General features: G+C 56.3%; 82 protein-coding genes and 2 pseudogenes (1 of these 84 running past the window's edge). 45 read left to right on the top strand and 39 right to left on the bottom strand.

Going from position 1 to position 86,287, the window contains the following annotated elements; all coding sequences use genetic code 11:
- Both AC2FIT_RS15355 and AC2FIT_RS15350 read right to left on the bottom strand, forming a co-directional pair.
- A pseudogene (locus AC2FIT_RS15355) lies at nt 1-210 on the bottom strand (hypothetical protein); the annotation flags it as partial.
- A gap of 54 nt (nt 211-264) precedes the next feature.
- Nucleotides 265-978, bottom strand: a complete 714-nt coding sequence (locus AC2FIT_RS15350; RefSeq protein ID WP_496830884.1) for a uroporphyrinogen-III synthase — start codon at nt 976-978, stop codon at nt 265-267.
- A 98-nt stretch (nt 979-1,076) separates the two neighbouring features.
- Between AC2FIT_RS15350 and tsaD the strand changes: the two genes are divergently transcribed.
- From tsaD to AC2FIT_RS15330, 4 genes are read left to right on the top strand one after another with little or no spacing between them, the layout of a single operon-like run.
- Complete coding sequence (tsaD, locus tag AC2FIT_RS15345; RefSeq protein ID WP_496830882.1) at nt 1,077-2,174, top strand: tRNA (adenosine(37)-N6)-threonylcarbamoyltransferase complex transferase subunit TsaD; 1,098 nt, start codon at nt 1,077-1,079, stop codon at nt 2,172-2,174.
- Complete coding sequence (locus tag AC2FIT_RS15340; RefSeq protein WP_496830880.1) at nt 2,171-3,133, top strand: NAD(P)H-dependent glycerol-3-phosphate dehydrogenase; 963 nt, start codon at nt 2,171-2,173, stop codon at nt 3,131-3,133. Before tsaD ends, AC2FIT_RS15340 begins: the two co-directional genes overlap by 4 nt.
- Nucleotides 3,134-3,403: a YciI family protein gene (locus tag AC2FIT_RS15335; RefSeq protein ID WP_496830878.1), complete on the top strand. Its 270-nt coding sequence runs from the start codon at nt 3,134-3,136 to the stop codon at nt 3,401-3,403.
- Nucleotides 3,403-3,825 carry an EVE domain-containing protein gene (locus tag AC2FIT_RS15330; protein WP_496830876.1) on the top strand — a complete coding sequence of 141 codons (423 nt, stop codon included), beginning with the start codon at nt 3,403-3,405 and terminating at the stop codon, nt 3,823-3,825. The genes AC2FIT_RS15335 and AC2FIT_RS15330 overlap by 1 nt, the downstream gene beginning before the upstream one ends.
- A 357-nt stretch (nt 3,826-4,182) precedes the next feature.
- On the opposite strand, the gene AC2FIT_RS15325 is transcribed toward AC2FIT_RS15330, so the two are convergent.
- From AC2FIT_RS15325 to AC2FIT_RS15310, 4 genes are all read right to left on the bottom strand, one after another.
- On the bottom strand, nt 4,183-4,524 hold the full coding sequence (locus tag AC2FIT_RS15325) for a DUF2853 family protein (protein WP_496830874.1): 342 nt from the start codon (nt 4,522-4,524) through the stop codon (nt 4,183-4,185).
- Nucleotides 4,503-4,769: a hypothetical protein gene (locus tag AC2FIT_RS15320; RefSeq protein ID WP_496830872.1), complete on the bottom strand. Its 267-nt coding sequence runs from the start codon at nt 4,767-4,769 to the stop codon at nt 4,503-4,505. The genes AC2FIT_RS15325 and AC2FIT_RS15320 overlap by 22 nt, the downstream gene beginning before the upstream one ends.
- A 42-nt stretch (nt 4,770-4,811) precedes the next feature.
- Nucleotides 4,812-6,200, bottom strand: coding sequence for an adenosylhomocysteinase (ahcY, locus tag AC2FIT_RS15315; RefSeq protein ID WP_496830870.1), 1,389 nt, complete (start codon nt 6,198-6,200; stop codon nt 4,812-4,814).
- Nucleotides 6,201-6,300: 100 nt separating this feature from the next.
- Nucleotides 6,301-6,615, bottom strand: a complete 315-nt coding sequence (locus AC2FIT_RS15310; protein WP_496830868.1) for a hypothetical protein — start codon at nt 6,613-6,615, stop codon at nt 6,301-6,303.
- Nucleotides 6,616-6,820: 205 nt separating this feature from the next.
- Here AC2FIT_RS15310 and AC2FIT_RS15305 point away from each other — a divergent pair, with 205 nt between their 5' ends.
- Both AC2FIT_RS15305 and AC2FIT_RS15300 read left to right on the top strand, forming a co-directional pair.
- On the top strand, nt 6,821-7,414 hold the full coding sequence (locus AC2FIT_RS15305) for an HD domain-containing protein (RefSeq protein ID WP_496830866.1): 594 nt from the start codon (nt 6,821-6,823) through the stop codon (nt 7,412-7,414).
- Nucleotides 7,415-7,702: 288 nt separating this feature from the next.
- A complete protein-coding gene (locus tag AC2FIT_RS15300) occupies nt 7,703-9,343 on the top strand; it encodes an ABC transporter substrate-binding protein (RefSeq protein WP_496830864.1) in 1,641 nt (546 codons plus the stop codon).
- A 191-nt stretch (nt 9,344-9,534) separates the two neighbouring features.
- On the opposite strand, the gene AC2FIT_RS15295 is transcribed toward AC2FIT_RS15300, so the two are convergent.
- Complete coding sequence (locus tag AC2FIT_RS15295; protein WP_068339942.1) at nt 9,535-10,089, bottom strand: ActR/PrrA/RegA family redox response regulator transcription factor; 555 nt, start codon at nt 10,087-10,089, stop codon at nt 9,535-9,537.
- Nucleotides 10,090-10,174: 85 nt separating this feature from the next.
- Complete coding sequence (locus AC2FIT_RS15290; RefSeq protein ID WP_496830861.1) at nt 10,175-10,795, bottom strand: SCO family protein; 621 nt, start codon at nt 10,793-10,795, stop codon at nt 10,175-10,177.
- A 92-nt stretch (nt 10,796-10,887) separates the two neighbouring features.
- Here AC2FIT_RS15290 and regB point away from each other — a divergent pair, with 92 nt between their 5' ends.
- The 8 genes from regB to trxA all read left to right on the top strand — a co-directional run bounded on the left by regB (nt 10,888) and on the right by trxA (nt 22,729).
- Nucleotides 10,888-12,285 (top strand): sensor histidine kinase RegB, encoded by a 1,398-nt coding sequence (regB, locus tag AC2FIT_RS15285; RefSeq protein ID WP_496830859.1) that lies wholly within the window; start codon nt 10,888-10,890, stop codon nt 12,283-12,285.
- Nucleotides 12,286-12,367: 82 nt separating this feature from the next.
- The gene (locus tag AC2FIT_RS15280) at nt 12,368-13,873 is read left to right on the top strand and encodes a PAS-domain containing protein (protein ID WP_496830857.1); all 1,506 of its coding nucleotides are present in this window, start codon (nt 12,368-12,370) and stop codon (nt 13,871-13,873) included.
- Between the two features lie 41 nt (nt 13,874-13,914).
- Nucleotides 13,915-14,388, top strand: a complete 474-nt coding sequence (gene tsaE / locus AC2FIT_RS15275; RefSeq protein ID WP_496830855.1) for a tRNA (adenosine(37)-N6)-threonylcarbamoyltransferase complex ATPase subunit type 1 TsaE — start codon at nt 13,915-13,917, stop codon at nt 14,386-14,388.
- Entirely contained in the window at nt 14,385-15,389 is a 1,005-nt protein-coding gene (locus AC2FIT_RS15270; RefSeq protein ID WP_496830853.1) for an aminoglycoside phosphotransferase family protein, read from the top strand. The genes tsaE and AC2FIT_RS15270 overlap by 4 nt, the downstream gene beginning before the upstream one ends.
- A complete protein-coding gene (locus AC2FIT_RS15265; RefSeq protein WP_496830851.1) occupies nt 15,386-16,072 on the top strand; it encodes a nucleotidyltransferase family protein in 687 nt (228 codons plus the stop codon). The genes AC2FIT_RS15270 and AC2FIT_RS15265 overlap by 4 nt, the downstream gene beginning before the upstream one ends.
- Nucleotides 16,065-18,992 (top strand): double-strand break repair protein AddB, encoded by a 2,928-nt coding sequence (gene addB / locus AC2FIT_RS15260; protein WP_496830849.1) that lies wholly within the window; start codon nt 16,065-16,067, stop codon nt 18,990-18,992. The genes AC2FIT_RS15265 and addB overlap by 8 nt, the downstream gene beginning before the upstream one ends.
- Nucleotides 18,989-22,348: a double-strand break repair helicase AddA gene (gene addA, locus AC2FIT_RS15255; RefSeq protein ID WP_496830847.1), complete on the top strand. Its 3,360-nt coding sequence runs from the start codon at nt 18,989-18,991 to the stop codon at nt 22,346-22,348. The genes addB and addA overlap by 4 nt, the downstream gene beginning before the upstream one ends.
- Nucleotides 22,349-22,408: 60 nt before the next feature.
- Entirely contained in the window at nt 22,409-22,729 is a 321-nt protein-coding gene (gene trxA, locus AC2FIT_RS15250) for a thioredoxin (protein WP_068339912.1), read from the top strand.
- 54 nt (nt 22,730-22,783) lie between these two features.
- Here trxA and AC2FIT_RS15245 read toward each other — a convergent pair whose 3' ends face one another.
- Both AC2FIT_RS15245 and AC2FIT_RS15240 read right to left on the bottom strand, forming a co-directional pair.
- On the bottom strand, nt 22,784-23,602 hold the full coding sequence (locus AC2FIT_RS15245; protein WP_496830845.1) for a hypothetical protein: 819 nt from the start codon (nt 23,600-23,602) through the stop codon (nt 22,784-22,786).
- A gap of 106 nt (nt 23,603-23,708) precedes the next feature.
- Nucleotides 23,709-23,903 carry a DUF1127 domain-containing protein gene (locus AC2FIT_RS15240; protein ID WP_496830843.1) on the bottom strand — a complete coding sequence of 65 codons (195 nt, stop codon included), beginning with the start codon at nt 23,901-23,903 and terminating at the stop codon, nt 23,709-23,711.
- A gap of 197 nt (nt 23,904-24,100) precedes the next feature.
- On the opposite strand from AC2FIT_RS15240, the gene hslV reads away from it, so the two are divergent.
- From hslV to AC2FIT_RS15220, 4 genes are all read left to right on the top strand, one after another.
- Entirely contained in the window at nt 24,101-24,658 is a 558-nt protein-coding gene (gene hslV / locus AC2FIT_RS15235) for an ATP-dependent protease subunit HslV (protein ID WP_496830841.1), read from the top strand.
- A 284-nt stretch (nt 24,659-24,942) separates the two neighbouring features.
- A complete protein-coding gene (gene hslU / locus AC2FIT_RS15230) occupies nt 24,943-26,250 on the top strand; it encodes an ATP-dependent protease ATPase subunit HslU (RefSeq protein ID WP_068339974.1) in 1,308 nt (435 codons plus the stop codon).
- Between the two features lie 378 nt (nt 26,251-26,628).
- Entirely contained in the window at nt 26,629-27,432 is an 804-nt protein-coding gene (locus tag AC2FIT_RS15225) for an alpha/beta hydrolase (RefSeq protein ID WP_496830839.1), read from the top strand.
- Complete coding sequence (locus AC2FIT_RS15220) at nt 27,429-28,649, top strand: MFS transporter (protein WP_496830837.1); 1,221 nt, start codon at nt 27,429-27,431, stop codon at nt 28,647-28,649. Before AC2FIT_RS15225 ends, AC2FIT_RS15220 begins: the two co-directional genes overlap by 4 nt.
- Here AC2FIT_RS15220 and AC2FIT_RS15215 read toward each other — a convergent pair.
- The 3 genes from AC2FIT_RS15215 to AC2FIT_RS15205 are packed head-to-tail and all read right to left on the bottom strand — an operon-like array spanning nt 28,646 to nt 30,929.
- Nucleotides 28,646-29,233, bottom strand: coding sequence for a Smr/MutS family protein (locus AC2FIT_RS15215; RefSeq protein ID WP_068339898.1), 588 nt, complete (start codon nt 29,231-29,233; stop codon nt 28,646-28,648). The genes AC2FIT_RS15220 and AC2FIT_RS15215 overlap by 4 nt on opposite strands.
- Nucleotides 29,233-30,273, bottom strand: coding sequence for a murein transglycosylase A (gene mltA, locus AC2FIT_RS15210; protein WP_496830835.1), 1,041 nt, complete (start codon nt 30,271-30,273; stop codon nt 29,233-29,235). The genes AC2FIT_RS15215 and mltA overlap by 1 nt, the downstream gene beginning before the upstream one ends.
- Nucleotides 30,270-30,929 (bottom strand): Tim44/TimA family putative adaptor protein, encoded by a 660-nt coding sequence (locus tag AC2FIT_RS15205; RefSeq protein WP_496830833.1) that lies wholly within the window; start codon nt 30,927-30,929, stop codon nt 30,270-30,272. Before AC2FIT_RS15205 ends, mltA begins: the two co-directional genes overlap by 4 nt.
- 107 nt (nt 30,930-31,036) lie before the next feature.
- Here AC2FIT_RS15205 and AC2FIT_RS15200 point away from each other — a divergent pair, with 107 nt between their 5' ends.
- Together AC2FIT_RS15200 and secB are read left to right on the top strand one after the other, a co-directional pair.
- Nucleotides 31,037-31,537, top strand: a complete 501-nt coding sequence (locus AC2FIT_RS15200; protein ID WP_496830831.1) for an FxsA family protein — start codon at nt 31,037-31,039, stop codon at nt 31,535-31,537.
- A 54-nt stretch (nt 31,538-31,591) separates the two neighbouring features.
- The gene (gene secB / locus AC2FIT_RS15195; protein WP_068339883.1) at nt 31,592-32,089 is read left to right on the top strand and encodes a protein-export chaperone SecB; all 498 of its coding nucleotides are present in this window, start codon (nt 31,592-31,594) and stop codon (nt 32,087-32,089) included.
- 27 nt (nt 32,090-32,116) lie between these two features.
- Here secB and dnaQ read toward each other — a convergent pair whose 3' ends face one another.
- Genes dnaQ through AC2FIT_RS15175 form a run of 4 tightly spaced genes read right to left on the bottom strand, consistent with a single transcriptional unit; the run spans nt 32,117 to nt 34,851 of the window.
- On the bottom strand, nt 32,117-32,839 hold the full coding sequence (gene dnaQ / locus AC2FIT_RS15190; protein WP_496830829.1) for a DNA polymerase III subunit epsilon: 723 nt from the start codon (nt 32,837-32,839) through the stop codon (nt 32,117-32,119).
- On the bottom strand, nt 32,832-33,425 hold the full coding sequence (gene coaE / locus AC2FIT_RS15185; protein WP_496830828.1) for a dephospho-CoA kinase: 594 nt from the start codon (nt 33,423-33,425) through the stop codon (nt 32,832-32,834). Before coaE ends, dnaQ begins: the two co-directional genes overlap by 8 nt.
- Nucleotides 33,422-34,255 (bottom strand): shikimate dehydrogenase, encoded by an 834-nt coding sequence (locus AC2FIT_RS15180; RefSeq protein ID WP_496830826.1) that lies wholly within the window; start codon nt 34,253-34,255, stop codon nt 33,422-33,424. Before AC2FIT_RS15180 ends, coaE begins: the two co-directional genes overlap by 4 nt.
- Nucleotides 34,252-34,851, bottom strand: a complete 600-nt coding sequence (locus AC2FIT_RS15175; RefSeq protein ID WP_496830824.1) for a Maf family protein — start codon at nt 34,849-34,851, stop codon at nt 34,252-34,254. The genes AC2FIT_RS15180 and AC2FIT_RS15175 overlap by 4 nt, the downstream gene beginning before the upstream one ends.
- A 404-nt stretch (nt 34,852-35,255) precedes the next feature.
- Between AC2FIT_RS15175 and AC2FIT_RS15170 the strand changes: the two genes are divergently transcribed.
- The 7 genes from AC2FIT_RS15170 to AC2FIT_RS15140 all read left to right on the top strand — a co-directional run bounded on the left by AC2FIT_RS15170 (nt 35,256) and on the right by AC2FIT_RS15140 (nt 42,718).
- The gene (locus AC2FIT_RS15170) at nt 35,256-35,705 is read left to right on the top strand and encodes a CopD family protein (RefSeq protein ID WP_496830822.1); all 450 of its coding nucleotides are present in this window, start codon (nt 35,256-35,258) and stop codon (nt 35,703-35,705) included.
- 222 nt (nt 35,706-35,927) lie between these two features.
- The gene (rho, locus tag AC2FIT_RS15165; RefSeq protein WP_068339864.1) at nt 35,928-37,199 is read left to right on the top strand and encodes a transcription termination factor Rho; all 1,272 of its coding nucleotides are present in this window, start codon (nt 35,928-35,930) and stop codon (nt 37,197-37,199) included.
- A gap of 30 nt (nt 37,200-37,229) precedes the next feature.
- Nucleotides 37,230-38,516: a tRNA uridine-5-carboxymethylaminomethyl(34) synthesis GTPase MnmE gene (gene mnmE / locus AC2FIT_RS15160; protein WP_496830820.1), complete on the top strand. Its 1,287-nt coding sequence runs from the start codon at nt 37,230-37,232 to the stop codon at nt 38,514-38,516.
- Between the two features lie 12 nt (nt 38,517-38,528).
- A complete protein-coding gene (gene mnmG, locus AC2FIT_RS15155) occupies nt 38,529-40,397 on the top strand; it encodes a tRNA uridine-5-carboxymethylaminomethyl(34) synthesis enzyme MnmG (RefSeq protein WP_496830818.1) in 1,869 nt (622 codons plus the stop codon).
- Nucleotides 40,394-41,008: a 16S rRNA (guanine(527)-N(7))-methyltransferase RsmG gene (gene rsmG / locus AC2FIT_RS15150; protein WP_496830816.1), complete on the top strand. Its 615-nt coding sequence runs from the start codon at nt 40,394-40,396 to the stop codon at nt 41,006-41,008. Before mnmG ends, rsmG begins: the two co-directional genes overlap by 4 nt.
- Nucleotides 41,001-41,804, top strand: coding sequence for a ParA family protein (locus AC2FIT_RS15145; RefSeq protein WP_496830814.1), 804 nt, complete (start codon nt 41,001-41,003; stop codon nt 41,802-41,804). The genes rsmG and AC2FIT_RS15145 overlap by 8 nt, the downstream gene beginning before the upstream one ends.
- A 20-nt stretch (nt 41,805-41,824) precedes the next feature.
- The gene (locus AC2FIT_RS15140) at nt 41,825-42,718 is read left to right on the top strand and encodes a ParB/RepB/Spo0J family partition protein (protein ID WP_496830812.1); all 894 of its coding nucleotides are present in this window, start codon (nt 41,825-41,827) and stop codon (nt 42,716-42,718) included.
- On the opposite strand, the gene AC2FIT_RS15135 is transcribed toward AC2FIT_RS15140, so the two are convergent.
- The 4 genes from AC2FIT_RS15135 to rph are packed head-to-tail and all read right to left on the bottom strand — an operon-like array spanning nt 42,708 to nt 45,533.
- Nucleotides 42,708-43,061 (bottom strand): YbaN family protein, encoded by a 354-nt coding sequence (locus tag AC2FIT_RS15135; RefSeq protein WP_496830810.1) that lies wholly within the window; start codon nt 43,059-43,061, stop codon nt 42,708-42,710. The two genes, AC2FIT_RS15140 and AC2FIT_RS15135, sit on opposite strands and share 11 nt — an antisense overlap.
- Before the next feature lie 3 nt (nt 43,062-43,064).
- Nucleotides 43,065-44,219 (bottom strand): radical SAM family heme chaperone HemW, encoded by a 1,155-nt coding sequence (gene hemW / locus AC2FIT_RS15130; protein WP_496830808.1) that lies wholly within the window; start codon nt 44,217-44,219, stop codon nt 43,065-43,067.
- A complete protein-coding gene (gene rdgB / locus AC2FIT_RS15125) occupies nt 44,209-44,823 on the bottom strand; it encodes an RdgB/HAM1 family non-canonical purine NTP pyrophosphatase (RefSeq protein WP_496830806.1) in 615 nt (204 codons plus the stop codon). The genes hemW and rdgB overlap by 11 nt, the downstream gene beginning before the upstream one ends.
- Nucleotides 44,820-45,533: a ribonuclease PH gene (gene rph / locus AC2FIT_RS15120; protein WP_496830804.1), complete on the bottom strand. Its 714-nt coding sequence runs from the start codon at nt 45,531-45,533 to the stop codon at nt 44,820-44,822. The genes rdgB and rph overlap by 4 nt, the downstream gene beginning before the upstream one ends.
- A gap of 112 nt (nt 45,534-45,645) precedes the next feature.
- Here rph and hrcA point away from each other — a divergent pair, with 112 nt between their 5' ends.
- On the top strand, nt 45,646-46,710 hold the full coding sequence (hrcA, locus tag AC2FIT_RS15115; RefSeq protein ID WP_068339837.1) for a heat-inducible transcriptional repressor HrcA: 1,065 nt from the start codon (nt 45,646-45,648) through the stop codon (nt 46,708-46,710).
- Nucleotides 46,711-46,720: 10 nt separating this feature from the next.
- The gene (locus tag AC2FIT_RS15110; RefSeq protein ID WP_496830802.1) at nt 46,721-47,284 is read left to right on the top strand and encodes a nucleotide exchange factor GrpE; all 564 of its coding nucleotides are present in this window, start codon (nt 46,721-46,723) and stop codon (nt 47,282-47,284) included.
- A gap of 30 nt (nt 47,285-47,314) precedes the next feature.
- On the opposite strand, the gene mutS is transcribed toward AC2FIT_RS15110, so the two are convergent.
- Nucleotides 47,315-49,930, bottom strand: a complete 2,616-nt coding sequence (gene mutS / locus AC2FIT_RS15105) for a DNA mismatch repair protein MutS (RefSeq protein ID WP_496830890.1) — start codon at nt 49,928-49,930, stop codon at nt 47,315-47,317.
- 161 nt (nt 49,931-50,091) lie between these two features.
- Here mutS and AC2FIT_RS15100 point away from each other — a divergent pair, with 161 nt between their 5' ends.
- Both AC2FIT_RS15100 and AC2FIT_RS15095 read left to right on the top strand, forming a co-directional pair.
- Nucleotides 50,092-52,356: an NADP-dependent malic enzyme gene (locus tag AC2FIT_RS15100; RefSeq protein ID WP_496830800.1), complete on the top strand. Its 2,265-nt coding sequence runs from the start codon at nt 50,092-50,094 to the stop codon at nt 52,354-52,356.
- Nucleotides 52,353-53,222 (top strand): ribokinase, encoded by an 870-nt coding sequence (locus AC2FIT_RS15095; RefSeq protein ID WP_496830798.1) that lies wholly within the window; start codon nt 52,353-52,355, stop codon nt 53,220-53,222. The genes AC2FIT_RS15100 and AC2FIT_RS15095 overlap by 4 nt, the downstream gene beginning before the upstream one ends.
- Here AC2FIT_RS15095 and msrA read toward each other — a convergent pair.
- The 4 genes from msrA to AC2FIT_RS15075 all read right to left on the bottom strand — a co-directional run bounded on the left by msrA (nt 53,219) and on the right by AC2FIT_RS15075 (nt 56,022).
- On the bottom strand, nt 53,219-53,890 hold the full coding sequence (gene msrA, locus AC2FIT_RS15090; protein ID WP_496830796.1) for a peptide-methionine (S)-S-oxide reductase MsrA: 672 nt from the start codon (nt 53,888-53,890) through the stop codon (nt 53,219-53,221). The two genes, AC2FIT_RS15095 and msrA, sit on opposite strands and share 4 nt — an antisense overlap.
- A gap of 105 nt (nt 53,891-53,995) precedes the next feature.
- Nucleotides 53,996-54,277: an SCP2 sterol-binding domain-containing protein gene (locus AC2FIT_RS15085; RefSeq protein WP_496830794.1), complete on the bottom strand. Its 282-nt coding sequence runs from the start codon at nt 54,275-54,277 to the stop codon at nt 53,996-53,998.
- Between the two features lie 81 nt (nt 54,278-54,358).
- Nucleotides 54,359-54,763: a DUF1810 domain-containing protein gene (locus AC2FIT_RS15080; protein WP_496830888.1), complete on the bottom strand. Its 405-nt coding sequence runs from the start codon at nt 54,761-54,763 to the stop codon at nt 54,359-54,361.
- A 32-nt stretch (nt 54,764-54,795) separates the two neighbouring features.
- Nucleotides 54,796-56,022, bottom strand: coding sequence for an argininosuccinate synthase (locus AC2FIT_RS15075; RefSeq protein WP_496830792.1), 1,227 nt, complete (start codon nt 56,020-56,022; stop codon nt 54,796-54,798).
- Nucleotides 56,023-56,407: 385 nt separating this feature from the next.
- Here AC2FIT_RS15075 and ilvA point away from each other — a divergent pair, with 385 nt between their 5' ends.
- Entirely contained in the window at nt 56,408-57,634 is a 1,227-nt protein-coding gene (gene ilvA, locus AC2FIT_RS15070; protein WP_496830790.1) for a threonine ammonia-lyase IlvA, read from the top strand.
- Here ilvA and AC2FIT_RS15065 read toward each other — a convergent pair.
- Nucleotides 57,631-57,960: an Hpt domain-containing protein gene (locus AC2FIT_RS15065; RefSeq protein ID WP_496830788.1), complete on the bottom strand. Its 330-nt coding sequence runs from the start codon at nt 57,958-57,960 to the stop codon at nt 57,631-57,633. The two genes, ilvA and AC2FIT_RS15065, sit on opposite strands and share 4 nt — an antisense overlap.
- A 155-nt stretch (nt 57,961-58,115) precedes the next feature.
- Here AC2FIT_RS15065 and AC2FIT_RS15060 point away from each other — a divergent pair, with 155 nt between their 5' ends.
- Nucleotides 58,116-59,381: a PP2C family protein-serine/threonine phosphatase gene (locus AC2FIT_RS15060; RefSeq protein WP_496830786.1), complete on the top strand. Its 1,266-nt coding sequence runs from the start codon at nt 58,116-58,118 to the stop codon at nt 59,379-59,381.
- 2 nt (nt 59,382-59,383) lie between these two features.
- Here the strand turns inward: AC2FIT_RS15060 and AC2FIT_RS15055 are convergent, their stop codons facing one another.
- Nucleotides 59,384-59,830, bottom strand: coding sequence for an NUDIX domain-containing protein (locus tag AC2FIT_RS15055; protein ID WP_496830784.1), 447 nt, complete (start codon nt 59,828-59,830; stop codon nt 59,384-59,386).
- Nucleotides 59,831-59,906: 76 nt separating this feature from the next.
- On the opposite strand from AC2FIT_RS15055, the gene hslO reads away from it, so the two are divergent.
- The 8 genes from hslO (at nt 59,907) to AC2FIT_RS15015 (ending at nt 69,151) form a co-directional block, all read left to right on the top strand.
- A complete protein-coding gene (hslO, locus tag AC2FIT_RS15050; RefSeq protein WP_496830782.1) occupies nt 59,907-60,884 on the top strand; it encodes an Hsp33 family molecular chaperone HslO in 978 nt (325 codons plus the stop codon).
- On the top strand, nt 60,868-61,473 hold the full coding sequence (locus AC2FIT_RS15045) for a CoA pyrophosphatase (protein ID WP_496830780.1): 606 nt from the start codon (nt 60,868-60,870) through the stop codon (nt 61,471-61,473). The genes hslO and AC2FIT_RS15045 overlap by 17 nt, the downstream gene beginning before the upstream one ends.
- Entirely contained in the window at nt 61,470-62,624 is a 1,155-nt protein-coding gene (locus AC2FIT_RS15040) for a CCA tRNA nucleotidyltransferase (protein WP_496830778.1), read from the top strand. The genes AC2FIT_RS15045 and AC2FIT_RS15040 overlap by 4 nt, the downstream gene beginning before the upstream one ends.
- A gap of 190 nt (nt 62,625-62,814) precedes the next feature.
- Nucleotides 62,815-64,653 (top strand): ABC transporter ATP-binding protein, encoded by a 1,839-nt coding sequence (locus AC2FIT_RS15035; RefSeq protein WP_496830776.1) that lies wholly within the window; start codon nt 62,815-62,817, stop codon nt 64,651-64,653.
- A complete protein-coding gene (locus AC2FIT_RS15030) occupies nt 64,650-66,482 on the top strand; it encodes an ABC transporter ATP-binding protein (RefSeq protein ID WP_496830774.1) in 1,833 nt (610 codons plus the stop codon). The genes AC2FIT_RS15035 and AC2FIT_RS15030 overlap by 4 nt, the downstream gene beginning before the upstream one ends.
- Before the next feature lie 57 nt (nt 66,483-66,539).
- On the top strand, nt 66,540-67,769 hold the full coding sequence (locus AC2FIT_RS15025; protein WP_496830772.1) for a class I SAM-dependent RNA methyltransferase: 1,230 nt from the start codon (nt 66,540-66,542) through the stop codon (nt 67,767-67,769).
- A gap of 20 nt (nt 67,770-67,789) precedes the next feature.
- Nucleotides 67,790-68,575 (top strand): ion transporter, encoded by a 786-nt coding sequence (locus AC2FIT_RS15020; RefSeq protein ID WP_496830770.1) that lies wholly within the window; start codon nt 67,790-67,792, stop codon nt 68,573-68,575.
- 57 nt (nt 68,576-68,632) lie between these two features.
- Nucleotides 68,633-69,151 (top strand): L,D-transpeptidase family protein, encoded by a 519-nt coding sequence (locus AC2FIT_RS15015; RefSeq protein ID WP_068339780.1) that lies wholly within the window; start codon nt 68,633-68,635, stop codon nt 69,149-69,151.
- Here the strand turns inward: AC2FIT_RS15015 and AC2FIT_RS15010 are convergent.
- The 7 genes from AC2FIT_RS15010 to cysQ all read right to left on the bottom strand — a co-directional run bounded on the left by AC2FIT_RS15010 (nt 69,135) and on the right by cysQ (nt 77,133).
- Nucleotides 69,135-70,580, bottom strand: a complete 1,446-nt coding sequence (locus AC2FIT_RS15010; protein ID WP_496830768.1) for a nodulation protein NodH — start codon at nt 70,578-70,580, stop codon at nt 69,135-69,137. The genes AC2FIT_RS15015 and AC2FIT_RS15010 overlap by 17 nt on opposite strands.
- A 6-nt stretch (nt 70,581-70,586) precedes the next feature.
- On the bottom strand, nt 70,587-72,287 hold the full coding sequence (locus AC2FIT_RS15005) for a DUF5927 domain-containing protein (RefSeq protein ID WP_496830766.1): 1,701 nt from the start codon (nt 72,285-72,287) through the stop codon (nt 70,587-70,589).
- Entirely contained in the window at nt 72,284-73,270 is a 987-nt protein-coding gene (locus tag AC2FIT_RS15000) for a glycosyltransferase family 2 protein (RefSeq protein ID WP_496830764.1), read from the bottom strand. The genes AC2FIT_RS15005 and AC2FIT_RS15000 overlap by 4 nt, the downstream gene beginning before the upstream one ends.
- Before the next feature lie 166 nt (nt 73,271-73,436).
- Nucleotides 73,437-74,474: a glycosyltransferase family 2 protein gene (locus AC2FIT_RS14995; protein WP_496830762.1), complete on the bottom strand. Its 1,038-nt coding sequence runs from the start codon at nt 74,472-74,474 to the stop codon at nt 73,437-73,439.
- Nucleotides 74,475-74,481: 7 nt separating this feature from the next.
- Nucleotides 74,482-75,465, bottom strand: coding sequence for a UDP-glucose 4-epimerase GalE (gene galE, locus AC2FIT_RS14990; RefSeq protein ID WP_496830760.1), 984 nt, complete (start codon nt 75,463-75,465; stop codon nt 74,482-74,484).
- Nucleotides 75,466-75,535: 70 nt separating this feature from the next.
- On the bottom strand, nt 75,536-76,336 hold the full coding sequence (locus AC2FIT_RS14985) for a 3-deoxy-manno-octulosonate cytidylyltransferase (RefSeq protein ID WP_496830758.1): 801 nt from the start codon (nt 76,334-76,336) through the stop codon (nt 75,536-75,538).
- A complete protein-coding gene (gene cysQ / locus AC2FIT_RS14980; RefSeq protein ID WP_496830756.1) occupies nt 76,336-77,133 on the bottom strand; it encodes a 3'(2'),5'-bisphosphate nucleotidase CysQ in 798 nt (265 codons plus the stop codon). The genes AC2FIT_RS14985 and cysQ overlap by 1 nt, the downstream gene beginning before the upstream one ends.
- Before the next feature lie 205 nt (nt 77,134-77,338).
- On the opposite strand from cysQ, the gene AC2FIT_RS14975 reads away from it, so the two are divergent.
- Nucleotides 77,339-78,076: an ABC transporter permease gene (locus AC2FIT_RS14975; protein WP_420865723.1), complete on the top strand. Its 738-nt coding sequence runs from the start codon at nt 77,339-77,341 to the stop codon at nt 78,074-78,076.
- Here AC2FIT_RS14975 and AC2FIT_RS14970 read toward each other — a convergent pair.
- Nucleotides 78,073-78,675, bottom strand: coding sequence for an alpha-ketoglutarate-dependent dioxygenase AlkB family protein (locus AC2FIT_RS14970; RefSeq protein WP_496830753.1), 603 nt, complete (start codon nt 78,673-78,675; stop codon nt 78,073-78,075). The genes AC2FIT_RS14975 and AC2FIT_RS14970 overlap by 4 nt on opposite strands.
- Before the next feature lie 211 nt (nt 78,676-78,886).
- Here AC2FIT_RS14970 and dnaK point away from each other — a divergent pair, with 211 nt between their 5' ends.
- From dnaK to radC, 3 genes are all read left to right on the top strand, one after another.
- Complete coding sequence (gene dnaK, locus AC2FIT_RS14965) at nt 78,887-80,797, top strand: molecular chaperone DnaK (protein ID WP_496830751.1); 1,911 nt, start codon at nt 78,887-78,889, stop codon at nt 80,795-80,797.
- 74 nt (nt 80,798-80,871) lie between these two features.
- Nucleotides 80,872-82,023: a molecular chaperone DnaJ gene (gene dnaJ, locus AC2FIT_RS14960; RefSeq protein ID WP_496830749.1), complete on the top strand. Its 1,152-nt coding sequence runs from the start codon at nt 80,872-80,874 to the stop codon at nt 82,021-82,023.
- 230 nt (nt 82,024-82,253) lie between these two features.
- Nucleotides 82,254-83,009, top strand: coding sequence for a RadC family protein (gene radC, locus AC2FIT_RS14955; protein WP_068339746.1), 756 nt, complete (start codon nt 82,254-82,256; stop codon nt 83,007-83,009).
- Nucleotides 83,010-83,268: 259 nt separating this feature from the next.
- Here radC and AC2FIT_RS14950 read toward each other — a convergent pair.
- From AC2FIT_RS14950 to AC2FIT_RS14940, 3 genes and pseudogenes are all read right to left on the bottom strand, one after another.
- A pseudogene (locus tag AC2FIT_RS14950) lies at nt 83,269-84,208 on the bottom strand (IS110 family RNA-guided transposase).
- Nucleotides 84,209-84,354: 146 nt separating this feature from the next.
- Nucleotides 84,355-85,911 (bottom strand): phosphate ABC transporter substrate-binding/OmpA family protein, encoded by a 1,557-nt coding sequence (locus tag AC2FIT_RS14945; RefSeq protein WP_496830747.1) that lies wholly within the window; start codon nt 85,909-85,911, stop codon nt 84,355-84,357.
- Between the two features lie 25 nt (nt 85,912-85,936).
- Nucleotides 85,937-86,287: the 3' portion of a hypothetical protein gene (locus AC2FIT_RS14940; RefSeq protein WP_496830745.1), read on the bottom strand. The gene runs 573 nt beyond the window's last position; only the last 351 of its 924 coding nucleotides appear in the window; the start codon falls outside the window, past its right edge; it ends in the stop codon at nt 85,937-85,939.

The raw sequence follows: 86,287 nt of genomic DNA, 5'->3' as shown, positions 1-86,287 counted from the left end.
TTCGGCTTCGGCTTCGGCTTCGGCTTCGGCTTCGGCTTCGGCTTCGGCTTCGGCTTCGGCTTCGGCTTCGGCTTCGGCTTCGGAAAGGGCCTCTTCTACCTGCTTCGTCGCGTCAACAGCCGCAGTTTCGCGTGCAGAGGTAAACGCCACTGTTTCTTCTGGCTTAGGGTCATCTACCGGCTTTTGATCGGTCTTTTTCTTACGCGCCACCGCTACATTCCCCTTATCGAATCCGATTTCACATGAATAACAACAGGGTCTAAGTTAGTCGGTGGTCTCGTTGCCCTCAACCCGCATCGCATGTTTCACAAGCTTTTTCACGGCTTTCTGCATTTTCTTCGGTGTCGGCTCCTTGGCGATTTTCAAACGCGTGTAGTCCAAGGAATAAAGGGGGTCTGCCGTTGCTTGGCTGATCGCCGCCAGCCAAAGCGGCGCCGATCCGGTCCAGATATCGGCAAATTGTCGCGCTGTACGAGGGGAAAACAGCGGGGCAATCACTGGTGAGTGGCCATTCGCCGCGACCGTTGCCTCAGGCGTCAACGGTAGCAGTCTTTGCTGATACACAGCTTGTTCGCGCACTGTCAGGCCCGACTCGGTCAGGCGGCAGGCGATATTTCCACGGGTGTGTTCACCGCGCAGGTGCAAAAGCGGGCTTTCGGGCCGGTGTTTCAGCAAGAACGCCACCAGTTCTTCGGCGGTTGCGCCAACCATCGTCGCCTTCCAACCGGCGCCTTTCGCGGTGCCGGTGGTCGCGGGACCCACACAAAAGGCGGGCAAACGCCGCGAAACTCCCAGCGAAGCAGCCGCATTCACCGCATTTGCCGAGGTAAAAATCAGACCCCGCACGCCGCTGGTGTTGATCTTGACCGGTAGCGGTTTGATTTCAAGTAACGGGGAATAAATGACCTCGACCCGAGATCTCACACGGGTTGGCAGCTGCGCGACGAACCTCTGCGAAGCAGCGCGCGGGCGGGTCATCAACAAATACAACAGTCGGCGCCTTCCGCCTTGGGATTGTTTGCATCCGCGCAGGGTGATACCCCGCTTGACACCTATGTGTGTAGCGGATCAGGCCAATGGTGCAAACACTTACCGTACTCGGGTTGGAAAGCAGCTGTGATGACACGGCTGCTGCGGTCGTGCGCCAAACCGTTGGCACCAGGGCCGAGGTACTGTCTTCAATCGTGTACGGACAGACAGACCTGCACAGCGCCTTTGGAGGCGTCGTGCCTGAAATTGCCGCCCGTGCCCACGCAGAGAAACTGGACACTTGCGTTGTGCAGGCGCTTCAAGCCGCAAACCTGACCCTTGCCGGAATCGACGCCATCGCCGTTACCGCCGGGCCGGGTCTTATTGGCGGGGTCATATCCGGCGTCATGTGCGCCAAGGGTCTCAGCGCGGCAACCGGCCTGCCCTTGATCGGCGTGAACCATCTGGCGGGCCATGCCCTGACGCCGCGCCTGACCCACAGCATCGCGTTTCCATACCTGATGTTGCTGGTGTCAGGCGGGCATTGCCAATACCTGATTGCGCATGGGCCGGAAAAGTTCACCCGACTGGGCGGCACGATCGACGATGCGCCAGGTGAGGCGTTTGACAAAACCGCGCGGTTGCTGGGCCTGCCGCAACCCGGTGGCCCCTCGGTCGAGGCTGAGGCGCGTTCAGGCGACCCCAACCGCTTTCGTTTTCCCCGGCCACTGCTGGATCGGCCAGGGTGTGACCTGTCTTTCTCGGGGCTTAAAACGGCGCTAATGCGGATGCGCGACCAGATCGTCGCTGAAAAGGGCGGATTGACCCGTCAGGACCGTGCCGACCTATGCGCCGGGTTTCAGCAGGCCGTAGTGGACACATTGGCCGAGAAAACGCGGCGGGCAATAGATCAGTACCTGGAACTTAAGCCCTCGGATCCAGTGATTGCAGTGGCGGGTGGTGTCGCTGCGAACTCAGCAATTCGTACTTTGTTAGAGACTGTTTGTTGTGCCAAGGGCGCGCGCTTTACTGCTCCACCGCTGAATCTGTGCACCGACAACGCGGCAATGATTGCCTATGCCGGGATCGAGCGTTTTCGTATCGGTGCGCGTGACGGTCTGGACCTGACCGCCCGTCCCCGCTGGCCGCTGGATCAATCCAGCCCGGCCATGTTGGGCAGCGGCAAGAAGGGCGCCAAAGCATGAGCGTCGCCGTCCTGGGGGCAGGTGCGTTCGGCACGGCGCTGGCCATTTCGCTGGCCGGGAACGAATCCGTTACCCTTTGGGCACGCAACGCCGAGCATGCCAGCGGTATGGAGAACAGTCGCGAAAACTCCGCCCGTCTGCCAAATGTCCCCCTACCGCCGGCCATTTCGGTGACGTCCGATATCAAGGACGTAGAGGCCGCGGATATCGTGCTACTGGCGGTGCCCATGCAGAAACTGCGCGCGGCACTTACTGAGCACACGTCGAACCTTGCCGGAAAAACGCTGGTCGCCTGCTGCAAGGGGATCGAGCTGACCACGGGTCTGGGGCCCATCTCGGTGGTGCGCCAGACGATCCCGGATGCACGTCCGGCGCTGCTGACCGGACCCAGCTTTGCCGACGACATCGCACGCGGATTGCCGACCGCGCTTACTCTGGCTTGTGGGGATGCCGATCTGGGTAGGGCGCTGCAAACCGAACTGGCCACCGCCAACCTGCGCCTTTATCGCACCACCGATGTTATCGGCGCGGAACTGGGGGGTGCATTAAAAAACGTCATCGCCATTGGATGCGGGGCCGCGATTGGCGCCGGGCTGGGCGATAGCGCCCGCGCTGCCCTGTTGACCCGTGGATTTGCCGAGATGCGGCGCTTTGCCCTAATGCGCGGCGCAAAGACAGATACCCTGATGGGTTTGTCAGGTCTTGGCGATCTGGTGCTGACCTGTTCGTCCGAACTGTCCAGGAACTATAGTTTTGGCCTGTGTTTGGGTCAAAATCGTCCGTTTGATACCCATACCACAGTCGAAGGGGTCGCCACCGCGCGCGCTATGGCTGAAATTGCTGTTGCCGAGGGGCTGGACATGCCCATAAGCGTTACTGTGAATGACCTGAGCCATGGCGCCTATAGTGTGCCCCAAGCCATTCAATCCCTGCTCAACCGCCCCCTGAAGGAGGAATAAATGCTGATAGCCCTGATCGCCAAAGACAAGGATGACGCCCTGCAAACCCGCAAGGACAACCGCGCCGATCACCTCGCTTATATCGAGCAAACCGGTGTCGTATCGCAAGCCGGGCCGCTATTGGACGGAGACGCGATGATCGGGTCACTTGTCATCCTCGAAGTCGAGGACATGACAGCGGCGCAAACCTGGGCGGACAACGATCCTTATGCCAAGGCGGGGCTGTTCAAATCGGTCGAGCTGATTCCGTGGAAGAAGGTCATCGGGTGATGGCATACTGGCTGTTCAAATCCGAACCCTCGACCTGGAGCTGGGACCAACAGGTCGCCAAAGGCGAAGCAGGTGAAGAATGGGACGGCGTGCGCAATTATCAGGCGCGCAATTTCATGCGGCAGATGAAGATCGGTGATCGCGGATTCTTCTACCATTCGCAAAAGGACAAGGCGATCGTTGGTATTGTCGAGGTCTGCGCCGAGGCGCATCCCGACAGCACAACCGATGATGAACGGTGGGACTGCGTGGATATCAAGGCGGTGCGGCCGTTCACGAGACCAGTAACGCTGGATGACATCAAGGCGGAAGAACGTCTGGCCGAGATGGTTCTGGTCAAAAACTCTCGCCTGTCCGTACAGCCGGTCACCGATGCGGAATGGCAGGTGATTTGCGATATGGGTAACACGCAGGCGGGTTAGCCCGTCGGCTCGTCCCAACCCGGATCACCGTTACAAGACGGTCGGGATTGCAGTGGCTTCATCCTTTGATCCCGCCCGAGCGGCACAGCCATTTTCATGATGTTGAGGATCGCGCAGGCTGGAAGAAGGTGCTTGACCAGACAGCGTCCGTAACCCGAAAATAAGGGAAGGCCCCGACGAATGCAGAACCTTCCCTTCCCCGCGTGCTCCCAACTCACCACACGCTTATGGATTTTTTGGCTCTGACCGTCCTGGTCACACTATGATACGTATCGAATACCGACGGTCAGTGCAAATGCCGCTTGCTTAAAATTGGAAACGCTCGGCAGTGCCCTTACGAGCGCAGAACCAAAGCAATCAGCTGTAAACCGACTCTTTTCCGAAATGCTTGGTCAGCATGTAGTAGACCACCGCACGGTATTTGTTGCGCTCGGACATTCCGTATTTCCCTAGCACTGCATGGATTGCTTCCATCAACTCTGGCCCGTCAGACAGACCCAGCTTTTTGACAAGGAAGTTGTCCTTGACCGTCTCAAGTTCGGACTCCTGTGTCGCAGCTACGGTCGACGCGTCGGCGTCATAGATCGCCGGACCACAGCCGATCGTGACCTTGGTCAGCAGATTCATATCGGGGTCCATCCCGCATTTGTTTTTCAGATCATCAGCATATTTGGCGATCAGCTCGTCGCGTTTTCCCATGTCGCAATCTCCCATTGTTGTGATGCAACGGCCCAAATTACCGTCTTCATCAAGGTTAGCCGCGAAGGCAAATTTTCCGAAAGGAAAAATTTATGGGATTTCTCCCCCCCAATTTTAACCAGATCGGCGATAACCATCCATGTCAGTGGTTCATGGCCAACAGCACTGCGTGTTGGAATCTGCCACAAGCCGCCACATACGACGATGAACATGGCAACCGGCACAAGAAACGCCGCCAGTTGCATAACCGGCGGCGTCCCATAAGCTAATGTTTATCAGCTCTGAAATCAGTAGCGGTAATGCTCGGGTTTGAACGGACCTTCCGGTTTAACCCCGATATAGGCGGCTTGTTCGTTATCCATTTTGGTCAGCTTCACACCAATGCGGTCCAGATGCAGGCGGGCCACTTTTTCATCCAAATGCTTGGGCAGGATGTAGACCTTGTTTTCGTACTGGTCACCTTTGGTGAACAGCTCAATCTGCGCCAGTACCTGGTTGGTGAACGAGGCTGACATTACGAAGGACGGGTGACCGGTCGCGTTGCCAAGGTTCAGCAAACGGCCTTCTGACAGTAGGATGATCCGGTTGCCCGAGGGCATCTCGATCATATCCACCTGTTCCTTGATGTTGGTCCATTTGTGGTTCTTCAGACTGGCCACCTGGATTTCGTTGTCGAAGTGACCGATGTTGCCGACGATGGCCATGTCCTTCATGTCGCGCATGTGCTCGATACGGATCACGTCCTTGTTGCCGGTGGTGGTGATGAAGATATCCGCAGTCGCAACTTCGTCCTCCAGCAGCGTGACCTCGAACCCGTCCATCGCAGCTTGCAACGCGCAGATCGGGTCCACTTCGGTCACTTTCACACGGGCACCAGCACCGCGCAGCGACGCGGCCGAGCCTTTGCCGACATCGCCGTAACCACAGACCACGGCGACCTTCCCTGCCATCATGGTGTCCGTGGCGCGGCGGATGCCATCAACCAGTGACTCTTTACAGCCGTACTTGTTGTCGAATTTCGACTTGGTGACGCTGTCATTCACATTGATCGCAGGGAACGGAAGGTGGCCGTCTTTCACCAGTTGATACAGACGGTTCACGCCAGTGGTGGTTTCCTCGGAAACACCTTGGATCTGGTCACGAATCTTGGTGAACCAACCCGGCGATGCCGCCATCCGTTTCTTGATCTGGGCCTTGATCACCTCTTCCTCTTCAGAAGTCGGAACAGGAATGATGTCCTCGCCCGCTTCGGCGCGGGCCCCCAGAAGGATGTACAGCGTCGCGTCGCCGCCATCGTCCAGGATCATGTTCGGCCCGTCTTCGAACAGGAAGGATTTGTCCAGATAGTCCCAGTGCTCTTCAAGCGTCTGGCCCTTGATAGCGAAAACCGGGATACCGGCCTTGGCAATTGCGGCGGCCGCGTGATCCTGGGTCGAAAAGATATTGCACGACGCCCAGCGCACATCCGCACCCAGCGCCACCAGTGTTTCGATCAGAACAGCGGTCTGGATGGTCATATGCAACGAACCAACGATCCGCGCACCTTTGAGGGGCTTACTCTCACCGTATTCCGCGCGCAGAGCCATCAGCCCCGGCATTTCGGTTTCGGCAATGTCCAGCTCTTTGCGGCCGAACCCGGCAAGCGCAATGTCTTTAACAATATAGTCCCCGGCCATCGTATGCTCCATTCCGGTAAACAGGTCCGCGCTGCCCCTAACATTCTACGGGGCAGGTGGCAACTTGGATGGCCTAAAACAGATTAATCCGCTGTAAAAATCAGCTGGGTTCGCCCTTTAACTTAATCTTTGGGATGGCTTCAAAAAAATCGGTACCAACTGCAACAATGCATGTCATGCCGTTCGCGTGAGTGACCAGAACCGTGTAGCTTCCGGTTTCTTTTGAGGTCCAGACCTCCATGACCGCCTGCGCACCACTGGTTTTCTGCAATCCGCCAAAAACCAGTTCTTCTGAATAGCTGTCTTGCAGCTTGGCGATCACGTGCTCTCGCTGCGCACAGTTTTTGGCAAAAGCGGGGGGGGCAGTAGCGGCCATTCCAAAGGCCAGGGCAATTCCAATCAGTCGCTGAAACATAGCTAGCTCCTTTCGATACGCGTTACGTTCCGAGAGGGGCACACCAGGAGGAGCGTGTACCCCCCTCAGCACAAATGTCGGTACCACCAAGCGCCGGTTCAAAGCACGACTGGTCAAGAAACTGTTGGCAGCTGGTGATCTCGACAGGTAAACGATACCACAAAAACGCGCATTCGTCGCGGATCGATCCGAGGGGCATGGCAGAATGGCAACACAACCCAGAGCATGGCAAAGGATGCTGTCAGGCCGCAGGCTGGATTTATTGGATCCAACGCCTGTGGACATCGAAATCGAAGATATCGCGCACGGACTGGCATTTGTGGCGCGTTGGAACGGTCAAACAGCGGGTGATTTTGCCTATTCCGTGGCTGAACACTCCCTTCTGGTTGAGCAGCTGTTTTCTCGGATTGCCCCGAAGGCACCGGTTAAATGGCGGCTGGCGGCATTGTTACATGACGCGCCGGAATATGTGATTGGAGATATGATCTCACCGGTCAAATCCGCAGTCGGTCCCGATTACGGAGCTCTGGATGACCGGCTGGCGGCGGCGATCCACATCCGGTTTGGTTTACCCGCAGCAGTGCCGAAAACGGTGAAACGGCAGATCAAGAAGGCCGACAAGATCAGCGCCTGGATGGAGGCGACCCAGATTGCTGGGTTTTCAGAGTCCGAGGCGACCAAGTTCTTCGGTCGCCCGGACAAAGCGGTGATGGAAGGGTTACAGATCACGCTGCGTCCACCGGTCGAGGTACGGCGGGCGTATTTGGAGCAGCATGAGGTTTTGATAACTCTTCTATAGAATACTAAAGTAATCCAATGTCGGGTCAGAGCCCTTAGCAGCTGTTCAAACAGGAGTTCGCAACCGAACTGCAGCGCATTCCTGTTCCGAATTCGAAGTGCACATTACAGATCGAAACAGTTTGGAAGCCTGCTTGCGTTTAACACTGATGTCGTATTTTCTATAAGATGTCGTTTTTGGACTAGTTCCTATTACGGCCAATGGGCGCGAACCGCGCGCTCTGAGCTGCCTATCGACTGCACCGTTTGAGGCGCTCCTGGTTTCTGACGTCAACAGACGAGAGCTTTTATGCCCAGTACAAATACTATTCATCCCGCCGCATTTGCCTATGCCGACGAAGTCAGAGCGGGCACCTTGTCGCGCCGCGAATTCCTGACCCGCACCACATCGCTCGGAGTAACAACGGCTGTCGCTTACGGCCTGTTAGGGGTATCGCAACCGGCCAATGCGGCGGCAAGTGCGCAATCCGGCGGTACGTTGCGGATAGAATCCTCTGTCAAAGCACTGAAGGACCCACGTACCTATGATTGGCCGCAAATGTCGAATTTCACCCGTGGGTATTTCGAATATCTGGTCGAGTATCAGATCGACGGCAGTTTAAAGCCGATGCTCTTGGAAAGCTGGGAAGTAAATGATGATGCTACGCAGTACACGTTAAAGGTGCGTTCTGGTGTGACCTGGAACAACGGAGAGCCATTCACAGCAGAGGACGTGGCATTCAATATTACACGCTGGTGCGAGGCAGGGGTTGAAGGCAACTCCATGGCCTCGCGGATGGGTTCTCTCGTGAATCCGGAAACCGGACAAGCCCGCGAGGGAGCGATCACCGTGGTGGACGACAGCACAGTGCGGCTGACGCTCGGCCGACCCGATATCACCTTGATCGCTGGTTTTTCGGACTATCCTGCCGCGATCGTTCATCAGAGTTTTAGCGGCGATCCGCTTGATAATCCAGTTGGTACTGGTCCCTATCTGCCCGGTGAATTCGAGGTCGGCGAGAAAGCTGTCCTGATAAAGAACGTAGATCATAGCTGGTGGGGCGAAGGAGCCTATTTGGATCGGATCGAGTATTTGGATTTTGGCGCGGAACAAACCGGGATCGTAGCGGCCGTAGATGCAGACGAAGTCGATATGGTGTACGAGTCAATCGGCGAATTCATCTTCGTCATGGATGGGATCGGGTGGGCCAAGTCGGAGGCCGTCACAGCCAATACAGTTGTCATCCGCCCGAACCAGGCAGCCGAGATTAACGGCACCAAACCCTACGCAGATGCGCGCGTACGTCGGGCGCTGGCTATGGCGGTCGACAACGCCGTTCTTCTAGAACTGGGGTTTTCCGATAACGGGCGTGTCGCGGAAAACCACCATGTTTCGCCAATTCATCCCGAATACGCGGAGTTGCCTGCCCCTATGTTCGATCCCGAAGGCGCAAAGGCATTGATGGAGGAGGCCGGTATGGGCGAGTTTGAGCATGAGCTGATCTCCATCGACGATACTTGGCGCAAGAATACGTCGGACGCGGCGGCCGCAATGCTGCGCGATGCAGGAATCAATGTGAAACGTACTGTTTTACCGGGATCAACATTCTGGAATGACTGGGCGAAATACCCTTACTCAACAACAGATTGGGCGCATAGGCCACTGGGTGTACAGGTGCTCACCCTTGCCTATCGCTCAGGAGAACCCTGGAATGAAAGCGCGTTCGCCAATGAAGAATTTGACAGACTATTAGATGAGGCCCTTTCGATAGCTAATGCAGATAAGCGGCGCGAGATCATGGCCAAACTGCAGAAAATCATGCAGAACGAGGGCGTGATCATCCAACCCTACTGGAGGTCGATTTATCGCCATCATAGGGCTAACGTTGTCGGAGCCGAGATGCACCCGACTTTTGAAATCCATGTGACCAAATTGGGGTTTGCTACTTAATTCGGGGATGTCGTAGCATTCGACCTGACACGGGTTCTGCACGTGTCAGGTCGATGGTGTACAAGCAATTCGTAGCCCCCAAAGATGCTTACTACCGCTAACCAACGAAAGGCAGCATTGTCCGCCTTGCAGACTTTGCGAATATCCGTCGACTAGAATCCCGATTCAGTTTGAGCCTCACTCACCGCCAATTACCGAGGACTACGCTTCGCCAAAATCCGTTGCAACGTCCGGCGGTGCATGTTCAGGCGGCGGGCGGTTTCAGAGACATTCCGGTCGCACAGTTCGTAAACCCTCTGGATATGCTCCCAGCGCACGCGGTCTGCACTCATGGGGTTTTCCGGCGGCGGGGGCAGTTCGTCGCCCTTGGCCAGTAATGCGCTGGTTATGTCGGTGGCGTCGGCCGGTTTTGACAGGTAATCCGTCGCGCCGATCTTGACGGCGGCTACGGCAGTCGCAATCGCGCCGTATCCGGTCAGAACAACGACCCGGCTGTCCGGGCGTTTTTCGCGCAGCACTTCGACCACATCCAGCCCGTTTCCATCCTCAAGACGCAAATCGACGACAGCATAAGCAGGCGGGCGGGCGGTCGAGATGGCGCGACCTGCCGCGACCGATCCGGCGGTCTCAACTTCGAAGCCACGCTTTTCCATTGCCTTGGCCAATCGCCGCAAAAACGGCTCATCATCATCCACCAATAGCAGGGATTTATCGGGGCCTATATCAAGGTCAGAAATGTCCGCCATGTAATGTTCTTTCCGCTATGTCATGCCCTTGGGCTAAACATGAGTCTTAGCAGCGCCATTTCAAAGGTCAAATCGACCATGTCGCTTAGAGCTGATCCAGAAAGCATCCAACCTTGTCCGCCATCTGCTCGGCAGTGTCGTCGCGGTTGAAGAATTCAAGGAACCCATGCTCGGGCGACATCAGGTACGTAAAGGTGGAATGGTCGACCAGATAAAACTCGTCACTCTTGTCATGCGCCTTGTAATAGGTCTTGTAAGCCTGGCTTGCAGCTTTCACCTGTTCGGGTGATCCGGTCAGCGCAATGGTCTTGCCTCCCATGTTGAACGCATAGTCCTCCATCACCTCGGGCGTGTCGCGGTCCGGATCGATCGAGATGAAAAGCGGCGTCACCGACTGGCCCCGTTCGGCAAGGATATCTACGGCCTCAACATTGCGGGACATGTCGAACGGGCACACATCAGGACAGAACGTATAGCCAAAATAAACCAAGGTCGGCTCGGTGATCACATCTTTGTCGGTGACGGTCTCACCCATGCCGTTGACCAGCTCGAACGGGCCGCCAATGGCTGCGGAGCCGCCTGCGATCTGCCCCGAGCGGCATTGCGCGAACTGATCATCGGACCGCCCCCCCAGCGTCAGCAACCAAATGGCACCCAGACCAACGGCCAGAACAACGGTTGCAAGGATGGCGTAAAGACGGACCATGAAGTCATTCCTTAAACGAAAGGGGTTGTTGATCGTTTCGGGCGACACACCTATCAAGATGACTAGCCGATGCAACAGGACATAATAGACCGATGGCGAATTCCAACTTCACATTTTGGAGCGGTCAGGAAAGCAGCAATTGGATAAGGTTGCGTACGCTGATCCTGTTGCGTTGGGTTGCCATTATCGGGCAATTCACGGCCATCACCGTCGCTCAGCAGTATTTTAACGTGCAGTTGGAATTGGCGCTGTGTTATCTGGCCATCGGCGTTTCGGTCATGGGCAACATGACGGCCATCCTGCTGTTTCCACAAAACAAACGCCTGACGGAGTTTGAGAACTTTCTGATGGTGTTGTTCGATCTGATGCAGCTGGCCATATTGCTGTATCTTACCGGGGGGTTAAACAATCCGTTTGCCCTGTTGCTGCTGGGCCCGGTCACGATCTCGGCCAATGTCATGAGCACACGCTCAACTCTGATCGTGGGCGGGGTCGCGATTGTACTGACAACGTTGCTGGCTGAATTCCATATCCCCCTGCGGACGGAACAGGGCCAGATGCTTGATATACCGGAAATGCTAGTGTTCGGAAACTGGGCCGCAGTTGTCATTGCCATCGTTTTCATCGGGGCATATTCGCACCGCGTAAGCGCCGAGGTACGATCAATGTCCGAAGCGCTGGCCGCCACGCATCTGGCACTTGCGCGTGAGCAGAAGCTGACAGATCTGGGCGGCGTCGTCGCAGCCGCAGCGCATGAGCTGGGCACACCACTGGCCACGATCAAGCTGACGAGTTCAGAGCTGATAGAAGAGTTGGATGACAGACCCGACCTGAAAGAGGACGCGGCGCTTATTCGTGAGCAGGCCAACCGCTGCCGCGATATCCTGCGCGATATGGGTCGGGCCGGCAAAGACGACCTGCATCTGCGGCAGGCACCACTGTCCACCGTCGTGCATGAATCGGCCGAACCGCATATCCACCGGGGAAAGACCGTACATTTCGCCGAAGGTCCGACCGGGGATGGCGATGTGCAACAGCCCTCGATCCTGCGCAAGCCCGAGATCATTCACGGGTTGCGCAACCTGATCCAGAACGCAGTGGATTTCGCGCGGAACAATGTTTGGGTCGAGGCCGAATGGACTACCGATACGATCACGATCAAGATCATGGATGACGGGCTTGGATATCCTGTTCAGATGATTGGCCGGATCGGAGACCCGTTCATGCGACGCCGCCGGGCCGAGACAGACCCGCGAACCCGCCCGGAATACGAAGGAATGGGTTTGGGGCTGTTCATCGCCAAAACCCTTTTGGAACGCAGCGGTGCCGAGTTGTTTTTCGCTAACGGCTCTGATCCCTATCAGAACCTGTGCGATAACCCCGAACGTCGGGGCGCGATCGTTCAGGTTTCGTGGTCGCGCAAGCTGATCGATGCGCAAACCGGTGATACGCCAGTGCTGTCAGGTGCAAACCAACGCATTCAGGTCTGAGTTAAGACCTCGTTAACCATTTCGGCGCATAGTCCCGGTTTTATGTATCTTCCCCTTTCTTCGTGTCAGTCCTGAGGTACGCATGGTCGACTGGATCATTCTCGCCGCGATCAGCCTGGTTTCCGCCAGCCTGGCGGTGCAGTGGCTTTTGCCCCGTCGCAGGATTCAAGGCGACAATTTTGGCCTGTCCTCAGCCGTGTCTTTGTTCGATGCGGTCTTCCTATTCGACGGTGACAGGCTCATCAGCCATTCGGACATCGCGCTGGATGGGTTTGAATCCGTCCGCGAATGGTCCGATCTTTGTCGGCTCTTGCACCGGGATTTCCCAACATTCCCGGAAACGCCCGACGCTGTCCGGCAGGAAGGCGCGCTGGTTATTCCCGCCATTGATTGCACAGTTGAACGAGACGTAATGTGCGAATGGATCGACGGCGTTGTCCGTGTGCAACTGCGTGACCGAATTGATCGCGTCAGACCCCCACAACGCGACGCGCAGAATCCGATCCGCCCTGCTATGGAACAGGCGCCTTACCCGGTCTGGTTGCTGGATCATCAAAGCCAAGTCCGCTCGTGCAATGCCGCTTATGTTTCGTTGGTGCGCAAAGTGCGGGGACAGGATACGGATCTGACCGCCCCGCTGTTTTCCGGCATTCACGAAGATGCACGATTGGGCGCAAAGACCCGTATTTCGATTTCGTCCGATGACAGCGACAATAAGCTCTGGTTTGATCTGACCGTGGTTGATCACCCCGAGGGGTGCATGTGTTACGCGGTCGACATCAACGCCATCGTGGCCGCGGAAACCGCCCAGCGTAAATTCGTCCAGACAATGACGAAAACATTCGCGCAATTGTCCATCGGTCTGGCCATTTTCGACCGAAATCGACAACTGGCGCTGTTCAACCCGGCATTGACTGAGCTGACCACCCTGCCCGCCAATTTCCTAAGCTGCCGCCCTAGCCTTTCCAGCTTTTTCGATCGGCTGCGCGACCAGCACATGATGCCGGAGCCAAAAAACTATCGCAGTTGGCGCAACCAGATGAACGACCTGCTCGAGGCTGCCGAGGACGGCAACTATCAGGAAACATGGTCACTGCCATCAGGTTCGGTCTATTCGGTCAGCGGGCGGCCTCATCCTGACGGCGCCGTGGCATTTTTGTTCGAGGATATCACAGCCGAGATCACGTTGACCCGCCGTTTTCGTTCAGAGATGGACCTGATGCAGTCGGTTCTGGACAAGCTTGCGGATGCCATCGCGGTGTTTGGCGATGACGGAACTCTGGCATTTACCAACCGTGCCTATCAACAACTGTGGAACGAGTCCGGTGAAGCCGGATTTGAGCCCGACACAGTGCTCGAAGTGACACGGAAGTGGCAGGAACACTGCGCAGCCACACCCATTTTAGGCGAGATTCGGGATTTTATGGAAATGCGGGACAATCGCGCCGAATGGTCAAGTAGCCTTCGGCTGCGAAACGGCACCAATCTGACCTGTACGGTCAGCCCAATGCATAACGGCGCAACTATTGTGCGGTTCCGTGTTGAGAGCACGCCTAAAGTCTTGGAACGCCATCATATCAGCGCTTGAACCTGGTTGCAGCCGCCCGAGCATAAGGCCATTGTGACGCCATGACGTTGCACGCCCGTTCGATCACACTGAATTCACCAGAAGAAACATCAGCGCTGGCCGCACGGTTGGGTGCTGAGTTACGTCCGGGTGACAGTATTCTTCTTGAGGGTGAGATTGGAAGCGGTAAAACCCATTTCGCTCGCAGCCTGATCCAATCGCTTATGTCAGTGCCAGAGGACGTGCCCTCGCCGACCTTTACGCTTGTTCAAGCTTATGACACCCCGACCAGCGAGGTTTGGCATTGCGATCTGTACCGGCTGAGTTCGGTGGATGAGATTGAAGAACTAGGTCTAAGTGAAGCCTTCGACTCGGCGATCTGTTTGATTGAATGGCCAGAAAAGCTTGGCCCGCTGATGCCCGAAACAGCCTTGACCGTACGCATGAAAACAGACCCTAACACGATGGAAAAGCGTCAATTTACACTGTCATGGTCGGATCAGAAATGGTCTGGGAAACTGGAGAATGCCATATGACAAACCGGGCTGTTCTGGCCAAAGCCCTGATTGCACAAACTCCGTGGTCGAATGCAGAACGCGTACCGTTGGCGGGGGATGCATCGAACCGCCGATATGAGCGTTTGACTGACCCCGATACCGGCCGCACGGCTATTTTCATGGATTCCCCGCCCGACAAGGCCGAACCGGTGGAAAACTTCATGCGCATGGCCGAGTATCTGCGGAAAATCGGCCTCAGCGCGCCTGCAATTTACGCCGAGGATACGGAATTTGGGTTTCTGCTGCTTGAAGACCTTGGCGACGACCTGTTCGCCAGGGTTTTGGAAAAGAACCCGGGGATGGAGCGCGAATTGTACGAGGCCGCGACTGACGTGCTTGTAGAATTGCATGCGGCGCCGACCCTTTCGCTGCCTTCCTACGACCTGGCACTTATGACCGAATTGGCGGCGTTGTCCTTCACCAAATACGCACAAGCCGTTCTTGGGGACCACGACGCGGATGCGCGCGTCCGTTTCGAACATCGGTTCGCGGACATCTTGCACCACGAAACTTCGGGCAGCAAGGTGGTCATTCAACGCGACTATCACGCGGAAAACATGATCTGGTTGCCAAATCGAAAAGGGATAAAACGCGTCGGGCTATTGGATTTCCAGACCGCAATGCTGGGCCACCCAGCCTATGACCTTATGTCAATGCTTCAAGATGTGCGCCGTAATGTAGCCCCGGGTATCGAGATGCGGATGTTGACCCGCTATATCGCCGCAACTGGAGTGAATGACTACGGTTTCCGAACCGCATACGCAGTGCTTGGCGCACAAAGGAACCTGCGTATTCTGGGTGGATTTGCCCGTCTGGCAACGGAATACGGCAAACCACGGTATGCTGACCTGATTCCGGCCGCGTGGGCGCATCTTATGCGCAATCTGGAACACCCTGCGCTGGCAACCGTCTCTGACTTGCTGCGGACTGCCCTGCCCGCCCCAACCCCGGAGAACTTGGACAGGCTCAGGCAGACATGACCCGAAACCCCGAAGCCGTAATGCTGTTTGCTGCCGGGTTTGGCACTCGTATGGGAGTGCTGACCAAAGACAGGCCCAAGCCATTGATCAAGGTCGCCGGTCGTCCGCTGATCGATTATGCGCTGGAATTGACGGGCGATTTGCGACCTTGCCGTGTGGTGGCCAACCTGCACTACCTGCCCGACCAGCTTGAGGCGCATCTGGCACCAAAAGGCGTGCTGATATCGCGTGAAGACCCGGACATCCTGGAAACTGGTGGTGGGTTGCGTGCCGCATTGCCTTTGCTGGGACGCGGTCCGGTCTACACGCTGAACACGGATGCAATCTGGTCCGGGCCAAACCCCCTGACGCTGTTGCGCGAGGCGTGGAATCCTGACCGGATGGACGCGCTGCTGATGTGCGTACCGATCGAACGAACCCTTGGGCATGCGGGCAAAGGTGATTTTACAGCAGATGCCGAGGGCCGGATCACGCGCGGGCCCGGCTTGGTATTCGGTGGGGCGCAGATCATGAAAACGGACACGCTGATGACTGTGCCTGAGAGAGCGTTTTCATTGAATGTCCTTTGGGACCAGATGCACGCACAGGGTCGCTTGTTCGCAGCCATCTATCCCGGTCACTGGTGCGACGTGGGCCACCCCGAAGGGATTACTTTGGCCGAGGGTTTGATCGCTGATGTTTGAAAGCAGCACTGTGCCCCGTGTTTATGCCGTGCCTCCTGGCACCGATTTTCCAAGGGCATTGATAGACGGTCTGCGTTTGCGTGTAAAAGATCACCCGCCCGAGGCTCTGGCACGGGTGCAACTGGTGGTGAACACCCGCCGCATGGCGCGCCGGGTCCGCGAGCTGTTCGATCAAGGCCCAGCCTGTCTGCTGCCCCGTCTTTCGCTGGTGACGGATTTGGGCGAAGGCCCGGATTTTGCGCAGATTCCACCTGCCATACCTGCGCTACGACGCAGGCTGGAACTGACCCAACTGATTGCCAAGCTTCTGGAACAACAGCCTGATCTGGCCGCGCGATCATCCCTGTTTGACCTGTCCGATAGTCTGGCCGCACTGATTGACGAGATGCAGGGCGAAGGTGTTTCACCTGATGCGATCCGACAGCTGGATGTCAGTGATATGTCCGGACACTGGGCACGCGCGCAGGCGTTTATCGGGATTGCAGATCATTTCATCGACTCCGGCCCCGATGCGCTGGACGCGCAGGCGCGGCAACGACGTGTGGTGGAAAACCTGATTGACCGTTGGCAGGCTGCACCACCGCAGCACCCGGTTGTTCTTGCAGGCTCAACCGGGTCACGCGGTACAACGCTGTTGCTGATGGAGGCCGTTGCCCAACTGCCGCAAGGGGCGCTGATCCTGCCCGGCTACGATTTCGATCAACCGGATCATGTCTGGCAGGGTTTAGACGACGCACTGGCTTCGGAAGATCACCCGCAATATCGATTCCGCAAGCTGATGACCCGGCTAGGGATACAGCCCAGCGAAATCAGGCGCTGGACTGACGACAAGGCCCCGTCGCCTTCGCGTAACCGTCTGATATCTCTGGCGTTGCGCCCAGCACCAATCACCGACGCCTGGATGTCCGAAGGTCCCCGGCTGACCGATCTGGACGATGCAACCAAAGACCTGACATTGGTCGAGGCGCAATCCCCCCGGTCCGAGGCGCTGGCCATTGCCTTACGCTTGCGCGAAGCCGCCGAAACCGGGCAAACGGCTGCTCTGATCACGCCCGACCGGATGTTGACCCGACAGGTCAGCGCGGCGCTGGATCGGTGGAACATCCTGCCCGATGACAGTGCCGGTTTGCCGCTACAACTATCACCCCCTGGGCGGTTCCTGCGCCACGTAGCGGGCCTGTTCGCACGGCGGCTGGAGGGTGAGGCGTTGCTGACCTTGTTGAAGCACCCGCTTTGCCACAGTGGCGGCGATCGCGGCGCGCATTTGCTGCACACGCGCGATCTTGAACTGGATTTGCGGCGTCATGGCCCTCCGTTCCCTGACAGTGCCAGTTTGGCCGGCTTTACCATCCGCAAGGACGTGCCAGAGGGCTGGGTCCGCTGGGTGATCACGCAGTTTTGCGACCAACAGGTTGCGGGTGAATTCCCCTTGTCGGATTGGGTGACGCGCCTGCGCAATCTGGCCGAGGCTATCTCAGCCGGTAGTGAAGGCGAAATCGGAACGCTGTGGGACAAAAATGCCGGTCAAAAGGCCTTGGCAGTTGTCACGGCACTAGCGGATGAGGCGGCGTGTGGCGGTCCGATGACCGCCCATGATTTCGCCGATCTTCTAGGGGCACTCCTGGCTGGGGAAGAGGTCCGCGACCGTGACGCCCCGCATCCGCATATTATGATCTGGGGCACGCTTGAGGCTCGGGTCCAGGGCGCTGATCTACTGATCCTTGGCGGTTTGAACGAAGGCAGTTGGCCCGAAGCCGCCGCGCCAGATCCTTGGCTGAATCGGCAGATGCGCGCCAAAGCCGGGCTGTTGCTGCCCGAACGTCGCATCGGACTGTCGGCGCATGATTTCCAGCAGGCTGTCGGCGCACCCGAGGTCTGGCTGACCCGCGCCACACGGTCGGATGACGCCGAAACTGTCCCATCGCGCTGGCTAAACCGCATAACGAACCTGTTGCAGGGCTTGCCGGGGCAGGGTGGCCCCGAGGCTTTGTCAGCGATGCGCGCCCGTGGGCGGCAGTGGATGAGATGGTCAGAACAGCTTGAGGTCGCGCCACGCATAGACGCGGCACCGCGCCCGTCGCCTCGACCACCGGTTGCGGCCCGCCCGCGACGCCTGAGCGTGACCGAAATAAAACGTCTGATCCGAGATCCTTATGCAATCTACGCCAAGCACGTATTACGGCTGCGCCCACTGGACCCGCTGGTACAAGCCCCGGATGCCTTGCTGCGTGGCATTGTTATCCATGAAGTCCTCGAACACTTCGTCAAGGACAGCGTCCTCGACCCTGCCTTGTTGACCCGAGAAAACTTTCTGAAACGCGCCGACGCCCTGTTGAACAAACACGTCGCGTGGCCCACCGCCCGCAAGCTGTGGCTGGCCCGCCTGGAACGGATCACCGATGACTTCCTCAGCGCCGAGATCGCGCGGCGCAGCGACGGAGGCCCTGTTGCCTTTGAGGCGATGATGAAACTGGACCTGACCCCGCTAGAGTTTACAATCGCTGGCCGGGCAGACCGCATTGACCACAACAGCCGGGGCGCGTTGCGGATAGTGGACTACAAAACCGGCATTCCGCCGAGTGAAACCCAACAAGCCAAATTCGAAAAGCAGCTTTTGATCGAAGCCGCAATGGCCGAGCAGGGCGCCATCGAAGGGTTTGACCCCATGCCGGTGGCCGAAGCGGTCTTTATCGGTATGGGCGGCACCTACAAAGAGGTTTCCGCCCCCCTATCAAAAGAGCCGCCGGACAAGGTTCTTTCCGAGTTAAAAGAGCTGATTTCTGCATATTTAGAGCCGGAGCAGGGCTTCACATCCCGTCGAATGTTGCACAAGGACTCTGACATTGGCGACTTTGACCATCTTGCCCGCTTCGGTGAATGGGATCGGACCGACGACACAACACCTGAGGTTCTGGAATGAGCCCCCGCAATGATGCAACGGAACGGCAGGTGCAGGCGGCGCGGCCCGGTGCCTCGACCTGGTTAGCTGCCAATGCGGGTTCGGGCAAAACGCGGGTTCTGACCGACCGGGTGGCGCGGCTGCTTCTGGGTGGGGTGCAGCCGCAACATATCCTCTGCCTCACCTACACCAAGGCAGCCGCCAGCGAGATGCAGAACCGGCTGTTCAAACGGCTTGGTGCGTGGGCCATGCTGGCGGATGATCGGTTATCGGAGGAACTTACCGATCTGGGGTTGCAGGGCGCAATCGACCCGGATCGACTCGCGCAGGCGCGTACCCTGTTTGCCCGCGCCATCGAAACGCCGGGCGGGTTGAAGATTCAAACGATCCATTCGTTCTGCGCCTCATTGCTGCGGCGGTTTCCTTTGGAGGCCGGGGTCAGCCCGCAGTTTTCCGAGATGGAAGACCGCGCGGCAGCCCTGCTGCGCGAAGAGATTGTCGAAGATTTCGCCGAGGGTCCTCAGGCTGCGTTGATTGAGGATGTTGCCCGGTTCGTTACCGATACCGGGTTTGAGAACCTTACTGCTGCGATCACGCACAAGCGCAATCTGTTTGCATATCCAATGGCGTGGCCCGATCTGTTGCAACGGTTCGATCTGCCCGAGGAGTTTGACGAAAACACCCTTCACGCCCAGGTTTTCCTTGGAGGTGAGATCGAACTGATCCGCTCAATGCTGCCCGCGCTGACCGAAAGCGGCGGGAACAACGCCAAGGCTGCCGCCAAGCTGTCCATGTTCACTGATACGCAGATCAGCAGTCTACCCTTGTTGGAAAGCGTTCTTTTAACTGGAAAATCCGCAAAAGAACCTTTCTCTGCCAAGATCAACGGCTTTCCAACTAAAAACCTCCGCGAAGGGGCACTGGCGGGTCAGATGCCTCAGTTAGAGGCGTTCATGCTGCGCATTGAAGCCGCGCGTGAACTCCGCCTGGCATTGGTCGCAGCACGCAAAACGCATGTTCTACACCGTTTTGCGGCAGCATTCCTGCCCGAATATGAACGACGCAAGCAATTGCGCGGTTGGCTGGACTTTGATGATCTGATCCTTCGCGCAAGGCAGGTTCTGAACGATCCGGCAGTGGCGGAATGGGTGCTGTACCGTCTGGATGGCGGTATCGATCACATCTTGGTGGACGAGGCGCAGGATACCAGCCCCGATCAATGGGATGTTATTGAAAAACTGGCGCAGGAATTCACCAGCGGGGAAGGGGCCCGAGCCGGGGTTGAGCGCACGATTTTCGTAGTGGGTGACAAAAAACAATCGATCTATTCCTTTCAGGGTGCCGACCCGCAGGCCTTTGACCGGATGCAGCAGGAATTTGGGCGCAGATTGACGGAATCAGGCTCTAAATTGTGGGATTCGACATTGGAGTATTCCTTCCGCTCCTCCAGCGCGATCCTGTCTTTGGTCGATATCCTGTTCGAAAATCGCACCGATGCCGGATTTCACAAGGACAGTTTGCATCGTGCGTTTAAGTCGGATTTGCCGGGTCGTGTAGACCTGTGGCCAGTGATCGAAAAGGTCGATGAGGACGACGACGGGGACTGGACGGACCCGGTAGATCGCCCCGGCGCGCGGCATCACACCGTCCTTCTGGCCGAGAAGGTGGCCAAGTCGATCAAGGACATGATCGACAGCGGCGAAACAATTCCAGAAGATGACAGCGCTCCGGGAACGTTCGTTCGGCGCAGGGTGAAACCGGGAGATTTCCTGATCCTCGTCCAGCGTCGCTCGGACCTGTTTGCTGAGATCATCCGCGCCTGCAAGGCCGAGGGTCTGCCCATCGCCGGGGCCGACCGGTTGAAGGTAGGTGCAGAACTGGCGGTAAAAGATCTTGCGGCACTGCTGAGTTTTCTAGCTACGCCCGAAGACAGCCTATCGTTGGCCACGGTGTTAAAGTCACCTCTGTTCGGTTGGAGTGAACAAAAGCTGTTTGATCTTGCCCATCGCCGGCAAGAGCAGTTCTTATGGGCCGCGCTGCGTCGTCGCGCAGCTGAATTTCCGGAAACGCTGGCGATCCTGAACGATTTGCGCGGACAGATCGACTTTTTACGACCCTATGACCTAATTGAACGCATCTTGACCCGTCATGACGGACGCCGAAAGCTGTTGGGGCGACTAGGGGCCGAAGCCGAAGACGGAATAAACGCGCTACTATCGCAAGCCCTTGCGTATGAAAGGACGGATATTCCCAGCCTGACCGGATTTCTAGCTTGGATGCAGACCGACGATCTGGAAATCAAACGGCAGATGAGCGGCGTCGGCAATATGATCCGGGTGATGACGGTGCATGGCTCCAAAGGGCTTGAAGCGCCAATCGTGATCCTGCCGGACACTGGCAAGCGGCAAGCACCACGTGATGCAGAAATCATGGTGGCCGAGGGAACGCCGCTGTGGAAAGTCTCTGCCGATGCCTCTCCGACGCTAATCGCGCAGGCACGGACCGAGGCGCGGCAGCGGGAAGAGAATGAGCGGCTTCGCCTGCTGTATGTGGCTCTGACACGCGCAGAAAAGTGGTTGATTGTCGGTGCCGCAGGGGATGTCGGCAAGGACGGAACCAGCTGGTATCAGATGGTTGAGGACGCAATCAAACGGGCAGGGGCCACGCAGATATCCGGTTCGGAAACACTGCGTCTGGCACATGGGGATTGGACCGCGCCGCCGCTTGAACAGCACCCGGAAACCACGGAAAGGCCAACGCCATTACCCCCGCAGTTCTTAATCGTGGCCGCTGCCCCAGAACCACCGCTTGAGACGCTCAGCCCGTCTGATTTGGGTGGGGCAAAGGCCTTGCCCGGCGATCCCGGTCAGGATGAAGAAGCCGCCAAGCTGCGCGGCACACGTCTACACTTACTGCTTGAACATTTGCCGGCGGTCCCGCAAGAAAATTGGCCGCAGCTCTGCGCTCGGGTTCTGCCCGATATGCAAGATACGGAACGGCAGACGCTTCTGAACGAAGCGCAGAATGTCCTGACGGCAGTTCATCTAAAGCCCGTTTTTGCGACCGATACCCTGGCCGAAGTTCCAGTAACAGCCAACCTGAACGGGCGGCGTATCCATGGGGTCATCGACCGGCTGATCATATCCGAGACCGAGGTTCAGGTAATTGATTTCAAAACCAATATCATCGTTCCTGACGACCCTGCAGCCTGCCCCGAAGGCGTGCTGCGCCAGTTGGGTGCATACCGTCAGGCGTTGACACAAATCTACCCCGGTCGGAACATTCGAACGGCGATCCTGTGGACGCGAACAGCCGACTTGATGTGGTTGCCACACGATCTTGTGACGGATGCCCTGGCCCGTACCCAGATATCTTGACCTTAGTCTGACCCATCCCTACGTTCGTTTCCCAAGTTTACCCCATTCAGGAGACAGAAAATGTCGACCGTAGCTGTAACCGACGATACCTTTGACGCCGAAGTCAAGAATTCCGACATCCCCGTTGTTGTCGATTTCTGGGCCGAGTGGTGTGGCCCCTGTAAGCAGATCGGCCCCGCACTGGAAGAGCTGGCCGCTGAATATGGCGACAAGATCAAAATCGCCAAGGTAGACGTCGACAGCAACCCGAACTCTGCGGCTGCAATGGGCGTTCGTGGCATCCCGGCACTGTTCATTTTCAAGGATGGTCAGGTAGTCTCCAACCGTGCGGGCGCGGCACCGAAAGCAGCGCTGCAAAGCTGGATCGACGAATCTATCTAAGCTGCGCGTATTTCAACGAACGGGCGTCGCTTTGCGGCGTCCGTTTTTCTTTGGCTAGCCAGACCTTGCCGCGTTGATCCACTCCGGAGGCAAATCAAGTGACGGACCATTGGGCCTGTGCCGTCGGTCCAGCGGGTGTGGGAACTGCATTGCTGGTCTCATCTGTTTCGCACGATCACGCCGCACAAAGGTTGCCTCAATCACGCGGGGGAAGGTTTCACCCTCGATATCCACCGTGCCAGACGCATTGTTGGGATGGATATGAGAACAGAGAAACCCGTCTTTCAACGCCGACAGCGCCGGGAAGGCCCGTTTGAAAGATGCCGGTTTGGTCAGGATTGACGGGATACGGTGTAGTTCCAGCACCACAATGCGAAACCGGTGCAGATAGTCGGGCGGCAGGGTCGACAGGACGTTATATTCGGCCCCTTCGATATCCATTTGCAGGATCATGTCACCTTCATCCACAGCGAACTGATCCATCCAGTCCCGCAATGAGATGACATTTTCGCCAGTCTCTGCTGCCAAGTGTTTTTTGACGAAAACCGAATTGGGTATATCCAGCATCGGTTCATCAACCGATCCGTCTGCCATGAAAGACGGAATACCGTGTTTTGCCAGATCAAGCTCAAAACTAGATTGCTGGGACACACCCGGAGAAAAACAAGCCACGATGCCGTCAAGATCATTGGGCAGCAAGTAACCGCCATCGCCAAAATCACCGACACGGATCAGTTTGTGGCCAAGGTAAAACGGCCTGATCACCTCGGCAAAGAATGCCCGTCGGTCGGCTGTCGTAATGTCGGGCTTGGGCATCGACGGCATGGCCGCTCCGCTATGGCTGAATTTTGCTGGTTCCCAAAACCGTGTCATTTAAAGACGCCGGTTTCAAGCTAGTGCCACAACGATGTCATTGCCTGAAAAAGAAAAGCCGCCCCAAGGATGGGCGGCATTTTACTTTGCAAAAGTTAATCGCAAGTCAGATTTTGTCGATTTCTTCGCGAGTCAGACCAATGTCGTCAAGCTGTGCATCACTAAGCCGTGACAGGGCTGCACGTGTTTTACGAGTTTCATTCCACGCGACTGCTTTTTCAAACGTTGCGAAGAACGCGTCCACTACGTGCAGGATGGTAGCTGCTCCGAGCGGCGCATGGATATTTGCGGTGGTTGCCATTTGCGCATTCCTTCTAACTGAAACAGCCGACCCGTCGTCGGTTGCAAGTCTCATTTAGGACCTTGGCGCGAGACTCACAATTGCTCGTGCGGTAACCCCGAATTGCGATTTTTGCATATCTTTTGTGCGGTTTGTGAACTGTTGCGCTGCGGGCGAGTCCGGCCCATATAGAACGGCAGACGAAAACGGAGATTTTCATGGCGGACAGCGATTTTCCCGGTTGGCACGGAACGACCATCATTGGCGTAAAAAAGGGTGGTCACGTGGTCATTGCCGGTGACGGACAGGTCAGCCTTGGCCAGACCGTGATCAAGGGCACCGCCCGCAAGGTCCGTCGCCTGTCGCCAGGCGGTTTCGAAGTCGTTGCTGGTTTCGCCGGGTCGACTGCTGACGCCTTTACCCTGCTCGAGCGGCTGGAGGCCAAGCTTGAGGCGACGCCCGGCCAACTGGCCCGCGCGTCGGTCGAATTGGCAAAAGACTGGCGTACGGACAAATACCTGCAAAAGCTTGAGGCGATGCTGATCGTTACTGATGGTACAGATCTGTTGGTGATTACCGGTGCAGGGGACGTGCTGGAACCGGAACACAACGTGGCGGCCATTGGGTCAGGCGGCAACTTTGCCCTCGCCGCAGCCCGCGCGATGATGGACAGCGACAAATCGGCAGAAGACGTCGCGCGCGAGGCGATGGCGATTGCTGCCGATATTTGCGTCTATACCAACGGCAAACTGACGGTTGAGACGATCTCGGGCTAACAACGCCTTGATCTCTTGTCCTTGCCAGCACAGGTGCATGTCGATCAGGACCAGGAACACTGAGAATTGGCGGGTGATCTTGGCAGGTCTCGACATCTCTGCGCTCCTGACCTTCAACGTACTGATATCAGTAACAGGGTGCGGGTGTTTTACCTATGAAAGCATTTGCAAACGGGGTGGGGCATTGCTAACCAACGCTGCCAAGGAAAAAGACTTGGTTGTTTTCGTAAATACGGTACCTACCTAAACCCAAGTTTTGCCATGCCGACCGAAAGGACTGCGTTTTGACCGACCTGACCCCGCGCGAGATTGTCTCGGAACTGGACCGTTTCATTATTGGTCAGAAAGACGCCAAACGCGCCGTGGCCGTGGCGTTGCGCAACCGTTGGCGGCGCAAGCAACTGGCCGACGATATCCGGGACGAGGTTTATCCCAAAAATATCCTGATGATCGGCCCCACCGGTGTCGGCAAGACCGAGATCAGCCGCCGTCTGGCGAAACTGGCCCGCGCGCCCTTCATTAAGGTCGAGGCCACCAAATTCACCGAGGTCGGGTATGTAGGCCGTGACGTGGAACAGATCGTGCGCGATCTGGCTGATGCCGCCATCATCCAGACCCGCGAATACATGCGCGAGGACGTTAAGGCCAAGGCGTATCAAGCCGCCGAAGACCGCGTCATCGAAGCCATCGCAGGCACCGACGCCCGTGAAGGCACGCGTGAGATGTTCCGCAAAAAGCTAAAAGCCGGTGAGCTGGACGATACGGTAATCGAGCTTGAGCTGTCGGATACGTCAAACCCCATGCCGATGTTCGACATTCCCGGCCAACCCGGCAGCCAAATGGGCATGATGAATCTGGGCGATATCTTTGGCAAAGCTTTTGGCGGGCGGACCGTCAAAAAACGCATGACCGTGGCAGAAAGCTATGACGCGCTGATCGGGGAAGAGGCCGACAAGCTGTTGGACGATGAAACCGTCAACCGCGTGGCGTTGGAGTCGGTGGAACAGAACGGCATCGTGTTTTTGGACGAGATCGACAAGGTCTGTGCCCGCTCGGACGCGCGAGGCGGTGATGTTAGTCGCGAGGGCGTGCAGCGCGACCTGCTGCCTTTGATCGAAGGCACCACGGTGTCCACCAAGCACGGTCCGGTAAAAACCGACCACATCCTGTTCATTGCATCAGGCGCATTCCATATCGCCAAGCCGTCGGATCTGTTGCCCGAACTACAGGGCCGTCTGCCGATCCGAGTGGAATTACGCGCCCTGACCGAGCAAGACTTCGTTCGCATCCTGACCGAAACCGACAACGCGCTGACGCTGCAATACACCGCCCTGATGGGAACGGAAAACGTCACCGTCAGTTTCACCGATGACGGTATCGCCGCGCTGGCGCGCATTGCCGCAGATGTAAACCAAAGCGTTGAGAATATCGGTGCGCGGCGGCTTTACACCGTGATGGAACGGGTGTTCGAAGAATTGTCCTTTACCGCGCCCGATCAGGCCGGGGCCGAGATCACGGTGAACGCCCAATTTGTTGAGGATAATCTGGGCGAGTTGACACGCTCGGCGGATCTGAGCCGGTACGTTTTGTAACGCCCCTGAACGGTTTTCTACTCATGTCGCTAGACGTGAGCCGAGAATACGATAGCCTGTCGCAAAAGGTCGTAAGGACCCTGTTTGATGCGCTATCTGATCATTTTATTTTTTTCGCTTTCCCTCGGTGCCTACGCTGACAAGACGGGAACTGAAATCGTGCCTACTGCTGCATCTGTTGGAACACCAAAAACAGTGTTTGCAAGCACAACACGGGCGCGTGAACTTGATGGCTCTTACGGTTTCAGGCGCGCTGAAAAACTGCGGTTTTTAGAAACTACGGTTTCCATTCCGCCGACGCATACACCGGGGACCCTGAAGTTTTCATATGCCAATCCAAACCCGCAAAAGGAGTTTGTTCTTGCAAACGAGATTGACTTGAGCGGGCCGCAGGGTTTGCGGCAGCGTTTGCGCGGTCAAGACGATGTAACGATCTTTGTTCACGGCTACAATTCCACCCAGACTGAAACCATTTTCCGCGCGGCTCAACTGACTCATGATGTCGGTATTCCGGGCGCAACACTGGTCTATTCCTGGCCCAGTCGCGCGACCGGTTTTGGATATGCCTACGATCTGGATAGCATGCTGTTCGCCCGCGATGGCTTGGAGCAAACCATTCGAGAGTTGAAATCCATGGGCGTCAAGCGCGTTATCGTCGTAGCGCATTCCATGGGCAGCGCCCTTACGATGGAGATGATGCGCGAGGCCGAGTTACGGGAACCAGGATGGGCCAACAAAAACATCGCGGGCCTCGTTCTGATTTCCCCGGACCTGGATGTGGATCTGTTCCGCTCGCAGATGGAACGGATAAAAACTCCGCCTGATCCTTTCATTGTCATGGTTTCCAAGAAGGACAAGATCCTGAATGTCTCTGTCCGCCTCCGGGGTACGGATGAGGGTGAGAGACTGGGTAATATAAGTTCGATCAGCATGTTAGAGGAATTCCCAATCAACGTGATCGACACAACCGCATTCAACAGGGATGCTGAATCTTCGCATTTCGTTGCGGCAACGTCACCTGCCTTGCTGGCCATCCTCAGCTCGGTCCGTCGTGTCAGTAATACATTCAGACCAGATGAACGGCCCATCGACATTCTGGTTCCGCCCAATGAACGTAATCCTGACGGTGCGACCGAAATCATCCTGACGGAGACGGGACAGGCCCAGGTGTCTAATCCGTGAATTCATCAAGACTGCGCGGCTTTCTGATCCGGAATGCCACCTGGCTAAGCGCCGGTGTGCTTCTTACGTTTCTGTCCAGCTTTGGGCAGACCTTTTTCATCTCGATCTTTGCCGGTAAAATACGTGAGGCCTATGGGTTAAGCCACGGGGCTTGGGGCGGTCTTTATTCATTGGGTACTACCGTGTCCGCCATCGTGATGATCTGGGCCGGAAGTCTGACGGACATATTTCGCGTTCGCAACCTTGGGCCGGTCGTGCTGACCGGTCTGGCATTTGCTACTTTGACAATGGCGATGAACACCGCGCTTTTCCTGTTGCCGGTTGTGATCTTTCTGCTGCGTCTATTCGGACAGGGGATGAGCATTCATCTGGCGCAGGTCGCCATGGCGCGCTGGTTCACCACAACACGCGGGAAGGCTTTGTCAATCGCGTCGCTGGGGTATGCGATTGGGGAATCGCTGCTGCCGGTCGTTTTCGTCGCCGCTATGGCGCTGGTTGATTGGCGTCTGTTGTGGGTGGTGGCCGCAGGTATTACGCTTATGGGCATCCCGCTTTTGATGAAGCTGCTGCGTCAGGAACGGACCCCCCAAAGTCTTTCGGCAGAACACACTGCAACCGGCATGCGCGATCGTCATTGGACCCGGCGCGAAGCGCTGTTCAATCCCTTGTTCTGGTTCATGGCGCCGTCAATCCTTGCGCCATCGGCTTTCATCACCGCGTTTTTCTTTCACCAGGTGCATTTGGCACAGGTCAAGGATTGGCCGCATATCCAATTGGTCGCCCTGTTTCCGATATTTACCGGAGTGGCAATCCTATCGATGTTTATCGCCGGCTGGGCGCTGGACAAGTGGGGGACTGCGCGGATGATGCCCTTCTATCAATTACCGATGGCCTTAGGTTTCGCTTGTCTGTCGGTTGCTGATACCATCAGCGGCGCGTTGATCGGTCTGATCTTTCTGGCGCTTACCGTCGGTGCGCATAGCACATTGCCCAGCGCCTTTTGGGCCGAGTTCTACGGCACCCGCCACATTGGTGCGATCAAAGCCCTTGCGACGGCAGTCATGGTTCTGGGGTCAGCCATAGGCCCGGCGCTGACCGGTATCCTGATCGACTACCATGTTTCGCTTGGCACGCAGTTTCTGTGGATCTCGGTTTTTTTTGTTGTTGTCTGCGGTCTGGTCTGGATAGGTATCCGCCGCGCCCAGGCCGAGTTCTAGCGGTTGCGGCGCAGATAGACATAATAAGCGCCGTCGCCACCATGGCTAATATGGGCGGGTGCAACTTGCAAAACGGCCTGCGCCAGCGGTGGAATAGAAAGCCAGTGCGGAACCTGATTGCGTAGCACGCCCCGCGGCGTTGGAATCGGGCCGGGTTCGTCGCGGTCTTTGCCTTTGCCTGTCACCACCAGAACCAGACGCTTGCCCTGCGCTTGCGCCGTCAGAATGAACCGGATCAGGGCAGGGTGCGCGGTGTCTACGCGCATACCATGCAAGTCCAGCTTGCCTTCCGGCTTCAGCTTGCCGCGTTTCATCCGGCCAAACGCCTTGGTGTCCATCTGTACCGGGCTGGCCCACAAGCTGTCCGTGACCGAAGGTTTCAACCTGTGGTGCTGTGGTTTGACCGGAACATTCTGCCCTATCTCAAAACCCTCAAGCCGCATCCGCGGTGTTTTAGTTGGTTTTGGTTTGGGTAACGTGGTGGGATGCACAGATTGCGGTAGCTCGGGGTGCAGACGTTCAGCCTGTTTGGTGACCTTGCGCCACAGCTCGATCTCTTCTTCAGTCAGTTTGCGCCGGGTCATCAGTATTCATCCGGGATCAGGGCATAGGCCCGCTGGATCGGCAGCAACAGGACCATCCGGCCCGGGTCTTTCAGGTGCCCGGCCTCCTGCCCGGCAGCGTCGCCAGTACCAAAGAAGATATCCGCCCGCTGCGCCCCTTTGATCGCTGCGCCAGTGTCCTGTGCGATCATCAATCGACGCATCGGCGTTTTACCGTCCTTTTCGATCCAGACCGGAGCACCAAGCGGCGTGTAAGTCGGATCGGCGGCAATGCTGCGCATTTTCGTGACGGACCGGTTCATCGCCCCCAAAGGCCCAAGTTCCGGCGCGACCCGTGTCACTTCACGAAAAAAGACATAGGAGGGGTTGTGAAACAGCAATTCTGCCCCTGCTTCGGGGTTTTTGCGCACCCAGGCACGGATCATCTGGGCGCTGACCTCATGCGCGCCCAGCAGACCCTGCCGTATCAACTCGGCACCGATTGAGCGATAGGGATGCCCATTTGCCCCGCCATAGCCGACGCGCAAGGTGCTTCCATTCGGTAGACGGATGCGGCCCGAACCTTGGATTTGCAAAAAAAACAATTCCACCGGGTCGTCAACCCAGGCGATTTCCAAACCCCGGCCTGCCATTGCATCACCACTCAGGATTTCCCGGCGGCTCAGCCACGGCCCATCAGATCGGGCTTCGGGGGGCATCTTGTAGATTGGGTATTTGAAGCGATCCGTTCGGGTCCGCGACCCCTGCAATTCGGGTTCGAAATACCCCGTGAACAAGGCTTCCCGCCCATCTTCGACCAAAACCGGGCGAAAGAACAATTCAAAGAATGATCGCGCGGCACCTGGCTCATATGTTCGGGCAACGCCACACAGGGCGCGCCAGTCTGGATCATTCAAATCACTACAGGTATTCAGAAAAACCGAAAGGGCCGCCCCATGATCGTCGGCGGCCCAGCCTTCCAGCTCATTAAACGACAGTATGGATCGTGTCGTCTCGCCCCCGGCGGCGCTTGCGGTGGTCATCGCGCCCACAAGAAAGAGCGACCGGAGTTTGGCAATCATGCGTCCGTTGCAACAAGCAGCCAGTTTGGATCGTCCGAGCCCATCACGCGGGCAAAGGTCCAGCTGTCTTTCTGGCGTTTGACCGTGTTTGGACTGCCTTCGATGATATCACCGCCGCGATCCCGCACGACCGACGTCAGCTCAGCCACGAATTTCATCGTTATTTCGGCCTGGTTGGTGTCCTTGTCAAAAGACACATCAGCCAGCGTGGTTTCACGGACACCGATGAACTCAGCCTCGATCGTCAGGCCCTGATCTTCGCGGGCGGCGACGACGGATACAAATGTTTCGAAAACCTCTTCGGAAAGGAAAGGCTGTATTTCGTCCAGGTTTCCTTTTTCAAACCCCATAACGATCATTTCATACGCGCCGCGCGCACCCTGCACGAATTCGGTTACCGAAAAACTCGGCTCAATCCGCTTCATCGCGGCAAGGGTTTGTGCCTGTTCGCTGTCCTCGGCGACATGGTCGGTGATGTCGTGATCCGGGCCGCCTTCGATCACCTCGAACCCGCTACGGGCCTTGTGTGTTTCTGGTTGTTGTTGCACAGGGGGTTTTTCAAAACCCTCACGCGTGCCCAGCACACTTCTCAGACGTAGGATCAGGAAAACGGCAATTCCGGCAAGGACCAGCAACTGGATCATCGGTTCGTTCATTTCATCCTCTTTTCAGGTCGCGGCTTTGTATGCGCGGCCTCTTGCCATTATGTAGGTGACAGTTCGTGGCAAGTCCACCGCCCGGCCTTTAGTATAGGATAGCGCAGATGTACCTGTTCTTGGCATTTTTATTGGTTCCGATTATCGAAATCGCCCTGTTCATTCAGGTCGGTGGTCTGATCGGCCTGTGGCCAACCTTGGCGATTGTAGTTCTTACAGCCGTGATGGGCACCATTTTGGTCAGGACACAAGGTCGCATGGCATTAGCCAATCTACAGCGTTCCTTTGCTGAACTGGACGACCCGACTGAACCGCTGGCCCATGGGGCGATGATCCTGCTATCAGGTGTTCTGCTGCTGACGCCTGGGTTTTTCACGGATGCGATTGGATTTGCACTACTTGTTCCCGCGGTGAGACTGTCAGTGTACCGCTACTTGCGGTCCAAAGTAACCATCGCGCAGTTTCAGATGGGTCCCGGGCCACAATCGCGACCCGGATCTTCGGGGTCCGATCAGGGCGACGTGATAGATGGTGAGTTTACGGAGGTAAGGCCGCGCCAGGAATCTTCGAAGCCGTCGAAATGGGTAGAGGGCCCGCACCGGCATTGAGGTGCCGCGCCCAACTTGCTAAGCAGTGGCAAATTACATTTTTGGAGTAGATCCATGGCCGAAGAAAAAGCTGCAGAAAACACTGCAGCCCAAGCTGCCCCCCAGGTTCAGATGCGCGTTCTGGGACAATTCATCCGCGATATGTCCTTTGAAAACGTCATGGCACAAAAGGGCGTGTCCGGTGACGTACAGCCCGAGATTGCGGTTCAGGTCAACCTCGACGCAAAAAAACGCTCGGCTGAACATCAGTACGAAGTTGCGATCAAGCTGAACCTCAAGTCGAAAGCAAAGGGATTGGAGGATATTCTGTTTCTTTGCGAAATCGACTATTGCGGTTTGTTCCACGTAGAAGGTGTTGCCGAAGACCAACTGCACCCGTTCCTTCTGATCGAATGCCCCCGCATGTTGTTCCCGTTCCTGCGTCGCATCGTCAGCGACATCACTCGTGACGGTGGCTACCCGCCAGTAAATCTCGACAATATCGATTTCGTTGCGCTGTATCGCAACGAACTGATGCGCCGTCAGGCCGAAGCACAAAAAACCGAAGCCTAAATGGTTTGACCCGCGTCGCGGCAAGCCTCAGGCGCGGGTCCACAAGGCGTTTTCGCCCAGTTTCTGCACAAATGCGTCGTGCGCGGCTTGTTCTTCTTCGGTGACCTTTGACGTCAAAGGGGTCGGGCGAGGGGTCGGGCGCCATTCCTCTTGACTGCCGGAAATGGACGAAACGGTGGTGGACAGCCCAAAATCCGGTTGTCGTCCACCAATCAGTTCCAGATAAACCTCGGCCAGAATTTCCGAGTCAAGCAACGCCCCGTGCAGCACCCGGTTCGAATTGTCGATACTGAACCGCCGGCACAATGCATCAAGTGAAGCTGGCGAACCTGGGAATCGTTTGCGCGCTATTGCCAATGTGTCCAGTGCCTGATCCATCGGGATTGGCGGTAAACCCATCCATTTAAGCTCGGCGTTCAGGAACTTCATGTCGAAGGACGCGTTATGGATCACCAGCTTGGCATCACCGACGAATTCACGGAAACCCTGCCCAACTTTCGCAAAAACTGGCTTATCTTTCAGCGTGACCTCGCCTTTTTCCGGCGGGCGAGGGTTTTCCAAAAGGTCAGGTCCAATGCCGTGCACACCAAATGCCTCTTCGGGCATTGAGCGTTCGGGATTTATATAGACATGGTATGTATCACCCGTCGCCACATGGTTCCAAAGCTCAACCGCGCCGATTTCGACAATCCGGTCACCACTTTCTGGGTCGAACCCTGTCGTTTCGGTATCAAGTACGATCTCACGCATCTGCAATTCCCGCCCGTATCTGCCTGACGACATCCTGCACCTGTGCGCGGGCATGGTCCAGTGTATCGGTCACAATCACATAGTCCGCACGCGCGCATTTTTCATCGTTCGGCATTTGCTTGGCCCGAATCTGTTCGAACTGCGCCTCAGTCATCGTTCCGCGTGCCATAGCGCGGCGTTTTTGTTCGTCGGCCGGAATTGAAACACAGGCCACCGCATCCATCGCAGCGTCTCCGCCCGTTTCAAAGAGAAGGGGAATGTCGAACACCAATATATCTGCGGCTGCTTGGCTGCGGAAAGCGGCCCGGTCCATGGCCACAAGCGGGTGAACAATGGCCTCGATCTTTTTCAATGCGTCGGGGTTCCGCGCGATAATTTCTTTCAGGTTTATTCGACTTACAGCGCCGTCTATAATTGCCTCTGGAAACGCGGCCCTCATGGGTTCAACAGCGGCTCCTCCTATTGAATAGAGTCTGTGTACAGCCGCATCTGCGTCCCACAGCGCGCAGCCTTCATCGACGAACATCTGGGCTGTTGTGCTTTTGCCCATACCGATCGAACCAGTTAGGCCAAGCGCAAAACTCATCCCAAAACCGCCGCGCGCAGGTCATCTGTCACTTCAGGTCGGGTGCCGAACCAGCGTTCGAAACCAGGTACTGCTTGATACAGCAACATACCCAACCCGTCGACGGTGGTACAGCCAGCCTCTTCCGCTGTTTGAAGCAGCTTTGTCTTTAACGGGGCATAAACCAAATCTGTCACAACAGCACCCGGTTGCAGCCCGTCCAACGGCACCCGTAGTTCCGGCTGCCCTTGCATCCCCAAAGAGGTCGTGTTTACCACCAGTTCGGCCTCTTCAATGACATTGCCGGCCTGTATCCAGTCAACAACAGTTATGCGGTCGCCAAATTCTTCTTTCAGTTGGTCAGCTCTGGCCTGGGTACGGTTGGTCAGCATGATCTTGGGTACGCCTGCCTCAAGCAAGCCCTGCAATACCGCGCGCGATGCACCACCAGCCCCGAACACCACCGCCGGACCATCTGAGGGCGACCAATCCGGTGCGCCATCGCGAAGATTCTGCATAAAACCAAAGCCGTCGGTATTGTCGGCATAGATCTTGCCGTCTTCCCCAAAAAACAGGGTATTTGCAGCACCGATCAGCTTGGCACGCTTGGAGACAAAATCCGCCAGGCGCAAAGCCGTCTCTTTATGAGGGACGGTGACATTCGCCCCGACAAACCCAGCTTTTGGCAAAGACCGAAGCACCACACCCAAGTCATCAGGTGCGACATCCATGGGGACATAGTGGCCGGCAAGCCCATATTTCTTAAGCCAGTGCCCATGGAGTTGCGGCGATTTCGAATGCGCAATCGGGTGCCCAATCACCCCGGCCAACGGAATTCTGTGCTGCGTCATTGATCAATCACCCCTTTAACACTCAAATAATTAAGCAGTTCCAATAGGGGCATACCCAAGACATTAAAATAGTCGCCGTCAATGGTTGCGAACAACCGGACGCCTTCCTCTTCCAGTTTGTACCCCCCCACGGCATGCTGGATACTGTCCCAGTTGCGATCAATATAGCCGCGCAGATATGCATCTGAACTCATCCGCATGCGCAAACGTACCTGCCCCACATGACGCCAAAGCGGCTGACCATCCTGATAGATCACCGCGGCCGACAACAGCATATGCCGTTTGCCACGCATCGCCTTAAGCTGAGCCAACGCGTTCTCGGGCGTTGCTGGTTTCGATAATAACTGTCCTTCGAAATCAAGGACTTGATCACAGCCCAGAACCATCGCTCGGGGGGTTTTTTCGCTGATCTTGCGCGCTTTCATTTCGGCCAATGCATCGGCGATATCGCGGGGCGGTGCCTTTTCGGCCAATAGCGCTCGTTTCACAGTCTCTTCGTCCACGCGTGCAACCTGAACAGAGAACGGCACGCCTGCATTCTCCAGCAGCTTTGCGCGGATAGATGAGCCCGAGGCCAGAATGAAGGGGACAGACATGTGGAAAACCCCGTGTGCAAGTCGTTGAAGCTTCTTGAACGGTTTGTATGGTTTTCAGATTGACACGCAACCCCGGGAATTTCGCGCAAAACTTCCCTGAGTCGCCCGAACGCTGTCCATCTGGGACAAGGATAAGTTTGAAGGCCGGGATTATCGTGTAGTCCTGACTTACCCAAAGAGTTATCCTCAAATCAATCCTCATAGAGTGATATTAACTGACTGTTTTATATAGCTATTTTTTTGAACTCACAGAATCACTCAGGAAAAACTGAAATCTGTCCACGTGTGGAAAACATATGTGTAAAAAAATAATCCCCGGATTTTGTTCAGCCTACAAAACCATCTTCCTTTTTCTTTTCTTATTTTTTGATTAGGGAAAGTTTCCAACAACGGGCGGAGCCGGAATGACTGATCTGCTTTTCACAATTTACCCGTGGGTGAAGGCGTTACACATCATGGCTGTCATCGCCTGGATGGCTGGCTTGTTCTACTTACCCCGGCTGTTTGTTTATCACGTCGAAAAAGCACAGGCCATTGAAGGCACAGAAACCATTTTCTTTGAAATGGAAGAAAAACTGCTGCGGGTGATCATGGGCCCTGCGATGATTGTTGCCTGGGCTTGCGGGCTGATCATGGTGGTGACACCTGGAATCGTGGGATGGGATTTTGCATGGCCCTGGGTCAAAGGCGCAGCCGTAATTGCGATGACATGGTTTCATCACTGGCTGATTGCGCGGCGCAAGGACTTCTTAGAGGGGCGAAATAAGCTCTCTGGGCGGCAGTTTCGCCTGATGAACGAGGTCCCGACCGTTTTGATGGTTTTCATCGTTCTATCGGTCATTCTGAAGTTCTGAGCAGTTTTCGTTTTAGGTAAGAGAAAAGGATCAAAACGCGCGTTCGACCGAAGGGAGAGGCAGCCTGTTTCGATTCAAGGCAAACGTGAAAGTGCTCTGACAGGCCGTTTGACTCGGAAGGCGGTCGCACTTATGTAGGAAGCAACACGCCCGTCCGGGCGGCGTATTTTCCGTTCTAAAATTCCACTTCGTGCCGCGCTGTCTGCGGTGAAGGTATGTATCATGACAACTGAAGCCCTGAATCTGGCCGATCTGAAGGCCAAAAGCCCCAAAGACCTTTTGGCAATGGCCGAAGAGCTGGAAATCGAAAACGCCTCGACCATGCGTAAAGGCGAAATGATGTTCCAGATCCTGCGTGAACGCGCGGATGATGGATGGACCGTTGGCGGCGATGGCGTGTTGGAAGTATTGCAGGACGGCTTTGGCTTCCTGAGATCACCCGAGGCGAACTATCTGCCAGGACCCGACGACATTTATGTCTCGCCAGATATGATTCGCCAGCATTCGCTGCGTACCGGTGATACGGTAGAAGGGGACATCAAAGCCCCGGATGAGAACGAACGTTATTTTGCCCTGACCAAAGTTACCAAGATCAACTTTGAAGAGCCTGAAAAAGCCAAGCACAAGATCCTGTTCGACAACCTGACGCCTCTGTACCCGGATCAGCGTCTGAAGATGGAGATCGAGGATCCCACCATCAAAGACAAATCGGCCCGTGTGATTGATCTGGTCTCGCCGATCGGTAAAGGCCAGCGGTCTCTGATCGTGGCACCGCCGCGGACCGGTAAGACCGTGATCCTGCAAAACATCGCGCATTCCATCGAACAGAACCACCCCGAGTGCTATTTGATCGTCCTGCTGATCGACGAACGCCCGGAAGAGGTGACGGACATGCAGCGTTCGGTGAAGGGTGAAGTTGTCTCCTCGACTTTCGACGAACCGGCAACGCGCCACGTCGCAGTATCTGAAATGGTGATAGAAAAAGCCAAGCGTCTGGTCGAACATAAACGAGATGTTGTTATTCTTCTCGATTCGATCACAAGACTTGGTAGGGCGTTTAACACCGTGGTGCCATCCTCGGGTAAAGTTCTGACCGGTGGTGTGGACGCAAACGCACTGCAACGGCCCAAACGGTTCTTTGGTGCCGCGCGGAATATCGAAGAGGGCGGTTCGCTGACCATCATCGCCACCGCGCTGATCGATACCGGCAGCCGGATGGACGAAGTGATCTTCGAAGAATTCAAAGGCACCGGTAACTCGGAAATCGTTCTGGATCGCAAGATCGCGGACAAGCGCGTGTTCCCGGCGATCGACATCCTCAAATCCGGCACCCGGAAAGAGGATTTGCTGGTCGACAAGGGCGATCTGGCCAAGACCTTCGTCTTGCGCCGTATCCTCAATCCGATGGGGACGACCGACGCAATCGAGTTCCTGTTGTCGAAGTTGAAACAGACCAAGACAAACGGAGAGTTCTTCGATTCGATGAACACCTGACACAGGTCTTAACTAACGCGAGGCCTTCGAATGGATACGATATTCGCCTTGGCCAGCGCACAGGGCAAAGCAGGGGTGGCGGTGATCCGCCTCTCTGGCCCTATGGCGCATTCTGCCACGGCTAATCTGACCGGAAGCCCGCTTCCGCCCCGCGGTATGCGGGTTAGGTCTTTGCATGCAAGTGACGGGTCACGCCTGGATGACGGGTTGGTTTTAACCTTCCAAGCTCCGGCGAGTTTTACTGGTGAGGACGTGGCCGAGCTTCAAATCCATGGAAGCACGGCTACGGTCAATGCGGTGATGCGCAACCTTTCGGATACAAACGGATTGCGTTTGGCTGAACCGGGTGAGTTTACCCGCCGCGCGCTTGAGAACGGCAAGATGGACTTGACGCAGGTCGAGGGTTTGGCTGACCTCATCGACGCTGAAACCGAGGCACAGCGAAAACAAGCGCAGACCATACTGGCCGGCGAACTGGGCGGTTTGGCAGAACGTTGGCGCCGTGATCTGATTCGAGCTGCGTCCTTGCTGGAGGCGGTGATCGACTTTGCCGACGAAGAGGTGCCAACGGATGTGTCCCCGGAGGTCCGCACACTGGTGTCGGGCGTAATGCACGACCTTCAACGTGAGGCAGAAGGTGTAAAGATTGCCGAGCGCATCCGGAGCGGTTTTGAAGTTGCTATTGTAGGGCTTCCAAATGCGGGCAAGTCTACTTTGCTGAACGCATTGGCCGGACGAGAGGCCGCAATAACCTCAGAGTATGCTGGTACGACGCGCGACGTCATCGAAGTGCGCATGGATCTGGGTGGGTTACCTGTTACGCTTTTGGATACGGCCGGACTGCGCGAAACCGAAGATCATGTAGAAAACCTTGGGATCAAGCTTGCTCGGAAAAGAGCGGAGGCTGCAGACTTGAGGGTGTTTCTAACCGAAAACCCGGCCGAACTTGGTGTCGCGATGATAGAAGGTGATATCCAAGTTTTTCCGAAATCTGATCTTCGAGAAGATGACGAAGGAGGAATTTCCGGGAAAACGGGTCAAGGGATCGATCAGCTTATTTCCCACATATCGCGTGTTCTTGCCCAAAGATCTACTAGCTATGGTATAGCTACCCGTGAACGTCATAGGGTAGCGCTGAATGATGCCAATTCTGCACTAGCTGACGCGATGACAGTTCTGGAATCAGGACCAGATTTGTATGATATCGCTGCGGAAGAATTGCGAACGGCAATTCGCGCGCTGGAAACACTGGTTGGCAGGATTGGCGTTGAAGACCTGTTGGATGAGATATTCGCAAGTTTTTGCCTTGGAAAATAGGGAGTGTTTCACGTGAAACATTCGAAGTTCGATGTTGTAGTTATTGGCGCTGGCCATGCTGGCACCGAAGCGGCACATGCCGCTGCGCGAATGGGTGTCGACACCGCCTTGGTAACGCTGTCTGCTCAAGATATCGGTGTCATGTCCTGCAACCCCGCTATCGGAGGGCTTGGCAAGGGACACTTGGTGCGCGAGATTGATGCTTTGGACGGTGTCATGGGTCGCGTTGCCGATCAGGCAGGCATTCAATTTCGTCTATTAAACAGACGCAAAGGACCTGCGGTACAGGGGCCAAGAACTCAGGCGGATCGGGCTTTGTACCGCGCCGCGATGCAAAAGGAAACGAAAGCGCAAGCGCATTTATCAATTGTTGTTGGTGAGGTCGTAGATTTCCTGCTGGACGGCCCCAGGGTGACTGGCATCAGATTGGCAGATGAATCAGAAATTCACGCCAAGGCCGTTATTCTGACGTCTGGTACATTCCTGCGCGGGGTAATTCATATCGGGGATGTCTCGCGCCCGGGGGGGCGAATGGGTGATCGGCCGTCAGTAAAACTTGCTGAAAGGCTGGACAGCTTTGCGCTTCCACTCGGGCGATTAAAGACAGGCACGCCACCTAGGCTGGACGGACGTACGATTGATTGGTCAGATCTTGAACGACAGGATGGCGATGAAGTCCCAACGTTGTTCTCGTTCTTGTCAACGTCTGTCGTGGCGCCGCAGATATCATGTGGAATCACACATACGAACACTCGCACGCATGAAATAATCGAGAAAAACCTATCGCGATCAGCCATGTACGGAGGACATATTGATGGGGTTGGACCCAGATATTGCCCGTCGATCGAAGATAAAATTATCCGTTTCGCAGAAAAGGACTCCCACCAGATCTTTCTGGAGCCGGAGGGTGTCAATGATCATACCATTTATCCTAACGGTATTTCAACGTCGTTACCTCAGGACGTACAGGTTGAATATGTCCATTCAATAAGAGGGCTTGAGAAAGCGGAAATACTGCAACCCGGTTATGCGATAGAATATGACTATGTCGATCCAAGAGTTCTATCTTCATCGCTGTCTTTGCCCGAGGTGCCGGGACTGTATCTGGCTGGCCAAATCAACGGAACAACGGGATATGAAGAAGCAGCAGCGCAAGGTTTGGTCGCAGGCCTGAATGCTGCGCAATACGTCATGGAGCGAGACCCTATCCAATTCACCCGAGCGGACAGTTACATTGGTGTGATGATTGACGATTTGACAACACGAGGTGTAGCAGAACCTTACCGAATGTTCACGTCACGCGCGGAGTTCCGGTTGTCACTACGCGCCGACAACGCGGATCAACGGTTAACTCCAATAGGTGTGGATCTAGGATGTGTCGGACAGGAGCGTTTGGAGAGTTTCAGTAAAAAGATGGATAGGCTGACGGCAGTTAAATCAAAACTGACTGACCGAACGTTCACGCCGAAAGACATACGCGCGGTTGGAATTAACATCAATCAAGATGGAAACCGTCGTGACGCAATGGCCCTGCTGGCATTTCCCGATGTTCATTTCGGGGACATAGTCCCCCTTGTACCTGATCTAGAAAATACTGAAGAAGATATCCGACATCAGGTTGAGAGGGATGCCCTGTACGCAAACTACATTGCGCGACAGAACAAAGATGTTGAAGCTATGAAACGAGATGAGTCATACGAAATACCAAGAGATTTTGATTATTCTGCTCTTGACGGTCTTTCATCTGAGATCAAGCAAAAGCTGACGGAGGCGAAACCTTTGAACATCGCGCAGGCGGGTCGGGTTGAGGGCGTGACACCCGCCGCTTTGACTTTGTTGTTGGCGAAACTTCGACGTGTGCAAAGGGTTCGAAAGGTATGAGTGATAAGATTTTCGACGGTTTGGATGTTTCACGTGAAACATTTGAGCGCCTCGAAACCTATGTACGATTGGTGCAGCACTGGAATCCTAAGATTAACTTAGTCTCGCGAAATAGTTTAACAAACATTTGGGAGCGTCATATCCTTGATTCTGTGCAAGTTTACCGATTGGCGGCTCAGTTCGACACCTGGGTGGATATCGGCAGCGGAGGTGGGTTCCCCGGAATGGTTTGCGCAATTATGGCGATCCAAGACGCACCAGAGGCTCAATTCACACTTGTAGAAAGTGATCAGCGCAAAGCTGCGTTTCTGCGAAGTGTCGCAAGGGAATGCGGGGTAAAATGTGCCGTGCTTTCGAAAAGAATTGAAATGGTTGACCCAATAAGTTCTGATATCCTATCAGCTCGGGCTTTATCTGATCTTGGCAGGTTATTGTCCTTTTGCGACAGACATTTAGGAAAAAGCGGAACTGCGCTGTTGCCGAAAGGCGCAAGCTGGAAAAAAGAGGTAGAAGACGCGCGCAAAGAATGGAATTTCACTTATGAGCCAATTACAAGTTTAACAGAGCCCCAAGCAGTTATCCTAAGGATCAAAGGAGTATCGCGTGGTTGATCTGTCTCGTCCCTCAGGGCCCAGGATTATCGCGGTTGCCAATCAAAAGGGCGGGGTGGGAAAAACAACGACAGCGATCAACCTTGCCGCCGGATTGGCTGAGGCTGGTTGCCGCGTTTTAGTGGTTGATCTGGACCCGCAAGGAAATGCGTCGACTGGACTGGGGGTTGAGGACCGAGATTGGACAACCTACGATCTTTTGTTGGACGATGCACCGCTTGAGGCGGTGATTCAGGAAACGGAAATAGAAGGCCTGCTTGTAATTCCCGCCACCGTTGACTTGAGTTCAGCTGATATCGAGCTGATTTCGAATGAAAAGCGCAGCTATCTACTTCATGATGCCCTACGGCAAACACCAATCGACTCGTTTAATTTAGATTTTGTTCTGATCGACTGTCCACCGTCTCTCAATCTGTTGACTGTGAACGCAATGGTTGCGGCACATTCTGTGTTGGTTCCGCTGCAAAGTGAGTTCTTTGCTTTGGAAGGTCTATCTCAACTCATGTTGACGATCCGAGAGGTCCGTCAAACTGCAAACCCAGAGCTGAGAATCGAAGGTATTGTGTTGACTATGTATGACAACCGCAACAACTTGTCCCGCCAAGTCGAAAAGGATGCGCGTGACAATTTGGGCGAGATGGTGTTTAAAACCAAGATACCCAGGAATGTCAGAGTCAGCGAGGCACCATCTTTCGCTTTGCCGGTACTTCAATATGATTCGGGATCGTTGGGTGCTATGGCGTACAGGCATCTGGCGCGCGAAATTATTCAAAAGAACAAGAATGTCGCCGCCTAAGCGGCAGTGAGGAGGGGTAAGTGGCTGCCAAAAAAACAAAACCCAGAGGTTTGGGTCGGGGCCTGTCCGCTTTGATGGCCGATGTAACACAGGAAACCGCAGGGTTGGCGCCAAATGAACCACGTCGACCGGACATGAACGTTCCCATTGAAAAACTGCACGCAAATCCCAACCAGCCACGCAGGACATTTTCAGCGGAACGATTGGATGAGCTTGCGGCTTCGATCAAGGAAAAGGGAATCATTCAGCCTCTGATCGTACGTGAGGTCAGGGCGGGCGACTATGAAATTGTCGCTGGCGAAAGGCGTTGGCGTGCGGCCCAGATGGCCCAATTGCATGATATTCCGGTTATCGTGCGTGATTTCGACGATACCGAAGTATTGGAAGTCGCCATTATCGAGAATATCCAGCGCGCTGACCTGAACGCCGTTGAAGAGGCGGCTGGCTATAAACAGCTTATGGATCGCTTTGGCCATACGCAGGAAAAGCTGGCCGAAGCACTGGGAAAAAGCCGCAGTCACATTGCCAATCTTCTGCGCCTGCTGTCACTGCCGCAGGATGTGCAGACCTTGGTGATCCAAGGTAAACTTTCTGCGGGTCATGCGCGGGCACTGATTACTGCGGAAAACCCATCAGAATTGGCAAAAATTGTCGTACGGGACGAACTGTCGGTGCGCGCAACCGAAGCGCTGGTAAAGAAACAGCAAGCAGGTCCGGCCAAAACTGCGCCGAGGTCCAGAAACTTGGATGCGGGTAAGGATGCGGATACTCGCGCACTGGAAAAAGATCTTTCAGCCATTCTTGCGATGAAAGTAACGATTAACCACAAGGCGGGATCAGAAACCGGGCAGGTGGTTCTAACATATGAAAACCTGGATCAGTTGGATGATCTGTGCGCCAAACTCAGCCGCTAGGACGCGTCCAGATAAAGGCCAATACAGCACCCAACACGACGGCCTGAATAACCAGAACAAAGACCGGCAAGGATAGCAGAACTGACAGTCCGAAAACGGCGGCGACGGAAAAAGTGGCCGCCCTTTTTGCGTTCGGTCGGATGGCGCCAGCAGTCTGCCAGTCCAGGATCAGTGGGCCGAAGGTCCGATGTGTCACCAACCAATTGTGCAAGCGCGAAGACGAGCGTGCGAAGAAAAACGCTGCTAACAGCAGAAAAGGCACTGTTGGTAATAGAGGAACGGCGATACCGACCACTGCAAGCCCAACGCAGATCAACCCAAGTGCCGCCCAGAGGTACTTCATCACCTATTCCAGCAATTCCCGGATCACCGCATTTAAGACAGCGCGACCATTTTTGGTTGCAACCAATCGACGATCCATCTGCTCAATCATTCCAAGTTCAATCAAATCAGACAGTTTGTTCTGTGGTAAAGAATACCCGGCCAACTCACTGAATCGATCTATATACAGACCTTCTGTGGTTCTTAGACACATCATAAGGTATTCGCTCGCCTGATCTTGCCGTGAAAGCGTCGATCGTAGTTTCTCTCCGCTGCCGTTCTCAACGGCAGTCAGCCAGGCGTTTGGCGACAAATAGGTTTCGGTGGCGAGCTTTTCACTGTTTACCGTGATCCGCCCATGTGCTCCGGGACCAATGCCGACATAATCACCATAGTTCCAGTAGATCAGATTATGTTGTGACTCGGCACCGGGCCGGGCATGGTTTGAAACCTCATAGGCAGGGAGGCCATGTGCCTCGCAGAGGTCTTGAGTGACCAGATACATGTCGGCGGCGCTGTCATCCTCGGGCAGGCCGCGAAGTTTTCCAACCGCATAGCGATCACCAAAAGCAGTGCCTTCCTCAATCGTCAGCTGGTAGAGCGATAGGTGATCAACGGCCATTGACAGGGCTTCGTTCAACTCAGCGCGCCACATCTCCGGGGTTTGGTGTTGGCGTGCATAGATAAGGTCAAAACTGACCCGATCGAAACAAGCGCGCGCGATGTCGAACGCAGCGCGCGCCTCAGCGACGGTGTGAATGCGCCCCAGACGGCGCAGGTCGTCATCGTTCAACGCCTGAACGCCCATCGAGATGCGGTTCACGCCAGCATCGCGATAGGCCGCGAAACGTTCAGCCTCGACCGAACTTGGGTTGGCCTCCAGCGTGATTTCCATGTCGTTGGCGGGGTGCCATAGGGCACGGGCCTGATCAATCACCGCACCAACAGTGTCGGGATCCATCAAAGATGGCGTACCGCCACCAAAGAATATCGTATTCAACACTCGGCCGGGGGTTTCAGCAGCAGAACGCTCCAACTCCCTCAGATAAGAGTTAAGCCATTGTTTATGATTGATATTTTTAGAAACATGACTGTTGAAGTCGCAATAGGGGCATTTGGCCTCGCAAAAAGGCCAATGTACATAGAGGCCAAAGCCCCCGTTGCGCCAATCATCCGCCAAAGCAGCCTTTCACGAACATCTCCACCGCGCGGCCGCGATGACTGATTTTGTTCTTTTCCCAGCGGTCCATCTCAGCATAAGTAATGTCGTGACCGTCCGGTACAAACATCGGGTCGTAGCCGAACCCGTCCTTGCCACGGATTGGCCAAACCAAATGCCCGGGCGCAACGCCCTCGAACACCTCATCATGGCCATCGGGCCAGGCAAGAACCAGCGTGCAGCGAAACTGTGCCGTGCGCGGGTGGGCGGCGTTTTTCGCCTCTAGCTCGTTATGGGCGCGGGTCATGGCGATCATGAAATCACGACCATCGTTCGTTTCTGCCCAGTCGGCGGTGTAAACTCCAGGCGCACCGTCCAACGCGTCGATCGTGATACCGGAATCATCCGATAGGGCAGGCAGGCCTGCCGCCTTTGCAGCGGCGTGGGCTTTAATCCGGGCATTGCCAACGAACGTGTCTTCGGTTTCTTCCGGTTCAGGCAGGTTCAATTCGCCCGCACCTACAACTGTCACGCCAAAGGGTTCGAGGAGATGCGCCATCTCTTCCAGCTTGCCTTTGTTGTGCGTGGCCACCAGCAACCTGTCACCGTCGAACTTGCGTGTCATGTGGTGGCGGCCTTTTGCGCAGCGGCCAATTCGGCAACGCCTTTAGAAGCCAGATCCATCAGCTGATCCATCTGGTCGCGGCTGAAGACCGAGCCTTCCGCGCTCATCTGCACTTCGATCAGTTTGCCCGAACCCGTCATGATAAAGTTGCCGTCAACGCCGGCTTCGCTGTCTTCCGGGTAGTCCAGGTCCAGCACTGGTTGACCGGCATAGATGCCACAGGACACAGCCGCGACCGGATCGACCAGCGGATCGGAAATCACGTCACCCGCCTTCATCAGCTTGTTGACTGCCAGACGTAGCGCAACCCAACCACCGGTGATCGAGGCGCAGCGGGTACCGCCATCGGCCTGGATCACATCGCAGTCCACGGTAATCTGGCGTTCCCCCAGCGCGACCCGGTCCACACCGGCCCGCAGCGCACGGCCAATCAGGCGCTGGATTTCTACCGTACGGCCACCTTGTTTGCCGCTTGTCGCCTCCCGCCGCATCCGGGTGTTGGTTGCGCGGGGCAACATACCATATTCGGCGGTGACCCATCCAAGGCCCGAGCCCTTGATAAAGGGCGGCACGCGATCTTCGATCGTTGCGTTACACAGTACGTGGGTGTCGCCCATTTTGATCAGGCAGGAACCTTCGGCATGTTTGGTGAACCCCGTTTCGATTGAAACGGCGCGCATTTCGCTTAAATCTCGTCCTGAGGGTCGCATCGAAAATCCTTTGTTTGCTGGGTTGGGGATAACGTCCTGCGGCGCTAGGATGCAACCCCGATTGACCTTTCGTGTACCTGCGATTTAATGACTGCCCAGCAGGGGACCGCCGATGAGCGAAGCGAGTAAAATTCTGGATGAGATGAACGACCGGTCACGCGAAGTGTTCCGGTTGATCGTCGAAAGCTATCTGGACAGCGGTGAACCCGTTGGTAGCCGCACTTTGACTCGCACTCTGTCCGAGAAGGTCAGCGCCGCAACCGTGCGCAACGTGATGCAGGATCTTGAGTTTCTGGGCCTGCTCGACAGCCCGCATGTCTCTGCCGGACGTATTCCGACGCAGATGGGTTTGCGGATGTTTGTGGACGGTTTGTTGGAAGTTGGCGATCTGGGTGCTGATGACCGGCAGAAATTGGATGAGACGTTAGGCTCTAACAAAGGTGATGTGGGCGGTATGCTTGACCGTGTGGGGTCGGCCTTGTCGCATGTCACACATGGCGCATCGCTGGTTTTAACCCCCAAGCAAGAATCCGAAATCAAGCATATCGAGTTTGTCTCTTTGGCCCATGATCGCGCCTTGGTGGTTCTGGTCTTTGCTGATGGTCACGTTGAAAACCGCCTGTTTACACCACCCCCGGGACAAACGCCCAGCTCAATGCGCGAAGCCGCAAATTTCCTGAACGCGCTGATCGAAGGACGCACGTTACGCGAAGTTCGCCGTCAGATGCAGACTCAGATTGACGCTCGCAAGCAAGAGATCGACGTGCTGGCACGTGAAATGGTCGAAAGCGGCATGGCGGTCTGGGACGGGGATGGGGGCGACTCAGCACGTTTGATTGTGCGCGGCAGGGCGAATCTGCTGGGCGAACAGGGTGAGGCCGAGGAACTGGAGCGAATCCGTACCCTGTTTGACGATCTGGAGCGCAAGCGAGACATTGCCGAATTTCTGGAATTAACCGAAGAAGGCGAGGGTGTGCGCATTTTTATCGGGTCCGAGAACAAACTTTTCTCACTTTCGGGTTCCTCTTTGGTGGTGTCTCCTTATATGAACGCTGATCGAAAGATAATCGGTGCGGTCGGGGTGATCGGGCCCACGCGTCTGAATTATGGACGGATCGTGCCGATCGTGGATTATACGGCGCAACTGGTCGGCAAGCTGATATCCGACCGGAGCTAGAGGGTAAGAAATGGCAGAACCCAAAGACGAAGACTTCCTGGACAATATCGCGACGGCCGAAGCGGAAGAGCTGGCCGAGGAAATTGCCGAGTTCAGCGACGAAGCGCTTGAACTGGATGAACTGCGCGCTGAGCGGGACGACTACAAAGACAAGTTCATGCGTGCGCTTGCGGATGCCGAAAACGCGCGAAAACGCGGCGACAAGGCGCGCCGCGATGCGGAACAGTATGGCGGATCAAAGCTGGCCCGTGACATGCTGCCGGTTTATGACAACATGAAACGCGCGCTTGAGGCCGCCACAGATGAGCAGAAAGAGGTTGCTGCCGGTCTGTTGGAAGGTGTTGAGCTGACCATGCGGGCTTTGAAGGATGTGTTTCAGAAACACGGGATTGAGGTGATCACACCCGAAGTCGGTGATCGGTTTGATCCCAATATCCACGAAGCAATGTTCGAGGCGCCGGTGCCGGGCACTAAGGCCGGAGACATTATTCAGGTCTCTGCCGAGGGCTTTATGCTGCACGATCGTCTTTTGCGTCCAGCGCAGGTTGGCGTGTCTTCGACACCTGCAAGTTAAGCATTCAGCGCGAATCATAAAATGGGGCGGTCAGGATCTGGCCGCCTCTTTTAGTTTGTATATCAGATCAAGCGCTTCACGCGGCGTCAGTTCATCGGGCAGCACATCCTTCAGCATGTCAGTAACGGCTGATGTTTTGGGCGCCGGGGGTGGAGGGGGCGGTGCTGCGGAAAACAGTGGCAGGTCGTCGATCAGCGCCTTTTGCTTGCCGCCTTCGCGTTCGGTTTTTTCCAACTGGTTCAGAACAACACGCGCGCGCGCGACCACCGAAGCAGGCAGCCCGGCAAGCTGTGCAACCTGTACTCCATAGGACCGGTCTGCTGCGCCCTTGTGGACTTCGTGCAGGAAGATCACCTCGCCGTCCCACTCCTTTACAGCGACGGTGGCATTCTCGACGCCCTCAAGCTTTCCGGCCAAAGCTGTCAGTTCATGGTAGTGGGTAGCAAACAGGGCGCGGCATTTATTGGCTGCGTGAAGATGTTCCAAGGTGGCCCAGGCGATCGATAAACCATCATAGGTGGCCGTGCCGCGCCCTATTTCGTCCAAAATCACTAGCGCGCGGTCGTCCGCCTGATTGAGGATGGCCGCCGTTTCCACCATTTCCACCATGAAGGTTGATCGCCCTCGGGCCAGATCATCGGACGCGCCGACCCGGCTGAACAGTTGGCTGACAATTCCGATATGGGCCTGGTCTGCCGGAACATAGCTGCCCATCTGCGCCAGCAGTGCGATCAGCGCGTTCTGCCGCAGAAAAGTTGATTTACCAGCCATATTGGGGCCAGTCAGCAGCCAGATGGCGGCCCCGTCAGTGGCGCTCAGGTCGCAATCATTGGCAATGAAGGCGTCACCGTCTTGCTGACGCAGCGCGTGTTCAACAACCGGGTGGCGGCCCCCTTCAACATTGAAGGCACAGGATGCATCGACCCGCGGGCGGCACCAGTTTTCGCCACGCGCAAGGTCGGCCAGGGCGGTGGTCAAATCCAGCTCGGCCAGCCCGCGGGCGGCCTGGTTGAGGCGGGCGGCAAGAGCCAAGATCTCGTCAGAAAGCCTTTGATAGAGACGTTTTTCAATCTCAAGCGCCAGATTTCCCGCGTTCAGAATACGGGTTTCGATTTCAGAAAGCTCCACGGTTGTGAAGCGCACCTGATTAGCGGTGGTTTGACGGTGGATAAAGGTCTCGCTCAGAGGCGGGTTCAGCATTTTCTCGGCATGGGTTGCCGTGGTTTCGATGAAATACCCCAGGACGTTATTGTGCTTGATCTTGAGTGAGGAAATACCGGTGTGGTCCGCGTATTTCTTCTGAAATCCTGCAATAACAGATCGCCCTTCATCGCGCAGAGTGCGGGCTTCATCCAGTTCACTATCAAATCCCGGCGCAATGAAGCCGCCATCACGGGCCAGCAGGGGCGGTTCCGCAACCAGTGCCGCGTCCAGCAGAGCCAAAAGGTCGTCGAACCCAACCAGGTTTTGTACGGCTGTCGCCAGCAAAACGGGAAGCTCTCGATTGTCACACAGCGCTGCAATTGCCGCTGCCTGTGCCAAACCGTTCCGAATTGCGGCCAGATCGCGCGGTCCACCCCGTTCCAGAGACAAGCGGGATAGGGCGCGATCCAGATCGGGGGTTTTGCGCAACGCGTCGCGCAGGTCTGAGGCGGTTAGGCTGTCCTCAACCGCAAAAGTAACCGCATCCAGCCGCGCATGGATGACATCCAAAGCTCGCGACGGGCTGGACAGGCGTTGTTCAAGCAATCGCGCACCACCCGGAGTTACCGTCCGGTCGACCACCGACAGTAATGATCCGGCCCGACCGCCAGACAGCGACCGCGTCAGTTCCAGATTGCGCCGGGTGGCGGCATCTATTTGAACCACGCGGTCCTCGGAATCCTTCATGGGTGTTTGCAGAAGGGGCAGTTTGCCCTTTTGCGTAATCTCCAGATAGTCGATCAACGCACCCATGGCTGACACCTCGGCCCGTCCAAAGCTGCCGAACGCATCCAGCGCACCCACTTGAAACAAGCCGCAGATGCGTTTCTCAGCCGCGGTGCTGTCGAAACTGGCCCGACTGACCGGGGTGAGTGAGATGCCCAGATCACGGGTCGTTTCGTGCAATGTTTGCTCGAACCCGTCGGCCACGATTAGCTCGGACGGTGCCAGTCGCGCCAACTCGGGGCTGAGCCGCACCGAGGTCAACGGCATCACATGAAACGCCCCGGTTGAGATATCGGCCCAGGCTAAAGCGGCCTCATCCCGTATTTCTGCATAGGCAGCAAGAAAATTGTGGCGGCGTGCCTCCAACAAGGCGTCTTCGGTTAGCGTTCCGGGTGTCACAAGCCGGACAACATCGCGTTTTACGACTGATTTAGAGCCTCTTTTCTTGGCTTCAGCTGGGCTTTCCATTTGTTCGCATACAGCGACACGAAAACCTTTTCTGATTAAGGTTAGCAGATAACCCTCCGCCGAATGCACCGGAACGCCACACATCGGGATATCGTCGCCATTGTGCTTGCCACGTTTGGTCAGGGCGATGTCAAGCGCCTCGGCGGCATTGACGGCGTCGTCGAAGAACATCTCGTAGAAATCGCCCATGCGGTAAAACAGCAGGGCATCGGCATGCGCCTCTTTAATCTCGAGATATTGCGCCATCATCGGCGTGACTGTGGACAAGGCTGACCCTTTCTGGCGTGTTCCGGGCGCGACCTTACAAATCCCCCCCGCGTGACGAAAGGCGAAAACGCAATCTCGTTGAGAACGCGCAACCGCTGAGGTATGAGGCAGACGCACCCAACAAAAAAGAAACGACGTCCGCCATGCCCAAAACCAAGATCACCGACGAAGAGGCGCTTGCCTTTCACCTGGAACCAACCCCCGGAAAATGGGAGGTACAGGCCACCGTTCCCATGACCACCCAACGCGATTTGTCGCTGGCCTATAGCCCCGGTGTGGCAGTGCCGTGCGAAGCGATCGCGGCAAATCCGGAAACGGCCTATGACTACACCAACAAGGGCAATCTGGTTGCTGTGATCTCAAACGGGACGGCCGTATTGGGCCTTGGAAATCTGGGCGCGCTTGGGTCCAAGCCGGTGATGGAGGGCAAGTCTGTTCTGTTCAAGCGGTTCGCCGATGTGAACTCGATCGATATCGAACTGGACACCGAAGATACCGATGCTTTCGTCAACGCGGTCAAGCTAATGGGGCCGACTTTTGGCGGCATCAATCTGGAGGACATCAAAGCGCCCGAGTGTTTCATCATCGAACAGCGCCTAAAGGAAGAGATGGATATCCCGGTCTTCCACGACGATCAGCACGGCACGGCGGTTATCTGCGCGGCGGGCCTGCTGAATGCGCTGCATATTTCGGGCAAGAAGATCGAGGATGTAAAGATCGTTCTGAACGGGGCAGGTGCGGCGGGCATCGCCTGTATCGAATTGCTCAAGTCGATGGGGGCGCGGCATGAGAATTGCATCGTGTGCGACACCAAAGGCGTGATTTATCAGGGTCGGACCGAGGGCATGAACCAGTGGAAATCGGCCCACGCGATCACCACTGACCTGCGCACGTTGGAAGATGCCATGAAAGGTGCCGATGTGTTCTTGGGCGTTTCGGTCAAAGGGGCGGTCACGCAGGATATGGTCGCTTCGATGGCGGACAACCCGGTGATCTTTGCCATGGCGAACCCGCATCCAGAGATTACGCCGGAAGAGGCGCATGAGGTTCGTGTTGACGCCATTGTCGCCACTGGCCGCAGCGATTATCCCAATCAGGTCAATAACGTGCTGGGTTTCCCCTATCTGTTCCGCGGCGCGCTGGATATCCATGCCCGCGCCATTAATGACGAGATGAAGATTGCCTGTGCACATGCGCTGGCGCGGCTTGCGCGTGAAGATGTGCCGGATGAGGTCGCCATGGCCTATGGCAAATCACTGACCTTTGGCCGCGACTACATTATTCCAACGCCGTTCGATCCCCGCCTGATCCACCGTATCCCGCCTGCCGTAGCCAAGGCTGGAATGGATACTGGCGCGGCCCGGCGTCCGATCATCGACATGGACGCTTATGAGCTGAGCCTGAAATCTCGCATGGATCCGACCGCCAGCATTCTACGCGGTCTGAACGCTCGTGCGCGGCAGGCGCAAAGCCGGATGATCTTCGCCGAGGGCGACGACCCTCGCGTGCTGCGCGCGGCGGTGATGTATCAGCGGTCTGGATTTGGCAAAGCGCTGGTTGTTGGACGCCAGGATGATGTGAAGACCAAACTCGAAGAGGCCGGTCTTGGCGACGCCGTGCGTGAGCTTGAGGTGGTGAATGCCGCCAATACCACGCATCTCGAAACCTATTCGAATTTCCTCTATGACCGCCTGCAGCGCAAAGGGTTTGACCGAAAGGATATTCACCGTTTGGCGGCGCGGGATCGGCATGTGTTTTCATCCCTGATGTTGGCGCACGGACATGGCGATGGTCTGGTGACCGGGGCAACTCGGAAATCGGCCCATGTGCTTGATCGGATAAATCACGTTTTCGACGCTGATGCGGCTCACGGCGCCGCGGGTGTTACTGCGCTGCTGCACAAGGGGCGGATCGTTCTGATTGGTGATACGCTGGTGCATGAATGGCCTGATGAGAATGACCTGGCCAATATCGCCGAACGCGCGGCTGCCGTGGCCCGCCACATGGGGCTTGAGCCGCGCGTCGCTTTCGTCAGCTTCTCAACCTTCGGCTATCCGGTTTCAGAGCGGGCCGAAAAGATGCACCGTGCTCCTGCGGTTCTGGACCGGCGCAAGGTTGATTTCGAGTACGAAGGCGAAATGACTGTGGATGTAGCCCTGAACGTGGATCAGCAGGCGACTTATCCGTTCCAACGCCTGACCGGCCCGGCAAACATCCTGATCGTTCCGGCCCGGCACTCGGCTTCGATTTCGACCAAGCTGATACAGGAAATGGCAGGTGCTACCGTAATCGGCCCGATCCTGTCCGGCATCGACAAGCCGATCCAGATCTGTTCCACCGTATCGACGGCGAATGACATTCTGAACATGGCCATTCTGGCCTCTTGCGATATCTCGGGGAAACCATGACGATCTGGAACCTTGGCTCGATCAATGCGGATATGATCTATGACGTGCCGCATTTGCCCGCGCCGGGAGAGACGCTTTCAGCCAATCGGCTGGATCGGTTCCTTGGCGGAAAAGGCGCGAATATGTCCGTGGCAGCAGCACGGGCTGGGGCGCGCGTGGCGCATATCGGCGCTGTTGGACCGGATGGGCGCTGGGCTTTGGACCGTCTGACAGAGTATGGCGTTGATACACGCTATATTGCCGGGGTCCAGGAACCCACCGGTCACGCCATCATTGCCGTGGATACGAAAGGTGAAAACAACATCATTCTGTTCCCCGGTTCAAACCACGCCATTTCGCGGGATCAACTGGGGCAGGCGCTGTCTTCGGCATCGCAAGGCGATCTTCTGGTGATGCAGAATGAAACCAACCTTCAGGTCGAAGCCGCGCGGATGGGGCACGAGCTGGGCCTGACGGTCTGTTATGCTGCTGCGCCATTTCAGGCCGATGCTGTTGAGGCCGTTCTTCCCTACCTTGATTTCCTGATCCTGAATGAGATTGAGGCCGAGCAATTGCAACAGGCGTCGGGGCAATCCGTGACCGACCTTGAGATAGAGCATGTGATTGTCACTTTGGGATCCAAAGGCGCGCGCTACTATCATCGCGGTGCGCCTTCTGACTTTCCGGCGCTGAAGGTAGAGGCAGTGGACACAACGGGTGCTGGGGATACGTTCACCGGGTACGTTCTGGCGGGAATGGATCGTGGTATGCCGATGGCGCAAGCAATTTCACAGGCAAATCGAGCCGCGGCCCTGATGGTTACGCGGCACGGCACGGCGGATGTTATCCCTGACCTGAAAGAGGTTCACGAGGCGCAGTTTGACTAGGACCCGGCGAACAAAGCCTGGCTGCCCCAAAGCTGCTTGACCCTCGCATCCCGACCACATGCGTTTCGGTAAGCCTTGTATGCACTGTGCTGGCGCTTGGGTCCGAAGCGGGTCAAAACCAGCTTGGTGCCCTTGTAGTAGTCCTGATGATAGGCCTCAGCCGGGTAGAATGTCTCTTGCGATAGGATCGGGGTAACAATGCTCTGACCCAATGCTGTCTGTGCGTCAGCTTTCGCTTGCTCGGCCAAGGCTTTTTCCCCTGTGTCAGAGACAAATATCGCCGTACGATAGCTGTCGCCGCGATCACAGAACTGACCTCCGGCATCGGTTGGATCAATCGAGCGGAAAAACATGTTCAGCAGGGTTTCACGGGAAACACTGGCCGGATCAAAGGTGATCTGAACGGCTTCGTAATGACCGGTGCCGCCACGGGTGACCTGATCATAGGTGGGATTTGCCGTGGTGCCGCCTGTATAGCCCGACACCACGCCGATAACGCCCGGGACAGACTCAAAATCGGCTTCGACACACCAGAAACATCCGCCGGCGACCGTCAAGGTGTCCGTTTCTGCAGCCGTTGCCGGCGCGGCGCGCAGTATAAGGGCCAGCACAATCAGTGCGGACAAAAGCACTGGTTTCAAAAATCCGATATTGGCAGTCCGAGTCATGGCAGATCTCCCTTCAAGACAAGGCTGCCCTGACAATGCTACCAGCGCAATCCGCTGACATCATTAGTCACGCGCTGGTGAGGCGATTTTATCAGTGACCGCCAACTACCCAAGCAATTGCCCGAGCTTCATAGCCACACCCATATTGCCCGAAATCTTAAGCTTTCCCAAGGCCACACCGGTCATCGGGTTCAGCTTACCGGTCAGCAACTTCGCCAGGTTTTCACGTGAGATGCGGATGGTGCAGTCGGTATCCCGATCATTGGTTGAGGCGATGTTATCAGCCAGAACAATCACGCCATCATCACCGCAATCAAACTTCAATGAGCCTTCAAAGCTTTTGCCATTTAAACCCTTTTGGATCCCGTTGGCGATGTCTTGCAGCATTAATTGTCCTTTCACAGTCAAAGACTGCGTAAAGACTAAACCGTGTTTCAGGCAAGGATGACCAAACTGGAACTTTAAGAGTTAGCCCTGGTTCAGAATCTCTAGGGTTCGTTTGCAGACGCTGCCACCGTAAAAAGTATCAAGGATATCCCGACATTCAGTAGGCGCATCTGGAACGGTCGCGAACAGGGTCATCGACGACCGAAGCTTCTTGGCATCAATTTTGCCCAATATGCTTTCTGGGTCACTGCCGTTGTGAACTAGAAGCAATTGGCACACTTGGATCAGGCGGCGACGCAATTCTGGGTGGTTCAGATAGGCAGTCGCCTCTTCCAGATCCTCGATCCCGTAGAGTTGGGCCATATGCGACTGGCCAAGTTCCGCCAGTTGCGGAAACACGAACCACATCCAATGGTTGGTTTTCTGCCCCAATTCCAATTCGCGCAGGACATCAGGCCAAACCGTGTCCTGCGCTTCGATGAACATATCAAGTTCGTCGTTTATGCCTTCGTCATCAGTCACTTGGACAGCCGCTTATCGCGCGCCGCCAGCAGCTTGAGGCGCAGTGCGTTGAGCTGAATAAACCCGGCTGCATCCTTCTGGTCATAGGCACCGGCGTCTTCCTCAAAGGTTACATGCGCCTCGGAATACAGCGAGTGATCCGACCAGCGGCCAACGGTTGAGGCCAGACCTTTGTACAGTTTCACCCGAACCGTGCCGGTGACGTGCTCTTGCGACTTGTCGATCGCGGCTTGCAGCATCTCACGCTCGGGGCTGTACCAGAACCCGTTGTAAATCAACTCGGCATATTGCGGCATCAGCTGATCTTTCAGGTGCATCGCGCCGCGGTCCATGGTGATCGACTCGATCCCGCGATGCGCCTCCAGCAGGATTGTTCCGCCGGGCGTTTCATAGATACCGCGCGATTTCATACCAACGAAACGGCCCTCGACCAGGTCGAGACGGCCAATGCCATGCTTGCCGCCATATTCGTTCAGCTTGGTCAGGATGGTTGCGGGGCTCATCGCATCGCCATTGATGCTGACCGGGTCACCTTTCTCAAAGCCGATCTCGATAAACTCAGGCTCGTTTGGCGCGTCTTCGGGGTGGACGGTTCGCTGATACACATAATCAGGCGCCATGTCGGCAGGGTCTTCCAGAACCTTGCCCTCGGATGACGTGTGCAGCAGGTTGGCATCGACCGAGAACGGAGCCTCGCCACGTTTGTCTTTTGCAATCGGAATCTGATGTGCCTCGGCCCATTCGATCAGACGGGTACGGCTGGTCAGATCCCACTCGCGCCATGGGGCAATAACCTTGATTTCGGGGTTCAGAGCGTAGGCCGCCAGTTCAAAGCGCACCTGATCGTTGCCCTTTCCGGTCGCGCCATGGGCCACGGCATCCGCACCGGTTGCCTGCGCAATCTCGACCAGACGTTTCGAGATCAGCGGCCGTGCGATCGAGGTGCCCAGTAGATACAGGCCTTCGTACTGCGCATTTGCACGGAACATCGGGAAAACGAAATCGCGGACGAATTCCTCGCGGATGTCCTCGATATAGATGTTCTCGGGTTTGATCCCCAGCAACTCGGCCTTTTGGCGCGCGGGTTCCAATTCCTCGCCCTGACCCAGATCGGCGGTGAAGGTGACGACCTCACAACCATACTCGGTCTGCAGCCATTTCAGGATGATCGAGGTATCAAGGCCACCGGAATAGGCCAGAACAACTTTCTTGGGCGCGGACATCTGATTTCCCTTTATGCGTAGAACGACTGGCCCCTAGCGGGTTTTGCACGCGGGGGCAAGTTGTCTGCGTTGACGCAAGGAGGGAAAGCAACTGAATTAATCAGATAGAGAGCAAGAATTGGTTGAAATGGGGGCTGATGCTGGAATGGGTGATTTCTAGCCGTGCTTGGAGTAGGGTTCTTGTTTGCAGCCGGATCTGTGGGAGCGATTTCACCTGTACTAAGCCACTCACTCAACGCCATCATTCAATGGATGGTTGCAACTGTTGGTTTAAGTATTCCGATGACGTTGTAAGGATTTTGCGTCGAAGATTCCCAGCTCTCCTAACTCGCGTACACATATGTATTCCTTGCCCTTCCTGCATTGATGCGGCAGTGAAACCCTCATGAATGATTTCATGACCCGCGCCCGCGCTGCCGAACAAGCTATGCGTACTGTGTTTCCGCCAACCCCTTTGCAGCGGAATGCTCACCTGTGTGACCGCTATGGTGCGGATATCTGGCTCAAACGCGAGGATCTCAGCCCGGTGCGGTCCTACAAAATCCGGGGTGCGTTCAACGCTATGCGCAAACAGCAGGGGCAGGAGCTGTTCGTCTGCGCCAGCGCGGGCAATCATGCGCAGGGCGTGGCCTATATGTGCAAGCATCTGGGTGTGAAGGGTGTGATCTTTATGCCGGTGACCACGCCGCAGCAGAAAATCCAAAAGACGCGTATCTTTGGCGGCGACAATATCGAGATTCATCTGAGCGGCGACTATTTCGATGACACTTTGGCCGCTGCGCAGGCGTGGTGCGCCCAGCAGGGCGGGTATTTCCTGTCACCGTTTGACGATGAAGATGTGATTGAAGGTCAGGCTTCACTCGCGGTTGAGATTGAAGAGCAACTGGGCGGTGTGCCTGACCACGTGATCCTGCCGGTGGGCGGGGGTGGTATGTCCTCGGGTGTGGCGACGTGGTTCGGGGATCGGACCCATTGCCTGTTTGTCGAACCCAAAGGGGGCGCCTGTCTGCACGCGGCCATGGCGGCAGGGCATCCGGTGGCGCTGGGCCGGGTGGATAATTTTGTCGATGGCGCAGCGGTTGGCACAATCGGCACAAAGCCGTTTGAGCTGTTGAAGGATCGCCACCTGTCCGACGTGATTGTCCTGTCCGAAGATCGCATCTGCACCACTATGATCGAGATGCTGAATGTAGAAGGCATCGTTCTTGAACCGGCCGGAGCGTTGGCGATCGAGGCGATTGCCGATGTGCAAAGCTTTATCCGAGGCAAGACGGTTGTCTGCGTCACTTCAGGCGGCAACTTCGATTTTGAACGTTTGCCAGAGGTCAAGGAAAGGGCGCAGCGTTATTCTGGCGTCAAAAAGTACTTTATCCTGCGCCTGCCGCAGCGCCCCGGCGCACTGAAAGAGTTTCTCGGGGTTCTGGGTCCAGAAGACGATATCGCGCGCTTTGAATATTTGAAGAAATCAGCACGCAATTTCGGCTCGGTCCTGATTGGTATCGAGACCCGTAAGCCCGAAAACTTCGCCCGCCTGTTTGCACATCTGGATGATGCCGGATTCACCTATACCGACATCACCGAAGACGAGACGCTGGCGCAGTTCGTAATCTAGGCGAGGTTTGCGTCTTTCTCTGAAAAGAATTTGGCACGGGACTCTTCATACACTTTCAAGATAGCAGGCAGATCAACGTCACCGGCTTTTCCTCCGGCGGCGATGCGTTCTCCATCCTGGCAGAGTTTCGAGAAGCAATCGAACCCAAGGTTGAGGGCGCTGCCTTTCAGGAAATGCATGTTCTGCTCGAACTCGATGCGATTGGTGTCCTTTTGCAGACGGTCGATGGTTTCCTGCACTTCATCCAGAAAGACTTGCACTACCTCGTCAAATTCGCCGATGCCCAGCTCATCCCGCAGCAGCCTGACCCTGGACCAGTTGATCATCTTTGGCACCTCCACATAATTCGCGACCTGACTTGGGTAGCCCGCGCAAAGTAAATTCTCGGTAAATTGATCTGAAAATGTGTGTTCACGTGTTGTTAAGCCCGCGTGCGCTAGCGTCGCGGAGTTCCGTAAGGGTCACAGCGCAGAGGTTTCAGGTGGCAGAAGGGAGACAGGCAGAGGCGAGGGTTGAGTTGAAATTTGGTGCGATCCAGAAGGTGCTGGTCGTCGACGACAGCCGTCTGCAACGACGGATTTTGAAGGCCTCGTTGAAAAAGTGGGGCTTTGAAGTGCTTGAAGCCGACAGCGGTGACGCAGCCATTGAAATCTGCGCCGATGATCCACCGGATCTTGTCCTCAGCGATTGGGTTATGCCGGGGATGAGTGGGCTGGATTTTTGCCGGGCGTTCCGGGCGCTGGACAATGATCAGTACAGCTATTTCATCCTTCTGACGTCAAAAAGTGAAAAGCAAGAAGTCGCGCGCGGTCTGGATGCCGGTGCAGACGATTTTCTAATAAAACCACTTGGGGCCGAAGAGCTGCGCGCGCGTATCTCGGCCGGGGCGCGTATTCTGGATATGCAGCGTGAACTGTCCGAGAAAAACAGGATCATCGAATCCGCCCTGAAGAACCTTCGCGTGGCACATGACGCCATCGACAAGGATCTGATCCAAGCCCGCAAAATGCAGGAATCGCTGGTCCCTGAATTGACCGGCGAGTTTGGTAAATCGAAAATCAGCATGTTGCTCAAACCCTGCGGCCATATTGGCGGTGATCTGGTTGGGATGTTTTCGCCTGGGGCCAACCGGCTGGGGTTCTACAGCATTGATGTGTCGGGTCACGGAATCACCTCGGCGATGATGACGGCGCGACTAGGGGGGTACCTTTCCAGTAACCATTTTGAGCGGAACGTGGCATTGCAAAAGCACGGCGACAAATTCTACGCCCTGCTTCCGCCGGAGCAGGTGGCCGAAAAGCTCAATTCCCTCCTTATGTCGGACACCGCCGTCGAGGAGTATTTCACCATGGCTTATGCGACCATCGACCTGCGCAACGGACTTGTACAAATGGTGCAGGCAGGACATCCGCATCCGCTTGTGTTGCGCCGCGATGGCAGCACCGAGTTTTTAGGCCAGGGCGGGCTGCCAATTGGATTGCTGGCGGATGCCTCGTTTCAAAAGGTTGAGACATATCTGCAACCGGGCGACAAACTGCTGCTTTATTCAGACGGTTTTACCGAGTGCAGCCTGGCGGACGGTAGTCTGCTTGATGAAGACGGACTAAGACGAATGGCGCTTGATTGTGCCCCCGGTCGAAGCGGTAGCGAATTTCTGGATGACATGTTCTGGCGTTTGACGCAGGAGATGGCGCCAGGGGGTGGTATGGATGACGACGTATCGGCCGTGTTCTTCGAATACAACTGACTCTAAAGCTGATTCAGATGTTTGCTGGCAAAGTAGCGATCCCCGTCGTTTCCCAGCATCTGGACTGCAGCGGTGGTTTCGATCCAAAGCGCTTCGTGGCAGGTTTCGCCGGGTGGTCCAATTCTGCGCACGGGACGCGCGCTGTAGATCATACAGATTTTCTCGGCCCACAGGTCATATTCGGGCATGTATGTGAAACGCCGAAATGCACCGATCCGACGCGGGGCCGCAATGAGCCAGCCGGTTTCTTCGTAAACCTCGCGGTGCAGCGCCGTGATAGGGGATTCGCCGGAATCAATTCCGCCGCCTGGTAACTGCAACTCTGGGTTCAGACCATCGTCATACCATGTCACCAAAAGGTCTTTTCCTTGCGGTAAAAGGGCATAAACACCAGGTCTGCGTGTGTATGTACGCCCCGTTTCCGGGGTTTCACCGAACCGCCTGATCATGTATGGCCCCTTAAAACCCAATCTCTTCGACCTATATGGTCCCGGTATGCCAACCTGTGGCGTGTAAGGAAACCCCATGTCTCTTGGAGCCAAAATCGCGTGGGACGATACCGTCTTGCCCTTTCAACTCGATGTATCTGATATGCGCGGCCGTGTGGCGCGTCTTGACGGTGTGCTGGACGGCATCCTCAAACAGCATGACTATCCCGAAAGCGTCGAGGCGCTGGTGGCTGAGATGGCCCTGCTGACCGCGCTGATTGGTCAAACCGTTTCGTTGCGCTGGAAGCTGTCGTTGCAGGTTCAGTCAAAGGGCGCGGTGCGTATGATTGCAACCGATTACTTTGCTCCGAAGGAAGAGGGCGAACCGGCGAGGATTCGCGCCTATGCCAGTTTTGACCGCGATCGACTGACGGAAGGCGCAGCGTTTGACCAGGTTGGTGAAGGGTATTTCGCCATTATGATCGATCAGGGCAAAGGTACGCAGCCATATCAGGGCATTACGCCACTGGCTGGTGATTCAGTCAGCGCTTGCGCTGAGGCGTATTTTGCGCAGTCCGAGCAACTGCCAACGCGGTTTTCGCTGAGTTTCGGTAAATCAATCGAGCCAGACGTGGACGAGCACTGGCGCGCAGGCGGCGTTATGTTGCAGCACATGCCCAAGGCTTCGCCCTTTGCGGCGTCTGGGGAAGGCTCTGGCGACATTCTGACCGCCGCCGATCTGGTTGACGGCGAGGAGAGTGAAAACTGGAGCCGCGTCAATATCCTGCTGGACACGGTCGAAGATCTTGAACTGATCGGGCCGTCAGTTGCACCGACCGATCTGTTGATCCGCCTGTTTCACGAGGAACAGCCGCGGGTTTATAATGCGCAGGCCGTGCAATTCGGTTGTACATGTTCGGAAGACCGCGTGCGGCAAAGCCTGTCAATTTATTCTGCCAAGGACATCGAAAAGATGACAACATCTGATGGCAAAGTGACCGCTGATTGCCAGTTCTGCGGTGCTCATTATGTGTTGGATCCTGCCACGGTCGGCTTTGATGCGGACAACACCTGATCCAATAGAAAGACTGCGGGCGGCCCTGAGTCGCCCCGGCCCTGGGTCGAGCGATTTTGACCTGAACCCTGATACCGTCCTTCCAGAAGGACGCAAGCTGCGCCCGGCGGGCGTTTTGGTTCCAATCACACTGGCAGTGGGCACGCCGCGGCTGATACTGACCAAACGCTCATCCGCTTTGAAACATCATCCGGGGCAGATCGCCTTTCCCGGCGGCAAGCAGGATGAGGGCGACGTGGATGTCACCGCCACGGCCCTGCGTGAAGCGCAGGAGGAAATCGGCCTGCCAGCACAGCTGCCCGAAATATTGGGCCATCTTCCATCCCATGAAACGGTCACCTCGTTCTGTGTCACGCCGGTTGTGGCAGTCTTGCGCGACCGGTTCCAATCCATCCCCGAACCGGGCGAAGTAGACGAGGTATTTTCGGTTCCGCTTGAACATGTGCTCGACCCTGCGAATTATATTGTTGAATCACGCCGCTGGCGTGGAAAGAAACGATATTATTTCACAGTGCCGTTCGGCCCCTATTACATCTGGGGCGCGACGGCTCGGATATTGCGGGGATTGGCCACGCGGGTGAGTGAATGACACAGATTACCGAGGCCTGGGTTTCCGATCCAGCCACACAAAAGGTTTGTGCCGCGCTAACGGACGCCAACGCGAAAGCGCTGTTCGTGGGGGGGTGCGTCCGTAACGCGCTGTTGGGTGCACCGGTTTCGGATATCGACATCGCCACAGACGCGTTGCCCGAGCAGGTGATGAAACTGGCGCGAGCTGCGGGTCTCAAAGCTATTCCTACCGGTATCGACCACGGCACCATTACCGTGGTCAGCGGCGGCAACCCGCATGAGATCACGACCTTTCGCCGCGATGTCGAAACGGATGGCCGCAGAGCTGTCGTGGCCTTTTCGAACAGGGTGGAGGAGGACGCCGCACGGCGTGACTTCACCATGAACGCGATCTACGCGCAGCCCGATGGCAGCATCCTTGACCCTTTGAACGGGTTGCCCGACCTGCAAGCTCGGCGTGTGCGTTTCATCGGAACGGCCGAAAACCGTATTCGAGAAGACTATTTGCGCTCCCTGCGCTATTTCCGGTTCCACGCCTGGTACGGGGATGCCGAAGCGGGGTTTGATCCTGACGCTTTGGCGGCAATTGCAGCTAATCTGGATGGCTTGGCTGGCCTGTCCCGCGAACGGGTGGGGGCCGAGTTGTTGAAATTGCTGGCGGCGGATGACCCTGCGCCCTCGGTCGCTGTGATGCGTCAGACCGGTGTTCTGTCGCAATTGTTGCCGGGGGCCGATGACAAGGCCCTTGCCCCTTTGATCGCGCTGGAACAGCAGGCCGGGGCTGAACCAGAACCGATCCGCCGCCTGGCCGCTCTTGTTGCGCCTGAAATCGCCAAGACCTTGCGCCTCAGCAAAGCGCAGTTGCAGCGGTTGACCCGCATGCGTCATGAGGCATCCGGCAGCGCGAGTGTTGCCGAACTTGGGTTCCGGTATGGCGCTGAGGGCGGGTTGCACGAAACCTTATTGCGGTGCGCGTTTTTGGAACAAGCCTGGACTGATGACTTGCGAAACGCCCTGAACTTAGGGGCTGCTGCCGAATTTCCCATCAGGGCCGCTGACCTGATCCCTGATTTCACCGGCCCGGCCCTGGGCAAAAAGCTGGCCGAGCTTGAGGCCCGCTGGATCGCCTCGGGCTTCGCCCTGACGCGCGAAGACCTTCTGAGCAGCTGAAAACACGTCCCAAAAGGGGTGACAAATCAACTTTGTTGTGATTACGTGCGCCCATTATTGGAGTGGAGGGGTGCGAATGTATTACGGGATCTGGTTCGGCTAAAGCTGGAACACCTTGACCCGTAGGGGTGGTGTTCAGGCACCATCTTTGTTCGCATGACCTAATTTCTGCTCAACCGGAGCACTCTCCATGTTTCGCTATTTCGAAAACCTCGTTGATCCTTTTGTTGCCTACAAGGAAACCGACACACCGCCCACGCGCTTGTGGCCGTTCATGTTGGACTATTCCCGCCCGTTCAAGCGGGTGTTCTTTTGGGCTGCGCTGATCTCGGTCCTCGTCGCGGCAGTCGAAGTCGGGCTGATCTACTACATGGGGCGCGTCGTTGATCTGCTGTCCGGCCCGCCTGCCGAGGTCTGGCAAGCCCATGGTACCGAACTGATCCTGGTGGCCATCTTCGTGTTGCTTTTGCGCCCGATGCTGCATGTGATCGACGTTCTGTTGTTGAACAATACGATCCTGCCAAATTTTGGTACGCTGATCCGGTGGCGCGCGCATAAGCACGTGTTGCGGCAATCCGTCGGTTGGTTCGAAAATGACTTCGCAGGTCGTATCGCCAACCGGATCATGCAAACCCCGCCCGCTGCGGGTGAAGCCGTGTTTCAGGTTTTTGACGCCATTTCTTTTTCGCTGGCTTACCTTCTGGGCGCCGCGATCCTGCTGATGGCGGCTGATCCCCGTCTGCTGTTACCTTTGCTGATTTGGTTTGCGCTATATGCGCTCTTGGTGCGCTGGACGGTGGCCAGGGTTGGTCCGGCCTCTCAGGCCGCGTCAGATGCACGCTCGGCCGTGACGGGGCGGGTGGTGGACAGCTATACCAACATCCATTCGGTCAAGATGTTTGCCCATGATGCGCAAGAGCTGGACTATGCCCGCGAAGCCATCGAAGAAACCCGCCGGACCTTCCAGATCGAGATGCGGATCTTCACCATCATGGATTCGGTTCTGGTTACGTTGAACGGTTTACTGATCGTAGGCGTTGTGGGTTGGGCGATTGCCTTGTGGATGCAGGGCAGTGCGTCTGTAGGCGTTGTTGCCGCCGCAACCGCCCTGACCCTGCGGCTGAACGCAATGACCGGCTGGATCATGTGGGCGCTCACCAGTTTCTTCCGTCAGCTTGGTGTCGTGGCCGAAGGGATGGAGACGATTGCACAGCCCATTGATCTTTTGGACGAACCGGATGCGAAACCGTTGAAACTGACCAAAGGTCAGATCGATATTCGCGAATTGTCGCACCACTACGGCCGCAAAGCCGGCGGGCTGGACCATATCAATCTGACCATTCATCCCGGCGAAAAGATCGGGTTGATCGGGCGGTCGGGCGCTGGGAAATCGACCCTCGTTAAGCTGCTTTTGCGTTTTTACGACGTTGAACAGGGTGCGATCCTGATAGACAATCAGAATATCGCGCGGGTGAAGCAAGACAGTCTGCGCAGCCATATTGGCATGGTTCAACAAGACAGCGCCTTGCTGCACCGGTCGGTGCGTGACAACATCCTGTACGGTCGCCCGGACGCCACCGAGGAACAAATGATCGCTGCTGCCAAACAGGCTGAGGCGCATGATTTTATCCTTGATCTGCAAGATCCGCAGGGGCGTTCCGGCTATGACGCGCATGTGGGTGAGCGCGGTGTGAAACTCAGCGGTGGTCAACGGCAACGGGTAACGCTGGCGCGGGTTATCTTGAAGGACGCGCCGATCTTGTTGTTGGACGAAGCGACATCCGCCCTAGATTCCGAGGTCGAAGCGTCGATTCAGGAAACTCTTTACGGAATGATGCAAGGTAAAACCGTGATCGCCATTGCACACCGGCTCAGCACCATTGCCCAAATGGACCGGATTCTTGTCATGGATGGCGGCCGGATCGTTGAACAGGGCGGGCATTCCGAGCTGTTGTCCCAAGGCGGGTTTTATGCGCAGTTCTGGGCGCGGCAGTCAGGCGGTTTCCTAAACCCGGAGGCCGCGGAATGAAGGTTGCCGACCTGATCAACCCGTTCAGGACCATAGAAACGCCCCCGCCGCAAACACTGGGGGCGTTTATTCAATGGTGCCTGTCCGGCGCGTGGCCAATAATCTTTGTTGCCGCCGGTTTTTCGGCAATGGCCGGAGCGATGGAGGCCGTGACTGCTTGGATGTTGGGCCAGGTGATTGATCTTGCGACGGAAAGCGGCCGCGAAAACTTTCTGAGTGCGCAGAACTTGTGGATGATCCTTGGCGTGGTGGCGTTTTTTATGCTATTGCGTCCCGCGCTTTTCGGTCTGTCTTCGGTGACGAACAATTATATCGTCATGCCGAATATCCCGCCGCTGGTTCTAGCCAAGCTGAACCGTTGGACGCTGGGTCAGTCGGTGACCTACTTCGATGACGATTTCGCCGGGAGGATTGCGCAGAAACAAATGCAAACCTCGAACGCGCTGGCTTCGGTCGTGTCGGAAACGATCAGCGCAATTGTCTTTGCATTGGCGTCGCTTGTGGGTTCATTGCTTTTGTTAGGCTCTATACATCCGCTGGTGATGCTGCCTTTCGTTGCCTGGATGATTGTCTATTTTCTGTTGATCCGCTGGTACCTGCCACGTATTCGCGTGCGTTCGGCCGCTCGGGCCGGAGCGCGAGCAATGGTATCAGGGCAGGTGGTCGATACGATTACCAATATCAAAACCGTCAAACTGTTCGCGCACTCCGATTTCGAAGATCAGGCCGCCCGCAACTCGATGATCGACCTACGTGAAAAGATGCTGGCCTTTGGCGCCCTGTCGGCGAGTTTCCGTTTTATCCTGATGGTACTGGCCGGGGTTTTGCCCGTTCTGCTGCTAGGCGCGACGCTGCTGTTGTGGCAGAGCGGCGGCGCAACCGCGGGGGATATCGTCGCTGCAGGTGCGGTTTCGATCCGAATCGCACAGATGACCGGATGGGTCAGCTTCACGTTGATGGGGCTTTACGCCAATGTTGGCGAGATCGAAAACGGCATGAAGACGCTTTCAAAACCCGACCGGGTCGAAGATGTGGCCGGTGCAACCGCGCTGACCGTGGAGGAAGGGCAGATTGATTTCGACAATGTCAGCTTCTCATACGGTCGCGACATAGGGGGTGTATCCGATATCACCATGACCGTGCATCCGGGCGAAAAGCTGGGCATCGTCGGGGCATCAGGGGCTGGCAAGTCCACCTTGGTTTCGCTGCTTCTCAGGCTTTATGACGGGGAAGAAGGCACCATTCGTATTGATGGGCAGGATATCTCGCAAGTGACGCAGGACAGTTTGCGCCGTCATATCGGGATGGTTACGCAGGAAACGGCGATGTTCAACCGTTCTGCGCGCGAGAACATCTTGTATGGCCGCCCCGACGCATCCGAGGAAGAGATGATAGCCGCTGCAAGAAAGGCGGAAGCGCATGACTTTATCCTAAGCCTTCAGGATGCCCGGGACCGCAAGGGCTATGACGCGCATTTGGGCGAACGCGGCGTAAAGCTCAGCGGTGGTCAGCGGCAGCGAATTGCATTGGCCCGCGCAATTCTGAAGGATTCTCCGATATTGGTGCTGGATGAGGCGACGTCGGCACTGGATTCAGAGGTTGAGGCCTCAATTCAGACGGCGTTGCATCGTGTCATGCAAGGCAAGACCGTTCTGGCGATTGCCCATCGCTTGTCTACGCTAAGCGAGATGGATCGGATCATTGTTCTGGATCAGGGCCGGATCGCAGAGACAGGAACCCACGACGCGTTGCTGGACAAAGGCGGACTGTACGCCCGGTTCTGGCATCGCCAATCTGGTGGTTTTATCCAGGCCGAAGCCGCCGAATAAAGCGCCAAGCGCGCAACGGGGTTTCGCTGGGGGTTAAGCCCCGCTATCAGGCATCCTATGACGCAGCAATTCACGATAACCCGACTGGGCCATCAGGGCGACGGCATTGCCGAAGGTCCCGTTTATGCGCCACGCACCCTACCGGGTGAGGTGGTCAGCGGCACGTTGGTAGGGCAATACCTGACCAATATTCGGGTTGAAACGCCATCGGATCAACGGGTCAAAGCACCGTGTCGCCATTACAAAACCTGCGGGGGGTGCCAGTTGCAGCATGCATCAGATGCGTTTGTTGCCAACTGGAAGGTCGAGGTGGTGCGAAATGCGCTGGCCGCGCAAGGATTACAGGCAGACGTGCGCCCGATCCACACCTCTCCTCCAAGATCCCGCCGCCGCGCAACGATCGCTGTCAGGCGGACCAAAAAGGGTACACTTGCCGGGTTCCACGGCCGCGCTTCGGACACGATCACCGAAATAACCGATTGTCACCTGCTGGACCTGGCCCTGATTGCCGCCATTCCAGTAGCCGAAGCACTGGCCGTTCTGGGGGGCAGCCGCAAGGGCCTGTTGGCCGTGACACTGACCTTGTCCGAAGGCGGGCTGGATGTCGCTGTCAAAGGTGGCAAACCTTTGGATGGCCCATTGGAATTGGCTTTGGCACAAGCGACCGAGAAACACGGGCTGGCGCGGCTTAGCTGGGATGGCGAGGTGATTGCAATGCGCCAACCCCCGGTACAGCGATTTGGCACGGTCGCGGTCGTCCCGCCACCCGGTGCGTTTCTGCAAGCCACAAAAGACGGCGAACAGGCTCTGTTACAGGCTATTTTGCAAGCGACACAGGGCGCTCGTCGCGTGGTAGATCTGTTCGCAGGAAGTGGCACGTTTGCGTTGCCCCTTGCCCAGACAGCCGAGGTGCATGCCGTGGAAGGCGAAGCCGCGATGACAAATGCCTTGGATCAGGGTTGGCGTCGCACTCAGGGATTGAAGCGTGTCTCAGTTGAGGCACGCGATCTTTTTCGCCGCCCGCTGATGCCCGATGAGTTGACGTCCTTTGACGCTGTGGTCATCGACCCGCCCCGCGCGGGTGCCGAAGCGCAGGTTGCGGAACTTGCGCAGGCGCAGCGACCCGTGATCGCATACGTCTCGTGCAACCCCGCGACCTTTGCGCGGGACGCAAAAATGCTGACTCACGCAGGCTACACCCTTGAATGGGTGCAGGTGGTCGACCAATTTCGATGGTCATCACATACTGAACTTGCAGCACGATTCATACACAAACGCGCATCATGACCAGACAGGAGAGAGCCACAATGGGATTTAATCAGCGCCTGCTGAAGGTCATTGATAGTCCCAATTTTAGCCGGTTCATTACCACAGTCATCATCTTTAACGCCGTCTTGTTAGGGATGGAAACGTCGACAACGCTGATGGGGGCTGCCGGGCCACTGATTTTGACGTTGGACCGAATCTGCCTTGCGATCTTCGTGGCTGAAATCACCATGAAGCTTGTTGCCACCGGACGGCGGTTCTTCACCAACGGCTGGAATATTTTCGATTTTGTTGTCGTTGGCATTGCCTTGGTTCCAACCGCGGGCGGGCTGTCGGTTCTGCGGGCGCTGCGGATCTTGCGGGTTCTTCGTGTTATCTCGGTCGCGCCGCGCCTGCGTCGCGTGGTCGAAGGCTTCATCTCGGCCTTGCCGGGTATGGCCAGCGTATTCCTTCTGATGGCAATCCTGTTCTATATTGGCGCGGTGATCTCTACCAAGCTGTTCTCGGCGTCGTTTCCCGGTTGGTTCGGTGATCTGGGTCTGTCAGCCTACACCTTGTTCCAGATCATGACGCTGGAAAGCTGGTCCATGGGAATCGTACGCCCAGTGATGGAGGTCTATCCCTATGCCTGGATCTTCTTTGTGCCTTTTATCATGGTTACGACCTTTGCGGTGGTGAACCTGTTGGTTGGTCTGATCGTGAACTCGATGCAAGATGCGCACCATGCTGAGGATGAAGTGAAAACCGACGCCTATCGTGATGAAGTGCTGGAACGGCTGGAAAGCATCGAACGTCGCCTGACCGAGCAGCAGAACGCCAAAAAGTGATTTTATGTTTTTCGCGATTCTGGCATAATGCCGAAAAAAATGAGCAGGCAGTGAAACATGGATCGTCGAGCATTTGGAATGGGCGCTATGGCAACTTTGGGTCTTTCGGCCTGTGCCTCGGCTGGCCCGAGATTTCTGACTTATGATGGCCCGCAGGTGACTTCGTTGGTCATAAACAAGGGCGCGCGGAAGCTGTATCTTCTGCACAATGAAAGTGTTCTAACGGAATACAAGGTCGATCTTGGCTTTGCGCCGACCGGCACCAAAACCCGGCGCGGCGATGGGCGCACACCTGAAGGCAGCTATTTGATCGACCGTCGCAACCCCAACAGCCGCTATCACCTGTCGCTGGGTATTTCGTATCCAAACTCAGAAGATATCGCACAGGCCGAAGCCGCCGGCGTTGATCCGGGTGGTGATATTTTCATTCACGGCCAGCCAGAAAAGCGGTCGGAACTGAAACGTGCAAGAAAAACACCGGACTGGACTGCGGGTTGCATCGCCGTCAAGAACGATGAGATTGAAGAGATTTATGCGATGGTCAGTGAAGGCACTTTGATCACGCTGCGCGCGTAATCGGCTTCCAATCTTCGAACCCGAATTGCATGTAGTCGCGCTGGTAGGCCTCGGTCGCCAGCGCCTCTAACTTGTCGTCATAAATATCCGCCAGCATGAACGGAACATCCGCTGCAACAGGGTTGGGTTCTGGTGGGTTCTCATGCCCCATGCGTCGAGCCAGATCCGGCAGGGCGGTCGCGATCTCATCCTCGCGTAGGATCAGGTCAGGCAACGCGAAAGAGGCCATCCCAGCAAGCGCCTGAGCCTGGCTGCACCACATCGCATCCACCGGCACAGGTGTCTGACCGGCCAGGTTGTGCCGCAGAAAGGCAAGGAAGGCCGCGAATGCCTCGTAATGTTGATCTACCGGATAGTTCCCGTCGCGAATCTGGCCGGGGATCGGGATTTTGAAACGGTTGCGCAGTTGGTTGCGCCGCTGAAGATCCGTTCCCGGCCTAGTGCTGAGGACATTCGAACAAAAAGCGAAATGTGCCCGTGCCAAAGGGTGCTGCAGCACGGTAAACTTCCGATGGCCGCGATTGGCCAGCAACCATTGCTGCATTTCCTTCTGGCTTTGATTGCTGATCAGGCTGTCAATGTTGACCTCGTCAAGATCGGCCAGCCATTGAATAACCGGCTGCGCAAGCCCACCACGCAGCGGCATGTACATCAACAGGGTATCAAAGGCCGCAACGTAATTGCTGACGTCTGGCCCCTGCCGGGGTTCGAAATTTGGTGTGCGAAACAGGTTGAAACTGTCGATCCGGGTGAGGGCGCGTTCGGTTTCCTCGGGATTGGCGACTTTGGCTAGGGGCGGTTCGGGATTCTGCGGCTTGATCGTGTCGTCAATCGCTGACAGCCGCGCCGAAACACCCAGCCAATTCGCCAGACCGTTCAGAACATCCAGGTCAGTCAGGTCGTCATAAGTAATGTAATACCCGCTTTGTCCGGTCCTCTGGAGGGCATTTAGAAGTTGCGCCTGAAATGCTTGCTGCTGATCCAGATATGCCTGAAACTCCTGTGCGTCGAATTCAACCTTCGCCTCGCGGCGGCGTTTGATGTTCTTGAGCTGCCATTGCTTGGTTTCCCGCGCGATTTTCAACGAGATATAACTGTCCAGTGGATTGCGCGTCAGAATGATCTTGGCACATCGCGGGTCGGTCAGAACAGACTCTAACACTCGGGAGTCGTGCCCCTGAAAGAACCGAAAGCCGTTCAGCATACCCGGAGCATCCTTGATCGCGCGCACCAGCTTCATCGGGTCCGCGTCGCGGTCCTCCAGCGTTACACCCAGCAGGTTTTCTGATTTAAGCCGACCAATGAAATGCGGGTTGAATGCCTCTCCGTGGCAGGTGACGCCATCCAGTGCATTCAGGTTGAACTCTAGCAGGTTGGACCCGGTGCGCATGGCCGCAAGGATGATGAAATAGTCGAACCTCGGCGACATGGCGGGCTATTGCACCAGATAGGGTTTCTTGAACGGCCGAACCTGCGCACCGAACACGTCATCGGTCGGGAAATCCCCCATCAGATAGGGGTGCATTCCCTGGTTCTTGAGGTTTTGCAGGAATTTCCCAAAACCGGACAGATCCACCATTTTCGGCGCCTCGGTCAGATGAGTGGGGCGCGGGGTGCCAATCTCTTCGATCACGCTCTGCATGGGTTCCATCGGGGACTCGACGAACTCTGCCAGTGTCCAGGTTCGAACCCGTGCCTTGGTCCAGACCGAGCTTAAAACCTCAAGCTGCTTGGTCTCGATCTGTTGCAGGCGCGCGGCTTCGCAACGGATATCGGCGAAGTTCATGGTCGACCGGAACAGCGGAATCGCCCAAGCCCCGGTAATAACTGAAATCTGTGCATTCTTGTCCCGTGCCAGAAACCAGTTGATCTTTTGGGTGTCTCGGGGACCAAACTGAAAACACTGCCGCTCGCCCCGCGTGTTCCAGATAAGATTCGAGACAAAGGCCGTAGGATTATAGTCGCGTAGCACGGCGCAATTGCTGAGCGCGCCGTTCACAATCTTGGCCCCGCCCGAGAATTCGACCCGTTCGGGGTCGAACAGATGTCCGTGCACCCGTGCGCCCGTGGCCTCGGCCAGCCAGGGTTCAAAGTCTTCGAACAGTTCAGTAAAGCCCTGAAACACCGAGTACGGGAACGATGTCAGCCCGTTCTCGCTTCCGTGGCGGGGAAAGCGGCTTTGCATGTAAAGCCCGTCGCGTCCGCGGGTTCGCCGTTCGACCGCCTTGGAAAACACTCGGTCGATCTTGCTTGGATTGGGTTCGGTTGGTCGCATGGCACCGTTCTGATCGGTTAGGAAGGCCTGGTATAAGCGATCGGCCTGGGGCCAAATCTTTCTGGCCACGAAGCAATCTGACCGGCGCAAAAGCTGTAGATGGTCGTCGTAAAAAATATGGGGTCTTCCCTGATAGTCGAACTTCGACAGTGTTAGCGAGCGGCTTTCGATATGGGTCGAGTAAAGGCGCGCCAAAGTTTGGAAATAACTCTCATCCGGGATCCAGACATGCCGGAAATAGCGATCATAGATCTGCCGTTTCGGGTCTTGCAAGATGGCTGACAAGGTCTGTCGCGTCAGGCACCACCACTGGCTGCCCATATGCGGCATCAGACCCTCGGGAATCTTGCGGCGCATGCCAAGCGCGCGCTGCAGCTTAACGTGAATGTCGAATAATTTTCGGTGCTTGCGCCATGAAAACGGAAACCTGAGGGTGAATCGTTCCTGGTCCAGCCCGCCGATCGTCCAACTGACATCAGCGGTTGTGGCGCTTTCTATGAAATCTACCCGTGGCCGATCCGAAAGATAATCAGCCAATTCCTGTACTGGTCGTAACGGCAGACACGCACCTGAAGACAGATAGACGTGGTGCACCTCTGGGAACGTATCCAGCATCATTTCCGCCGCAGTTTGTGAGGCCGCGACAATCCCCCAGCGCCCCCATTCGCAGATATGACGCTCGGAAAACCGGATCAACGGATCATCGGCGCACTGGGCTGCGAACTCGGAGAAGACGCGCTCGGGTACTTTGCCATCCACATGGATCACCACGGGACAACCCGATGCCGTCCAGTGACGCGCCGCTTGCTCGGCCCGGTGCAGGGCCGTGTGAACCAACATGACAATTCCCAGCCTGCTCATGCCCAGTTCCCCTTGGACATAAGGCCGAGGATCTCAAGCTGCCGCCAGTTGATGTATTTCTCGGACTGATCACACCAGAATACCGGTTTCTCATCCAGCCCTTCGGCATAGGCGCGGTATTCGCCCGAGCGGCGATAGTGTTGACCCCGCTGCATCTCTTCACGGGCTTTCTCACTTAACGTGCTGATCAGCTTTGCGTGCAGCAGCGCACCGCTGGTTTTTTCGCCCCCCCATTCGTCATAGACCTGGTTCAATCCGCGCGGCAGCAGCGAATGGGTCGAGCTGACATAGACATAGCGCCGATCCCACTTGACCAGAGGGATTTTGTTCAGCGCCGGTGCCTTGCCGGGGTTATCGCGGAAAAACACCCGCGCACGTGGTCCGCCCTGAATCCACAGGTTCTTATAATCTGGATTCTTGGTGATCATGTAATTGCCCGCATCGAACCAGCGCGCAATTTCAAACGGGTCTTGCCCTTCGCTATAGGGGTGTTGGTCCACCGGCCCTTGTGGGTACATGTCGATCAACATGGTGCCAAAACTGCGCACCGCACAGCTGTCCAGCCAATCGGTCAAGGCCCGGACCGGGCGGGTGTCGCAAAACGGGTAGATGAAGAATTCATCCGGGTCGACCGTCAGAACCCAATGCCCGTGCGCATATTCCCGCAGCAAGCAATTCGACCAATCCAGACCAAACGATGCCTTTTTGTAACTGGCCTTTGCGCGCCACACCGAGGTATCAGGCTGGCTGGCAAGGTAGTCGCCCGAGCCGTCCGCGCTGTCGTTATCAACGAACAGGAAATGATCAACGCCCAGCTTGCGGTAGTATTCCAGAAAATAGGGCAGACGGATTTTCTCGTTCCGAAGCACGCTCATCAACAATATGTCGCCGCGTTGGATATCAGACGTCTTGTCAGAGATCGGCTGCAACTGGTGCCGTTTCAGCAGGCAGCGCACAAGACGGCGCTTGCGCCGCAATCTCATTCGGTATGAATCCAACAGGCTCACGCGTCTGCTCAGCCTTTTTTGTTTACGCGAGCATGCCCGGGGGCTGGACGATCCAGAGTGGTGCCGGGACATTACCGTTTTATGACATCTTTGCGTGTTTCAAAGCAACTTTTTTAAGGCCGTTCGTTGCATATGCAGCTTTTCAGCGCACTTTCCCCATCAACCCGATGCGCTGAAGCTGCGACCACCCTGCATAACGCACTGACTGCGGTGTCCACATGTCAGGGCTGCTGCAAATGGCATCATAATACGCCTCGAACTGGTCGGGATCGTGAAAGTGCTGACGCCGTGTTTTCTCAGACCCTGACTTCGCGACCACTTCGGGCAAAAATTTCGTGTGCAGCAGAACGCCCGAAGGGGTGTCGGTGCCCGGCCCGTCATAGGCCGCGTTCAGATACCGGGGCAGGGCCGAGTGGGTTGAGTTCACATACGCATAGCGCCGCGACCATCGGATCAGTGGTATCTTGTTCAATGTGGGCGACTTGCGGGGCTGCTCGGTAAAGAACATGCGCTCTCGCACTCCGCCCTGTATCCACAGGTTTCCCATCGGGCTTTGCCGCTGCGCGCGGTAGGGCCCGGAATCAAACCATTGCAGAACTTTCGTCGGGTCCGTCCCGGGTTCGTAAGATTGAGCGCCAAGCGGGCCTTTGGGATACAGGTCCAGCATCAGTGCACCAAGTGCCATCTGGCCGCGCCGCTCCAAAGCTGCGGTTAGGTCCCGTAGGGGTTTTTTGTCATGATCGGGATAGATCAGCAGCTCATCTGCATCCACCATCAGGGTCCAGTGGCCGTGCCCATAGCGCATTTGCAACCAGGTCAGCCAATCAAGCCCGTATCGCGCGGCGCGATAGCTGGCAGGCGTTTGCCAAAGCGAAACATCAGGCTGTTCCAGCAGAAACTCGACACAACCATCGTCACTGCCGTTGTCCACAACCAGAAAGTGATCCACCCCCAGCGCGCGATAGTGGCGAAAGAACCACGGAAGCCGCGTGATTTCATTACGCAGGGTCGTGAAGGCCAGAACGTCGCCCTGCTTGATCCGCGTGGTTTGGTCTTTTAGGCATTTCAGTTGGCGGCAGCTGCGAAAAGACCGCCAGAGTAACCGCCGTCTTTTCAGGCGCAACCGGTACTTCTGCACCCAACTGATGTGTGGAAGGTTGTCGGTTGCGTAACCCGTCACATGCGGCTCACTTTTCGTAGTTGCCGGTTTGATGCCAGCGCCATGCATCGCTAATCATGGTCTCTAACGTTGATCTTTTTGGTGTCCAGCCCAGCTCTTTGCCCGCGCGGAGCGAACCTGACACCAGTTTGGTGCAATCCCCCGCGCGCCGTGGCCCGATGGAGTACGGCACCTTGCGGTTGGTAACGGCCTTGGAATGGCTGATCACGTCCATCACCGAGAACCCGGTGCCGGTGCCAAGGTTGAATACTCGACTGGCTTTTTTGTCTTCAAGCCACTTCAGCCCCAGTAAATGCGCATCAACCAGATCGCAGACATGCACATAGTCGCGGATGCAGGTGCCGTCAGGCGTATCGTAGTCGGTGCCGAACACGGTCAGCCCGTCACGCTTCCCATCGATTGCGTCCAGCATCAGCGGCACCAGATGGGTTTCGGGGCGGTGGAACTCTCCGACCTCGCCATCCGGATCGGCCCCGGCCACGTTGAAATAGCGAAAGATCACGTGGTTCAGACCATGCGCGGCCTCGAAATCGCGCAGGATATCCTCGATCGCGCGTTTCGAGGCTCCGTAAGCGTTGAGCGGCAGTTGCGGCGTGTCTTCGTCCAGCACGACGTTGTCATGCTCACCATAGGTTGCGCAGGTCGATGAGAATACAAAGTTCAAACACCCCGCAGCCACGGCAGCTTCGATCAAGGAAAGTGAGCCGGTAACGTTGTTTGTCCAGTATTTTCCGGGTTGGGACATTGCCTCACCCACTTGGCTGAGGGCGGCAAAATGCATGACGGCGGCGGGCTGGTACTTGGCAAAAACCTCGTCCAACCTGGCGCGATCCAGCAGATCACCCTGTTCGAACGGTCCAAATTTAACCGCATCCTGCCATCCAGTTACCAGGTTGTCGTAGGTCACCGGCGTATACCCCGATTGCGCCAGTGCCTTGCAGGCATGAGAGCCGATATATCCGGCCCCGCCGGTGACAAGGATATTGGTCATCTAGCCTTCCAGAAGAAACACATTGCACGTAATTAGTTCGTCAGGCGCGTATGGGGTGCGGGACATGGTATCAATCCACCCCCATCGCCGCCATCATTTCCTCAAGCTTGGGAACGTCTTGCGGGTTATTCAACTCCCAGAACTGGTGCCCTCTGGCTTCGACTTCAACGCACAGAACCTTGCGGCCGTTCTCCATAAATCGCAGTTGTTCCAACCTTTCCAGTTGCTCAAGCGGGCCAACCGGCCATGTGGGGTAGGCGGCCAACGCATCGGGACGATAGGCGTAGACACCAACATGGTGAAACACCGGCGTCGGCTCAGCGCCCCCGTAGGATTCAGCGGTGTAGGGAACGACCTCTTTTGAGAAATACAGGGCGCTGTGGTCAGCGGCAAAAACCGCAGTGGTGCCACCGACACGCCCATGTTTGCGATCGTTTAGCAGGCTGTTCAGCGCGTCGCCGTCGCACCGCAACACGGGCGTGGCCACCTCGGCCTGAGGTGCGGCTTGCAGACCAGCGATCAGGTTTTCGACAAACCAATGCGGCGTCAGCGGCGCGTCCCCTTGCAGATTCACGACAATGTCGTATCCCGCGCCCAACGCATCATGCGTTTCGGCACAGCGCTCGGTGCCATTCTGGCAGCTTTCAGAAGTCATCACGACTTCGGCACCAAAGCCTTCGGCCACTTCGCGAATGCGGCCGTCATCAGTGGCGACGACCACCTTGTCGACACCTGAGACCGAGCAAGCCGCCCGCCACGATCTTTCAATCAGCGTCATGGTGGTGCCATTGGCACCGGTTAGCGGCACAAGGGGCTTACCTGGATAACGGGTCGAGGCATACCGGGCGGGGATTGCGATCAGAACGGACATCAGGCTTCTTTCAGGTCAACGCCTGGAGCGTAAGCGATAAAGAACGGGTTTGCATAGCCGTCCTTGCCGTAGGTCAGCGGTGTATGGTCATCAAAGCGCACGACCTTGCCGCCCGCTCCGCTCAATACGGCATGACCTGCGGCCGTGTCCCACTCCATCGTTCGGCCGACGCGGGGGTACAGATCGGCTTCGCCAGTAGCAACAAGACAGAATTTCAGGGACGAGCCCGCGCTTTTACTGTCCTGTACCTGGTACTTGTTGATGTAATCTTCGGTCGCCTGATCCCGGTGTGACTTTGATGCGACAATCATCAACGCCGAATTGTCCGGATTAGAGACTGAAATTGGCCGGATATCCCCAGCTTTGGCCTTATCCAGCGTGCCGGTTTCTTCAACCGACTGGCCATCTGGCAAGGTATAGAACATGCGCCCCCGGGCTGGGGCATAAACGACGCCGCGGGTTGGAACGCCGTGTTCAACCAGCGCAATGTTCACCGTGAAATCACCGCGACGGTTGATGAACTCCTTGGTGCCGTCCAACGGGTCAACGATCAGGAACCTATCCCCCTTTTTTGTATGCGAGGCGGCTTGCTCTTCAGTCACCAGCAGAATGTCGGGGAATGCCGCGCGCAGACCCGCTGAGATCAGGGCATCTGCGGCCTCATCCGCTTCGGTCACGGGGCTGGCATCGGATTTCACTTTGACGTCGAAATCATCAGCCTCATAAATCTCCATGATCTTGTCGCCAGCCTCCAAAGCCAGACGTCGGATAAGGGGGATAAGGGCGTCATGGGTCACAAAAATGCTCCGTTCCTGTGATTTGTTGATCGAATAACCTGTCGGCCTTATGATGTGCTGGTTACGGAACGGCAAGAATTTCGTATCAGATTGCAGGTGAAAAAAGAGAAAGACGCGTAGAGTGTTTTATTTCAGGCGAAACCGTACATTACTGGGCAGTGCGTTCACAACGGCTGAACTAATCTTCCACGCTGTTGTGCGCAGTGTGCGATCGCAGCATCACAACGCCGTTCTGGCCATTATCATCAATATCATTCAGGTTCTGGCCCTGGTTGCCGTGTTCTACCTGATCATGTCTTTCATGGGTCCTCGTATCGCAAAAATCCGGGGGGAGTTCATTTTATTCCTGCTGTCTGGTGTGTTCCTGTTCATTACCCATATTAAATCCATCAGCTCCATTGCTGCTCTGAATACCGGTAACAACCCGATGATGCTGCATTCGCCAATGAACATGATGGTGATGCTGCTGGCGACTGCCTTCGGGATGCTTTACACCCAGCTGATGACGATTATCGTGATCCTCTTCCTATACAGCGTAGCAGTTTCACCGATTGAGCTTCAGGACCCCGGCGGTGCCTTTGCCATGCTAATCATGGCCTGGTTCACCGGTTGCGCGGCCGGAGTGGTTTTCATGGCGTTGCGGCCGTGGTTCCCCACCACGGTTTCCATCCTATCCAATGTCTACCGGCGAATGAACATGATCTTTTCTGGCAAGATGTTTGTGGCCAACGCGCTGGGCGGGGCCACGTTGGCCATGTTTGCCTGGAACCCGCTGTTTCACATCATCGACCAGTGCCGCGGCTTTGTTTTTCGCAACTATTTTCCGCGTAACACAAGCTGGGAATATGCGCTTTGGGTCGGCTTGGCCCTTCTCTTGATTGGTTTGCTGGGGATATTCTTCACTCGGCAGCACGTGTCGCAAAGCTGGGATGCACGACGTTAACGGGCAACACGCAGGGTCAGGTTGATGCGCCCACCCTTGGGCAGCAGCTTTGATGAGCCGAAACGAATGCGGTCTATGCCGTGATACGTCAAACGGGCCGGGCCGCCCATTATCACCACATCGCCCGAGTTCAGCCAGATCGACTCGGTCCTGCCGCCCCTCGTCGGATTCCCAATACGAAACAGGGCATCATCGCCCAATGAGATCGACAGGACCGGCCACGAAAAATCAGCCTCGTCCTTATCCTGATGCAGCCCCATGCGGGCGCCTTCGCCATAATAGTTGATCAGGCAGCAATCAGGGTCGCGGTCTGGGCTGCCGAGTTGACGCCAGATATCCATGATCTGATCCGGAATTGCGGGCCAGACCGTGCCTTTGGGGTGTTGTGACTGGTATCTATAACCCGCCTTGTCGGTGACCCAACCCAGCGACCCGGCCGAAGTCATGCGCACTGACATATCCTTGCCCGAGGGCGTTACTGGCCGGAACAGCGGCGCAGATTTCAGAACCGGGCGTAAGCATTCAATCATCCGCGTTTGCGCTGGTCCGTCCAGCCACGCTTTTCTGATATCAAATCCGCGCACACGCAGCCGTGCCATCCAAGATTCCCCAATCCTTGCCAAAACCTTGCCGAAAAAGGCCACAGATTCCCGAAAACCTGCGTTTTACAATGCTTGCAGGCCATTCGTCCCGCCCTTATATACGCCGGGACGCGCAATGGTGTAGAGCCACAGTGCAAAACAGATGGGGCCGGGTGCCATAACGGGTCCGGACCTCGGACATCGCCTTGAAGAGAAAGGGATTGAACACATGGGAAAAGTAATCGGGATTGACCTTGGAACCACGAACTCGTGCGTGGCTATCATGGACGGCTCGCAGCCGAAGGTCATCGAAAACGCAGAAGGTGCGCGGACCACGCCCTCGATCGTCGCTTTTACCGAAGATGAGCGACTGGTCGGTCAGCCTGCAAAACGTCAGGCGGTCACCAACCCGGACAACACGATCTTTGGCGTCAAACGTCTGATCGGTCGTCGCGTGGATGATGCGGAAGTCGAAAAAGACAAGAAAATGGTACCCTACGCCATCGTTGATGGCGGCAATGGCGACGCGTGGGTGGAAGCCCGCGGTGAAAAGTACTCCCCAAGCCAGATCTCGGCCTTCACTCTGGGCAAGATGAAGGAAACTGCCGAGAGCTATCTGGGTGAGGAAGTCACGCAGGCCGTTATCACGGTTCCCGCATACTTCAACGACGCGCAGCGTCAGGCCACCAAAGACGCCGGTAAAATCGCCGGACTGGAAGTGCTGCGGATCATCAACGAGCCGACAGCAGCCGCGCTGGCCTATGGTCTGGACAAGGAAGAGACGCACACCATCGCGGTCTATGACCTTGGTGGCGGTACTTTCGACGTGACCATCCTTGAAATCGACGATGGTCTGTTCGAGGTCAAATCGACCAATGGCGACACCTTCCTGGGTGGTGAAGACTTTGACATGCGCATCGTCAACTATCTGGCGGATGAGTTCAAAAAGGAACACGGTGTCGACCTGTCGCAGGACAAGATGGCCTTGCAGCGCCTGAAAGAAGCCGCTGAGAAAGCCAAGATCGAGCTGTCGTCGACCTCACAAACCGAGATCAACCAGCCGTTTATCTCGATGGGTTCGAACGGCCAGCCGCTGCACATGGTCATGAAACTGACCCGCGCCAAGCTGGAATCGCTGGTTGGCGACTTGATCAAGAAGTCGATGAAGCCTTGCCAGGCCGCTCTGAAAGACGCGGGCCTGTCCGCGGGCGATGTGGACGAGGTTGTTCTGGTCGGTGGTATGACCCGGATGCCGAAAGTGATCGAAGAGGTTACCAAGTTCTTCGGTAAAGAGCCGCACAAGGGTGTAAACCCGGATGAAGTGGTCGCCATGGGCGCTGCCATTCAGGCCGGTGTTCTGCAGGGCGACGTCAAAGACGTGGTTTTGCTGGACGTGACCCCGCTGTCGCTGGGCATCGAAACTCTGGGTGGCGTATTCACCCGTCTGATCGACCGCAACACCACGATCCCAACGAAGAAGTCTCAGGTCTTCTCGACCGCCGAGGACAACCAGAACGCCGTGACCATCCGCGTGTTCCAGGGTGAGCGTGAAATGGCGTCGGACAACAAGATCCTTGGTCAGTTCAACCTTGAAGACATTCCGCCTGCACCGCGCGGCATGCCTCAGATCGAGGTGACCTTCGATATCGACGCCAACGGCATTGTCTCGGTTTCGGCCAAGGACAAAGGCACCGGCAAAGAGCAAAAGATCACCATCCAGGCCTCGGGCGGTCTGTCCGACGAGGACATCGAAAAGATGGTCAAGGACGCCGAAGAGAATGCGGAAGCCGACAAGGAGCGCCGCGAGCTGGTCGACGCCAAGAATCAGGCGGAAAGCCTCATCCACTCGACCGAAAAGTCGATGGAAGAGCATGCCGACAAGGTCGACCCGACCACCATCGAAGCCATTGAGCTGGCCATTGCCGCGCTGAAGGATGAGCTGGAAACCGACAATGCCGACAAGATCAAGTCCGGTATCCAGAATGTCACCGAAGCCGCGATGAAACTGGGTGAGGCCATTTACAAGGCGCAGTCCGAAGAGGCCGAAGATGAGCCTGCGGCGGCAGATGCTGCTCAGGCGGGTGATGACGATATCGTCGATGCCGAGTTCGAAGATCTTGACGACGACAAGCGTAACTAACTGGTAACCGGGCCAATGCGGGCCGGTCCGGATGCCGGGCCGGCCCGATTACGTTGAGGCAGAAGGAAACACTGATGTCAAAACGCGACTACTACGATGTGCTCGGCGTATCCAAGGGCGCATCGGCGGACGAGATCAAAAAAGGTTTTCGCAGAAAAGCGAAAGAGCTGCATCCCGACCGTAACACAGACAACCCGGATGCCGAGGCGCAGTTTAAAGAAGCGAACGAAGCCTATGACGTGTTACGCGATGCTGAAAAAAAGGCTGCATATGACCGGTTTGGTCATGCTGCGTTTGAAAACGGCATGGGCGGCGCTGGCGCGCGTCCCGGCGGTGGATTCGGTCAGGGCGATTTCTCAAGCGCCTTTTCGGATGTGTTCGATGACCTTTTTGGTGATTTTATGGGCGGCCAGCGTGGCGGCGGCGGCGGCCGACGTGCTGCACGCGGGTCCGACCTGCGCTATAACCTGCGCGTAACGCTGGAAGAGGCGTTCTCGGGCCTTCAGAAAACCATCAGCGTTCCTGCTGCCGTGGCCTGTTCGGCCTGTGAAGGCACGGGGGCAGAAGGCGGGGTGGAACCAACCACCTGTCCGACCTGTTCGGGTATGGGCAAAGTCCGCGCGCAACAGGGTTTCTTCACCGTGGAACGTACCTGCCCGACCTGTTCCGGGCTGGGTCAGATCATCAAGAATCCTTGTAAGGCCTGTGGTGGCGCGGGCCGCGTGGAAAAAGAACGCGCTCTGTCTGTCAATATTCCCGCCGGTGTCGAAACAGGAACCCGCATCCGTTTGGCGGGTGAGGGTGAAGCCGGCATGCGCGGCGGCCCTCCGGGTGATTTGTACATCTTTGTCGAAGTGTCCGATCACAAGCTGTTCGAACGCGATAGCGTGAACCTCTATTGTCGTGTGCCGGTCAGCATGGCCAAGGCCGCGCTGGGCGGTTCGATTGAGGTTCCCACGATCGACGGCGGGCGCGGTCGCGTACAGATCCCGGCCGGTAGCCAATCGGGCCGTCAAATGCGGCTTCGCGGCAAGGGCATGCCTGCCCTTCGCGGTGGTGGCGTTGGTGATATGTTCATAGAACTGGCCGTGGAAACCCCGGTCAACCTGACCAGCCGTCAGAAAGAACTTCTGAAAGAGTTCGATGATCTGGGTGAAGATAATCACCCGGAATCAAAAAGCTTTTTTTCGTCCGTGAAGTCTTTCTGGGACGGTATGAAGGGTTAGTATCGTACCCCTAAGATAAATTGGCTGAGCCGATCCCTGTGGATTGGCTCAGACTTGTTTCGAACTCAGGGTAACAGCGCCTTCAACAGAGCTTGATCGTTGTTTTCTGTGAAAACTTCCCAACGGGAAGTCCCGATCATGACCATGCACTGATAAAGGCTTGAAGTGGCGCGCAGTAAAGGTAAGACGCGTTAACCTTTCAGAAACTGATTCTGCGCCAATCTTAGCGCATGACAAAGGACGCCTTCGCCGAAGCCCCCTCATTGTTCGAAAGCGACGAAGCCCCGGTGGCGCCGCTGCCTTCTGGACGGTTGCCGTCATACATCAAAGACCACCGCAAACGCCTGCGCGAAAGGTTCATGTCCGGCGGGTCTGCCGCGATGCCGGATTACGAGCTGCTAGAGCTTGTGTTGTTTCGATCTATCCCCCGGCAGGATGTAAAACCGCTGGCACGGGCTTTGATGGACACGTTTGGCGACTTCAACCGTGTTCTGACTGCGCCGGAAGAACGGCTGCGCCAGATCAAGGGTGTCGGTGATACGGTGATCACTGATCTGAAAATTCTCGAAGCCTGCGCCCATCGCATGGCCCGTGCAAGGGTGATGCAGCGGCATGTGATATCGGGTTGGGATGCGCTGCTGGACTATTGCCACACGACGATGGCCCATCGCGAGACCGAGCAGTTCCGCGTCTTCTATCTGGATCGCAAGAACGTGTTAATCGCGGATGAGGAGCAAGCCAAAGGCACCGTTGATCACGTCCCGGTCTATCCGCGCGAGGTGGCAAAACGTGCGCTTGAGCTTAATGCCTCGGCACTTATTCTCGTACACAATCACCCGTCGGGCGATCCGACGCCGTCGCAGTCGGATATCGACATGACCAACCGGATACAGGACGCCTGCCTCGCGCTGGGGCTAACGTTGCACGACCATCTGATAATCGGCAAATCGACCGAGCTGAGCTTTCGCTCGCAGGGGTATCTGTAATCGCTTCTGTGGTTGCCGCCCCAAGTGCAAGGAGTTTTTGACTCTGAAGATGCGTGATCGAGTGCGAAGTTCTGTAACGCCTTTTTTTTGCGGCATATCCAGAAGCCGCAGGCCGGGACTGTGATCAGCGGATCTGGTCCAAATCTAACTTTCGAGCTTTTTGCTCGCAGCGATTAACTGGTTTTCCTGATCCAGATCTGTTCGATCGTTGCGCCCATTCATGTCATCGCCTTCTTACACCCACGTGGTATCGGTCCTTTTAGCCTTCGTGTTTCGTGAGCATCGCCCAGATCTGCCGGGCCATTTTGTTTGCCAGCGCGATCGCGACCAGCATCTTGGGCTTGCGCGCCAACATACGTGATAGCCAGCTACCCTCAGTAACCGAACGCATTCCAAGCCAATTCAGTCGCGACATTGCACCAATGATCAGAAGACGTCGGATATCTGACTGGCCTGCCTTGGTCAAACGTCCCAAGCGTTCCTTACCTCCAGACGAGTGCTGCTTGGGCACAAGTCCCAACCAAGCTGCGAAATCACGCCCTGTCTTGAACTGTGAAATGTCTGGCCCGAATGCCTCCATCGCAGTAGCCGTGATCGGGCCAACACCAGGCATGGTTTGGAGGCGACGAGCTCGCTCCGAATGGGAAGCCAGAGTTGAGAGTTTCTTGTTCCTTTCGATGATACGAACTGTTTTCTAGGCAATTTGCGCCAGCAGATCTTTGGACTCCTCTCGGATCAATGTTGGCAGACCTGCGGTTTCATCCTCCAACAACGCCGCCATATGACGCAAGGAACATATCCCCACAGGGAAGACGTGGCCATGCTCATACAGGAGTGCTCATAAGGCGTTCACGTCTTCAGTTCTTTGATGGGCCAATCGCTCCCGGCCACGGAACACTGCCGCGCAGGATTGCTGTTCAACTGTCTTTGTGGGCGCAAAGCGCATCTCGGGCTGTGGAGCCGCGATGACTATCGCCTCGGCATCGGCGGCGTCATTCTTCTGGCGCTTTTACGAAGGGGCGGACATATTGTGGCGCAATAAGCTTGGCCTCATGCCCAAGGGCTTCCATTTCACGCACCCAATAATGTGCGCCACAGCAAGCCTCGAATACGACCAGGCAGGGTTCTTGACTTGCCATGAACGCGACGAACTGCTTTCGCTTAAGCTTTTTGCGAAACTGCACCTGCCCCGTCTTCAGAGCTCAATGTACTTGAAAAACAGTTTTCGCCAGATCGACCCCAATCATCATGTCTTTCATGTCGCCGTCCTCTCCAAACTTTAGCTGTAAGTGCCACGACCCTGGCACATGGCGAGGCCGTCAAGGGATGGCGGTAACCATTCCATCTATCTTACCCAGACCTCGACCCGGCGGTTGACCTTGCGGCCCCAACTTGTGTCGTCGCAAGCCATTGGCATCGCCTCTCCAAAGGCGTCGACCTCAAGACTCATGCGCTCGGGGATCGCGGTTTCTACCGCTGAAAGTACCGCATTGCGCACTGTTTTTGCGCGCAGCAACGCGATTTTTTTGTTTGCGGCTGCCGCACCGTCTCCGTCGCTGAAGCCGACGAAGACCAGTTGTTGTACGTCCAGCGTTCCGGCTTCGAGCAGCTGCGCAAGTTGTTGGATATTCGATCGCGATTGCGCATCGGGACGGGAAGAACCGGCTTCGAACCGGAAAGAAAGGGATAGACGGGACATCGGTCTGAGAGTGTTGATCATACGCTGCAACTCTTCCAGCCCGACCTCAGAACCGCCGGATGCCACCGCATTGGCCAGTCGATCCCCTTGCAGCCCGATGCCCAACATTTCAGGGGCTTGATCCACAAACCCCGCCCTACGGATCGCCATTTGGGCATCGGAGCTTTGCGTATAGGCCAAAAATTGTCGCGCGATTCGGGGCAAGCGGCGCTCGGGCAGGTATAGAAACATGGGAAATGTCAGTGGGTAATCTTCGGTCTTTATTGCCTGCCGCGTGGCCCTCAGGACATGGCCGCATCCACCGGTCAAAGGCAACGCGCGTGCTGGATCGGAGTCGGCCTGGCTGGCAATACCAAGGGCAAACGGGTCGTCGGCAACAGCAAGAACCAGATCACTGCTGCGATCATGCTGCACGGCCCGTTCGGACAGCCCTCCATTTGCAGTCGGCAGTAAATAATCCTCTATACCCTGAGCCAGGCCCGACAGGGCATCAGGCAGGTGCAGCGCAATCGGCACGTCTGGGCCACCCAGAGCAGACCAATTGTCAATGGCGCCAGACAGCACCAGCGCCAGATCTGCGGGCGATATATGGGGCAAGGGGTTGTCAGACGCGACGATAGGCACCAAAGCGTTTAACGCCACAACACGCGACCGACGTGTTCGGGTCAGATTACCCAGTCCGGCCTGCTCGGCTGCTTTTTGTTCGGCGGGGCGCATTTCGCGTAACGCCATAACGATATCTGCCTTGTTCGCCGTAAAATCAGAAAAGCCCTTACCTGTATTCCCGACATCGAAAACAAAACGTCCAAGTGGTGCATCGCGCCCAGTCCGGTGCAGTTCGTATTTAAAGGTACCCGCGGCAGAGTGACCAAGTGTTAACGTCAAGCTTTCCTGATCTGCAAATCCTATCAGCAGGGCTGGCATAACTTTCTCTGCCATGACCGATGACCCTGAAAACCGCAATTCGGCCACGAAATCTGTAAGACTCGGGCAGGCGGGACCATCGCATGTAACCCCGGACCCATCGACTGTAAGCTCTCCGAACTGGGTGTCGATGCGATAGAATTCCCCGTCAAAGCCCAGCAGGGTGCCGGCCACCTCGATTTTGCCGTCATGCGACATCAGCGCAATGTCCTGAGCGTGAACGGCTGTGGTGATTGTCGCCGAAAAAAGTGCGGCTGCCACCACACGAAGAAATGTCATCTGAAGTTCAAGCCTGCCTGCGGATTTAGTTTGCCGCAATTGTCAGGTTTTGGAACAAATTATTCAACACCAGAAACTCACCAGTTCTGGAACAGTCCGGGAAATTCAGCACCAGATCGCGTGACTGCAGGCCTTGACCGTCCCGTAAGTCCAGCAGTTGAATATTCAAATCTCTGCCGCAATTTTCCGAAGTAACTTCGACCTCAACCGTCAATTCTATCGAACCGGAGCGGTTTGTCTGCGCTGCAGGAAAGGAATAAATTTCGACGTTGCGGGCATCGGCAAACGCGGGCTGAGCCATATGTACGACATTTCCTGCGCCCTGCGCATCAGCGTCCGATGACACATGACCGACATCGCCATAGCTCGCACCGAA

The organism is Ruegeria sp. YTSA135, from assembly GCF_059610165.1.
Note: the sequence above shows the minus strand (reverse complement) of the source record. Positions and strands in the feature narration are given on the sequence as shown.

Excerpts from the sequence above, each read along its gene's own strand:
- AC2FIT_RS15295 (WP_068339942.1), bottom strand. The coding sequence starts at position 10,089 with ATGGCGGACATTTCTGACCTTGATATAGGCCCCGATAAATCCCTGCTA.
- AC2FIT_RS15335 (WP_496830878.1), top strand. The coding sequence starts at position 3,134 with ATGCTGATAGCCCTGATCGCCAAAGACAAGGATGACGCCCTGCAAACC.
- AC2FIT_RS15010 (WP_496830768.1), bottom strand. The coding sequence starts at position 70,580 with ATGTCGCCGAGGTTCGACTATTTCATCATCCTTGCGGCCATGCGCACC.
- AC2FIT_RS15035 (WP_496830776.1), top strand. The coding sequence starts at position 62,815 with ATGTTTCGCTATTTCGAAAACCTCGTTGATCCTTTTGTTGCCTACAAG.
- AC2FIT_RS15110 (WP_496830802.1), top strand. The coding sequence starts at position 46,721 with ATGGCAGAACCCAAAGACGAAGACTTCCTGGACAATATCGCGACGGCC.
- rsmG (WP_496830816.1), top strand. The coding sequence starts at position 40,394 with ATGAGTGATAAGATTTTCGACGGTTTGGATGTTTCACGTGAAACATTT.
- AC2FIT_RS15270 (WP_496830853.1), top strand. The coding sequence starts at position 14,385 with ATGACAAACCGGGCTGTTCTGGCCAAAGCCCTGATTGCACAAACTCCG.
- AC2FIT_RS15265 (WP_496830851.1), top strand. The coding sequence starts at position 15,386 with ATGACCCGAAACCCCGAAGCCGTAATGCTGTTTGCTGCCGGGTTTGGC.
- AC2FIT_RS15005 (WP_496830766.1), bottom strand. The coding sequence starts at position 72,287 with ATGAGCAGGCTGGGAATTGTCATGTTGGTTCACACGGCCCTGCACCGG.
- AC2FIT_RS15310 (WP_496830868.1), bottom strand. The coding sequence starts at position 6,615 with ATGTTTCAGCGACTGATTGGAATTGCCCTGGCCTTTGGAATGGCCGCT.
- tsaE (WP_496830855.1), top strand. The coding sequence starts at position 13,915 with ATGACGTTGCACGCCCGTTCGATCACACTGAATTCACCAGAAGAAACA.
- hrcA (WP_068339837.1), top strand. The coding sequence starts at position 45,646 with ATGAGCGAAGCGAGTAAAATTCTGGATGAGATGAACGACCGGTCACGC.
- addA (WP_496830847.1), top strand. The coding sequence starts at position 18,989 with ATGAGCCCCCGCAATGATGCAACGGAACGGCAGGTGCAGGCGGCGCGG.
- dnaK (WP_496830751.1), top strand. The coding sequence starts at position 78,887 with ATGGGAAAAGTAATCGGGATTGACCTTGGAACCACGAACTCGTGCGTG.
- AC2FIT_RS15040 (WP_496830778.1), top strand. The coding sequence starts at position 61,470 with ATGACACAGATTACCGAGGCCTGGGTTTCCGATCCAGCCACACAAAAG.
- AC2FIT_RS15100 (WP_496830800.1), top strand. The coding sequence starts at position 50,092 with ATGCCCAAAACCAAGATCACCGACGAAGAGGCGCTTGCCTTTCACCTG.
- tsaD (WP_496830882.1), top strand. The coding sequence starts at position 1,077 with ATGGTGCAAACACTTACCGTACTCGGGTTGGAAAGCAGCTGTGATGAC.
- ilvA (WP_496830790.1), top strand. The coding sequence starts at position 56,408 with ATGAATGATTTCATGACCCGCGCCCGCGCTGCCGAACAAGCTATGCGT.
- AC2FIT_RS15340 (WP_496830880.1), top strand. The coding sequence starts at position 2,171 with ATGAGCGTCGCCGTCCTGGGGGCAGGTGCGTTCGGCACGGCGCTGGCC.
- mutS (WP_496830890.1), bottom strand. The coding sequence starts at position 49,930 with ATGATGGCGCAATATCTCGAGATTAAAGAGGCGCATGCCGATGCCCTG.
- AC2FIT_RS15330 (WP_496830876.1), top strand. The coding sequence starts at position 3,403 with ATGGCATACTGGCTGTTCAAATCCGAACCCTCGACCTGGAGCTGGGAC.
- AC2FIT_RS15095 (WP_496830798.1), top strand. The coding sequence starts at position 52,353 with ATGACGATCTGGAACCTTGGCTCGATCAATGCGGATATGATCTATGAC.
- AC2FIT_RS15045 (WP_496830780.1), top strand. The coding sequence starts at position 60,868 with ATGCGGACAACACCTGATCCAATAGAAAGACTGCGGGCGGCCCTGAGT.
- AC2FIT_RS14970 (WP_496830753.1), bottom strand. The coding sequence starts at position 78,675 with ATGGCACGGCTGCGTGTGCGCGGATTTGATATCAGAAAAGCGTGGCTG.
- AC2FIT_RS14945 (WP_496830747.1), bottom strand. The coding sequence starts at position 85,911 with ATGACATTTCTTCGTGTGGTGGCAGCCGCACTTTTTTCGGCGACAATC.
- AC2FIT_RS14985 (WP_496830758.1), bottom strand. The coding sequence starts at position 76,336 with ATGTCCGTTCTGATCGCAATCCCCGCCCGGTATGCCTCGACCCGTTAT.
- msrA (WP_496830796.1), bottom strand. The coding sequence starts at position 53,890 with ATGACTCGGACTGCCAATATCGGATTTTTGAAACCAGTGCTTTTGTCC.
- AC2FIT_RS15215 (WP_068339898.1), bottom strand. The coding sequence starts at position 29,233 with ATGACCCGGCGCAAACTGACTGAAGAAGAGATCGAGCTGTGGCGCAAG.
- AC2FIT_RS15015 (WP_068339780.1), top strand. The coding sequence starts at position 68,633 with ATGGATCGTCGAGCATTTGGAATGGGCGCTATGGCAACTTTGGGTCTT.
- addB (WP_496830849.1), top strand. The coding sequence starts at position 16,065 with ATGTTTGAAAGCAGCACTGTGCCCCGTGTTTATGCCGTGCCTCCTGGC.
- AC2FIT_RS15180 (WP_496830826.1), bottom strand. The coding sequence starts at position 34,255 with ATGACGCAGCACAGAATTCCGTTGGCCGGGGTGATTGGGCACCCGATT.
- AC2FIT_RS15350 (WP_496830884.1), bottom strand. The coding sequence starts at position 978 with ATGACCCGCCCGCGCGCTGCTTCGCAGAGGTTCGTCGCGCAGCTGCCA.
- AC2FIT_RS15205 (WP_496830833.1), bottom strand. The coding sequence starts at position 30,929 with ATGAACGAACCGATGATCCAGTTGCTGGTCCTTGCCGGAATTGCCGTT.
- AC2FIT_RS15030 (WP_496830774.1), top strand. The coding sequence starts at position 64,650 with ATGAAGGTTGCCGACCTGATCAACCCGTTCAGGACCATAGAAACGCCC.
- rdgB (WP_496830806.1), bottom strand. The coding sequence starts at position 44,823 with ATGACACGCAAGTTCGACGGTGACAGGTTGCTGGTGGCCACGCACAAC.
- ahcY (WP_496830870.1), bottom strand. The coding sequence starts at position 6,200 with ATGGCCGGGGACTATATTGTTAAAGACATTGCGCTTGCCGGGTTCGGC.
- AC2FIT_RS15325 (WP_496830874.1), bottom strand. The coding sequence starts at position 4,524 with ATGGGAAAACGCGACGAGCTGATCGCCAAATATGCTGATGATCTGAAA.
- AC2FIT_RS15020 (WP_496830770.1), top strand. The coding sequence starts at position 67,790 with ATGGGATTTAATCAGCGCCTGCTGAAGGTCATTGATAGTCCCAATTTT.
- AC2FIT_RS15245 (WP_496830845.1), bottom strand. The coding sequence starts at position 23,602 with ATGACACGGTTTTGGGAACCAGCAAAATTCAGCCATAGCGGAGCGGCC.
- mltA (WP_496830835.1), bottom strand. The coding sequence starts at position 30,273 with ATGATTGCCAAACTCCGGTCGCTCTTTCTTGTGGGCGCGATGACCACC.
- AC2FIT_RS15085 (WP_496830794.1), bottom strand. The coding sequence starts at position 54,277 with ATGCTGCAAGACATCGCCAACGGGATCCAAAAGGGTTTAAATGGCAAA.
- galE (WP_496830760.1), bottom strand. The coding sequence starts at position 75,465 with ATGACCAATATCCTTGTCACCGGCGGGGCCGGATATATCGGCTCTCAT.
- AC2FIT_RS15290 (WP_496830861.1), bottom strand. The coding sequence starts at position 10,795 with ATGGTCCGTCTTTACGCCATCCTTGCAACCGTTGTTCTGGCCGTTGGT.
- AC2FIT_RS15055 (WP_496830784.1), bottom strand. The coding sequence starts at position 59,830 with ATGATCAGGCGGTTCGGTGAAACCCCGGAAACGGGGCGTACATACACA.
- AC2FIT_RS15305 (WP_496830866.1), top strand. The coding sequence starts at position 6,821 with ATGGCAACACAACCCAGAGCATGGCAAAGGATGCTGTCAGGCCGCAGG.
- AC2FIT_RS15025 (WP_496830772.1), top strand. The coding sequence starts at position 66,540 with ATGACGCAGCAATTCACGATAACCCGACTGGGCCATCAGGGCGACGGC.
- dnaJ (WP_496830749.1), top strand. The coding sequence starts at position 80,872 with ATGTCAAAACGCGACTACTACGATGTGCTCGGCGTATCCAAGGGCGCA.
- mnmE (WP_496830820.1), top strand. The coding sequence starts at position 37,230 with ATGGATACGATATTCGCCTTGGCCAGCGCACAGGGCAAAGCAGGGGTG.
- secB (WP_068339883.1), top strand. The coding sequence starts at position 31,592 with ATGGCCGAAGAAAAAGCTGCAGAAAACACTGCAGCCCAAGCTGCCCCC.
- rph (WP_496830804.1), bottom strand. The coding sequence starts at position 45,533 with ATGCGACCCTCAGGACGAGATTTAAGCGAAATGCGCGCCGTTTCAATC.
- AC2FIT_RS15135 (WP_496830810.1), bottom strand. The coding sequence starts at position 43,061 with ATGAAGTACCTCTGGGCGGCACTTGGGTTGATCTGCGTTGGGCTTGCA.
- regB (WP_496830859.1), top strand. The coding sequence starts at position 10,888 with ATGGCGAATTCCAACTTCACATTTTGGAGCGGTCAGGAAAGCAGCAAT.
- AC2FIT_RS15075 (WP_496830792.1), bottom strand. The coding sequence starts at position 56,022 with ATGTCCGCGCCCAAGAAAGTTGTTCTGGCCTATTCCGGTGGCCTTGAT.
- dnaQ (WP_496830829.1), bottom strand. The coding sequence starts at position 32,839 with ATGCGTGAGATCGTACTTGATACCGAAACGACAGGGTTCGACCCAGAA.
- AC2FIT_RS15170 (WP_496830822.1), top strand. The coding sequence starts at position 35,256 with ATGACTGATCTGCTTTTCACAATTTACCCGTGGGTGAAGGCGTTACAC.
- AC2FIT_RS15175 (WP_496830824.1), bottom strand. The coding sequence starts at position 34,851 with ATGTCTGTCCCCTTCATTCTGGCCTCGGGCTCATCTATCCGCGCAAAG.
- rho (WP_068339864.1), top strand. The coding sequence starts at position 35,928 with ATGACAACTGAAGCCCTGAATCTGGCCGATCTGAAGGCCAAAAGCCCC.
- trxA (WP_068339912.1), top strand. The coding sequence starts at position 22,409 with ATGTCGACCGTAGCTGTAACCGACGATACCTTTGACGCCGAAGTCAAG.
- AC2FIT_RS15300 (WP_496830864.1), top strand. The coding sequence starts at position 7,703 with ATGCCCAGTACAAATACTATTCATCCCGCCGCATTTGCCTATGCCGAC.
- AC2FIT_RS15080 (WP_496830888.1), bottom strand. The coding sequence starts at position 54,763 with ATGTTCATCGAAGCGCAGGACACGGTTTGGCCTGATGTCCTGCGCGAA.
- AC2FIT_RS15280 (WP_496830857.1), top strand. The coding sequence starts at position 12,368 with ATGGTCGACTGGATCATTCTCGCCGCGATCAGCCTGGTTTCCGCCAGC.
- AC2FIT_RS15320 (WP_496830872.1), bottom strand. The coding sequence starts at position 4,769 with ATGCAACTGGCGGCGTTTCTTGTGCCGGTTGCCATGTTCATCGTCGTA.
- hslO (WP_496830782.1), top strand. The coding sequence starts at position 59,907 with ATGTCTCTTGGAGCCAAAATCGCGTGGGACGATACCGTCTTGCCCTTT.
- radC (WP_068339746.1), top strand. The coding sequence starts at position 82,254 with ATGACAAAGGACGCCTTCGCCGAAGCCCCCTCATTGTTCGAAAGCGAC.
- hslV (WP_496830841.1), top strand. The coding sequence starts at position 24,101 with ATGGCGGACAGCGATTTTCCCGGTTGGCACGGAACGACCATCATTGGC.
- AC2FIT_RS15065 (WP_496830788.1), bottom strand. The coding sequence starts at position 57,960 with ATGATCAACTGGTCCAGGGTCAGGCTGCTGCGGGATGAGCTGGGCATC.
- AC2FIT_RS15200 (WP_496830831.1), top strand. The coding sequence starts at position 31,037 with ATGTACCTGTTCTTGGCATTTTTATTGGTTCCGATTATCGAAATCGCC.
- coaE (WP_496830828.1), bottom strand. The coding sequence starts at position 33,425 with ATGAGTTTTGCGCTTGGCCTAACTGGTTCGATCGGTATGGGCAAAAGC.
- AC2FIT_RS15000 (WP_496830764.1), bottom strand. The coding sequence starts at position 73,270 with ATGAGATTGCGGCGCAAGCGCCGTCTTGTGCGCTGCCTGCTGAAACGG.
- AC2FIT_RS15240 (WP_496830843.1), bottom strand. The coding sequence starts at position 23,903 with ATGGCAACCACCGCAAATATCCATGCGCCGCTCGGAGCAGCTACCATC.